105 protein-coding genes, 2 tRNA genes and 3 pseudogenes (1 of these 110 running past the window's edge) are annotated in these 115,343 nt (G+C 59.1%); 57 read left to right on the forward strand and 53 right to left on the reverse strand.

What is annotated here, in order from left to right:
* From PMI22_RS02520 to PMI22_RS02485, 8 genes are all read right to left on the reverse strand, one after another.
* A partial coding sequence (locus tag PMI22_RS02520; protein WP_007948938.1) for an AAA family ATPase occupies positions 1 to 1,266 on the reverse strand: 1,266 nt, incomplete at its 3' end.
* Positions 1,267 to 1,276: 10 nt separating this feature from the next.
* On the reverse strand, positions 1,277 to 2,377 hold the full coding sequence (gene aroB, locus PMI22_RS02515) for a 3-dehydroquinate synthase (protein WP_007948939.1): 1,101 nt from the start codon (positions 2,375 to 2,377) through the stop codon (positions 1,277 to 1,279).
* Between the two features lie 151 nt (positions 2,378 to 2,528).
* On the reverse strand, positions 2,529 to 3,047 hold the full coding sequence (gene aroK / locus PMI22_RS02510) for a shikimate kinase AroK (RefSeq protein ID WP_027922095.1): 519 nt from the start codon (positions 3,045 to 3,047) through the stop codon (positions 2,529 to 2,531).
* 4 nt (positions 3,048 to 3,051) lie between these two features.
* Entirely contained in the window at positions 3,052 to 5,130 is a 2,079-nt protein-coding gene (gene pilQ / locus PMI22_RS02505; protein ID WP_007948941.1) for a type IV pilus secretin PilQ, read from the reverse strand.
* A gap of 13 nt (positions 5,131 to 5,143) precedes the next feature.
* A complete protein-coding gene (locus PMI22_RS02500; RefSeq protein ID WP_007948942.1) occupies positions 5,144 to 5,671 on the reverse strand; it encodes a pilus assembly protein PilP in 528 nt (175 codons plus the stop codon).
* Complete coding sequence (pilO, locus tag PMI22_RS02495) at positions 5,668 to 6,291, reverse strand: type 4a pilus biogenesis protein PilO (RefSeq protein ID WP_007948943.1); 624 nt, start codon at positions 6,289 to 6,291, stop codon at positions 5,668 to 5,670. The genes PMI22_RS02500 and pilO overlap by 4 nt, the downstream gene beginning before the upstream one ends.
* Positions 6,288 to 6,854, reverse strand: a complete 567-nt coding sequence (locus PMI22_RS02490) for a PilN domain-containing protein (protein ID WP_007948944.1) — start codon at positions 6,852 to 6,854, stop codon at positions 6,288 to 6,290. The genes pilO and PMI22_RS02490 overlap by 4 nt, the downstream gene beginning before the upstream one ends.
* Positions 6,854 to 7,918 carry a pilus assembly protein PilM gene (locus tag PMI22_RS02485; RefSeq protein ID WP_007948945.1) on the reverse strand — a complete coding sequence of 355 codons (1,065 nt, stop codon included), beginning with the start codon at positions 7,916 to 7,918 and terminating at the stop codon, positions 6,854 to 6,856. The genes PMI22_RS02490 and PMI22_RS02485 overlap by 1 nt, the downstream gene beginning before the upstream one ends.
* Before the next feature lie 219 nt (positions 7,919 to 8,137).
* On the opposite strand from PMI22_RS02485, the gene PMI22_RS02480 reads away from it, so the two are divergent.
* A complete protein-coding gene (locus PMI22_RS02480) occupies positions 8,138 to 10,579 on the forward strand; it encodes a penicillin-binding protein 1A (protein ID WP_409035793.1) in 2,442 nt (813 codons plus the stop codon).
* Between the two features lie 138 nt (positions 10,580 to 10,717).
* Here the strand turns inward: PMI22_RS02480 and PMI22_RS02475 are convergent, their stop codons facing one another.
* The 3 genes from PMI22_RS02475 to rpmE form a co-directional block, all read right to left on the reverse strand.
* The gene (locus tag PMI22_RS02475) at positions 10,718 to 11,986 is read right to left on the reverse strand and encodes a malic enzyme-like NAD(P)-binding protein (protein WP_007948947.1); all 1,269 of its coding nucleotides are present in this window, start codon (positions 11,984 to 11,986) and stop codon (positions 10,718 to 10,720) included.
* Positions 11,987 to 12,169: 183 nt separating this feature from the next.
* Positions 12,170 to 12,970 (reverse strand): thermonuclease family protein, encoded by an 801-nt coding sequence (locus PMI22_RS02470; protein ID WP_007948949.1) that lies wholly within the window; start codon positions 12,968 to 12,970, stop codon positions 12,170 to 12,172.
* A gap of 14 nt (positions 12,971 to 12,984) precedes the next feature.
* On the reverse strand, positions 12,985 to 13,215 hold the full coding sequence (gene rpmE / locus PMI22_RS02465; RefSeq protein WP_007899231.1) for a 50S ribosomal protein L31: 231 nt from the start codon (positions 13,213 to 13,215) through the stop codon (positions 12,985 to 12,987).
* Positions 13,216 to 13,383: 168 nt separating this feature from the next.
* Between rpmE and PMI22_RS02460 the strand changes: the two genes are divergently transcribed.
* A complete protein-coding gene (locus tag PMI22_RS02460) occupies positions 13,384 to 15,603 on the forward strand; it encodes a primosomal protein N' (protein ID WP_007948950.1) in 2,220 nt (739 codons plus the stop codon).
* Positions 15,604 to 15,705: 102 nt separating this feature from the next.
* Here PMI22_RS02460 and PMI22_RS32295 read toward each other — a convergent pair whose 3' ends face one another.
* Positions 15,706 to 15,828: a hypothetical protein gene (locus tag PMI22_RS32295; RefSeq protein WP_274517765.1), complete on the reverse strand. Its 123-nt coding sequence runs from the start codon at positions 15,826 to 15,828 to the stop codon at positions 15,706 to 15,708.
* On the opposite strand from PMI22_RS32295, the gene argS reads away from it, so the two are divergent.
* From argS to PMI22_RS02415, 9 genes are all read left to right on the forward strand, one after another.
* Positions 15,827 to 17,563: an arginine--tRNA ligase gene (gene argS / locus PMI22_RS02455; protein WP_007948951.1), complete on the forward strand. Its 1,737-nt coding sequence runs from the start codon at positions 15,827 to 15,829 to the stop codon at positions 17,561 to 17,563. The two genes, PMI22_RS32295 and argS, sit on opposite strands and share 2 nt — an antisense overlap.
* A 1-nt stretch (position 17,564) precedes the next feature.
* Positions 17,565 to 18,275, forward strand: a complete 711-nt coding sequence (locus tag PMI22_RS02450; protein ID WP_007948953.1) for an SPOR domain-containing protein — start codon at positions 17,565 to 17,567, stop codon at positions 18,273 to 18,275.
* A gap of 228 nt (positions 18,276 to 18,503) precedes the next feature.
* Entirely contained in the window at positions 18,504 to 19,034 is a 531-nt protein-coding gene (gene hslV, locus PMI22_RS02445; protein WP_007948954.1) for an ATP-dependent protease subunit HslV, read from the forward strand.
* 55 nt (positions 19,035 to 19,089) lie between these two features.
* The gene (gene hslU / locus PMI22_RS02440; protein ID WP_007948956.1) at positions 19,090 to 20,430 is read left to right on the forward strand and encodes an ATP-dependent protease ATPase subunit HslU; all 1,341 of its coding nucleotides are present in this window, start codon (positions 19,090 to 19,092) and stop codon (positions 20,428 to 20,430) included.
* Positions 20,431 to 20,527: 97 nt separating this feature from the next.
* Positions 20,528 to 20,899 (forward strand): gamma-butyrobetaine hydroxylase-like domain-containing protein, encoded by a 372-nt coding sequence (locus PMI22_RS02435; protein WP_007948958.1) that lies wholly within the window; start codon positions 20,528 to 20,530, stop codon positions 20,897 to 20,899.
* 257 nt (positions 20,900 to 21,156) lie between these two features.
* The gene (phaC, locus tag PMI22_RS02430; RefSeq protein WP_007948959.1) at positions 21,157 to 22,836 is read left to right on the forward strand and encodes a class II poly(R)-hydroxyalkanoic acid synthase; all 1,680 of its coding nucleotides are present in this window, start codon (positions 21,157 to 21,159) and stop codon (positions 22,834 to 22,836) included.
* Between the two features lie 83 nt (positions 22,837 to 22,919).
* A complete protein-coding gene (phaZ, locus tag PMI22_RS02425) occupies positions 22,920 to 23,774 on the forward strand; it encodes a poly(3-hydroxyalkanoate) depolymerase (protein WP_007948960.1) in 855 nt (284 codons plus the stop codon).
* A 121-nt stretch (positions 23,775 to 23,895) separates the two neighbouring features.
* The gene (gene phaC / locus PMI22_RS02420) at positions 23,896 to 25,578 is read left to right on the forward strand and encodes a class II poly(R)-hydroxyalkanoic acid synthase (RefSeq protein ID WP_007948961.1); all 1,683 of its coding nucleotides are present in this window, start codon (positions 23,896 to 23,898) and stop codon (positions 25,576 to 25,578) included.
* Positions 25,579 to 25,637: 59 nt separating this feature from the next.
* Positions 25,638 to 26,258, forward strand: a complete 621-nt coding sequence (locus PMI22_RS02415) for a TetR/AcrR family transcriptional regulator (protein ID WP_007948962.1) — start codon at positions 25,638 to 25,640, stop codon at positions 26,256 to 26,258.
* A gap of 196 nt (positions 26,259 to 26,454) precedes the next feature.
* Here PMI22_RS02415 and PMI22_RS02410 read toward each other — a convergent pair whose 3' ends face one another.
* The 3 genes from PMI22_RS02410 to PMI22_RS02400 form a co-directional block, all read right to left on the reverse strand.
* Entirely contained in the window at positions 26,455 to 27,246 is a 792-nt protein-coding gene (locus PMI22_RS02410) for a phasin family protein (RefSeq protein ID WP_007948964.1), read from the reverse strand.
* A gap of 10 nt (positions 27,247 to 27,256) precedes the next feature.
* A complete protein-coding gene (locus PMI22_RS02405) occupies positions 27,257 to 27,679 on the reverse strand; it encodes a phasin family protein (RefSeq protein WP_007948966.1) in 423 nt (140 codons plus the stop codon).
* 251 nt (positions 27,680 to 27,930) lie between these two features.
* Positions 27,931 to 28,206 carry a polyhydroxyalkanoic acid system family protein gene (locus tag PMI22_RS02400; RefSeq protein ID WP_007948967.1) on the reverse strand — a complete coding sequence of 92 codons (276 nt, stop codon included), beginning with the start codon at positions 28,204 to 28,206 and terminating at the stop codon, positions 27,931 to 27,933.
* Positions 28,207 to 28,361: 155 nt separating this feature from the next.
* On the opposite strand from PMI22_RS02400, the gene ubiE reads away from it, so the two are divergent.
* From ubiE to PMI22_RS32560, 11 genes and pseudogenes are all read left to right on the forward strand, one after another.
* Entirely contained in the window at positions 28,362 to 29,132 is a 771-nt protein-coding gene (gene ubiE, locus PMI22_RS02395) for a bifunctional demethylmenaquinone methyltransferase/2-methoxy-6-polyprenyl-1,4-benzoquinol methylase UbiE (RefSeq protein WP_007948968.1), read from the forward strand.
* Positions 29,132 to 29,755 carry a ubiquinone biosynthesis accessory factor UbiJ gene (locus tag PMI22_RS02390; RefSeq protein WP_007948969.1) on the forward strand — a complete coding sequence of 208 codons (624 nt, stop codon included), beginning with the start codon at positions 29,132 to 29,134 and terminating at the stop codon, positions 29,753 to 29,755. Before ubiE ends, PMI22_RS02390 begins: the two co-directional genes overlap by 1 nt.
* Positions 29,752 to 31,356: a ubiquinone biosynthesis regulatory protein kinase UbiB gene (gene ubiB, locus PMI22_RS02385; RefSeq protein WP_007948970.1), complete on the forward strand. Its 1,605-nt coding sequence runs from the start codon at positions 29,752 to 29,754 to the stop codon at positions 31,354 to 31,356. Before PMI22_RS02390 ends, ubiB begins: the two co-directional genes overlap by 4 nt.
* A 161-nt stretch (positions 31,357 to 31,517) precedes the next feature.
* Positions 31,518 to 31,919 carry a phosphoribosyl-AMP cyclohydrolase gene (hisI, locus tag PMI22_RS02380; RefSeq protein WP_007948971.1) on the forward strand — a complete coding sequence of 134 codons (402 nt, stop codon included), beginning with the start codon at positions 31,518 to 31,520 and terminating at the stop codon, positions 31,917 to 31,919.
* Positions 31,912 to 32,244 carry a phosphoribosyl-ATP diphosphatase gene (locus PMI22_RS02375; protein WP_007899279.1) on the forward strand — a complete coding sequence of 111 codons (333 nt, stop codon included), beginning with the start codon at positions 31,912 to 31,914 and terminating at the stop codon, positions 32,242 to 32,244. Before hisI ends, PMI22_RS02375 begins: the two co-directional genes overlap by 8 nt.
* 25 nt (positions 32,245 to 32,269) lie before the next feature.
* The gene (locus PMI22_RS02370) at positions 32,270 to 32,542 is read left to right on the forward strand and encodes a twin-arginine translocase TatA/TatE family subunit (protein ID WP_007948973.1); all 273 of its coding nucleotides are present in this window, start codon (positions 32,270 to 32,272) and stop codon (positions 32,540 to 32,542) included.
* 10 nt (positions 32,543 to 32,552) lie between these two features.
* Entirely contained in the window at positions 32,553 to 33,011 is a 459-nt protein-coding gene (gene tatB, locus PMI22_RS02365) for a Sec-independent protein translocase protein TatB (protein WP_007948974.1), read from the forward strand.
* 256 nt (positions 33,012 to 33,267) lie between these two features.
* The gene (tatC, locus tag PMI22_RS02360; RefSeq protein ID WP_007948975.1) at positions 33,268 to 34,068 is read left to right on the forward strand and encodes a twin-arginine translocase subunit TatC; all 801 of its coding nucleotides are present in this window, start codon (positions 33,268 to 33,270) and stop codon (positions 34,066 to 34,068) included.
* Positions 34,065 to 34,772: a 16S rRNA (uracil(1498)-N(3))-methyltransferase gene (locus PMI22_RS02355; RefSeq protein ID WP_007948976.1), complete on the forward strand. Its 708-nt coding sequence runs from the start codon at positions 34,065 to 34,067 to the stop codon at positions 34,770 to 34,772. The genes tatC and PMI22_RS02355 overlap by 4 nt, the downstream gene beginning before the upstream one ends.
* A 94-nt stretch (positions 34,773 to 34,866) precedes the next feature.
* A pseudogene (locus PMI22_RS32555) lies at positions 34,867 to 35,925 on the forward strand (methyl-accepting chemotaxis protein); the annotation flags it as partial.
* Positions 35,926 to 36,069: 144 nt separating this feature from the next.
* Positions 36,070 to 36,783, forward strand: coding sequence for a methyl-accepting chemotaxis protein (locus PMI22_RS32560; protein WP_443200816.1), 714 nt, complete (start codon positions 36,070 to 36,072; stop codon positions 36,781 to 36,783).
* Positions 36,784 to 36,950: 167 nt separating this feature from the next.
* Here PMI22_RS32560 and mdoH read toward each other — a convergent pair whose 3' ends face one another.
* The 4 genes from mdoH to pip form a co-directional block, all read right to left on the reverse strand.
* On the reverse strand, positions 36,951 to 39,521 hold the full coding sequence (mdoH, locus tag PMI22_RS02345; RefSeq protein WP_033049757.1) for a glucans biosynthesis glucosyltransferase MdoH: 2,571 nt from the start codon (positions 39,519 to 39,521) through the stop codon (positions 36,951 to 36,953).
* Positions 39,514 to 41,328 carry a glucan biosynthesis protein G gene (locus tag PMI22_RS02340; RefSeq protein WP_033049763.1) on the reverse strand — a complete coding sequence of 605 codons (1,815 nt, stop codon included), beginning with the start codon at positions 41,326 to 41,328 and terminating at the stop codon, positions 39,514 to 39,516. Before PMI22_RS02340 ends, mdoH begins: the two co-directional genes overlap by 8 nt.
* A gap of 321 nt (positions 41,329 to 41,649) precedes the next feature.
* Positions 41,650 to 42,087: a D-aminoacyl-tRNA deacylase gene (gene dtd / locus PMI22_RS02335; RefSeq protein WP_007948982.1), complete on the reverse strand. Its 438-nt coding sequence runs from the start codon at positions 42,085 to 42,087 to the stop codon at positions 41,650 to 41,652.
* On the reverse strand, positions 42,084 to 43,055 hold the full coding sequence (gene pip / locus PMI22_RS02330; RefSeq protein ID WP_007948983.1) for a prolyl aminopeptidase: 972 nt from the start codon (positions 43,053 to 43,055) through the stop codon (positions 42,084 to 42,086). The genes dtd and pip overlap by 4 nt, the downstream gene beginning before the upstream one ends.
* Positions 43,056 to 43,438: 383 nt before the next feature.
* Between pip and PMI22_RS02325 the strand changes: the two genes are divergently transcribed.
* A complete protein-coding gene (locus PMI22_RS02325) occupies positions 43,439 to 43,957 on the forward strand; it encodes a hypothetical protein (RefSeq protein WP_007948984.1) in 519 nt (172 codons plus the stop codon).
* Positions 43,958 to 43,973: 16 nt separating this feature from the next.
* On the opposite strand, the gene hutG is transcribed toward PMI22_RS02325, so the two are convergent.
* From hutG to hutC, 11 genes are all read right to left on the reverse strand, one after another.
* Positions 43,974 to 44,777 (reverse strand): N-formylglutamate deformylase, encoded by an 804-nt coding sequence (gene hutG, locus PMI22_RS02320; RefSeq protein ID WP_007948985.1) that lies wholly within the window; start codon positions 44,775 to 44,777, stop codon positions 43,974 to 43,976.
* Between the two features lie 10 nt (positions 44,778 to 44,787).
* Positions 44,788 to 45,993: an imidazolonepropionase gene (hutI, locus tag PMI22_RS02315; protein ID WP_007948986.1), complete on the reverse strand. Its 1,206-nt coding sequence runs from the start codon at positions 45,991 to 45,993 to the stop codon at positions 44,788 to 44,790.
* Between the two features lie 132 nt (positions 45,994 to 46,125).
* On the reverse strand, positions 46,126 to 47,658 hold the full coding sequence (hutH, locus tag PMI22_RS02310) for a histidine ammonia-lyase (protein ID WP_007948987.1): 1,533 nt from the start codon (positions 47,656 to 47,658) through the stop codon (positions 46,126 to 46,128).
* Between the two features lie 134 nt (positions 47,659 to 47,792).
* A complete protein-coding gene (hutH, locus tag PMI22_RS02305; protein ID WP_007948988.1) occupies positions 47,793 to 49,316 on the reverse strand; it encodes a histidine ammonia-lyase in 1,524 nt (507 codons plus the stop codon).
* Positions 49,317 to 49,457: 141 nt separating this feature from the next.
* Positions 49,458 to 50,288, reverse strand: coding sequence for a quaternary amine ABC transporter ATP-binding protein (locus PMI22_RS02300; RefSeq protein WP_007948989.1), 831 nt, complete (start codon positions 50,286 to 50,288; stop codon positions 49,458 to 49,460).
* Complete coding sequence (locus PMI22_RS02295; RefSeq protein ID WP_007948993.1) at positions 50,285 to 51,136, reverse strand: ABC transporter permease; 852 nt, start codon at positions 51,134 to 51,136, stop codon at positions 50,285 to 50,287. The genes PMI22_RS02300 and PMI22_RS02295 overlap by 4 nt, the downstream gene beginning before the upstream one ends.
* A gap of 69 nt (positions 51,137 to 51,205) precedes the next feature.
* Positions 51,206 to 52,174 (reverse strand): ABC transporter substrate-binding protein, encoded by a 969-nt coding sequence (locus PMI22_RS02290; RefSeq protein WP_007948994.1) that lies wholly within the window; start codon positions 52,172 to 52,174, stop codon positions 51,206 to 51,208.
* Between the two features lie 69 nt (positions 52,175 to 52,243).
* Positions 52,244 to 53,716, reverse strand: a complete 1,473-nt coding sequence (locus tag PMI22_RS02285; RefSeq protein ID WP_007948995.1) for a purine-cytosine permease family protein — start codon at positions 53,714 to 53,716, stop codon at positions 52,244 to 52,246.
* Positions 53,717 to 53,871: 155 nt separating this feature from the next.
* On the reverse strand, positions 53,872 to 55,572 hold the full coding sequence (gene hutU / locus PMI22_RS02280; RefSeq protein ID WP_007948996.1) for a urocanate hydratase: 1,701 nt from the start codon (positions 55,570 to 55,572) through the stop codon (positions 53,872 to 53,874).
* A 478-nt stretch (positions 55,573 to 56,050) separates the two neighbouring features.
* Positions 56,051 to 56,620 carry a HutD/Ves family protein gene (locus tag PMI22_RS02275; RefSeq protein ID WP_007948997.1) on the reverse strand — a complete coding sequence of 190 codons (570 nt, stop codon included), beginning with the start codon at positions 56,618 to 56,620 and terminating at the stop codon, positions 56,051 to 56,053.
* Positions 56,621 to 56,630: 10 nt separating this feature from the next.
* Positions 56,631 to 57,341: a histidine utilization repressor gene (gene hutC, locus PMI22_RS02270; RefSeq protein WP_177323450.1), complete on the reverse strand. Its 711-nt coding sequence runs from the start codon at positions 57,339 to 57,341 to the stop codon at positions 56,631 to 56,633.
* Between the two features lie 146 nt (positions 57,342 to 57,487).
* Between hutC and PMI22_RS02265 the strand changes: the two genes are divergently transcribed.
* Positions 57,488 to 58,852 carry a formimidoylglutamate deiminase gene (locus tag PMI22_RS02265; protein WP_007949000.1) on the forward strand — a complete coding sequence of 455 codons (1,365 nt, stop codon included), beginning with the start codon at positions 57,488 to 57,490 and terminating at the stop codon, positions 58,850 to 58,852.
* Positions 58,853 to 58,987: 135 nt separating this feature from the next.
* Here PMI22_RS02265 and PMI22_RS02260 read toward each other — a convergent pair whose 3' ends face one another.
* The gene (locus PMI22_RS02260) at positions 58,988 to 59,557 is read right to left on the reverse strand and encodes a lipocalin family protein (RefSeq protein ID WP_007949001.1); all 570 of its coding nucleotides are present in this window, start codon (positions 59,555 to 59,557) and stop codon (positions 58,988 to 58,990) included.
* Between the two features lie 31 nt (positions 59,558 to 59,588).
* The gene (locus PMI22_RS02255; RefSeq protein WP_007949003.1) at positions 59,589 to 59,843 is read right to left on the reverse strand and encodes a hypothetical protein; all 255 of its coding nucleotides are present in this window, start codon (positions 59,841 to 59,843) and stop codon (positions 59,589 to 59,591) included.
* Between the two features lie 293 nt (positions 59,844 to 60,136).
* Here PMI22_RS02255 and PMI22_RS32565 point away from each other — a divergent pair.
* Together PMI22_RS32565 and PMI22_RS32570 are read left to right on the forward strand one after the other, a co-directional pair.
* Positions 60,137 to 61,159 (forward strand): annotated as a pseudogene (locus PMI22_RS32565) (HAMP domain-containing protein); the annotation flags it as partial.
* Between the two features lie 93 nt (positions 61,160 to 61,252).
* Positions 61,253 to 62,017, forward strand: coding sequence for a methyl-accepting chemotaxis protein (locus PMI22_RS32570; RefSeq protein WP_443200817.1), 765 nt, complete (start codon positions 61,253 to 61,255; stop codon positions 62,015 to 62,017).
* A 117-nt stretch (positions 62,018 to 62,134) separates the two neighbouring features.
* Here the strand turns inward: PMI22_RS32570 and PMI22_RS02245 are convergent, their stop codons facing one another.
* The 5 genes from PMI22_RS02245 to PMI22_RS02225 form a co-directional block, all read right to left on the reverse strand.
* On the reverse strand, positions 62,135 to 62,737 hold the full coding sequence (locus PMI22_RS02245) for a DUF924 family protein (protein ID WP_007949005.1): 603 nt from the start codon (positions 62,735 to 62,737) through the stop codon (positions 62,135 to 62,137).
* A gap of 3 nt (positions 62,738 to 62,740) precedes the next feature.
* Complete coding sequence (locus tag PMI22_RS02240; RefSeq protein ID WP_007949006.1) at positions 62,741 to 63,751, reverse strand: class 1 fructose-bisphosphatase; 1,011 nt, start codon at positions 63,749 to 63,751, stop codon at positions 62,741 to 62,743.
* Between the two features lie 247 nt (positions 63,752 to 63,998).
* Positions 63,999 to 65,360, reverse strand: coding sequence for a DUF3999 domain-containing protein (locus PMI22_RS02235; RefSeq protein ID WP_007949007.1), 1,362 nt, complete (start codon positions 65,358 to 65,360; stop codon positions 63,999 to 64,001).
* A complete protein-coding gene (locus PMI22_RS02230; RefSeq protein WP_007949008.1) occupies positions 65,357 to 68,941 on the reverse strand; it encodes a DUF2339 domain-containing protein in 3,585 nt (1,194 codons plus the stop codon). The genes PMI22_RS02235 and PMI22_RS02230 overlap by 4 nt, the downstream gene beginning before the upstream one ends.
* 269 nt (positions 68,942 to 69,210) lie before the next feature.
* Positions 69,211 to 71,661 (reverse strand): glycogen/starch/alpha-glucan phosphorylase, encoded by a 2,451-nt coding sequence (locus tag PMI22_RS02225; RefSeq protein WP_007949009.1) that lies wholly within the window; start codon positions 71,659 to 71,661, stop codon positions 69,211 to 69,213.
* Positions 71,662 to 71,920: 259 nt separating this feature from the next.
* Here PMI22_RS02225 and PMI22_RS02220 point away from each other — a divergent pair, with 259 nt between their 5' ends.
* On the forward strand, positions 71,921 to 72,361 hold the full coding sequence (locus tag PMI22_RS02220) for a YkgJ family cysteine cluster protein (protein WP_085984721.1): 441 nt from the start codon (positions 71,921 to 71,923) through the stop codon (positions 72,359 to 72,361).
* Positions 72,362 to 72,615: 254 nt separating this feature from the next.
* On the opposite strand, the gene typA is transcribed toward PMI22_RS02220, so the two are convergent.
* Together typA and thiI are read right to left on the reverse strand one after the other, a co-directional pair.
* Entirely contained in the window at positions 72,616 to 74,436 is a 1,821-nt protein-coding gene (gene typA / locus PMI22_RS02215; protein ID WP_007949013.1) for a translational GTPase TypA, read from the reverse strand.
* A 138-nt stretch (positions 74,437 to 74,574) separates the two neighbouring features.
* Positions 74,575 to 76,029, reverse strand: a complete 1,455-nt coding sequence (gene thiI / locus PMI22_RS02210) for a tRNA uracil 4-sulfurtransferase ThiI (protein ID WP_007949015.1) — start codon at positions 76,027 to 76,029, stop codon at positions 74,575 to 74,577.
* A 330-nt stretch (positions 76,030 to 76,359) separates the two neighbouring features.
* On the opposite strand from thiI, the gene glnA reads away from it, so the two are divergent.
* From glnA to ntrC, 4 genes are all read left to right on the forward strand, one after another.
* Positions 76,360 to 77,766, forward strand: a complete 1,407-nt coding sequence (gene glnA, locus PMI22_RS02205; RefSeq protein WP_007949016.1) for a type I glutamate--ammonia ligase — start codon at positions 76,360 to 76,362, stop codon at positions 77,764 to 77,766.
* A gap of 297 nt (positions 77,767 to 78,063) precedes the next feature.
* Complete coding sequence (locus PMI22_RS02200; RefSeq protein ID WP_007949017.1) at positions 78,064 to 78,579, forward strand: DUF4124 domain-containing protein; 516 nt, start codon at positions 78,064 to 78,066, stop codon at positions 78,577 to 78,579.
* A 417-nt stretch (positions 78,580 to 78,996) separates the two neighbouring features.
* Positions 78,997 to 80,082 carry a nitrogen regulation protein NR(II) gene (gene glnL / locus PMI22_RS02195; protein ID WP_007949019.1) on the forward strand — a complete coding sequence of 362 codons (1,086 nt, stop codon included), beginning with the start codon at positions 78,997 to 78,999 and terminating at the stop codon, positions 80,080 to 80,082.
* Entirely contained in the window at positions 80,079 to 81,515 is a 1,437-nt protein-coding gene (gene ntrC, locus PMI22_RS02190; protein ID WP_007949021.1) for a nitrogen regulation protein NR(I), read from the forward strand. The genes glnL and ntrC overlap by 4 nt, the downstream gene beginning before the upstream one ends.
* 582 nt (positions 81,516 to 82,097) lie before the next feature.
* Here the strand turns inward: ntrC and PMI22_RS0129825 are convergent.
* Entirely contained in the window at positions 82,098 to 82,538 is a 441-nt protein-coding gene (locus PMI22_RS0129825) for a hypothetical protein (protein ID WP_033049762.1), read from the reverse strand.
* On the opposite strand from PMI22_RS0129825, the gene PMI22_RS02185 reads away from it, so the two are divergent.
* Positions 82,537 to 82,992: a tRNA (cytidine(34)-2'-O)-methyltransferase gene (locus PMI22_RS02185; protein WP_007949025.1), complete on the forward strand. Its 456-nt coding sequence runs from the start codon at positions 82,537 to 82,539 to the stop codon at positions 82,990 to 82,992. The genes PMI22_RS0129825 and PMI22_RS02185 overlap by 2 nt on opposite strands.
* Positions 82,993 to 83,122: 130 nt before the next feature.
* Here PMI22_RS02185 and secB read toward each other — a convergent pair whose 3' ends face one another.
* The 3 genes from secB to PMI22_RS02170 are packed head-to-tail and all read right to left on the reverse strand — an operon-like array spanning position 83,123 to position 84,319.
* Complete coding sequence (gene secB, locus PMI22_RS02180; protein ID WP_007949026.1) at positions 83,123 to 83,608, reverse strand: protein-export chaperone SecB; 486 nt, start codon at positions 83,606 to 83,608, stop codon at positions 83,123 to 83,125.
* Positions 83,609 to 83,649: 41 nt separating this feature from the next.
* Positions 83,650 to 83,904: a glutaredoxin 3 gene (gene grxC / locus PMI22_RS02175; protein ID WP_007949027.1), complete on the reverse strand. Its 255-nt coding sequence runs from the start codon at positions 83,902 to 83,904 to the stop codon at positions 83,650 to 83,652.
* 1 nt (position 83,905) lies between these two features.
* Positions 83,906 to 84,319: a rhodanese-like domain-containing protein gene (locus PMI22_RS02170; RefSeq protein WP_007949029.1), complete on the reverse strand. Its 414-nt coding sequence runs from the start codon at positions 84,317 to 84,319 to the stop codon at positions 83,906 to 83,908.
* A gap of 418 nt (positions 84,320 to 84,737) precedes the next feature.
* Between PMI22_RS02170 and gpmI the strand changes: the two genes are divergently transcribed.
* The 5 genes from gpmI (at position 84,738) to PMI22_RS02145 (ending at position 91,291) form a co-directional block, all read left to right on the forward strand.
* On the forward strand, positions 84,738 to 86,267 hold the full coding sequence (gene gpmI, locus PMI22_RS02165) for a 2,3-bisphosphoglycerate-independent phosphoglycerate mutase (protein WP_007949030.1): 1,530 nt from the start codon (positions 84,738 to 84,740) through the stop codon (positions 86,265 to 86,267).
* 231 nt (positions 86,268 to 86,498) lie between these two features.
* Positions 86,499 to 87,797, forward strand: coding sequence for a murein hydrolase activator EnvC family protein (locus PMI22_RS02160; protein ID WP_007949031.1), 1,299 nt, complete (start codon positions 86,499 to 86,501; stop codon positions 87,795 to 87,797).
* Positions 87,798 to 87,828: 31 nt separating this feature from the next.
* Positions 87,829 to 89,154 (forward strand): S41 family peptidase, encoded by a 1,326-nt coding sequence (locus tag PMI22_RS02155; protein WP_007949032.1) that lies wholly within the window; start codon positions 87,829 to 87,831, stop codon positions 89,152 to 89,154.
* A 1-nt stretch (position 89,155) separates the two neighbouring features.
* Positions 89,156 to 89,947, forward strand: a complete 792-nt coding sequence (locus PMI22_RS02150; RefSeq protein WP_007949034.1) for a divergent polysaccharide deacetylase family protein — start codon at positions 89,156 to 89,158, stop codon at positions 89,945 to 89,947.
* A gap of 105 nt (positions 89,948 to 90,052) precedes the next feature.
* A complete protein-coding gene (locus PMI22_RS02145) occupies positions 90,053 to 91,291 on the forward strand; it encodes a trypsin-like serine peptidase (RefSeq protein WP_007949035.1) in 1,239 nt (412 codons plus the stop codon).
* Positions 91,292 to 91,294: 3 nt separating this feature from the next.
* Here the strand turns inward: PMI22_RS02145 and PMI22_RS02140 are convergent, their stop codons facing one another.
* The 7 genes from PMI22_RS02140 to PMI22_RS02105 form a co-directional block, all read right to left on the reverse strand.
* Entirely contained in the window at positions 91,295 to 92,050 is a 756-nt protein-coding gene (locus PMI22_RS02140; RefSeq protein ID WP_007949036.1) for a substrate-binding periplasmic protein, read from the reverse strand.
* Between the two features lie 77 nt (positions 92,051 to 92,127).
* Complete coding sequence (hisF, locus tag PMI22_RS02135) at positions 92,128 to 92,898, reverse strand: imidazole glycerol phosphate synthase subunit HisF (protein ID WP_007949037.1); 771 nt, start codon at positions 92,896 to 92,898, stop codon at positions 92,128 to 92,130.
* Positions 92,899 to 92,991: 93 nt separating this feature from the next.
* On the reverse strand, positions 92,992 to 93,741 hold the full coding sequence (gene hisA, locus PMI22_RS02130; protein ID WP_007949038.1) for a 1-(5-phosphoribosyl)-5-[(5-phosphoribosylamino)methylideneamino]imidazole-4-carboxamide isomerase: 750 nt from the start codon (positions 93,739 to 93,741) through the stop codon (positions 92,992 to 92,994).
* Between the two features lie 101 nt (positions 93,742 to 93,842).
* Positions 93,843 to 94,103, reverse strand: a complete 261-nt coding sequence (locus PMI22_RS02125) for a DUF2164 domain-containing protein (RefSeq protein ID WP_007949039.1) — start codon at positions 94,101 to 94,103, stop codon at positions 93,843 to 93,845.
* Positions 94,104 to 94,742 carry an imidazole glycerol phosphate synthase subunit HisH gene (gene hisH / locus PMI22_RS02120; protein WP_007949040.1) on the reverse strand — a complete coding sequence of 213 codons (639 nt, stop codon included), beginning with the start codon at positions 94,740 to 94,742 and terminating at the stop codon, positions 94,104 to 94,106.
* Positions 94,742 to 95,335 (reverse strand): imidazoleglycerol-phosphate dehydratase HisB, encoded by a 594-nt coding sequence (hisB, locus tag PMI22_RS02115; protein ID WP_007897437.1) that lies wholly within the window; start codon positions 95,333 to 95,335, stop codon positions 94,742 to 94,744. The genes hisH and hisB overlap by 1 nt, the downstream gene beginning before the upstream one ends.
* Positions 95,336 to 95,606: 271 nt before the next feature.
* On the reverse strand, positions 95,607 to 97,271 hold the full coding sequence (locus PMI22_RS02105; RefSeq protein ID WP_007949043.1) for an OFA family MFS transporter: 1,665 nt from the start codon (positions 97,269 to 97,271) through the stop codon (positions 95,607 to 95,609).
* Between the two features lie 221 nt (positions 97,272 to 97,492).
* Between PMI22_RS02105 and PMI22_RS02100 the strand changes: the two genes are divergently transcribed.
* From PMI22_RS02100 to PMI22_RS02070, 7 genes and pseudogenes are all read left to right on the forward strand, one after another.
* On the forward strand, positions 97,493 to 97,906 hold the full coding sequence (locus PMI22_RS02100) for an acetyl-CoA sensor PanZ family protein (RefSeq protein ID WP_007949044.1): 414 nt from the start codon (positions 97,493 to 97,495) through the stop codon (positions 97,904 to 97,906).
* A 71-nt stretch (positions 97,907 to 97,977) separates the two neighbouring features.
* Positions 97,978 to 100,209, forward strand: a complete 2,232-nt coding sequence (locus PMI22_RS02095) for an AsmA family protein (protein ID WP_007949045.1) — start codon at positions 97,978 to 97,980, stop codon at positions 100,207 to 100,209.
* Positions 100,206 to 101,273, forward strand: coding sequence for an A/G-specific adenine glycosylase (mutY, locus tag PMI22_RS02090; RefSeq protein ID WP_007949046.1), 1,068 nt, complete (start codon positions 100,206 to 100,208; stop codon positions 101,271 to 101,273). The genes PMI22_RS02095 and mutY overlap by 4 nt, the downstream gene beginning before the upstream one ends.
* Positions 101,270 to 101,542: an oxidative damage protection protein gene (locus PMI22_RS02085; protein WP_007949047.1), complete on the forward strand. Its 273-nt coding sequence runs from the start codon at positions 101,270 to 101,272 to the stop codon at positions 101,540 to 101,542. The genes mutY and PMI22_RS02085 overlap by 4 nt, the downstream gene beginning before the upstream one ends.
* Positions 101,543 to 101,645: 103 nt before the next feature.
* Positions 101,646 to 101,721: transfer RNA gene (locus tag PMI22_RS02080), tRNA-Phe, on the forward strand.
* 328 nt (positions 101,722 to 102,049) lie between these two features.
* The gene (locus PMI22_RS02075) at positions 102,050 to 102,457 is read left to right on the forward strand and encodes a hypothetical protein (RefSeq protein WP_007949048.1); all 408 of its coding nucleotides are present in this window, start codon (positions 102,050 to 102,052) and stop codon (positions 102,455 to 102,457) included.
* 73 nt (positions 102,458 to 102,530) lie between these two features.
* A pseudogene (locus PMI22_RS02070) lies at positions 102,531 to 102,722 on the forward strand (TSUP family transporter); the annotation flags it as partial.
* A 133-nt stretch (positions 102,723 to 102,855) separates the two neighbouring features.
* Here the strand turns inward: PMI22_RS02070 and PMI22_RS02065 are convergent.
* A complete protein-coding gene (locus PMI22_RS02065) occupies positions 102,856 to 103,302 on the reverse strand; it encodes a hypothetical protein (RefSeq protein WP_007949050.1) in 447 nt (148 codons plus the stop codon).
* A 264-nt stretch (positions 103,303 to 103,566) separates the two neighbouring features.
* On the opposite strand from PMI22_RS02065, the gene PMI22_RS02060 reads away from it, so the two are divergent.
* From PMI22_RS02060 to vapC, 6 genes are all read left to right on the forward strand, one after another.
* Entirely contained in the window at positions 103,567 to 104,625 is a 1,059-nt protein-coding gene (locus tag PMI22_RS02060; protein ID WP_007949051.1) for a PDDEXK nuclease domain-containing protein, read from the forward strand.
* A 69-nt stretch (positions 104,626 to 104,694) separates the two neighbouring features.
* Positions 104,695 to 105,669: an alpha/beta hydrolase family protein gene (locus tag PMI22_RS02055; protein WP_007949052.1), complete on the forward strand. Its 975-nt coding sequence runs from the start codon at positions 104,695 to 104,697 to the stop codon at positions 105,667 to 105,669.
* Between the two features lie 29 nt (positions 105,670 to 105,698).
* Complete coding sequence (locus PMI22_RS02050) at positions 105,699 to 106,115, forward strand: hypothetical protein (protein ID WP_007949053.1); 417 nt, start codon at positions 105,699 to 105,701, stop codon at positions 106,113 to 106,115.
* A gap of 6 nt (positions 106,116 to 106,121) precedes the next feature.
* Positions 106,122 to 106,574 carry a hypothetical protein gene (locus PMI22_RS02045; RefSeq protein WP_007949054.1) on the forward strand — a complete coding sequence of 151 codons (453 nt, stop codon included), beginning with the start codon at positions 106,122 to 106,124 and terminating at the stop codon, positions 106,572 to 106,574.
* A gap of 181 nt (positions 106,575 to 106,755) precedes the next feature.
* Positions 106,756 to 106,986, forward strand: a complete 231-nt coding sequence (gene vapB, locus PMI22_RS02040) for a type II toxin-antitoxin system VapB family antitoxin (protein ID WP_007949055.1) — start codon at positions 106,756 to 106,758, stop codon at positions 106,984 to 106,986.
* Positions 106,986 to 107,393 (forward strand): type II toxin-antitoxin system tRNA(fMet)-specific endonuclease VapC, encoded by a 408-nt coding sequence (vapC, locus tag PMI22_RS02035; RefSeq protein ID WP_007949057.1) that lies wholly within the window; start codon positions 106,986 to 106,988, stop codon positions 107,391 to 107,393. The genes vapB and vapC overlap by 1 nt, the downstream gene beginning before the upstream one ends.
* Positions 107,394 to 107,485: 92 nt before the next feature.
* Here vapC and gabP read toward each other — a convergent pair whose 3' ends face one another.
* Complete coding sequence (gabP, locus tag PMI22_RS02030; protein ID WP_007949058.1) at positions 107,486 to 108,877, reverse strand: GABA permease; 1,392 nt, start codon at positions 108,875 to 108,877, stop codon at positions 107,486 to 107,488.
* Between the two features lie 551 nt (positions 108,878 to 109,428).
* On the opposite strand from gabP, the gene PMI22_RS02025 reads away from it, so the two are divergent.
* The 7 genes from PMI22_RS02025 (at position 109,429) to PMI22_RS01995 (ending at position 114,956) form a co-directional block, all read left to right on the forward strand.
* A complete protein-coding gene (locus tag PMI22_RS02025) occupies positions 109,429 to 110,202 on the forward strand; it encodes an ABC transporter ATP-binding protein (RefSeq protein ID WP_007949059.1) in 774 nt (257 codons plus the stop codon).
* Between the two features lie 13 nt (positions 110,203 to 110,215).
* Positions 110,216 to 110,962, forward strand: a complete 747-nt coding sequence (locus tag PMI22_RS02020) for an ABC transporter substrate-binding protein (protein ID WP_007949060.1) — start codon at positions 110,216 to 110,218, stop codon at positions 110,960 to 110,962.
* A 78-nt stretch (positions 110,963 to 111,040) separates the two neighbouring features.
* Positions 111,041 to 111,736 (forward strand): ABC transporter permease, encoded by a 696-nt coding sequence (locus tag PMI22_RS02015; RefSeq protein WP_007949061.1) that lies wholly within the window; start codon positions 111,041 to 111,043, stop codon positions 111,734 to 111,736.
* The gene (locus PMI22_RS02010; RefSeq protein WP_007949062.1) at positions 111,733 to 112,422 is read left to right on the forward strand and encodes an ABC transporter permease; all 690 of its coding nucleotides are present in this window, start codon (positions 111,733 to 111,735) and stop codon (positions 112,420 to 112,422) included. The genes PMI22_RS02015 and PMI22_RS02010 overlap by 4 nt, the downstream gene beginning before the upstream one ends.
* Positions 112,403 to 113,635: a methyltransferase gene (locus PMI22_RS02005; RefSeq protein WP_007949063.1), complete on the forward strand. Its 1,233-nt coding sequence runs from the start codon at positions 112,403 to 112,405 to the stop codon at positions 113,633 to 113,635. The genes PMI22_RS02010 and PMI22_RS02005 overlap by 20 nt, the downstream gene beginning before the upstream one ends.
* A 343-nt stretch (positions 113,636 to 113,978) precedes the next feature.
* Entirely contained in the window at positions 113,979 to 114,803 is an 825-nt protein-coding gene (locus PMI22_RS02000; protein WP_007949065.1) for an FkbM family methyltransferase, read from the forward strand.
* A 77-nt stretch (positions 114,804 to 114,880) separates the two neighbouring features.
* Positions 114,881 to 114,956, forward strand: a tRNA-Thr gene (locus PMI22_RS01995).
* Between the two features lie 228 nt (positions 114,957 to 115,184).
* Here the strand turns inward: PMI22_RS01995 and PMI22_RS01990 are convergent.
* Positions 115,185 to 115,343 carry the 3' portion of a hypothetical protein gene (locus PMI22_RS01990; protein WP_007949066.1) on the reverse strand. Its footprint extends 66 nt past the window's final position, so 159 of the gene's 225 nt are visible here — the last part of the coding sequence; its start codon lies off the right edge, out of view; its stop codon occupies positions 115,185 to 115,187.

Below are 115,343 nucleotides of genomic sequence, written 5' to 3' on the forward strand. Positions count from 1 at the left end.
GGCAGCCGCCACGACCGCAACCTTGGCTGGCGCTGGAACCGGCTTGGCGGCAGGTGCAGCCGGGGCTGGCTTGGCGGTCGCTACCTGAGTCGGTGCAGGAACAGGCTTGGCAGCCGGTGTCGGCGCGGGACCTGGCTGAACGCCTGCTGGCGGCGCGACGGTGGTAACGGTTGGCGGTGTAGCGCTGGAACCCTCGACCGGCACACCATCATCGCCTTCAGTGATACCACCGGCGGCTTCAGCCAACGGACCGCGCATGACCGGTTGCGAGTTGCCGACCAGCGGCAATGGCATTGGCTGCGAGTTACCGGCGAATTCGACGGAAGGTGCACCGCCGTTAGGCTGTGGCGAGCCCTCACCCAGCGGCAGCTGAGCCTGTTCGTTGGCAGGTGCGCCAGTGGTCGGTGCTTTGCTGCGGCCCGGAAGCAACCAGGCGGCGGCTACCGCGACCACGACAACGGCGGAAATCGCCAATACGTGTTTCTTCGGCATGTTGAACCCCATTTTTGGACGCTTCACCGCAGAGCGGCTGGCAATCATGGCTTCGATCATTGCATCACGGGCAACCTGATTGATGTTGCCCGGCCAGCCATCGGAGCTTTCGTGAATATCAGAGATCTGATCCGCAGTGAAAAGTTCGATACCCCGGCCAGCGCCTTCGAGTCGCTGATCCAGATATTCGCGGGTTTCTTCTTCGGTGTAAGGCTGCAGTTCGATGACGTGGAAACGCTCTTCCTCAAGGCTTAGCGCCTCAAGCTGAGCGATCAGCGACGACTCGCCAAACAGGAACACATGCGGGCGACCTTCAGGTGCACCGGCAGCCAGGGCCATCAGGGCCTCCAGCGCGGACTCGTCGAGTTGCTCGGCGTCATCCACCAGCAAATAGACTTCCTGACCGGTCAACGCGAGCTGCACTACTTGCGCCAGAATGGCGCCGATCTCGGCCTGCTCGACGTTCAGCGATTGAGCGACCTGGCGCAAAATGCCAGCCGAATCGCCAGCGCCGCGGGCGGACACCACCACACTCTGCACCGACTGCTTGTTGGTGCTGGCCACCAGGGCCTGGCGCAACAGGGTCTTGCCACTGCCTTGCGGACCGGTGACCACCAGCAGCAACTGGCTATAGCGCGCCAGGTGATGCAGTTGTCCCAGCACCGGTTTGCGCTGGGCCGGGAAAAATTTGAAGCCAGGAACCCGCGGAGCAAAAGGGTCATGACTCAACTGGTAATGGCCGAGGAAAGCCTCGTCGGCATGCAAACTAGTCATTGGGATCTTATTAACCTTTAAGCTGAGCCAGGGCGCGGTAGTCCGCTCCCAGCGTGGCCTGTAAAACCTCTTTCGGATAATCGTCGGTCACCACCGCTTCGCCCATGTGGCGCAGCAGCACCAGGCGCAAACGACCGTCGATCACTTTCTTGTCAATTGCCATGTGTTCGAGGAAATCGGCTTCGGTCATCTCTTCCGGGGGGATGACCGGCAGTCCGGCGCGCTGGAACAGGCGAATACCGCGATCACGCTCTTGCTCGCTGATCCAGCCCAGGCGGGCCGACATTTCCAGCGCCATCACGGTACCGGTAGCTACTGCCTCACCATGAAGCCAGACACCATAGCCCATGTGGGTTTCTATGGCGTGGCCGAACGTATGACCGAGGTTCAATGTGGCACGAACACCAGTCTCTTTTTCGTCGGCACCGACCACCGTAGCCTTGGCGGCGCAAGAGCGCTCGATGGCGTAGGTCAGGGCGACCTGGTCCAGGGCGCGCAGGCGATCGACGTTTTCTTCGAGCCAGGTCAGGAACGGCTCGTCGCAGATCAGCCCGTACTTGATGACTTCGGCAAGCCCGGCGGACAGTTCGCGGGCCGGCAGGGTATTGAGCGTCGCGGTATCGATCAGCACCACGTTCGGCTGATAAAACGCGCCGACCATGTTTTTGCCCAGCGGATGGTTGATACCGGTCTTGCCGCCCACCGAAGAGTCAACTTGCGACAGCAACGTAGTCGGCACCTGGATGAAATCAACGCCGCGCTGGTAGCAGGCGGCAGCAAACCCGGCCATGTCACCAATCACGCCGCCACCCAGGGCGATCACAGTGGTGCGGCGGTCGTGCCGTGCAGTCAGCAGACCGTCGAAAATCAGCTGCAGGGTTTCCCAGGTCTTGAAGGCTTCGCCATCGGGCAGCACCACGGAAATAACCGAGAACTGCGCCAGGCTGCGGGTCAGACGTTCGAGATAGAGCGGTGCAACGGTCTCGTTGGAGATAATCGCTACTTGCCGTCCGCGAATATGCGGGGCCAGCAGCTCGGGCTGATCCAACAAACCTTCGCCAATATGAATCGGGTAGCTGCGCTCGCCTAGATCGACCTTGAGTGTCTGCATGTGTCCCCACAATGAAGATTGAATCAGGCTTCCTGCCTTGAGTTATCGAATGTCCACGGTGCCTGCTGGTGTAACGCCGTTCGGTAGCCATGCGCCACAACCTTGAGCGGTCATGGCAGGACGCCGAGGATAGCGCATTTCGCGCAGCGCATTAACGGGGAGGCAGTTGTTGCAAGCGTTCGAGAATGTCGAGCACGACCATTCGCGGCGGCCGCTCATCGGTTTCAACCACCAGATCGGCGATTTCCCGATAAAGCGGATCGCGGATAGCCAGCAGATCCCGCAGGGTCTTGGCCGGATCGGCGGTCCGCAACAGGGGTCGATTGCGGTCGCGGGCCGTACGTCCCACTTGCTGCTCGACGGAAGCATGCAAGTAGACCACCCGACCACCGGCATGCAGCGCCCGACGATTGGCTTCACGCATTACGGCGCCACCACCGGTCGCCAGCACCACGCCATCGCAGCCGCACAGCTCGGCAATCATCGCCTGCTCGCGGTCACGAAAGCCCGGTTCGCCTTCCTTATCGAAAATCCACGGGATATTGGCGCCCGTGCGCAATTCAATTTCCTTATCGGAATCTTTGAACGGCAGGCGCAGCTCTTTGGCCAGCAACCGGCCGATGGTGCTTTTACCAGCGCCCATCGGTCCAACAAGAATCAAATTTCGCACAGAATCAATGACTCACAGCAATCGCCTGATTGTTCATGATACGCGGTGTGAGAAATACCAGCAGCTCGGATTTTTTCTCCGAAACCACGTCACGCCGGAAAAGGCGGCCAAGATACGGCACATCGCCGAGAAATGGCACCTTATCTACAACCTTGCTTTGAGTATTTGAGAAAACTCCGCCAATGACGATGGTCTCGCCGTCATTGACCAGGACTTTGGCGTTGACCTCGTTTTTCTTGATAGGCGGCACATCCTGCACCATGTTCAGGTAATCCGGCTCGTCCTTGGTGACTTTTACCTCCATGATGATCCGGTTGTCCGGGGTGATCTGCGGCGTGACTTCCAGCGATAGCGCAGCCTCCTTGAAGGACACCGAGGTCGCGCCGCTGGAACTGGCTTCCTGATAGGGGATCTCGGTGCCCTTGAGGATTTTGGCGGTTTCCTTGTCGGACGTGACCACCTTGGGCTGCGAGACGATTTCACCGTTACCGGTTTTTTCCATCGCCGTCAGCTCCAGGTCCAGCAACACGTTATCGGTGATGAAGGCGATGCCGATGCCCGACGTGCTGCCAGCCGCCCCCAGGTCGACAAACGGAGAGTTGGTGTCGCCACTGCCCGGCGTACCAATGGTCGACGATCCATTGCTGACCCCGGACGTGTTCCAGTTGCCCTTGTTCTGCACTGAGCCACCCCAACGCACACCGAGGCTTTTGTCGTAGTCGACGTTGGCTTCGACGATTCGCGCTTCGATCATCACCTGACGCACCGGAATGTCCAGTTGCGTGACAATTCGGCGAAGTTCATCGAGGCGGTCCTGGGTCTGGTAGGCAATGATGTTGTTGGTCCGCTCATCCACCGTGATCGACCCGCGCTCGTCGCCTTTGGCCTCGGCACTGGTCACCGACTGAAACAGCTTGGCAATGTCGGCGGCCTTGGCGTAATTGACCTGCAAGAGCTCTCGACGCAACGGCGCCAATTCGGCGATCTGCTTTTGCGATTCCAGCTCCTGACGCTCCCGGGCAGCGATTTCATCTGCCGGCGCCACTAACAGAACATTGCCAATCTTGCGCTTGTCCAGCCCTTTGGTTTTCAGCACCAGGTCCAGCGCCTGATCCCACGGCACGCTCTGTAACCGCAGGGTGATGCCGCCCTGCACGGTGTCGCTGGCCACCAGATTGAGGTTGGTGAAATCGGCAATCAATTGCAGCACCGAACGGACATCGATGTCCTGAAAGTTCAGCGATAGTTTTTCGCCGGTGTAGGCAAATCGCTCTGAATTGCGCTTTTGCAGATCCTCAGGGGTCATCGGCCGAATGCTGACAGTCAGCTTGGTGTCGGTCTGGTAGGTCGAATAGTCGAAAGTGCCGCCGGGTTCGATACTGATCGTGGCCCGGTCGCCCGTGGTGCTGGCGTTGACGAATTGCACCGGGGTGGCGAAATCCTTGACGTCCAGTCGCACGCGCAACTTTTCGGGCAATTGGGTCCTGGCGAATCCGAGGATGATCTTGCCTTCGCGCTCCTGGATGTCCGGGGCAATGGACGGATCCGACAAATCGATGACCACATTGCCTTCACCTTGGGCGCCGCGCTGGAAGTCGATGCCGCGAATGGCCTTGCTCACGACAGGGTAGGTTTTGGCCGGCGCCGGGGCTGTCATCCCGGCACGAGGCGCGCTCGCCGCCGGTTGCAATGCTTTACCACTGCCCCCCTGCCCGATCACCACCAACAAATTGTTGCCTTCGACCTTTGCGCTATACGGAGTCAACTGCGTCAGGTTAATGATGAGCCGCGTGCGATCCTTGGCTTCCACCACCGTTGCGCTGCGGGCATTGCCGCCGCCCAGGTCGCGATTTTTACTCGCCAACTGACTGACCACGCCGGGCAGGTCCAGCGCAATCCGCGCGGGCTGTTCGGTCGTGTAACCGTGGGGCGCGGGGGGCGGCCCATCGAAAGACAACTTCAACTCGATGCGATCACCCGGCAGCGCGGCAACATCCAGCGCTTTGAGGTTGGTCGCCAGTACCATCGGAGACATCATCGCTATCCATAGCGAAATACCGAGGGTTGAGAAAGTCCTGTTCATTATTCGAGTTCCACTATGAGTGCTCTTTCAAAGGAAGGGTCCGTGGTCGCTCCAGCCAGGCTCCTTCGCCATCGGGAACGATTTCGACCACATCGACTTGTGAGCCGCTGATGGCGACGATCCGTCCATCGTTGCGCCCCAGGTAATCGCCGACTTTCAGCCGATGCACACCGCCCGCTCCACGCAACAGTGCATAGGCGCCAGTGGCATTGGAGATCGTGCCGACCATCTCAAACTGCTCGATGTTGAACCCTTCGAGGTATTGCTTGATTCGGTTGAGGTCGGGGAAGACATTGTGTGAACCGCGTTTCTGGCCGGCCAGGTCCACTCTGATCTGTCGGGAAAACGGGCTTCGCAGGTTGGCGGCGCTGTAGGTGAACGTTGGGTAAGACCGAAACGTCGGCGTTGGTTCAATTTTGCCCGGGGCACGCAGGCGCATTTCGTTCATGTAGGCATGCAGGTCGCCGACATCGGAGCCATTGCCACACGCAGTCAGGCTGGCGAACAACAACATCGTCGATACACAACGGACCGGGCTCATTCTTGCACCCCGGTGTCGTTGTAGCGGTAGGTCTTGGCGAGGATGCTCATACGCAGTTTCGGACCACCTTCAGGATTGGCCGGTGCAAGGTCGAAATCATGCAGCGTCACGATCCTGGGTAGCCCGGCGACGCCGCTGACGAAGGTCGCCAGGTCATGGTAGGCGCCGGTTACCGTGATCTGGATCGGCAGTTCGATGTAGAACGGCCGGGTGACTTCCGGCAGCAGTTTGATCTCCTCGAACTCCAGACCGCTGCCGAGGCCCGTGCGGGTAATATCCTCCAGCAGTCCGGGGACTTCGGTGTCGCTGGGCAACTGCCGCAGAAGCTCGCCAAAGGAGACCTCCATTTCCTTCAGTTGCTGGGTGTACAGCTCCAGATTCGCTGCCATGCGGGCTTTGGTCGCGAATTGCTCCTTGAGGGCCGACTCTTCCTCGCGCCTCAATTCGAGCTGATCGTCCAGATCATTGAGGTAAAAGGCGTACCCGAGCGCCAACACCAGCACCATCAGCAGAACACCCGCCAGCGCCTTGATCGCCGGCGGCCAGGAACCCATGTTATTGGTGTCCAGTTCGTTGATATCGACATTGCGCAGCCCTTCCAACCATCGCGACGGGCTCATTGCTCGACCCCCACGACAGCGGGCTGCGCCAGACGAACGGTCAGTTGAAAGACATTGGCCTGATCCAGCTGACCGGCCGTCGTGGCTTTGACCTCCGTAAGACTCGGGGCATCGAACCAGTCGGATGCAGCCAGGTTGCGCATCAGGTCCGACACACGATTGTTGGACTCCGCAGCACCATTGATGGACAGGGTTTTACCAACCATTTTCACTTCAGTGAAATACACCCCGTCCGGCAACGTACGCGCCAATTGATCGAAGATCCGACCACTGATCGGTCGATTGCCTTGCAAGTCCTGAATGATGCGCATGCGTTCGACCAACTGCTGGCGACGGGTCTTCAGATCATTGATCTCTGCGATGCGCTCATCGACCACTGCAATCTGTTTGGCGATGTAATCATTTCGGACAACCTGCCGATCGATGGCGCCGCCAATGAGCTGATCCACGACCAGTACCGCCCCTACGGAGCACAGCAGCACGCCGACCAACGCCACCAGAAAGCGCTTGCGGCGTTCTTCCCGCCGTTCCTCACGCCAGGGTAAAAGATTGATCTTCGCCATCAGTCGAAACTCCTGAGGGCGAGCCCGCACGCGATCATCAGCGCTGGTGCATCACTGGCCAGGGCGTCGGCGTTGACCTTGCTGCTCAAGGCCATGTTGGAGAACGGGTTGGCCACCAGAGTGGGCGTGCCCAGGCGTTGCTCGATCAACCGGTCAAGCCCCGACACCGACGCTGTGCCACCGGCCAGCAGGATGTGATCGACCGTGTTGTACTGGCCAGCGGCAAAGAAGAACTGCAACGAACGTGAAACCTGTTGCACCAGCGCCTCACAAAACGGTTGCAAGACTTCGCTGGCATAGTCCTCCGGCAAACCGCCCTGCTTCTTCGCCAGCCCCGCCTGTTCGACCGTCAGGCCATAACGGCGCTGAATATCCTCGGTCAGTTGCCGACCGCCGAACAATTGCTCGCGGGTATAGATAATCTTCCCGTTGTGCAGCACGCTGAGGGTGGTCATGGTCGCGCCGATGTCCACCACCGCGACCGTCAGTCGCTCGTTAGAGACGGCCAGTTGCGTTGATATCAACCCGAAGGAACGCTCCAGCGCATAGGCCTCGACATCAACCACGCGCGCAGTCAGGCCGGCCAAGGCCAGGGCCGCTTCACGGACCTCGACGTTTTCCTTGCGGCAGGCCGCCAGCAGCACCGTAACCCGCTCGGGGTTACGCGCGGACACACCCTGGACTTCGAAGTCGATGGCGACTTCATCCAACGGATAGGGGATGTACTGATCGGCCTCGATCTTCAGATGATTTTCCATCTCGTCGTCGGAAAGTCCGCCGTCCATCTCGATGGTCTTGGTGATCACCGCCGAGCCGGCCACCGCCACCGCCACGTGCTTGAGACGGGTTCTGGCCTTGAGCAGCGCACGAGAGAGCGCATGCCCGACACCCTCAAGCTCGGCGATGTTTTTTTCGACCACGGCATTGGCGGGTAACGGCTCTACCGCGTATCCCTCGACCCGATAGCGGCCGCCCCGAAGGCTCAATTCCAGAAGCTTTACCGACGTGGAACTGATATCGATCCCCAACAGTGTGTTGGCTTTTTTATTGAAGAGTCCTGGCACAACCAATTCCCTATGACTTTCCGTGTCTTACGGACTCTGTAATATCCGTTGCGTTCATTACCTCCCGTCTTGACAGAAGCGCCCATGACGCTCCCTGCGGAAAAATGCTTATAATGCCCAGCGTTTTTTTCCGGTTTTTACTTCAAGCGCGGGCCGTTCCCTGTTTATCTGAACCCTGATGCCTCATTCATTCTTTGCCCTGGATGTCCAAAAGCCTTGATCCGTCTGCTGAAATTTTTCGGTTGGTCCATCGTCGCCGTTTTCTGCGGACTGCTCCTGGGTCTAAGCGGCGCCTTTCTCTACCTTAGCCCCGGATTACCCTCCGTGGAGGCGCTGAGAAGCATCCAGTTGCAGATTCCTTTGCGGGTGTACAGCAGCGATGACAAGTTGATCGCAGAGTTTGGCGAAATGCGCCGCACTCCGATCCGTTTCGCCGACATTCCCCCCAATTTCATTAATGCGTTACTAAGTGCTGAAGACGACAATTTCGCCAACCACTATGGCGTTGATCCCAGCAGCCTGATGCGCGCCGCCACCCAATTGGTCAAAAGCGGACACATTCAGTCCGGTGGCAGCACCATCACCATGCAGGTGGCAAAGAACTTCTTCCTGACCAGCGAACGCAGCTTCTCGCGCAAAACCACCGAAATTCTCCTGGCCTTGCAGATCGAACGGCAACTGACCAAGGACGAGATCCTTGAGCTGTACGTCAACAAAATCTACCTGGGCAACCGCGCCTACGGCATCGAGGCGGCGGCGCAGGTCTATTACGGCAAATCGATTCGTGATGTCAGCCTGGCCCAAATGGCGATGATCGCCGGCTTGCCAAAAGCCCCTTCGCGTTTCAATCCGCTGGCCAACCCGGCCCGCAGCAAAGAGCGTCGCGACTGGATTCTGGGGCGCATGTACAAGCTGGGGAAAATCACCGAAGCCGAGTACACCACAGCGATCAACGAGCCGCTGAACGCCAGCTATCACGTGCCGACTCCAGAAGTGAATGCGCCGTACATCGCCGAAATGGCCCGGGCTGAGATGGTCGGTCGTTACGGCAGCGACGCCTACACGGAAGGCTTTCGCGTGACCACGACCGTGCCGAGCAATCTGCAGGAAATGGCCAACACCGCCGTTCACGATGGCTTGATCACGTACGACCAGCGCCATGGCTATCGCGGCCCCGAGTCGCGCCTGCCGGGCAAGACCCGTGAAGCCTGGACAACCGAGTTGACCAAGCAACGCACCATAAACGGCCTTGAACCCGCCATTGTCACTCAGGTCGACAAAAACGGGCTGCAAGTGATGACCCGCACCGGTGAAGGACACGTCAGCTGGGACAGCATGAAGTGGGCGCGCCCGTTCCTGAACACCAACAGCATGGGGCCCAATCCGAAGCAACCGTCGGATGTGGCTCAGGTCGGTGACTTGATTCGCGTGCAGCGCCAGCCGGACAACACGCTGAAATTCAGCCAGATCCCGCAGGCGCAAGGCGCGCTGGTTTCACTGGATCCGCAGAACGGCGCCATTCGTGCGCTGGTCGGCGGTTTTGCCTTCGAACAGAGCAACTACAACCGCGCGATGCAGGCCAAGCGTCAGCCAGGTTCGAGCTTCAAACCGTTCGTCTACAGCGCCGCGCTAGATAGTGGCTACACGGCCTCCAGCCTGGTGAACGACGCACCGATCGTGTTCGTCGACGAATACCTGGACAAGGTCTGGCGCCCGAAGAATGACACCAACACCTTCCTCGGCCCGATTCGCCTGCGTGAGGCGCTGTACAAGTCGCGTAACCTGGTGTCGATCCGCTTGCTGCAAGCGATGGGCGTTGGCAAGACCATCGATTACATCAGCCGCTTCGGCTTCAACAAGCAGGACCTGCCGCCCAACCTGTCGCTGGCACTGGGCACCGCAACCCTGACACCAATGGAGATCGCCACCGGCTGGAGCACCTTCGCCAACGGTGGCTACAAGATCACCCCGTACATCATCGACAAGATCGAAAGCCGCAAAGGCGACACGCTGTTCGTCGCCAACCCGCCAAGTGTTCCCCGGGGCGACGTAGCAACCAACGGTATTGCTGCACCGGTTGCACAGCCCTTTACGGTCAATGCGACCCCGACCGAGGCACCCGCGATGCCGGGCATTGCACCGCCGACACCCGCCGTCGCCGAGCGCATCGTCGATGGCCGCACGACCTACATCCTCAACAGCATGCTGGAGGATGTGATCAAGCTCGGTACCGGCCGTCGTGCACTGGCCCTGGGACGAGGTGACATCGCGGGCAAGACCGGTACGACCAACGAATCCAAGGATGCGTGGTTCTCTGGGTATAACGCCGACTACGTGACCACCGTCTGGACCGGTTTCGACCAACCGGAAAGCCTGGGCCGCAAGGAGTTCGGCGGCACCGTCGCGCTGCCGATCTGGATGAACTACATGGCTGCGGCCCTTAAAGACAAGCCACCGCATACGCAGCCAGAGCCCGAAGGCATCCTGAGCCTGCGGGTCGATCCAATCAGCGGTCGTGCCGCCAGCCCAGGCACGCCAGGCGCGTACTTCGAACTGTTCAAGGCCGAAGACACGCCACCGTCGGGGGACGAGCTGGGTAACGGCAGTGCGCCGGGCAGCCCACTACCGGCAGATGAAGCGGCGCCGATCGATTTGTTCTAGAGAGGCAGCTACAAGCTTCAAGCCACAAGCAGAAGCAACAGCCGTACGCATCGCCTTTAACTTGCAGCTTGTAGCTTGCCACTTTAAGCCCATAAAAAAACCCAGCACCAGGCTGGGTTTTTTTATGGGCGACTGCTTTTATCCGTTAAACACGTCATCCACGCTTTTCAGCGGGTAGTTCTTCGGATACGGCAGGGTTGCCACGCCGGTCTCGATAGCAGCCTTGGCCACGGCATCGGAGATCAGGGTGATCAGACGGGCATCCATTGGTTTCGGAATGATGTACTCACGGCCGAATTCCAGCTTGATGCCGCCGTAGGCGTCGCACACTTCCTGAGGCACTGGCAGTTTGGCCAGTTCACGCAGGGCGTTGGCCGCTGCCACTTTCATTTCTTCGTTGATGCGCTTGGCGCGAACGTCCAGGGCGCCGCGGAAGATGAACGGGAAGCCGAGCACGTTGTTGACCTGGTTCGGGTAGTCCGAACGGCCGGTCGCCATGATCACGTCGTCGCGGGTGGCGTGAGCCAGCTCCGGGGAAATTTCCGGATCCGGGTTGGAGCACGCGAATACGATCGGGTTGGCCGCCATGGACTTCAGGCCTTCAGCGCTCAGCAGGTTCGGACCGGACAGGCCAACGAACACGTCAGCACCCGCCAGTGCGTCAGCCAGGGTGCGCTTGTCGGTCGCGTGAGCGAAGACAGCCTTGTACTGGTTCAGGTCATCACGGCCGGAGTGGATCACACCGGTACGGTCAACCATGAAGATGTTTTCGATGTTGGCGCCCATGCTCACCAGCAATTTCATGCAGGAGATGGCGGCCGCACCGGCGCCCAGGCAGACGATCTTGGCGTCAGCCAGGGTTTTGCCGGCGATTTCCAGGGCGTTGATCATGCCGGCCGCGGTTACGATGGCGGTGCCGTGCTGATCATCGTGGAATACCGGAATGTCGCACTGCTCGATCAGAGCGCGTTCGATCTCAAAGCACTCAGGCGCCTTGATGTCTTCCAGGTTGATGCCACCGAAGGTGATGGAGATGCGCTTGACGGTGTCGATGAAGGCTTGCGGGCTTTCGGAATCGACTTCGATGTCGAAAACGTCGATGCCGGCGAAGCGCTTGAACAGCACGCCTTTACCTTCCATCACAGGCTTGGACGCCAATGGGCCGAGGTTACCCAGGCCGAGAATCGCGGTGCCATCGGAAATGACTGCCACCAGGTTGCCCTTACCGGTGTATTTGTAGGCCAGCTCAGGATCGCGGGCGATTTCGCGTACTGGTTCGGCTACGCCGGGGCTGTAGGCCAGCGACAAGTCGCGGGCGGTAGCGGTGGCCTTGGTGAGCTCGACACTCAGCTTCCCTGGACGAGGATGGGCGTGGTATTCGAGAGCGGCAGTTTTCAGATCAGACATTTTGGCATTCCGCTTTTACTGTTGGACAGACTGGTCAGCGAGGATACGCGCCTCGCAAAATCCCCACAAGACTGACCAGTCACCCCTGTCAAGCGCCCTACCCTACGACTTTGGCTCAGGAGCCACGGAACACAAGGGGCGGACTGTTCACAATCAATAGCAAAAATGTCTACAATTTTTTTCTTATTGCGTGGCTTGCAGCATCGACGGATCGGTAAGCGGCAGGAGCCAACGTGCCTGCCCGGATTTCAATCCGCCGTGACGCGAGCGGTCCAACACCCAGCCACGCGCCTCAATCTGCTTGCCCTTGAGCTTTTCCAGCGCAGAGGCATCGAATTGCCCGAGCACATTGGGTGCAACGCGCAATACAACCGAATCCTGCAACTCGATCCAAAGCCCACCGCGATTGCGCTGAACATTGCTCACACGACCGCTGAGCACGGCGAAACCGGAAGCGTTGATCTGCTCCGCTTTCAGCACAGGGGATTGGCGCCACACGCCAAGACCGGCCTCCCGGGCACTGCGTTCGGCGACTTGCTGGCAACTGACCAAATCGACATTGGGCGCGACCGCCACCTGAAACCCCAAGCCTTCGGCAAGCATCTGCGCTTCGAGGTTGGCACCGTCAGTGCCATAGACATGAGCCAGCGTACGGCCGTAGCGATCTTTGCCTTCTTTACCCGGGAGTAAACCGACGTGCCCGTCGCTGGCCGCCACCAGTGCTTCAAGACGCTGGCGCGCGACCACGGCAAACGGCTCGTCGGAACGGCCCTGTTTGGCCAATTCCGGCGTGTTCAAACCAATCATGCGCACACTGCGGCCATCGCTCAGGCGCAAGGTGTCGCCATCCACCACCCGCTGCACCGTGACCGATGTCAGACCGCTCGGCGCCGGGCAAAATGCCTGGGCGCCGGTCAGCCAAATCGCGGACACAAAAAAGGCGCCCACAAGGGACGCCTTTTTCAACAGCAAGGAAAAGCCCATCGGGCCCTTCAACCTTACTCTGCAGCAGCTGGAGCTTTCTTGCCGAAAGCGCCGAAACGGTCTGCGAAGCGCTGTACACGACCGCCAGTATCCAGAGTCTTCTGCTTACCGGTGTAGAACGGGTGGCACTCGTTGCATACGTCGATCGCCAGAGGCTTGGCCAGGTTCGAACGAGTTTCGAACTTGTTGCCACAGCTGCAGGTAACTGCGGTGATTTCGTATGTTGGATGGATATCGGCTTTCATGATGATTCCTCAGGCTAGCGTGCCGCCACTCAACACTATTGTTGAATACCGCACGTAATTAGGCCGCGGATTCTACCAGACATTGCCAATCACGCAAGCTGTCGCTGAGACCGACCGTCTGCTAGGCTCCGGCCCTTCTTCACCGCCCGCCCAAAGAGAATTCCCCGCGTGCCCGACGCCATTTTGCGCCTCGCCCTGCCTTCGCCCCTGCGCCGCCTGTTCGATTACCGTGCCCCGGCCGGGATCCTGCGCGCCCAGTTGCAACCGGGCATGCGCCTGCGGGTGCCGTTCGGCCGACGAGAGATGATCGGGATTCTGGTGGAAGTCACCGATACCAGCGAAGTGCCGGTGGAAAAGCTCAAACCCGCGCTGGCCCTGCTCGACGCCACGCCGCCGCTGCCACCGGCGCTGTTCAAGCTGTGCCTGTGGACGTCCCAGTATTACCAGCACAGCCTTGGCGATACCTTGAGTTGGGCACTTCCAGTGTTGCTGCGTCAGGGCGAACTGGCCGAAGCGCGCCAGGAACGTTTCTGGTCTGCCGCGCCGGGCGCCAGCCTGGATGATCCGCGCATTGCCCGGGCACCACGCCAGCGCGAAGCATTGGCGACACTGGCCCAGCATCCCCACGGCGTTGCTCATCAATTGCTGAGCAAACTGATGCTGAGCAAAGACAGCCTGGATTTGTTGCTGGCCAAAGACCTGGTCCAGGTAGAAATCCGCAAGCACGCCCCCGGCGCGCGCCACGAACACTGGCTGGCGCAACCGGAATTGCCACTCAACCCGGAGCAGCGCGCGGCGTATGAAGCCATCCGCGCAGGTTTCGACAGCTATCACGCGTTTTTGCTGGCCGGCGTCACCGGCAGCGGCAAGACCGAAGTCTATTTACAGCTGATCCGCGAAACCCTTGAGGCCGGCAAACAGGCATTGGTGCTGATCCCGGAGATCAACCTCGGCCCGCAAACCCTGGCGCGCTTCGAACAGCGCTTCAATGCGCGCATCGCTTTGATTCACTCGGCGGTCAATGATCGCGAACGCCTCGAAGCCTGGCTAGCGGCCCGGGACGGTGACGCCGACATTATTATCGGCACCCGCTCGGCGCTGTTCACGCCGATGAAAAACCCCGGCCTGATCATCATCGATGAAGAGCATGACGGCTCCTATAAACAGCAGGAAGGTTTGCGCTACCACGCCCGCGACCTGGCATTGGTTCGCGCCCGACAAGAAAACATCCCGATTGTCCTCGGCTCCGCCACGCCTTCACTGGAAAGCCTGCACAACGCCCACACCGGCCGGTACGGTCTCCTGCGACTGAACGAACGGGCCGGCGGGGCCAAGCAACCACGTTTCCTGCGCCTGGATGTAAAAAGCCGGCCGCTGGACAGCGGCATTTCCGGGCCGATGCAGCAAGCCATCGGTCAGACACTGGCCGCAGGCCAACAAGTACTAGTCTTCCTCAACCGTCGCGGCTTTGCGCCGACGTTGCTGTGTCACGACTGCGGCTGGATGTCCGAGTGCCAGCGCTGCGATGCGCGGATGACCGTGCACCAGCGCTCCGGCGAGCTGCGCTGCCACCATTGTGGCTACGTCGAACGCGTGCCCCGGCGTTGCCCGAAATGCAGCAAGGTCGACTTGCGGCCCGTGGGCGCTGGCACCGAGCGCGCCGAGGAGCGCCTGGCGATTTTATTCCCGGACTTTCCGGTGCTGCGGGTCGACCGTGACAGCACGTCGCGCAAGGACGCGATGAATCAGCTGTTCGCCACCATACAAAAGGGTCAACCGTGCATTTTGGTGGGCACGCAAATGCTTGCCAAAGGGCATCACTTCCCACGGGTGACGCTGGTGTCGATTCTCGACGCCGACGGCGGGCTGTTCTCCGGCGACTTCCGCGCCAGCGAGCGCATGGCGCAGTTGATTGTTCAGGTCGCCGGACGCGCCGGGCGAGCGGAAGAGCCGGGCAAAGTGATCATCCAGACGCACCTGGCGGACCATCCGCTGCTGGTGCAACTGACCGAGCAAGGGTATTTCGCCTTTGCCGAGCAGGCGTTGAGCGAACGCCGTTCCGCCGGGTTGCCGCCTTTCGCCCATTTGGCGCTGCTACGGGCCGAAGCACACAAGCCGGGACAGGCCGAAGGGTTTCTTGACGAAGCGTGCAGCGAAGCCGAGCGTTTGCTGGCCGAACAGGGCCTGGCCGGAATCGAGCTGCTGGGGCCGGTGCCCGCGCCGATGGAGCGCCGCGCCGGACGTTATCGTGCACAGTTGTTGTTGCAGGCAACGGCACGGGCGCCACTGCATCGGTTGTTGAGCAGTTGGTTGCTGGTGCTGGAGCAGATGCCGAGCGGACGAGCGGTGCGTTGGTCCCTTGATGTCGATCCTGTCGATTTATATTGAATTCAAGATCGCTATCGCTAGCAGGCTAGCTCCCACAGGGAGTCTGTGGCGTTCATCCGATCAGGGGGGGGAACGAGCCTGCTCGCGAAGGCGGCTAAATGTTCACCACATATCCATAACCTGCCCGCTATAGTTGGCAAGCCCGTCTTCGCCACGGATAATGCCCAGTTTTTCCACCAGCGCATCGAAGCGCGTACCGCGCTTGCGGTCGAAAGAGACCAACATGAAAGACACCATTCGCCAGCTGATCCAACAAGCCATCACCCAACTCGTCAACGAAGGTGTGTTGCCTGAAGGCCTGTCGCCGGCGATCCAGGTGGAAAACTCCCGTGACAAGAAGAACGGCGATTTCGCCAGCAACATCGCCATGATGCTGGCCAAACCGGCCGGCATGAAGCCGCGCGACCTGGCCGAGAAAATCATCGCCGCACTGCCGGCCGATGAAAACGTCAGCAAAACCGAAATCGCCGGCCCGGGCTTCCTGAACTTCTTCCAGAACACCGAGGCCCTGGCCACTCGCCTGGACGCCGCGCTGGCCGACGCACACATCGGCGTACGCAAGGCCGGCCCGGTGCAGCGCACCGTGGTCGACTTGTCGGCACCGAACCTCGCCAAAGAAATGCATGTCGGTCATTTGCGCTCGACCATCATTGGTGACGGTGTTGCGCGCGTTCTGGAATTCCTCGGCGACGAGGTGATTCGTCAGAACCACGTGGGGGATTGGGGCACTCAGTTCGGCATGCTGATGGCCTATCTGCAAGAAAACCCGATCACCAGCGACGAACTGTCGGACCTGGAAAACTTCTACCGTGCGGCCAAGCAGCGCTTCGACGAATCCGAAGAGTTTGCCGACCGCGCCCGTGGCCTGGTGGTCAAGCTGCAAGCCGGTGACCCGGACTGCCTGGCGCTGTGGACCAAATTCAAAGACATTTCCCTGTCTCACTGCCAGAAAATCTACGAACTGCTGAACGTCAAACTGACCATGGCCGACGTGATGGGCGAAAGTGCCTACAACGACGACCTGATCAATGTGGTCAACGACCTCAAGGCCGCCGGCATGCTGGTCGAGAGCAATGGCGCCCAGTGCGTGTTCCTCGACGAATTCAAGAACGCCGACGGCGACCCGCTGCCAGTGATCATCGTCAAGGCTGACGGCGGCTACCTCTACGCCACCACCGACCTGGCGGCCGTGCGTTATCGCAGCGGCAAGCTCAAGGCTGATCGCGCGTTGTACTTCGTCGACCAGCGTCAGGCCCTGCACTTCCAGCAAGTGTTCGCCGTGGCACGCAAGGCCGGTTTCGTGACGCACCCGATGGAAATGGAACACATGGGTTTCGGCACCATGAACGGTAAAGATGGCCGTCCGTTCAAGACCCGTGATGGTGGCACCGTGAAGCTGATCGACTTGCTGACCGAAGCCCAGGAACGTGCCTACACCTTGGTGAAGGACAAGAATCCAGAGCTGGCTGATGACGAGTTGCGCAACATCGCCAAGGTCGTGGGTATCGGAGCGGTCAAATACGCCGACCTGTCCAAGCACCGCACCAGCGACTACAGCTTCAATTTCGACCTGATGCTGAACTTCGAAGGCAACACCGCACCATACTTGCTGTACGCCTACACTCGCGTCGCCGGCGTATTCCGCAAACTGGGCAAGGATTTCACCGAAGTCGAAGGCCAGATCGTGCTGGAAGCGGCCCATGAACACGAGCTGGCCGCCAAACTGGCGCAGTTCGGCGAAATACTGAACAACGTGTCTGACAAAGGCACGCCGCACATCCTCTGCACCTACCTGTACGATGTGGCCGGCCTGTTCTCCAGTTTCTACGAGAACTGCCCGATCCTCAGCGCCGACACCCCGGCGCAAATGCAGAGCCGTCTGCGCCTCGCCGCGCTGACCGGCCGCACTCTCAAGCAAGGCCTGGAACTCTTGGGTCTGGAAACTCTGGAGCGTATGTAAGTTGGCTGCCAAGAAAAAACCTGCACCCAAGCGTGGCGCCAGCCGTTACCAAGCTCCTGCAAAACAGCCGATTCCGGGCTGGCTGTGGATGGCCATCGGCCTGACGGTTGGCGCGTTCATCGTCTTCCTGATGAAACTGGAACCTGGCAAGGGCAGTGACACGGTCAAGCGCGAGAAGGTGGAACAGCAACAGAAAGCCACCAAGATCGCCGAGGCCAATAAAACCCCGCCGAGCCCGACGCAACCGGTGAAGCCGAAATACGACTTCTACACCCTGCTGCCGGAATCGGAAGTGATTGTGCCGCCGGATGCCGTGCCGGAGAAAACCCTGCCGACGCCACAGGTGCCGGCCATTCCGACCACGCCGGTCACGCCTGCGGAAGCGGCGAAGATTGATACGGCGCGAGCTCAGGCTGCTCTGGCCGGGATTACACCGCCGCCAGCGCCACCGGTGTCGAAAGCGGCGCCAGTGACCAAGTTCTTCCTGCAGGCCGGTTCGTTCCGCAAACAGACTGACGCAGACAAGGTTCGGGCGCAGATCATTCTGCTGGGTCAGGCGGTGGCGGTTGAGTCCGGCACCGTGAAGGATGAGACCTGGTATCGCGTTTTGGTCGGGCCGTTCAGCAACCGCGAACAACTGACGACCGCACAGAAACAACTGGCCGGCGCAGGGTTTAGCAACCTGTTGTTACAACAACGCCAAAGCCGCTGATCCTCCTCTGATCGTTCCCACGCTCCGCGTGGGAATGCAGCCCGTGACGCTCCGCGCCACTGGACGCAGAGCGCCCCTAGAGGCGCTCCCACGCAGAGCGTGGGAACAATCATCCCCCACAGACTCACACCGCTCGTCTCCCGCCGCGTCCTACAGTTGAAAAACGCTCCACCACCCCCATATGAGTTGGCATAAGGCATTTTCGCCCCCCTGCGTGGAGACTCTCCCTTGACCACCATCGTTTCAGTTCGCCGCCACGGCAAAGTCGTCATGGGCGGCGACGGCCAGGTTTCTCTCGGCAATACCGTGATGAAAGGCAACGCGAAGAAAGTTCGCCGCCTGTACCACGGCCAGGTTATCGCCGGTTTTGCCGGGGCCACGGCTGACGCCTTCACCCTCTTCGAACGTTTCGAAGGCCAGCTTGAGAAACATCAAGGTCACCTGGTTCGCGCTGCCGTCGAACTCGCCAAAGAATGGCGTACCGACCGCACCCTCAGCCGCCTTGAAGCCATGCTCGCGGTTGCCAACAAGGACGCCTCCCTGATCATCACCGGCAACGGTGACGTGGTCGAACCCGAAGAAGGCCTGATCGCCATGGGTTCCGGCGGCGGTTATGCCCAGGCCGCTGCCAGCGCGCTGCTGAAGAAAACCGATCTGTCAGCCCGGGAAATCGTCGAAACCGCCCTCGGCATCGCTGGCGACATCTGCGTATTCACCAATCACACTCAGACCATTGAGGAGCAGGACTGCGCCGAGTAAGTCCGTGTTGGCCATCGCGCCACGGCTCATTCTTGCCTGAGGTCCGCTAAATACTATGTCCATGACTCCCCGTGAAATCGTCCACGAACTCAATCGCCATATCATCGGCCAGGACGATGCCAAGCGCGCCGTCGCCATCGCGCTGCGTAACCGCTGGCGCCGGATGCAGCTGCCAGAAGAGCTGCGCGTTGAAGTAACCCCCAAGAACATCCTGATGATCGGCCCGACCGGTGTCGGCAAAACCGAAATCGCCCGCCGCCTGGCCAAACTTGCCAACGCGCCGTTCATCAAAGTCGAAGCAACGAAATTCACAGAAGTCGGCTATGTGGGCCGCGACGTTGAATCGATCATTCGTGATCTGGCAGACGCGGCCATCAAGCTGCTGCGCGAACAGGAAATGACCAAGGTTCGCCACCGCGCCGAAGACGCTGCCGAAGATCGTATCCTCGACGCCCTGCTGCCACCGGCACGCATGGGTTTCAGTAACGAAGACGCCGGATCGCCAACCGACTCCAACACCCGCCAGCTGTTCCGAAAGCGCCTGCGCGAAGGTCAGCTGGACGACAAGGAGATTGAAATCGAAGTCGCCGAAATGGCCGGCGTCGATATCTCCGCGCCTCCGGGTATGGAAGAAATGACCAACCAGTTGCAGAGCCTGTTTGCCAACATGGGCAAGGGCAAGAAGAAAAGCCGCAAGCTCAAGGTCAAGGAAGCACTGAAACTGGTGCGCGACGAAGAAGCCGGTCGCCTGGTCAACGAAGAAGAGTTGAAGGCCAAGGCGCTGGAAGCGGTCGAGCAACACGGCATCGTGTTCATCGACGAAATCGACAAGGTCGCCAAGCGCGGTAATTCCGGCGGTGTCGATGTATCCCGTGAAGGCGTACAGCGTGACTTGCTGCCGCTGATCGAAGGCTGCACCGTCAACACCAAGCTGGGTATGGTCAAGACCGACCACATCCTGTTCATTGCTTCCGGCGCGTTCCACTTGAGCAAGCCGAGCGACCTGGTGCCGGAGCTGCAAGGCCGCTTGCCGATTCGCGTCGAGCTCAAGGCACTGACGCCTGAAGATTTCGAGCGCATTCTCAGCGAACCGCATGCATCGCTTACCGAGCAATACTGCGCCCTGCTGAAAACCGAAGGCCTGGGCATCGAGTTCCAGCCGAGCGGCATCAAGCGCATTGCCGAGATCGCCTGGCAGGTCAACGAGAAGACCGAGAACATCGGGGCCCGTCGCCTGCACACCTTGCTTGAGCGTTTGCTTGAAGAGGTGTCGTTCAGCGCCGGTGATCTGGCCAGCGCCCATGACGACAAGGTGATCATGATCGACGCCGACTACGTGAACAGCCACTTGGGTGAATTGGCGCAGAACGAAGACCTGTCGCGCTACATTCTGTAGAGCTGCAAGCTGCAAGCTGCAAGCTGCAAGCCGCAAGCCGCGAGCGGCAAGCTGAGTTAAGCTTGCCGCTTGTAGCTTGCAGCTGAAGGCTTTTCCTATGATTCCCACCGACATCAAACTGCACAAAGCCTCGAAAACCCTGACGCTGAAATACGCGTCCGGCGAGGAATATCACCTGCCCGCCGAGTTTCTGCGCGTGCATTCTCCCTCCGCCGAGGTCCAGGGCCACGGCAAACCCATCCTGCAATTTGGCAAGATCAACGTCGGCCTGACCAAGGTAGAACCGGCCGGTCAGTACGCACTCAAATTGACCTTCGATGACGGCCACGACAGCGGCCTGTTCACCTGGGAATACCTGTACGAACTGGCGCGACGTTATGACGCACTCTGGGAAGACTATCTTGCCGAGCTCAAAGCCGCCGGAAAAACCCGCGACCCGAACGAATCCATCGTCAAACTAATGCTCTAAATCGGCCCTCTTGCTCTTTAGAAGGCATTTTCTAATTTCATCTGTTTGAATGCTCGGCTCAAAGGTCAATGAATGGCCTGCTTGCGAAAAAAATTAAACTCGGGTAACCAATGGAACTGGCAAGTTCCCTGCAATGCTCTCTGAACTAAAAGCAGCGATGCAGAATTATTGGTCACCCAAGTTGCAGTACCTGGCATTGGATTTTTGACTACTTAGTCAGCCCCAGGTACTCGTCTCAAGGCAATGGAGCGTCGTAGATGAGTGATAAGAATAACGATGACTTGAAATCACAAGCCTCGGAAAACACCTTGGGGCTGAATCCAGTCGTTGGGCTGCGCGGTAAGGATCTTTTGGCTTCTGCTCGCATGGTGCTCAGACAGGCCATCAGACAACCGATTCACAGTGCCAAGCATGTTGCGCATTTCGGCCTTGAACTGAAGAACGTGGTGTTTGGTAAATCTGCGCTTCAACCGACACCTGAAGACCGTCGTTTCAACGATCCGGCCTGGACTCAGAACCCGCTCTATCGACGTTATTTGCAAACCTACCTGGCGTGGCGCAAGGAACTCCACGACTGGATCGGCGACAGTAATCTGTCACCCAAGGATGTCGCTCGCGGGCATTTCGTGATCAATCTCATGACCGAAGCCATGGCCCCGACCAACTCGGCGGCCAACCCGGCGGCGGTCAAACGCTTCTTCGAAACAGGCGGCAAAAGCCTGCTCGACGGCCTCTCCCATCTGGCCAAGGACATGGTGCACAACGGCGGCATGCCGAGCCAGGTCAACATGGGCGCATTCGAAGTTGGCAAGAGCCTGGGCGTAACCGAAGGCGCCGTGGTGTTCCGCAACGATGTACTGGAGCTGATCCAGTACAAGCCGACCACCGAGCAAGTGCTCGAGCGCCCGCTGCTGGTGGTACCGCCACAAATCAACAAGTTCTATGTATTCGACCTGAGCCCGGACAAGAGCCTGGCGCGCTATTGCCTGCGCAGTAATCTGCAGACCTTTATCGTCAGCTGGCGCAACCCTACCAAGGAGCAGCGCGAGTGGGGCCTGTCGACCTACATCGAAGCGCTCAAGGAAGCGGTCGATGTGGTCAGCGCCATCACGGGCAGCAAAGACATCAACATGCTCGGCGCTTGCTCCGGTGGCATCACCTGCACCGCGCTGCTGGGCCATTACGCGGCAATCGGCGAGAAAAAGGTCAACTCCCTTACGCTGCTGGTCAGCGTGCTGGATACCACCCTGGACAGCGACGTCGCCCTGTTCGTCGATGAGCAAACCCTGGAATCCGCCAAGCGCCAGTCCTATCAGGCCGGTGTGCTGGAAGGCCGCGACATGGCGAAAGTCTTTGCCTGGATGCGCCCCAACGACTTGATCTGGAACTACTGGGTCAACAACTACCTGCTGGGCAACGAACCACCGGTGTTCGACATCCTGTTCTGGAACAACGACACCACACGGTTGACGGCCGCGTTCCACGGCGACCTGATCGAAATGTTCAAAAGTAATCCACTGATCCGCCCCAATGCACTGGAAGTGTGCGGTACGCCGATTGACCTGAAACAAGTCACCTCGGACATCTATTGCCTGGCGGGCACCAGCGACCACATCACCCCGTGGAAGTCCTGCTACAAGTCCGCGCAATTGTTCGGTGGCAAGGTCGAATTCGTGCTGTCGAGCAGCGGGCATATCCAGAGCATTCTGAACCCGCCGGGCAATCCTAAATCACGCTACATGACCAGCAGCGAGATGCCCCTCAAGGCCGAAGAGTGGCAGGAGAACTCCACCAAGCATACCGATTCCTGGTGGCTGCACTGGCAGGCATGGCAAGCCGAACGTGGAGGCAAGATGAAAAAGGCGCCCACCAGCCTGGGCAACAAAACCTACACCGCCGGCGAAGCAGCACCGGGCACTTATGTACATGAGCGGTAACTGACACACCCCACCCCCTGTGGGAGCGAGCCTGCTCGCTCCCACAGGGGGTCAGGGATGAATTAACCCACAGGGCCTGAAGCATGCCGCAACCGTTTATTTTTCGTACCGTCGACCTGGATGGCCAGACCCTCCGCACGGCGGTACGCCCCGGCAAGCCTCACTTGACGCCCTTGCTGATATTCAACGGCATCGGCGCCAACCTGGAGCTGGTGTTTCCGTTCGTCGCGGCGTTGGACCCGGACCTGGAAGTGATTGCATTCGACGTACCCGGTGTCGGCGGCTCGTCGACACCGAGTCGGCCTTATCGCTTTCCGGGCCTGGCGAAACTCACGGCGCGGATGCTCGACTACCTCGACTACGGACAAGTCAACGTGATCGGCGTGTCCTGGGGCGGCGCCCTTGCGCAGCAGTTTGCGTACTCCTACCCCGAGCGTTGCAAGAAACTCGTGTTGGCGGCCACGGCGGCCGGCGCGGTGATGGTGCCGGGCAAGCCGAAAGTGCTATGGATGATGGCCAGCCCACGGCGCTACATCCAGCCGTCCCACGTGATTCGCATCGCACCGATGATCTATGGCGGCGCTTTCCGTCGCGATCCGACCCTGGCGGCCAGCCACGCGGCGAAAGTCCGTTCGGCGGGCAAGCTCGGTTATTACTGGCAACTGTTTGCCGGCTTTGGCTGGACCAGCATCCACTGGCTGCACAAGATCAATCAGCCAACCCTGGTCCTGGCAGGCGACGATGATCCACTGATCCCGCTGGTCAACATGCGCCTGCTGGCCTGGCGAATTCCCAATGCCCAGTTGCACATCATCGATGACGGGCATCTGTTCCTGATTACTCGCGCCGAAGCGGTAGCACCGATCATCATGAAATTCCTCGAAGAAGAACGTCAGCGTGCCGTGATGCATCCGCATCCATCGCCGTTGAGAAGCTAAGGACGCAGGCTCTTGCCTGGAGGCCGGCAGGACGCCGCGCCGCGCAACAACCCACAACAACGTCTATGGTGATCTGGTTCAGTGTGTTTGTTTTTGGCTTGAAACGAAGGAGTGTTGAGACATGCGCGACAAACCAGCGAGAGACCATTTGCCTACTCCCGCCACGTTCATCAACGCACAGAGTGCGATTACCGGCCTGCGTGGCCGGGATCTGATTTCGACTCTGCGCAGTGTGGCGGCCCACGGTTTGCGCAACCCGGTGCATAGCGCCCGACACGCCTTGAAACTGGGCGGTCAATTGGGCCGCGTATTGCTGGGTGAAACCTTGCACCCGACCAATCCGCAGGACAGTCGCTTCAACGACCCCGCGTGGAGTCTCAACCCTTTTTATCGGCGCAGCCTGCAGGCTTACCTGAGCTGGCAGAAACAGGTCAAAAGCTGGATTGACGACAGCGCGATGTCCCCCGACGATCGAGCCCGTGCGCACTTTGCGTTTGCCTTGCTCAATGACGCCGTGGCGCCGACCAACACCCTGCTCAATCCGCTGGCGATCAAGGAGATCTTCAATTCTGGCGGCAGCAGCCTGGTGCGGGGCATCAGCCATCTGCTCGACGACTTCTTGCACAACGACGGCCTGCCCCGGCAAGTCACCAAGCAAGCGTTCGAAGTGGGACGAACCGTTGCCACGACGAGCGGCTCCGTAGTGTTTCGCAACGAACTGCTGGAACTGATCCAGTACAAGTCGATGAGCGAAAAACAGTATTCAAAACCGCTGCTGGTGGTCCCGCCGCAAATCAACAAGTACTACATTTTCGACCTGAGTCCGCAAAACAGCTTCGTCCAGTACGCCCTGAAGAATGGCCTGCAAACCTTCATGATCAGCTGGCGCAATCCGGATGTGCGCCATCGCGAATGGGGGCTATCGACGTACGTTGAAGCCGTGGAAGAAGCGATGAATGTCTGCCGGGCGATCACCGGTGCACGCGAGGTCAACCTGATGGGCGCGTGCGCCGGCGGGCTGACCATCGCTGCGCTGCAAGGCCACTTGCAGGCCAAACGGCAACTGCGGCGAGTGTCCAGCGCAACTTATCTGGTGACCTTGCTCGACAGTCAAATGGACTCCCCGGCAACGCTTTTCGCAGACGAACAGACCCTTGAGGCCGCCAAGCGCAAGTCTTATCAGAAAGGCGTGCTGGAGGGTCGCGACATGGCGAAGGTGTTCGCCTGGATGCGTCCCAACGACTTGATCTGGAGCTATTTCGTCAACAACTACCTGCTCGGCAAAGAACCGCCAGCGTTCGACATCCTCTACTGGAACAATGACAACACGCGACTACCGGCAGCCTTTCATGGCGATCTGCTGGATTTCTTCAAACACAACCCGCTGACTCATCCGGGCGGCCTTGAAGTGTGCGGCACACCCATCGATTTGCAGAAAGTCACCGTCGACAGTTTCAGCGTCGCAGGCATCAACGACCACATCACGCCATGGGATGCCGTGTACCGCTCGACACTGCTGCTGGGGGGTGAGCGACGTTTTGTCTTGTCCAACAGCGGTCACGTGCAGAGCATTCTCAACCCACCGAGCAACCCGAAAGCCAACTATGTCGAAGGCCCGAAATTGAGCAGCGACCCACGGGCCTGGTACTACGACGCCAAGCAAGTCGACGGCAGTTGGTGGACGCAATGGCTGGAGTGGATTCAGCAACGCTCTGGCGCGCTAAAAGAAACCCACACGACCCTTGGCAATCAGAACTATCCACCGCAGGAGGCAGCACCCGGTACTTACGTGCGAGTGCGCTGACGTTCAACCCACCACGGCCGACGCTGGCCGTGGCCTGACTCGATCAATAAGAAGACTGGATGAAAACCCGCGACCGGATTCTCGAATGTGCATTGCAGTTGTTCAATGAGAAAGGCGAACCGAACGTCTCCACCATGGAAGTTGCCAATGAGATGGGCATCAGCCCTGGCAATCTCTACTACCACTTTCACGGCAAGGAGCCGCTGATTCTGGGGTTGTTCGAACGCTTTCAGTCTGAACTGGCACCGTTGCTCGACCCACCCTCCGATGTGGAACTGGCACCGGACGATTACTGGCTGTTCCTGCACTTGATCGTCGAACGTCTGGCGCATTACCGGTTTCTGTTCCAGGACCTGTCGAACCTCGCCGGGCGCCTGCCAAAACTGGCCAAGGGGATACGCAACCTGCTCAATGCATTGAAGCGCACGCTGGCGTCATTGTTGGCGCGGTTGAAGGCCCAAGGGCAGTTGGTCAGCGACACCCAGGCGTTGGGACAACTGGTAGAGCAAATCACCATGACGCTGCTGTTCTCGCTGGACTACCAGCGAATTCTGGATCGCGAGGGTGAAGTGAGGCTGGTGGTGTACCAGATCATGATGTTGGTGGCACCGCACTTGTTGCCGCCGATCAAGGTCGCTACCGAGCAGATGGCACTTGAATACCTGGAAGCGCACGAGTAGTCCTGACCACAGATGACCGTGTGGGAGCGAGACCGGCTTGCCGGCGAAAGCGGCATATCATTCAACATTGATGTCGACTGACACACTGCTTTCGCGAGCAGGCTCGCTCCCACATTGGTTTTGTAGTGACCTTAAATCCCTGCACAAACAAAAACGCCCGACCTTTGCAGGCCGGGCGTTTTTTTGAGCCCTGAAATCAGGACTGACTGGTTGGCGTCGTTGCTGGCGCTACAGTCGGGGTTACAGCAGGGGTCGGCGCGGTTGAAGAGTTCGATGCACTGACCGGTGCGGCCGGAGTTGCCGGCTTGGCAGCTGCCACTGCTGGTTTTGGTGCGGCGGCTTTCGGCGCTGCCGGTTTTTTCACCACGGGCTTCTTCGCTGCAGCAGGTTTTGCTGCTGGCTTGGCTGCCGGTTTGGCAGCAGGTTTAGCAGCAACCGGTTTGGCCGCTGGCTTGGCTGCGGCAGTTTTGGCTGCAGGCTTGGCCGCTGGTTTGGCAGCTGCTTTTGCCAGTGGCTTGGCAGCGGTTTTAGCCGCTGGTTTTGCCGCTGCGGTTTTCGCCGCTACAGGCGCAACCTTGGCACCGGTGAGTTTTTCGATTTGCTTGGTCAGCGTGTCGACCTTGCTGTGCAGTGCTTTCACTTCGTTGCGGCTCGGTACACCGAGGCGCGAAATGGCGCTGTTCAGACGCTTGTCGAAAGCCCCTTCCAGCTCGTCCCACTTGCCCAGTGCACGATCTTTAACGCCAGTGATACGTGACTTGGCCGAAGTAGCAGAATCCTTGGCGGCGTCGACTTTCTTGCCGACAGCGTTCTTGGTGAGCTTCTCGGCTTTCTCGCCGTCTTTGACCAATGTATCGAAGAGCTTGCTGCCGTCAGTGTCGATCTTCGAGTACACGCCTAAACCAGCCAGCCAGATTTTGCGGGAGTAGTCTTCGACTTTCCCGATCCACGAGCTGCCTTCTTTTTCGGTGTTCTTTTTACCAGCCATCCCGTTCTCCTTAAGATTTACGCGCGACGCGTTCGAGCAATGCCGTCAGCTCATCGAGCTTAGCAGAGAGTGTCTCAACGTCATGTTTAGACGGAATGCCGATACGATTCAAGGCACTTGCGACACGCGAGTCAAAAGCCTTCTCGACCTTGTCGAGTTGAACTTCGACCTTGCCTTTGAAAGTACTCACTTCACTCTTGGCTTCAACGATCTCGGCATTGGCGGCTTCAAGTTTTTCGGCCACTACTTTTTTGCCTTTCTTTTCAACAGTTTGACCAGCCTTGATCAACTCTTGAAAGTACTCGCCACCCTCTTGACCGACCTTGGTGTAGGCACCCAGGCCTGCTAGCCAGATCTTGCGGGCATAGGATTTAACGTCGCCCAGTGCAGTGGTCGATGCGTCGATTTTTTTCTTCAAAATTACTTTGGCCATGGTGCACCTCACGCTCAGAAGGTTTGAGGAACGGCCCGCGAAAGTGTCGGGCTTGGGCACAAAGTAGGGAGAAAAATTAGAAACGGCACCCTAACAACTGACATAAACCTTCGGGAGCACCACAACAAAAAATTGTGGGAGCGAGCCTGCTCGCGATAGCGGTCCATCATCCGACTTAGATGTCGACTGACACTCCGTCATCGCGAGCAGGCTCGCTCCCACAGGGATCTCGATTCACAAAAGGAACGGGATCAGACCAACGCTTTATCGAGGGCCTTTTCGATTTCCGATTTGATCATGCCGCTCATGGCCGACATCATCAGCCCCAATTCCACATCGACGCGAATCGAATCCTCGCTGACATGCACCGCGCCTTTGACGCCCGAGCGCTTGAGGTTCAGCGTGTCACCGGACCACTGCGGCTCCAGGCCATATTGATCGGACAGTTTCTGCGCCAGCATGTTGGCCTTCTCGCGGGCCGCTTCCTTACCCAGGCCGTGGGCACGTTCAACACTAATACGGGCCATCGAATGACTCCTGCTTTGTGGATACTTTCCTGAAGCATCTTGACCATTGCTGCGTCAAAACGTCCCGGTGGTTGCCCATCTTACCTTCAGCCTTGCCAAGACAAAGCATGCCTTGGGGATTAGAATGTCCCGCATTCTCTTCTGGTGACAGCGATATGACTGATCAGCGCAAAGGCAGCGATGCCGAACCCACCACTCACTTCGGTTTCAAAAACGTTCCGGAAAGCCAAAAAGCGGAAAAAGTCGCTGAGGTTTTCCACTCCGTAGCCGCCAAGTACGACTTGATGAACGACCTCTTGTCGGGCGGCATGCACCGTTTGTGGAAGCGTTTCGCGATCGAGCTTTCGGGCGTGCGCACCGGCAATCGCGTGCTGGACATCGCTGGCGGTACAGGCGACCTGACCAAAAAATTCTCGCACCTCGTCGGCCCGACCGGCCAGGTGGTGTTGGCCGACATCAACGAATCCATGCTCAAGGTCGGTCGTGACCGCCTGCTGGACCTCGGTGTGGCCGGCAATGTCGAATTTGTTCAGGCAGACGCTGAAAAGCTGCCGTTCCCGGACAATCACTTCGACTGCGTGACCATCGCCTTCGGCCTGCGCAACGTGACGCACAAGGAAGACGCACTGCGTTCGATGCTGCGCGTACTCAAGCCTGGCGGTCGTCTGCTGGTATTGGAGTTCTCCAAGCCGACCAACGCGCTGATGTCCAAAGCCTACGATGCCTATTCGTTCGCGTTCATGCCGCTGATGGGCAAGCTGATCACCAACGACTCGGAAAGCTATCGCTACCTGGCCGAATCGATCCGCATGCACCCGAATCAGGAAACCCTGAAGTCGATGATGGTCGAGGCCGGTTTCGACCGCGTGACCTACCACAACATGACGGCAGGCATCGTCGCCCTGCACCGTGGCATCAAACCCTGATGTTGCTGGCCGGTCTGCTCGCCAGCGTTGAACTCGGCCTTAACCGGGTGCTGCGTCTCGACAGCACAGCGCTGCCGCGGCTGGCGCATTTGAGCGGCCGGGTGATTGCCGTCGACTGTCGCAGCCCGGCGTTGCAGCTGTTCATCTTGCCCAGTGACGAAGGCCTGATGCTGGCCGCTCATTGGGAAACCGGCGCCGACTGCACCTTGCGCGCACCGGCTTCCAGCCTGTTGAAACTGGCGATGAGCACGGACAAGACCTCGGTCCTGCATGGCCCTGAAGTCGAACTCGACGGTGACAGCGGCGTGCTGCTGGAACTGGCGGCGATCCTTCAGGACCTGGAGCTGGACTGGGAGTACGAACTCTCACGCTGGCTGGGCCCGGTGGCCACGCAACTGGTCGGCGGCCACCTGCGCAGCCGCGCACGCTGGTATCAGCAAGGGTTTGCCAGCCTGGGCCAAAACCTGGGCGAATACCTTGCAGAAGAGTCGCGCACCCTCGTCGGTCAGCGCGAAGCCGAAGCCCGATTCAGTGAACTGGACCAGATCAAACTCGATCTGGAACGTCTCGAGGCGCACTTCGAGCGCCTTTCCCGATCCCTCGACCCAAGCGATAACGCATGAAGCTGCTTGCCGTCCGCCGTTTGTTGCGCATCCAGCGCGTTGTGATTCGTTACCGCCTCGATGACCTGCTGTTTGCCCTGCCGCTGCCCTGGTTCCTGCTGGCACTGCGGTACGCGCTGCCGTGGCGCTGGTTCCCGCGCAAGACGCTGGACTTGAGCCGTGGCGCGCGATTGCGCCTGGCGTTGCAGGACCTTGGACCGATTTTCATCAAGTTCGGGCAGATTCTCTCCACCCGCCGTGACCTGTTGCCGGAAGACATCGCCGATGAGCTGATGAAGCTGCAGGACCGCGTGCCGCCGTTCGACTCGCAAGTGTCGGTCAAGCTGATCGAAGAACAGCTCGGCAAAAAGATCAGTGAAGTGTTCAGTCGCTTCGACGTCGAGCCCCTGGCGTCCGCCTCGGTGGCGCAGGTGCATGCCGCGCAGCTGAAAACCGGCGAGGAAGTGGTGGTCAAGGTGATCCGCCCAGGCCTCAAACCGATTATTGCCCAGGATCTGGCGTGGCTGTTCATTCTGGCCCGCGCCGCCGAAAAGCTCTCGGCCGACGCGCGCCTGCTGCACCCGGTGGACGTGGTCAGCGACTACGAAAAAACCATCTATGACGAACTCGACCTGCTGCGCGAAGCGGCCAACGCCAGTCAGTTGAAGCGTAACTTCGAAGGCTCGCCGCTGCTGTACGTGCCGCAAGTCTATTGGGACTGGTGCCGGCCGAAAGTGTTGGTGATGGAACGTATCTACGGCATCCAGGTCACCGACCTGACGACGCTCGCCGACCAGCGCACGGACATGAAAATGCTGGCTGAGCGTGGCGTGGAGATTTTCTTCACCCAGGTGTTCCGTGACAGTTTCTTCCATGCCGACATGCACCCCGGCAACATCTTCGTCAGCACCGTCAATCCGTGGAGCCCGCAGTACATTGCGATCGACTGCGGCATCGTCGGCAGCCTGACGCCGGAAGATCAGGACTACCTGGCGCGCAACCTCTTTGCCTTCTTCAAGCGTGACTACCGTCGCGTGGCGCAATTGCACATCGATTCGGGCTGGGTGCCGGCGGAAACCAAACTCAACGAATTCGAAGCGGCGATCCGCACCGTGTGCGAGCCGATTTTCGAAAAACCGTTAAAAGATATTTCCTTCGGCCAGGTGCTGATGCGCCTGTTCCAGACCGCCCGACGCTTCAATATGGAAGTGCAGCCGCAGCTGGTATTGCTGCAAAAAACCCTGTTGAACATCGAAGGCCTGGGCCGTCAGCTCTACCCGGACCTGGACTTGTGGAACACCGCGCAACCGTTCCTTGAACGCTGGATGCGCGAGCGTGTCAGCCCTAAAGCCTTGCTCGGCAACGTGCAAAGCCAGTTCGAACAGTTGCCGCACCTGGCCAACATGGCCCGCGACCTGCTCGAACGCATGTCCCAACCCCACGCCTACGACCCGCCACCCCCGTGGCACCGACGTCGTGACGACTGGTTCCTGCGGCTGCTCGGCACGGCCCATCTGGCCGGTGGCGCGATCCTCGCCGCCGGGGGGCCGCTGAACCAAATGGCTTATTGGCCGGCCGGGATCATGATGGCCGTCGGTTTGTATCTGGTCGTTCGCCGATAGCACGAATCAGCTGCAAGTTATAAGCTTCAAGCGATGTTCGCAGCACTCACGTTTGATTCACGCCTGTAGATATGCGCGTTGCACCTTACGAAAGACAGACGCACACTGGCTTTTACTTGCCGCTTAAAGCTAAAAGCTTGGAGCTGCTTCAGGAACTGAAGATGAAAAACTGGCTGGACGAGATCAAGTGGGACGCTGATGGCCTGGTGCCCGCGATTGCCCAGGATTACAAAACCGGGCGCGTCCTGATGATGGCCTGGATGAACCGTGAAGCGCTGGAACTCACCGCTTCGGAGAATCGTGCCATTTACTGGTCACGCTCCCGTGGCAAGCTGTGGCGCAAGGGCGAAGAGTCCGGCCACGTGCAAACCCTGCATGAGATGCGCCTGGACTGCGACGCCGATGTGATCATCCTGATGGTGGAGCAAATTGGCGACATCGCTTGCCATACCGGCCGCCAAAGCTGCTTCTACCGTGTCTTCGAGAACGGCGACTGGAAAACCGTCGACCCGGTGCTCAAGGACCCGCACGCCATCTACTCCGCAGGACACACCCATGAGTGACACGTTGACCCGCCTGGCCCAAGTGCTGGAAGAGCGCAAAGGCGCTGCCGCCGACAGTTCGTATGTCGCCAGCCTGTACCACAAGGGCTTGAACAAGATTCTGGAAAAAGTCGGCGAAGAGTCGGTCGAAACCATCATCGCCGCCAAGGATGCCGCCATCAGTGGCGACTGCAGCGATGTGATCTACGAGACCGCCGATTTGTGGTTCCACAGCATGGTCATGCTCGCCCAACTGGGCCAACATCCACAGGCTGTACTCGATGAACTGGACCGTCGTTTCGGTCTGTCCGGACACGCCGAGAAAGCCTCGCGCCCGTCCGCCTGAATAACTATTAGAGAGGAGCAGCAACATGGGCATTTTTGACTGGAAACACTGGATCGTCATCCTGGTTGTTGTCGTACTGGTATTCGGCACCAAGAAACTGAAAAACCTCGGCACTGACGTGGGCGAGTCGATCAAGGGCTTCAAGAAAGCCATGAACGACGACGAAAAACCCGCCGATCCGACCGCTACGCCGTCCCAACCGGTACCGCCGGTTCAGCCGCAAGCCACGGTGAACCAGCCGCACACCATCGACGTGCAGGCACAAAAAGTCGAAGAGCCGATCCGCAAAGACGTGTGAGCACTGACTAATGTTTGGTATCAGCTTCTCTGAACTGCTGCTCGTCGGCCTCGTAGCCCTGCTGGTGCTGGGCCCCGAGCGCTTGCCGGGTGCTGCGCGCACCGCCGGCTTGTGGGTCGGACGCTTGAAGCGCAGCTTCAACGCGATCAAGCAGGAAGTTGAACGTGAAATCGGCGCCGACGAGATACGTCGGCAGCTGCACAACGAGCACATTCTGTCGCTGGAGCAGGAGGCGCGGAAAATGTTCTCGCCGACCCAGCAGGAGCCGACGCCGGTGGAACACGTGGGGGCGCAGACGATTCACGCGCCTGCCGCCGCCACTGAGCCTGCACCCGCGCCTGCACCTGTTTTTGCGATGGAACAACCTGCGCCCGCTGCTTCAGCAACCCCGGTAGAACCGGTAGCGCCTGCCGTCGCGCCGACCGCGCCGGCCCCTCATGACCCAACACTGCCGCCGCGAGCCCCATGACAAGGGCCTGTCATCGGTCATTTCCTGTGTCGCGTTGTTGCCTGAAAGCGGGCCAGGCAAGGCGTAGGCCGCAGGGAATGGTTGTTCCCTTTCCAAGGCCTACAACGCAGCCTGGCCCGCTTTCAGGCACAACCCGGAGGGCCGGCCTGTATTTGCGCAGGGCTGCGTTACTCGTCGCTTATTTGAAACGCCAAACTACACTCCTCGCGCCTTGCCCTGCGCAAATACAGGCTCGGCGCGACACAGGAAATGACCGATGACAGGCCCTACTCTCCCCGAAAACGACCAGCACATGCCGCTGGTTTCGCACCTCACCGAGTTGCGTACCCGCCTGCTGCGTTGTGTAGCGGCGGTCTTCATCATCTTTGCCGGGTTGTTTGCCTTTACCCAGCAGATCTACACCTTCGTCTCCACGCCACTGCGCGAGTACCTGCCAGCCGGCGCGACCATGATCGCCACCGACGTGTCGTCGCCGTTCCTGACGCCACTGAAGCTGACCATGATGGTGTCGCTGTTCCTGGCGATTCCGGTGATCCTGCATCAGATCTGGGGCTTCATCGCACCGGGTTTGTACAAGCATGAGAAGCGCATTGCCGTACCGTTGTTGATGTCCAGCATCGTGCTGTTTTACGCCGGCATGGCGTTCGCCTATTACCTGGTGTTTCCGCTGATCTTCAAGTTCTTCGCCGCCGCCACCCCGGCCGGCGTGGAAATGATGACCGACATCACCAGCTACCTCGATTTCGTCATGACGCTGTTCTTCGCCTTCGGCGTGGCGTTTGAAATTCCTGTGGCCGTGGTGCTGCTGGTATGGATCGGCGTGGTCGACGTCAAGTACCTGAAGAAAATCCGCCCTTACGTGATCATCGGTTGCTTCGTGGTCGGCATGATCCTGACGCCGCCGGACATCTTTTCGCAGACCTTGCTGGCTGTACCCATGTGGTTGCTGTTCGAGATCGGCATCCTGTTTGGCAGCCTGATCAGCAAACGTGGCGAGCATCCGGACGATCAACCGGTTGACGATCACAACGACCAGCCGCCAGCGACCCAACCGTGAACCTGCTACTCCTCGAAGAAGCCGACTTCATAGCGGCCGACCGGGTGATCCTGCGTGATCGCCGGTTGACGCACATGCAGGAAGTCCACCGCTGCGAAGTCGGTGACAGCATGCGCGTCGGCAGGATCGGCGGGTTGATGGGCTCGGCAGAAGTGCTACGCCTGGACGCCGCTGAAGCCGAACTGCGGGTCACCCTCGACCAACCGCCCCCGACCAAGCTGCCATTGACCCTGGTGCTGGCCCTGCCACGCCCGAAAATGCTGCGCAGGGTGTTTCAGACCGTGGCCGCCATGGGTGTGCCACGTATCGTGCTGGTGAACAGCTACCGCGTCGAGAAGAGCTTCTGGCAAACCCCGTTTCTGGAACCCGAGGCGATTCGCGAGCAGTTGATCCTCGGCCTCGAACAGGCCCGGGACAGTGTGCTGCCGGAAATCGTCATCGAGAAGCGCTTCAAGCCGTTCGTGGAGGACCGCCTGCCAGCGATTACCGAAGGCACCCTCGGACTGGTCGGCCATCCCGGCCAGTACCCTCCCTGCCCCCGTGGCCTGGCCGAACCGGTGACCCTGGCCATCGGCCCTGAAGGTGGCTGGATCCCTTACGAAATCGACCTGATGGGCAAGGCCGGCCTGCAACCGGTGCAACTCGGCGAGCGCATCCTGCGCGTCGAAACCGCCGTCACCGCGCTGCTCGCCCGCCTCTTCTGACTCGCCACAGTCATTTAACCAGCGCCTACAGATTCTCTCCCGCCTGCCGATACAGTTCCCACAAAACCAAATCAGTGGTCCAGGGAGTTGCAGCATGTACCAATGGCTAGCCGAGAGTCTGGGAAACGTCAGCGTCAATCGCAAACTGGGGATCGGTTTCGGCCTGGTGCTGCTGCTTACTTTATTGATCACCTTTACTGGCTGGACCGGCCTGAGTGATGTGACAAGCCGCGGCGATAAGCTGGGCTTCATTTCCAGTATCAATGACCTGAGCAGAGACCTGCGCATCGCCCGTCTGGACTACGAAAACCGTCGTGGCGAACAAAGCCCCGATGCCGTAAACGAGATGCTGGGCAAGCTCGAAACCGGCCTGCAAGCCGCCCGCCAGATGATCGAGCAACCTGCCGACGTGGCCATGATCGACCAGCAACTGGCCGCCGTCAGCCAGTACAAGCAAGCCTTCATCGCCCTGACCCAGGCCGGTGCCAACCGCGAAAACGCCCGCAGCAAACTCGGTGCCACCGCCGACAACGCCGTGGCCAAGGTTGCTGAAATCGAAAAAATGATGCTGCAGGGCGACAGTGTTACGCAATTCAACAGCGTGATCGACCTGAGCAAACTGATTCAGCAAGCGCGCTTCCAGGTTCGCGGCTACACCTACAGCGGCAAGCCAGAAGCCGAACAGCCCGCGCTGGACGCCATCGACAACGCCCTGAAAAACCTGGAAAGCCTGCCGCCCGAACTGTCTGAACAACACGCTGCCCAACTGCAACAGGCCACCGAATCGCTCAAAGATTACCGCGCGGCTGTCAGCCAGTACCGCGACTCTCAGGTTGCCAGCGCCGACGCGATCAAACGCATGGCCGCCCAAGGCGAAATCCTGCTTGGCACCAGCAAAAAGCTCACGATTTCGCAAACCGTAGTGCGCGATACCGATGCTGCACACGCCAAGAACATGCTGCTGCTGGCCACCGCCCTGGCCTTGGTCTTTGGCATGATCGCGGCTTGGGCGATCACTCGTCAGATCGTCATACCGCTGAGCCAGACCCTCAAAGTGGCTGAACGCGTGGCGGCCGGCGACCTGACTCACAATCTGACCTCCAAGCGTCGCGACGAACTCGGTCAGCTCCAGCGCGCCATGCAGAGCATGATCCTGGGTCTGCGTGAATTGATCGGCGGTATCAGCGACGGCGTCACGCAAATCGCCAACGCCGCTGAAGAGCTGTCGGCAGTCACCGAGCAAACCAGCGCCGGGGTCAACAGCCAGAAGGTCGAAACCGACCAGGTGGCCACGGCCATGAATGAAATGACCGCGACCGTGCAAGAAGTCGCGCGCAATGCCGAAGAAGCCTCCGAAGCCGCTGTCGCCGCCGATCAGCAAGCCCGTGAAGGTGACAAAGTGGTCGGTGAAGCCATCGCCCAGATCGAGCGCCTGGCCCTCGAAGTCGGCAATTCCACCGCCGCGATGGGTGATTTGAAACGCGAAAGCGACAAGATCGGCAGCGTGCTCGACGTGATCAAATCCGTCGCCCAACAAACCAACCTGTTAGCCCTCAACGCAGCCATCGAAGCGGCCCGTGCCGGTGAAGCGGGACGTGGTTTTGCGGTGGTTGCCGATGAAGTTCGCAGCCTGGCGCAACGCACCCAGAAGTCCACCGAAGAAATCGAAGAGTTGATCGTCGGTTTGCAAACCGGCACCCAGCAAGTCGCGACCATCATGGACAACAGCCGCGCCCTGACTGACAGCAGCGTCGAACTGACCCGCCGGGCCGGCGGTTCACTGGAAAGCATCACCCGCACAGTGTCGGCGATTCAGACGATGAACCAGCAGATTGCCGCCGCAGCCGAGCAGCAAACAGCGGTGGCCGAGGAGATCAATCGCAGCGTGCTGAACGTGCGCGATGTGTCCGAGCAGACCTCGGCAGCCAGTGAAGAGACCGCAGCGTCCAGCGTTGAGCTGGCGCGGTTGGGGACGCAACTGCAGATGCTGGTGGGCAGGTTCAAGGTTTGATCAGCCGCATGATCGTTCCCACTCTCCGCGCGGGAATGCCGTCCGGGGCGCTCCGCGTCCCTTCTCAAGCGTGACGCAGAGCGTCACAGGATGCTTTCCCACGCGGAGCGTGGGAACGATCCAGCGATCCTGGGCGCAAAAAAACCCCGCTTTCGCGGGGTTTTTCATTACGCCAACTGAGGCTGTGCACTCAGCGGCTTGAGCGGCAACAGCGGCGCGTGGGGATCGGCTTTCACCGATGTGCGCCAGGCCTTCAGCCATTCGGGGTGGCCTTCGCTCCAGATCTGCTCATGCAGACGACCCAATGCCACCGGGTCGCTCAGCAGTTGCACACGCTCATTATTGTTCAAGCCATGAGGCCCGACTTTCAAGGCGTGACGAACCCGCTCTACCCGCAACCACTCGATCGGCTCGGCCTGACCGTGACGCGACGTCGCCAGCGAGCACGCCAGGGCGTTCTGCTGCGGGTCGACCACCGACCGGATAAAGCCGTCGTTCAGTGCGTGATAACGATTTTCGTGGGTGTACTGGTCAGTCGCCAGCAACGCCTGCGGCGGATTGTATTCCTCGGGAATCAGGAACAGGCTCGAGTCACGGGATTTCAGGCCCAGACCGACCCGGCTGGAGATCACCGACACCGGGATCGACAGCATCAACGAACCGACGATCGGCACCAGCCACCACAGGAAGCTCGGGTTCAGCCAGATCACCAGCAAGGCCCAGAAGAAGCCCAGCAAGGTCTGCGGACCGTGGCGCTTGACCGCTTCGCTCCATGGCGTGGAGTCGTCGTCACGTTGTGGCGAGTTCCAGGTCGCGGCCCAACCGAGGAACGCGGCCAGTACGAAACGGGTGTGGAAAATCATCCGCACCGGCGCCAGCAGCATGGAGAACAGCATCTCCAGCAGCATCGACAGGGTCACCTTGAGCTTGCCACCGAACTCTGTCGCGCCTTTGGCCCAGATCAGGATGATGCTCAACAGCTTCGGCAGGAACAACAGCACCACCGTCGTGGAGAACAGCGCGACGGCTTTGTCCGGGTGCCATTGCGGCCACAACGGATAGAGCTGACGCGGCTCCATGAAGTATTGCGGCTCCATCAGCGTATTGACCGCCAGCAGCGCCGTCGACAGCACGAGGAAAAAGAACCACAACGGCGCCGACAGATAAGACATCACGCCGGTCAGGAACACCGCCCGGTGAACCGGGTGCATGCCTTTGACCAGGAACAGGCGGAAGTTCATCAGGTTACCGTGGCACCAGCGACGGTCACGCTTGAGTTCGTCCAGCAGGTTCGGCGGCAGTTCTTCGTAGCTGCCCGGCAAGTCATAGGCAATCCACACGCCCCAGCCGGCACGGCGCATCAGCGCGGCTTCAACGAAGTCGTGGGACAGGATCGCACCGGCGAAAGCACCTTTACCCGGCAACGGCGCCAGGGCGCAGTGCTCGATGAACGGCTTCATGCGGATGATCGCGTTGTGGCCCCAGTAGTGGGATTCGCCCAACTGCCAGAAGTGCAGACCGGCGGTAAACAGCGGACCGTACACGCGAGTCGCAAACTGCTGCATGCGCGCATAAAGAGTATCCATGCCCGACGCACGCGGCGCAGTCTGAATGATCCCGGCATCCGGCGTGGCTTCCATCAAGCGCACCAGACTGGTCAGGCATTCGCCGCTCATCACGGAGTCCGCGTCGAGCACGACCATGTACTTGTAATCGCCACCCCAACGACGGCAGAAGTCGTCGAGGTTGCCACTTTTGCGTTTCACACGACGGCGGCGACGGCGGTAAAAGATCTTGCCGAAGCCCTTGGCTTCGCGGCACACGTCCAGCCAGGCTTGCTGTTCGGCAACGCAAATATCCGCGTCGTTACTGTCGCTGAGGACGAAGAAGTCGAAGCGATCCAGGTCACCCGTGGCCGCAACCGATTCAAACGTCGCGCGCAAACCGGCAAATACCCGGGGTACGTCTTCGTTGCAGATCGGCATCACCAGTGCGGTTCGTGCGTCCTTTGGAATCGGCTCATTACCGGCGCTTTTACCGGAGATGCGGTATTTATCGTGACCCGTCAGCAACTCGAGGAAGCCCATCAGCGCGGTCCAGAAACCGGCCGATACCCAGCAGAACAGAATCCCGAACAGAATCAGGATGCTGGTTTGCAGCGCATACGGCATCACTTGCGTGGCGGTTTGCAGCAGCGGTTGATGCAGGACTTCGTTGAGGTCGACGAACGACCACCCCTGATACGGCATGATGCCTTTCATGTACCAGCCGGCCACGATGGTCTGGCCGAGCATCAACACCAGCAGGATATAGCGACGGATCGAACCCACGGTGCGCCAGCGGGCAGCCGGCAACACGCGTTCATCTTTCGGCGGAGCCGGCGGATTGGTGCGACCGGTCAGACGACGCCAGCCACGCACCAGGATGTTGGTGCGCCACGGCTCCGGCACGACTTTGGTCCGACGGATCGGCGGAGTCGCCTTGAGGCAAACCCGACCGCTGGCGTCGACCGCCAGCATTTCCGCTTCTTCCAGCTCTTGCGCCGTGCTCAGGGTCAAGCGACGGCCTACCGAAGCCTGGGCGGCCTCGGTCGGTGCATCGAACGTTGAAGACGACAGACGCTGGTGCAATTCGCTAAAGGACTGGCAGCCCGCGAGTTCCGCGCGCTGCTGGTCGGTCATCGGTAGATGCGCCAGATACTCGGCAAGTGTCTCTGGCTGTACTTGAGAATTACTCATCGGCAGGCAACTGGTAGCTCCAGGTCTCGGTCAGGACTTCTTCAGTCGGCGCCGATTCCGGTGTGGCTGGGGCCGCGTCGGCAGCAACAGGCTGCTGGGCGTCTTTGTTGGCCTTGTCCTTGGCATCTGCAACCGGCTTGGCATCGGCCTGCTTGGCCTCTGCTTGCTTGGCTTCCTTGTCGGCTTTTTCCTGTTGCTTGGCGGCAACCTTGTCGGCTTTGGCGACAGACGAATTCGACGCGGGAAGCGACGTCTTGGCCAGGTCGGCCGGCACGATGCTCTGCACCAGCGCCGCACGCATTTCGGTGGCTTTGCCCGGGTCTTTGATCTTCATGCGCAAAGTCAGGCGCCAGCCCTTGGTTTCAGGGTTGTAACGCACGCTGTTCTCGACCAGCTCGGCATTGTCACCCACGCTGACCTGGCTACGCACGTCCGACTCTGCCGGCAATGCCGCCAGGGACGGACCTTCGAAGTCCACCAGATAAGCAACGCTACCGTCCGGCTGACGAATCAGGTTGGACTGTTTGACGTCACCGGTAGAACGCAGGGTCTGTTTGACCCAGGCGCTGTCGGGGGCGTGAAGCGAGGCTTCGTCCATGGTCCAGTGCAGGCGATAGGCAAAATCGAGCGGCTGGCCAGGCTCTGGCAGTTTTTCCGGGTTCCAGAAAACAACGATATTATCGTTGGTTTCGTCGGCGGTCGGAATCTCGACCAGATCCACGGTACCCTTGCCCCAGTCACCCTTCGGCTCGATCCACGCGCTTGGACGCTTGTCATAACGATCATCAAGGTCTTCGTAGTGGCTGAAGTCACGGCCACGTTGCAGCAAGCCGAAGCCTTGCGGATTCTCGACCGAGAAGTTGCTCACCGACAGGTGTTTCGGGTTGTTCAATGGGCGCCAGATCCATTCGCCGTTGCCGGCATGGATTGCCAGGCCGCTGGAGTCGTGCAGTTCACGGCGGTAGTTCAGCACTTTCGATGGCTGGTTGGCGCCGAACAGATACATGCTGGTCAATGGAGCGATACCCAGCTTGCCGACCTTGTCACGCAGGAACACCTGCGCCTTGACGTCAACAATGGTGTCGCTGCCCGGACGCAAGGTCAGGCGATAGGCACCGGTAGCACGCGGCGAATCCAGCAACGCAAAAATCACCAGATGCTTGTCGCCCGGCTTTGGCTGTTGAATCCAGAACTCGGTAAAGCGCGGGAACTCTTCGCCGGATGGCAACGCGGTATCAATCGCCATGCCCCGAGCAGACAAACCATAGACGTGACCCTTGCCGACGACGCGGAAGTAGCTGGCGCCGAGCATGGTCATGATTTCGTCTTGCTTGTCAGCCTTGTTGATCGGGTACAACACCCGGAAACCGGCATAACCGAGTTGCTCGGTGGCTTTAGGGTCGAATTTCACGTCGCCGAAATCGAAACGAGTCGGGTCGTACTTGATCTCTGCGACGGAGTTAGCCGTGATTTCGTTGATTTTCACCGGCGTATCGAAATGCATACCCTGGTGATAGAACGACAGCTTGAACGGAGTTTTCTGGTCCGCCCATTCAGCTTTTTCGGTCAGGAAACGAATTTTCTGATAGTCCGCGAATTTCATATCGCGGAACTCGTTCGGCAGGTTACTGCGCGGAGCTTCGTATTTTTGCGCGGCCAGCTCTTTTGCCTTGACCGACACATCCTCCAGATTGAAAGCCCACAACTGGCCGGCGCTGAACAGGCAAAGCAGAGCAGAGCCCGCTACCAGAGCGTTTCGGAACCGTTTGGCAGTCAATTTTGGTGCATTACAGGGACTAACAATCACGAGCAACCCTCGCCGAAAACAGATCAAAAAACCAACGGCCAGTTGAAGGGCCTGCACGGTCAACGGCATGAAAAAACCGACCTTGCAAACCACTCTTGCCAAGTTGGCGAGCATTGTTCCGACTCCGATGGGGCTAAATGATTCCCCAAACGGTCCAGGACAAGTCTCTACCTAAGTCAAAATGGACCAACGAACGCCGATCCCCGTAGCGCGCGATTATCTAGCAGGCCGCGTTACAACGCATCATGCGCAACAAAGTATTTCACGCGAAAAACGCCTGTTTGCAGTCGAAAAGCCCTAAAAAAGTTGTTTCAAGTGCTTTCAGGTCTGTAACAGGAAGGTTACCGGGCCATCGTTGACCAGGTGCACCTGCATATCCGCGCCGAATCTACCTGATGCCACAGTGCCATGCACCTGTTTCGCTTTACCTAATAGATAGTCGAACAGTTCCTCACCCAAGGCAGGAGGGGCCGCAGTAGAAAAACTCGGACGCAACCCGTTTTTTGTGTCGGCGGCCAAGGTGAACTGTGAGACCAGCAGCAACCCGCCGCCGACATCTGTCAGGGACAGATTCATCTTGCCTTCGGCGTCACTGAATACCCGATAGTTAAGCAGTTTATTCAGGAGTTTGTCGGCGCTGGCCCTCGTATCCTCGGGCTCGACGGCGACCAGCACCAGTAATCCCTGGTCGACCGCACCCACCACCTCCCCCGCTACCTCGACTCGCGCACCACGCACGCGTTGCAGCAGGCCCTTCATGCTTCTTCAGGCGGCAGGTCGAGCAGGCGGCGCGCCATCTGGCCGGCGGCGCGCACCAATGCATCGGTGATGCCGGGTTCGGAAGCGGCATGACCAGCGTCACGGATGACTTGCAACTCGCTGTTCGGCCAGTTCTGATGCAATTCCCAAGCATTGTCCAACGGGCAAATTACATCGTAGCGACCATGGACAATCACACCCGGCAAATGGGCGATCTTGCCCATGTCACGAATCAGCTGGTTGGGCTCAAGGAAGGCGTTGTTGGTGAAGTAGTGACACTCGATGCGTGCAATCGACAGCGCACGCTGAGGCTCCGAGAAGCGATCGACCACCAGTGGATTCGGACGCAGGGTGGCGGTCCGACCTTCCCAGAGAGACCAGGCCTTGGCCGCGTGCATCTGGGCAATCTGGTCATTGCCGGTCAGGCGCTTGTGGAAAGCGCCGAGCAAATCGTCGCGCTCGTCCATCGGGATCGGCGCAACGTAGTCCTGCCAGTAATCAGGGAACAGGCGGCTGGCGCCGGCCTGGTAGAACCATTCGATTTCCTGAGGACGGCAGAGAAAAATCCCGCGCAGGATCAGACCGTGCACACGCTCCGGGTGGGTTTGCGCATAGGCCAGCGCCAGGGTCGAACCCCACGAGCCGCCGAACAACACCCATTTGTCGATGCCCAGGTGCTGGCGAATCCGCTCAAGGTCGGCGACCAGATCCCAGGTGGTGTTGTTTTCGAGGCTGGCGTGGGGAGTGGAGCGACCGCAACCGCGCTGGTCGAAGGTGACAATGCGATACAGGTTCGGATCGAAATACCGGCGGCTTTGGGCATCACACCCGGCGCCGGGGCCGCCGTGGATGAACACCACCGGTAAACCTTCAGGAGAACCGCTTTCGTCGACATACAGCGTGTGGGTTTCGTCGACGGCCAGATCGTGCCGGGCGTGGGGTTTGATCTGCGGGTACAAAGTCTGCATTGCGCGCTCCGTAAGGGGTCGAGGTCATCCCTGGGGGGACTTCTAATATTCTGCCGTTGGGCATCATAAACCCGAATTACGTCGATGAGCATGCCCTTGCTGCGTCAGCGTCTGTCAGCAAAAAATCCGAGCAGCGCTTCAAAGAGTGCGCCGAGCTCAATGTCCTCGCCGCGCGCGTACAAACAGCCGTGTACTAGTCCCACGCCTAATAACAGGTCGTATCCATACTGGCGGTTTCCTGCATACAGACAGATCAATATAACTAAACAATATAAAAAACTGTCAAAAATACCAGCAGACAAAAAATATTGAGAAATATTAAATCAACAAGCAAACAGTAACCGCCATCCGCAAAGGCAATATTTCAATCTGGAGACTATATTATGAGCACGCCATCTACATCACAAAACCTTAAAGAAGAATTCAATGCGACCATAAAATTCCCAGCGGGAGACTTCGTATTCAAGGCAAATAAAATAGGCATAGAAAAGAGCGTTGACTCATCAGGAAGTGAATGCTGGGTACTAAAAGCTTTCCAAGACACTTACAAAGATCCAGCCATTAAAAGCGGTTTAGCCGACGAAATTTTCTCCATTCAGCTAACTATTGCCGGAGAGACATCCGCCAATAACCAACCATTCCAGCCCGGGACCCGCCCGCCAATACTGACCAAAAACAGTGGAAACCTGTTCAAGATAGTCGTCATAAAACCTGACAATGGCAAACCAACAGATACGATCGAATACCACATTGGCAAATCTGGCAGTACAACCTACTTGTGGAATAAAGAAAAAACATGCATCACAGGCGCTTTCAGCCTTCTAGTTGAAAACGCCCAAGAAGAACCCTTCCAACTATTTGGAAGCTTCAATCTGTTAAACCGTGGCAATCATTCTATTTAATGCCCGCCCCCCAACCTTACCTCAAGGAATTTTTAGATCCCCACTCCAACAAACCTTGCAGCAACTCCTTGAGCACCACTTGCGTCGGCGCAGCCAGATCCTGCCGATAGCGGAACGGCTCGAACTCTTCCATATAAGTGCACTGCCCCAACTCCAGTTGCACGGCGTGGATGTTCTCGGCCGGATTGCCGTAATGCCGGGTGATGTGGCCGCCCTTGAAGCGACCGTTCAGTACATGGCTGTACTCGGTATGACGGGCGCAAATCGCTTCCAGTTGACTCGCAAGCTGTGGATCGCAACTGGCGCCGTTGAAAGTACCCAGGTTGAAGTCCGGCAGTTTGCCGTCGAACAGGTGCGGGATGATCGAGCGGATCGAATGCGCGTCGAACAGCAACGCATAGCCGAACTCGGCTTTGAGTCGCGCCAGCTCGTTCTGCAGTGTTGTGTGATACGGCGTCCAGATCTGCTCCAGCCAGGTCGCGCGTTCTTCTTTCGAAGGCTCCAGCCCTTCGCGGAACAATGGTATGCCGTCAAACAGCGTCGCCGGATACAGACCGGTGGTCGCGCCGACATATAAAGGCTTGTCGTCGGACGGCCGGTTCAAGTCAATCACGAACCGCGAATACTCGGCGGCCAGGGTGCTGGCGCCCAGTTCCGCGGCAAAATCGTAAAGCTGCGGGATGTGCCAGTCGGTATCCGGCAGGCTGCGGGCGTCGGGGATCAACCCGGCTTCGACCGCCGGGGTCAGGCGCACACCAGCGTGGGGCATGCTGATCAGTAGTGGCACGCGGCCTTGTTTGAAGTTCAGAACCTTATCCACAACTGCTCTCCTAAACGCTTGTCTCGACGCCGTGACGCACGACGCGTTTTTCCAGGTCACCGCCCAGCCAGTACGACAGGTCGGCGGGACGATCGATTTGCCAGGCGACAAAGTCCGCGACCTTGCCGGCTTCCAACGAACCATGGGTGTCGGCCATGCCCAACGCCGTGGCGGCGTGAATGGTCGCACCGGCCAGCGCTTCTTCCGGGGTCATGCGGAAACAGGTGCAGGCCATGTTCAGCATTAAACGCAGCGACAGCGCTGGCGAGGTGCCGGGGTTGAGGTCGCTGGCGATCGCGATTTTCACCCCGTGTTTGCGCAAGGCCTCCATCGGCGGCAATTGGGTTTCCCGCAGGAAGTAAAACGCGCCTGGCAGCAATACCGCGACGGTGCCGGACTCGGCCATGACGATGGCGTCGTCCTCGGTCATGAACTCCAGGTGATCGGCCGACAGTGCGTGATAACGCGCCGCCAGGCTCGAACCGTGCAGCGATGACAGTTGCTCGGCGTGCAGCTTCACCGGCAAACCGAGTTCCTGTGCGGTGATGAACACACGCTCGACCTGCGCGGGCGAGAACGCCAGGTATTCGCAGAAGGCGTCCACCGCATCCACCAGCCCTTCAGCGGCCAGGGCCGGGAGCATCTCGGCGCAGATGTGATCGATGTAGTCGTCAGCGCGATCGGCGTATTCCGGCGGCAAGGCGTGAGCGGCAAGGCAGGTGCTGCGCACACTCACTGGAAGTTCGGCGCCGAGGCGGCGAATGACCCGCAGGATCTTGCGCTCGCTGGCCAGGTCCAGGCCGTAGCCGGACTTCATTTCGACCGTGGTCACGCCGTCGCGCATCAGACTGTTCAGACGCTTGGCGGCGCTGGCGAACAACTCGTCTTCGGTCGCCGCGCGGGTGGCGCGCACGGTGCTGGCGATGCCGCCACCGGCTGCGGCGATTTGCGCGTAGCTGACACCTTGCAGACGCTGTTCGAACTCGCCGCTGCGGTTACCGCCAAACACCGTGTGGGTATGGCAGTCGATCAGGCCCGGAGTGACCCAGGCCCCTTTCAAATCGTTGACGGCCGGGTATTCACCCGCCGGCAGTTCAGCGCGCGGGCCGATCCACTCAATGTGCGCACCGGACGTCACGATGGCCGCATCCTCGATGATCGAGTAGACGCCTTGCGCCATGGTTGCGACGTGGCAGTGTTGCCAGAGAGTTTTCATCCCGAATTCCTCGTCTTGTGATCGTTCCCACGCTCTGCGTGGGAATGCCTCTAGGGACGCTCCGCGTCCAGTGACGCGGAGCGTCACGGGCTGCATTCCCACGCAGAGCGTGGGAACGATCGATGGGGGGGGTTAAAGGCTAGGCAGCAACTTCACCGACAACAGTTCACTCAGGCAGCGGGTCGCCAACAACTCGGTCGCCGCATTGATGTCCGGCGCAAAGAAGCGGTCCTTCTCATAGAACGGCACTTCTTTACGCAGAATCGCCCGGGCCTTTTCCAGTTTTTCCGAAGTCTTCAGACCATTGCGCAAGTCCAGGCCTTGAACCGCCGCCAACCATTCCACCGCCAGCACACCGCGAGTGTTTTCGGCCATTTCCCAAAGACGCTTGCCCGCCGCCGGGGCCATGGACACGTGGTCTTCCTGGTTCGCCGAGGTCGGCAGGCTATCCACCGAATGCGGATGTGCCAGTGCCTTGTTCTCGCTGGCCAGTGCCGCTGCAGTCACCTGAGCGATCATGAAGCCGGAGTTCACGCCACCGTTGGCCACCAGGAACGGCGGCAGTTGCGACATGTGCTTGTCCATCATCAGCGAGATGCGGCGTTCGCTCAGGGAGCCGATTTCCGCGATAGCCAGTGCCATGTTGTCAGCGGCCATGGCCACTGGTTCGGCGTGGAAGTTACCGCCGGAAATCACATCGCCTTCAGCAGCGAATACCAGTGGGTTATCGGAGACGGCATTGGCTTCGACGGCCAACACTTCGGCGGCCTGACGGAACTGGGTCAGGCAGGCGCCCATGACTTGTGGCTGGCAACGCAGGGAGTACGGATCCTGGACCTTTTCGCAGTTCTCGTGCGAGTCGGACACTTCACTGCGTTCGCCCAGCAAATCGCGGTAAGCGGCAGCGGCGTCAATCTGGCCTTTCTGGCCACGAGCAGCATGGATGCGTGCATCGAACGGCGAACGCGAGCCCAACACTGCTTCAACGGTCAGCGCACCCAGCGCCACCGCGCCAGCAAACAGGTCTTCGCCTTCGAACAGACCACGCAAGGCATAAGCGGTCGACACCTGAGTGCCGTTGAGCAGTGCCAGGCCTTCTTTCGCGGCCAGGGTCAGCGGAGTGAGACCAGCGACTTTCAGCGCTTCGGTCGCTTCCATCCATTCGCCCTTGTAGCGCGCCTTGCCCTCACCCAGCAGCACCAGCGACATGTGCGCCAATGGCGCCAGGTCACCGGAAGCACCGACCGAGCCTTTCAATGGAATGTGCGGGTAGACCTCGGCGTTGATCAGCGCGATCAGCGCGTCGATGACCACGCGACGAATACCGGAAAAACCACGGCTCAGGCTGTTGACCTTGAGCACCATCACCAGCCGCACCAGCGCGTCACTGATCGGCTCGCCGACACCGGCGGCGTGTGACAACACCAGCGACCGCTGGAGGTTTTCCAGGTCTTCGCTGGCGATACGGGTCGACGCCAACAGGCCGAAACCGGTGTTGATACCGTAAGCGGTGCGGTTCTCGGCGAGAATCTGTTCCACGCAAGCAACACTGGCTTCGATCTGGGCCGAGGCGCTGTTGTCGAGGGTCAGTTTCACTGGCTGCTGGTAGACATCACGCAGCTGGGCAAGGCTCAATTGGCCGGGAATCAGGTTTAGCGCAGTCATTTCATGCTCCTTTTGAGAGTTGTTAATGCTCTCTGTATAGAGAGGCAGACCAGACGCTCCGGAAATATCCGTTGTCCGTCGCTTCCCCCTTTATGAGGGGGCTGGCGCCTTGGCACGCTGGTTTTTATTGGAAATCAGTTCAGGTTTGGTAAAGCCTTGTGCAGCAAATTCTGTTCTTTCAACACAGCGGCCGCCGCAGCGATGTCCGGGGCCAGCCAGCGGTCCTGATCATAAGCCGGGACATGCTCGCGCAGCAGACGCCACGCCGCATCTGTGCCCGCGCCAAAGCGTTGCTCCTTCAAGAATTCGAACGCCTGGGCCGCCAGCAGGTACTCGATGGCGAGGATCTGGGTGCAGTTTTCCAAGGCGCGATGCAGCTTCAGCGCAGCGTTGGTGCCCAGGCTCAAGTGGTCTTCCTGCAGGCCGGACGTGACGTAGTTGTCGAGCACGGCGGGTTGCGCCAATTGACGGTTTTCCGCACACAGGGAAGCGGCGACATATTGGACGATCATCATCCCGGAGTTGACGCCCGGGTTGGCCACCAGGAAGGCTGGCAGACCGCTGACGTGCGGGTTGATCAGACGGTCCAGACGGCGCTCGGCGATGGAACCGATTTCGGCCATGGCGATGGCCAGCAGGTCCGCCGCCATCGCTACGGACTGGCCGTGCGGATTGGCCTGGGAAACAACGCGGTAGTTGTCCGGGGTGCCCAGTACCAGCGGGTTGTCGGTGGCGCCGTTGAGTTCGTTTTCGATCTGTTTGGTCGCGTGAACCAGCTGATCACGGGCAGCGCCGTGTACCTGCGGGATCGAACGGATGCTCAACGCATCCTGAGTACGAATGCCTTTGCTGCTGGCGATCACTTCACTGCCATCGAGCACAGCGCGCAAATTGATGCCGACTTGCTGCATGCCCGGATGCGGCTTGAGCGCGATGATTTCGGCGTCGAACGCATCGATCTGACCGCGTTGGGCTTCGAAACTCATGGCGCCGATCACGTCGGCCCATTGCAGCAAATGCGCGGCGTCGGCAATCGCCAGACAGCTGAGGCCGGTCATGCATGGCGTGCCGTTTACCAGACACAAACCGTCTTTGGCGCCGAGCTTGACCGGTTGCAGGCCTTCTTCGGCCAGGGCTTGCTGGGCGGAAACGATCTGCCCGCGATAGCTGACATTGCCGACACCCAGCAGCGCAATGCCGATGTGCGCCATGTGCGTCAGGTAGCCCACGGACCCCTGGGATGGCACTTGCGGGGTAATACCACGGTTGAGCAGCGCCAGCAGGGCTTCAACCACCTGACGGTGCAGGCCGGATTTGCCATGGCTGTAGTTGATGACGGCGGCACAGATGATTGCGCGAGTCTGCTCGTTGGTCAGCGGTGCGCCAACGCCGCAGGCGTGACTGAGCAAGGTGTTGCGCGACAACTGGCTGAGTTGTTCATCTTGCAGGGATACGTTGCACAACGCACCGAGCCCGGTGTTGATGCCATAGGCGCGCTCGCCGCTGGTGACGATGCGCTGGACGATGCCTTGGGCGTTTTCAATGCGTGCCCAGACCTGCGTCGACAGCTCAAGCTGCGCGCCATGACGGGCGACGGCCACCACATCCTGCCAACGCACCGGGGCATCGGCGATAACGATTTTTTCAGCCTGGGACATCTTTGACCTCAACTGTATTTCTTCAATTTTAATGCAGCTCCACCGCCGCCTTCGCGAGCAGGCTCGCTCCCACAGGGGTACGCATTCCAATGTGGGAGCGAGCCTGCTCGCGAAGGGGCCAGCACAGTCACCGCAAATCTCTTAAACCACCGCAGCCCGACGCTGCACGAACCGGTCGACATACTCATCCGCCGGCGAATGCAGGATCTCCCTTGGAGTGCCGACCTGAATCAGGCGGCCGTCCTTGAGGATCGCAATGCGATTGCCGATGCGCACGGCCTCGTCGAGGTCGTGGGTGATGAAGACGATGGTCTTGTGCAGGGTCTTTTGCAGCTCCAGCAACTGGTCCTGCATCTCGGCGCGGATCAACGGGTCGAGGGCGCTGAACGCTTCGTCCATCAGGATGATGTCGGTGTCCGCCGCCAGGGCGCGGGCCAGGCCCACACGTTGACGCATGCCACCCGAGAGCTGATGCGGGTATTTGTTTTCGTAGCCCTTGAGGCCCACGGTGTTGATCCAGTGCAATGCGCGCTCGGAGCACATTTGCTTGCTCTCGCCGCGCACTTTCAGGCCATAGGCGACGTTATCCACCACGGTCTTGTGCGGCAGCAGGCCGAAGCTCTGGAACACCATGCTGATCTTGTGCCGGCGAAATTCGCGCAAGGCTTCCATGTCGTATTGCAGGATGTCCACGCCGTCCACCAGAATCGCACCGCTGGTCGGGTCGATCAGGCGATTGAAGTGGCGCACCAGGGTCGACTTACCGGAACCCGACAGGCCCATGATCACGAAGATCTCGCCAGTGCCGATGCTCAGGGACAAATCGTTCACGCCGACCACACAGCCGGTTTCGGACAGCACCTGGTCTTTGGTTTTGCCCTGGCCAATCATCGCCAGGGCATCCTTGGAACGGTTGCCGAAAATCTTGAAGACGTTTTTGACTTCGATCTTGCTTACGGTCGCGTTGTTCATTTGCTCACCTCGTGCCGTGCCCGACCGTACGCCTGAGTAATGCGGTCGATCACCACGGCCAGAATCACGATCGCCAGACCGGCTTCCAGGCCACGTCCGACGTTGAGGGTCTGAATCCCCACCAGCACGTCTTCACCCAAGCCACGGGCACCGATCATCGAGGCAATCACCACCATCGACAGCGCCATCATGGTGGTCTGGTTGATCCCGGCCATGATGCTCGGCAGGGCCAGCGGCAGTTGCACACCAAACAGTTGCTGCCAGCGGTTGGCACCGAAGGCGTTGATTGCTTCCATCACTTCACCGTCAACCTGGCGGATGCCCAGATCGGTCAAGCGAATCAGCGGCGGTGCGGCGTAAATCACAGTGGCGAAAATCGCCGGGACCTTGCCCAGGCCGAACAGCATCAGCACCGGGATCAAGTACACGAAACTCGGCATGGTCTGCATGATGTCGAGCAACGGCATCAGCACCGAACGCAGGCGATTGCTGCGCGCCGAGAGAATGCCCAGCGGAATGCCGATCAGCACCGAAATGATCGTCGCCACCATCATCAGCGCCAGGGTCTGCATCAGCTTGTCCCAGAGGCCGACCGCACCCACCAGGAACAACAAGCCGACAATCACAGCCGTGGTCACGACTTTGCGGGTCGCGTGCCAGGCAACGCCCGCGACGATGGCCAGCATCAGCCACCAGGGCGCCGCGCGCAGCAGCCCTTCAAGATTGACGATGGCCCACAACAGCGTGTCAGAGATCTGCCGGAACACGTCGCCGTAGTTGGTGACCAGCGAATCGACCCAACTGTTGACCCAGTCGGCGATGGAAAAGGTAAAGCTTTCGGGAAACATAAGAGACTCTCAATCAAGGGTTGCGATCAAGCGTCCGACTGCCGTCGCCGACAGCCGGAGAGGCCCGACCTACAAGGCCGCGTCGATTTTCTTGGCTGCGTCTTCGCTCACCCAGGCGTGCCAGACTTCAGGATGTTCCTTCAAGAAGATCTTGGCCAGTTTTGGCGACTCGATCCGCTCTTTGGTCATGCGCCCGAGGTTCTGGTTGAGGATGTCGATCGGCACGTTGACCTTTTCCAGCACGGCCACCAGTTCCGGGGCTTCGTCGTGGAAGGTCTTGGACAGGCCGACCTTGATATCCACGGTCTTGTTCACCCCTGGTTTCTCTTCGAGCTTGACCAGGTCAACCTGGCCCATCAGCGGGGTTGGCGACCAGTAGTAGAACAGGATCGGCTCGCCACGCTTGTAGCTCGACAGCACGGCGGCATCCAGCGCCGGGCCGGTGCCTGGGCGGAAGTTGGTGTAGGTGCTTTCCAGGCCGTAGCTTTTCAGCATTTCGCTGTTATCCAGCTCGCAGGTCCAACCCGCCGGGCAGTTGTAGAAACGGCCCTTGGAAGGCTCTTCCTGGTCCTTGAACACGGAGGCGTATTTGCCCAGATCAGCAATGGCTTTCAGGTCCGGGGCTTTAGGCTCCAACTTGCGCTTGGCGTCGCCTTCGACCACATAACGTGGCACATACCAGCCCTCTACCGCGCCCACGACAGGAGCGCCGACACCCACCACTTTGCCGGCCTTCTCAGCCTTGTTCCAGACTTCACTGCGGCCGACCCACTCTTCGGCAAACACTTGAATGTCGTTGCTACTCAGGGCGTTTTCCATGGTGATGGAGTTGCCCGGCAGGCTGTCGGTCTTGCAGTCGTAGCCTTTCTCCAACACGACTTGCATCACGTCAGTCAGGAGCATGGCGCTTTCCCAGTTCAGACCGGCAAATTTCACTGGTTTACCCGACTCGCACCAACCGGCAGCCTGAGTGGCGCCAGCACTGGCCAGCAGGCCCATGGAAAGCAATGTGGTCAGCAGGGTCTTGTTCGATTTCATTGTAGTGACGCTCCTAATCATGAATTGGCTTACGGCAGTCAAGAGGCATCCAGCCCTGTCCACGTCCAATCAGGCCTGCGTCGCAACGCGACCGGCCCCGCTTGTTTTAGGTTGTACATCGCTGTTCTGCTCGACCGGCAGAATCAGTTGATCGGGCACTGTGCCGTGCCATTTTTTCGCGCACACGTAATACAGGGATGCTGGAAGCACCAGACCGATGATCCAGGAAATATCCACACCACCCAGGGCTTCCACCAGCGGACCGGTATAGAACTTGGAAGAGATGAACGGCAGTTGCACCAGCACACCGAAGACATAGACGCTGATACCGAGGACGTTCCAACGGCCGTAGCGACCGTTCGGATCGGCCAGCGCCGGCACGTCATAGCGCTCACGGGTGATGCAGTAGTAGTCCACCAGATTGATCGCGCTCCATGGCGTAAAGAACGCCAGCAGGAACAGGATGAAGGACTTGAACGCACCGAGGAACGAGTGCTGACCGAGCAACGCCATCAGGGTCGCAGCACCGACGATGACCAGCACGAAGACCAGACGCTGCAAGCGCGTTACCTTCAGATCACCACGGAAGCCGCTGATGATGGTCGCAATGCACATGAAGCTGCCATAGGAGTTCAGCGTGGAAATGGTGACCTTGCCAAACGCGATGCTGAAATACAGCAACGCGGCGGTGGCACCGGTACCGCCCAAACCAACGATGTAGGCCACTTCATGGCCGGCGAATTGCCCGTTGGCCGATGCGGCAGCGAACACGCCGAGGACCATCGCTACCTGCGCACCAATGACCGAACCTGCGCCTGCGGCAAAAAAAGTTTTCACCGAGGAAATCTTGCTCGGCAGGTAGCGAGAGTAGTCAGCCACATAAGGGCCGAAGGCGATCTGCCAGGACGCCGCGAGCGACACCGCAAGCAAGAAACTGCTCCAGCTGAAGTGGCGGATTTGCAACAGTGCGCCAACATCAACCTGGCTCATCAGACGGCTGAACAGATAAACAAAGGCAATCACGCCAATGACGCTGGCGACACGGCCGATCCAATGGATCACCCGATAACCGAGCACCGTGACCAGCACGATGACACTGGCGAAAATCAGAATGCCGACGCTGTCGCTGACACCAAACAACTGGCCCAACGCCTGTCCGGACAGCACGGTGCCCGTTGCGGTGAAGCCGAGGTACATCAAGCAGACCAGCACGATCGGGATGGCCGCGCCATACACGCCGAACTGTACCCGGCTGGAAATCATCTGCGGCAGGCCAAGCTTGGGCCCTTGCGCGGCATGCAACGCCATGACACCACCGCCGAGCAGTTGACCGATCAACAGGCCGATCAGCGACCAGAACACGTCACCACCCAGCACCACGGCCAAAGCCCCGGTGACAATCGCTGTGATTTGCAGGTTGGCACCCATCCACAGGGTGAACTGGCTAAATAGACGACCGTGTCTCTCCGCTTCCGGGATGTAGTCGATCGAGCGTTTCTCGATCAACGGTTTGTTGCCTGCACGATCGTTGTTAACAGCCATGGTTCAACCTCTGTGGGTTCTTATTCTGGTTTCACTAAACCCCTGTAGCAGCTGCCGAAGGCTGCGTCGGGTTGCGAAGCGACCCTGGCATTCCAACGCGGAACGAAGGTCCTTCGGCCCTTAACGCAGCCTGCGGCAGCTGCTACATGGCTTGTTTATTTGCCGGTGATCATCGGCAGGTTCAGCCCTTGTTCCTTGGCGCAGTCGATTGCGATCTGGTAGCCCGCATCGGCGTGACGCATAACGCCGGTCGCCGGGTCGTTGTGCAGCACGCGAGCAATACGCTCGGCCGCTTCGTCCGTACCGTCGCAGACAATCACCATGCCCGAGTGCTGGGAGAAGCCCATGCCGACGCCGCCGCCGTGGTGCAGAGACACCCAAGTCGCGCCGCTCGCGGTGTTGAGCAGGGCGTTCAGCAGAGGCCAGTCGGACACGGCATCGGAACCGTCCTGCATGGATTCGGTTTCGCGGTTCGGGCTGGCTACCGAGCCGGAGTCCAGGTGGTCACGACCGATCACGATTGGCGCGGACAGTTCGCCGCTGCGCACCATTTCATTGAACGCCAAACCCAGCTTGGCGCGCAGACCCAGGCCAACCCAGCAGATACGCGCCGGCAGACCCTGGAAGCTGATGCGCTCACGGGCCATGTCCAGCCAGTTGTGCAGGTGGGCGTCGTCCGGGATCAGCTCTTTGACCTTGGCGTCGGTCTTGTAGATGTCTTCGGCATTGCCCGACAGCGCGGCCCAACGGAAAGGACCGATGCCACGGCAGAACAGCGGACGGATGTAAGCCGGTACGAAACCTGGGAAGTCGAAAGCGTTTTCCACGCCTTCTTCCTGGGCCATCTGACGGATGTTGTTGCCGTAGTCGAAGGTCGGGATGCCCATTTTCTGGAAATCCAGCATCGCTTTAACGTGTACGGCCATGGACTGCTTGGCGGCTTTGACCACGGCAGCCGGCTCGGTCTTGGCGCGAGCGCGGTACTCGTCCCAGGTCCAGCCAGCCGGCAGGTAGCCGTTGAGCGGATCGTGGGCGCTGGTCTGGTCGGTGACCATGTCCGGGCGCACGCCACGACGAACCAGTTCCGGCAGGATTTCTGCCGCGTTGCCCAGCAGAGCGATGGAAATCGCCTTGCCTTCCTTGGTGTATTTTTCGATGCGGGCCAGTGCGTCGTCGAGGTCGGTGGCTTGCTCATCGACATAACGGCTGTTCAGGCGGAAATCGATGCTGACCTGCTGGCATTCGATGTTCAGCGAGCAAGCACCGGCCAGGGTAGCGGCCAGAGGCTGGGCGCCGCCCATGCCACCCAGACCGGCGGTCAGGACCCAACGACCTTTCAGGTCATCGTTGTAGTGTTGGCGACCGGCTTCAACGAAGGTTTCGTAGGTGCCCTGGACAATGCCTTGGCTACCGATGTAGATCCAGCTGCCGGCGGTCATCTGGCCGTACATGGCCAGGCCTTTGGCGTCGAGTTCGTTGAAGTGCTCCCAGCTCGCCCAGTGTGGCACCAGGTTGGAGTTGGCGATCAGCACGCGCGGGGCGTTGCTGTGGGTCTTGAACACGCCGACCGGCTTGCCGGATTGCACCAGCAGGGTCTCGTCGTCATTCAGGTTAGTCAGGCTTTCGACGATCTTGTCGTAGCATTCCCAGTTACGTGCCGCACGACCGATGCCACCGTAAACCACCAGTTCTTTAGGGTTCTCGGCGACTTCCGGATCGAGGTTGTTCATCAGCATGCGCAGCGGCGCTTCGGTCAGCCAGCTCTTGGCGGTCAGCGTGTTACCGCGGGCGGCGCGGATTTCAACGTTGCGGCGCTTTGTAAACGTAGGCGTAGGTTTCTGGGTATTGTCAGTCACGAAAAAGACTCCTCAGCGATCAATTCAAACCAACCCGGGCAGTGGGCAAGCCAGCTTGTGCGCATCGTCGCGCCACAAGCGAATCAGTGGACGCTGCGGAGAGCCTCGGTCGACTCATACGCATACGTCTTTACTTGTACATACAAGCATATGCAATCAAGCGGCCAACTTATTGGATGGGCGTTCAAGAAAAGTTTTGAATGGGCTGGAAAGCTTGTAGATCAAGGGTTTTTACGAAGATTAAATTTTTCGGGGAGATTTTTGCGAAAGGGTGATAGCTGTTACTTGAGCTACGTTTTGCGCCACCCTGGGGCGTTCGGTAACAAGATGGTGCGCAGATTCGAATCAGATGATCGTTCCCACGCTCCGCGTGGTAACGCTGCCGGGGACGCTCCGCGTCCGCTATTGACTGTGACGCGGAGCGTCACGGGATGCATTCCCACGCAGGAGCGTGGGAACGATCAGTGGAGGGGTTGAATCAGTGTGCGGTCAGTTCAATCACGCAGCACGGGCCGTTGACGGAGACTTCCAACAACCCGGTGTTACCGTCCAGTCGCAAGCAATCATGGCGACCCAGTTGCGAAGCGCTATTACCGGCATTCACTTCCAATGCGTCGGTAATACTGAACACCAGCACCGTGCCCGCCGAACTGAAAAACCGCTGCTCACCCGCCAGCCACTGCAACCGCGCGCTGTAACGCTGCGGTGCATAAATCAGGTTGAAATCGCGGATCGGCCCGCCGAGCAATGTGCAGGAGACTTCACTCTCACCGCTGAAGGCAAACGGGGTCAGCGGTAACAGTGGCAACGTGTCCTGACCTTCCACCCGCAAGGTCATGCCATCACCTTGCAGCACGGTGATGACCCGCTCGTAACCCGTGAACATCGAGAAACCACCCGACTCGCCGATGTCGGCAATCGACAGGCGCCAGCCGAAACCATCGAGGCCAGTGCCCGCATCGCGGGTGATTTCTTCAGTGCTGCCGCTGCCGTTTTTCCACGGCATGCGTGGGTAATCGATGGCGCGTAAAACCTTCATTTCAATCATTTATGGCTCTCTATTTATGGAACCGACCTTCCAGACGATGACGGGAACCGGGGTGGATCAAGCGGGCGGCGGTCACTGGCTGACGGCCGGACCAGGTGCGGCGGCGAATCAGCAGGCATGGCTCGCCTTTTTCAATCTGCAACAGCTTGCACTCGGATACCTCGGCAAGAATCGCCTCGACCACGTGCTCGCCTTCGGTCAGCGGCGCCACCTGGTTGAGGTAGGCATAAGGCGTTTGCAGCGTGAAGTCTTGTTTGAGGTAGTCCGGAGCCACTAGCGCATTGACGAAACGGTCTTCGATTTGCACCGGGATATCGTTTTCGAAATGCACGATCAGCGAGTGGAAAACCCTCTGCCCTTCGCGCATATCCAGTGCCAGGGCGCGCTCGGAGCCGGCGGCCTCTTCTTCAAGGGTGATCACCTTGCAAGTGTGGCGATGGCCGCGAGAGGCGATCTCGTCGGCGATGTTGTGCACTTCAAACAGCGCGGACTGGCTTTTCGGCTCGGCGACGAACGTACCAACGCCTTGCATGCGTACCAACAGACCGTCGGCGGTCATTTCGCGCAGGGCGCGGTTGATGGTCATGCGGCTGAAACCGAGCTGGCTGACCAGTTCGCTTTCCGACGGCACACGGTAGTGCGGCGGCCAGTTCCCACTGTCGATTTGCTGGGTGATCATCTGCTTGACGCGGGCGTACAAGGGCGCCGGACTGTCGCCCATGTTCGCGGCCAACGGTGACACTGGGGGCGGAGTCGGCACGGTTAATCCTTGTTCATTTAGGAAAGGTTGCTAGCTTGCCGGAGTTTACCGAGCAGGCAAACGTCTGTATATGTATATACAAATAACACACGATGGGGTGCTGAACCATGTCCGCCTTCTTTGCCGAACGCGCGCTGCTGCCTAGTGGATGGGCCAACAATGTACGTCTTGAGGTCAGCGCCGACGGCGTATTGACCCATCTCCAGGCCGATTCCCACGCAGATGGCGCCGAACGGCTGAGCGGCCCGCTGCTGCCAGGCATGCCGAATTTGCACTCCCACGCATTCCAGCGTGCGATGGCCGGGTTGGCGGAAGTGGCGGGTAATCCGAACGACAGTTTCTGGACCTGGCGCGATTTGATGTATCGCCTCGTCGGAAAAATCAGCCCGGACCAACTCGGTGTGATCGCCCGTCAGCTGTACATCGAAATGCTCAAGGCCGGTTATACCTCGGTCGCGGAATTTCATTACGTGCACCACGACACCAATGGCCAGCCTTACGCAGACCCCGCCGAACTGGCGCTGCGCATCAGCCAGGCAGCGAGCTCCGCCGGTATCGGTCTGACCCTGCTGCCGGTGCTCTACAGCCATTCCGGTTTCGGTGGCCAGACGCCGAACGACGGCCAGCGCCGCTTTATCAACAGCACCGAAAGCTACCTGAAACTCCAGTCGCGTTTGCAGCCGCTTCTGGCCCGGCAACCGGCGCAATCCCTGGGCTTGTGCTTCCACTCCCTACGCGCAGTCACGCCACCGCAAATCAGCGAAGTGCTGGCCGCCAGCGACAAGCAATGCCCGGTGCATATCCACATTGCCGAACAGCAGAAGGAAGTCGAGGACTGCCTGACCTGGAGCGGTCGTCGTCCGTTGCAATGGCTGTTCGAAAACACTCAGGTCGATCAGCGCTGGTGTCTGGTACACGCCACTCACGCCAATGCGGAAGAAGTCACCCTGATGGCCAAGAGTCGTGCCATTGCCGGGCTGTGCCTGACCACCGAAGCCAACCTGGGCGACGGGATTTTCCCGGCAGTGGATTTCCTCGCTCAGGGCGGGCGCATGGGCATCGGTTCCGACAGCCATGTGTCGTTGAGCGTGGTGGAAGAATTGCGTTGGCTGGAATACGGCCAGCGCCTGCGCGATCAGCGACGTAATCGCCTGTATGGCGCGGATCAGCCGATGGTTGGCCGCACGCTGTACGACGCAGCACTCGATGGCGGCGCTCAGGCGCTGGGGCAGCCGATTGGCGCGCTGGAAGTGGGCAAGCGTGCGGACTGGCTGGTGCTGGACGGCAACGATCCCTACCTGGCGACCGCCAGTGGCGACGCAATTCTCAATCGTTGGTTGTTTGCCGGCGGCGATCGCCAGGTTCGCGATGTGCTGGTCAATGGCCAGTGGGTTGTGCGTGACGGGCGTCATGCCGGGGAAGAAGAAAGCAATCGCGCGTTCACCCAGGTCCTGCGCGATCTCCTGGGCTGATACAAATCTGCGACTGATCGTTCCCACGCTCTGCGTGGGAATGCAGCCCGGGACGCTCCGCGTCCAAAAAGCGTGACGCAGAGCGTCACATGAGGCGTTCCCACGCAGAGCGTGGGAAGGATCATAGGGTGAGGATCAGTTCGAGGTCTTGGCCATCTGCGACTCCGACGCCCGCCAGATCAGCCGCGAGGTGTCGTAACCCTGCTGCCGCGCCTTGCTCAGCAGCTCCTCACGCACCACCCCATTGACGGTTGGGGTTCGCGCCAACAGCCACAGGTACTTGCGACTCGGGTCGCCAACAATGGCCGTCTTGTAGTCATCGCTGACGTACAACACCCAGTATTGCCCCTTCGCCGTACCCGGAATCAGACGAGAAAACCAGGTATCGAACTCGACCCACAATTTGTCGGTTTTGCCCGGCTCCTGTGGATAAGCCGTGCCCTTGATCTCTTCCCACTGCCACTGCGCCGTCAGGCAGCGGTTCAGTATCGCCATCTTACCGTCAGGCTTGAGCATGTAATGGGCTTCGGATTGGGCGCAGTCACGCTGGAAATACATGGGCATGCGAGCCAACTCGTACCAGGTTCCCTGGTAACGCTTGAGGTTGACGCTGTTGACGGTTTTCGGTGCCAACTGATCATTGCCAGAAGTGGCGCAGCCAGCCAATATCAGGCCGGCAAAAAGTACAAGTAATAACCGCATCATTGTTTTTCTCCCGTGGGCGTATCGCCCCGGTTTACTTCAGGCCTTGGCCGGAAAACATCAATACTTTGTCACCGGCATACTGCACGCTGATAAAGCTGTTTTTGTCGCCCCAGGTGCAACTGGACATACCCAGTGCGCCCGAGCAATCAGCAGGCTTACCCAGCAACGTTTCGACCTCGGCCTTAGGCATGCCGGTCGATAGCTTTGAGTAGTTTTCCTGATTGACCTTGCTGCATGCGGCCAACAACACGCAGAACGAGAGCAAGGCGAGAGATCGCAGCGACATGGTGAAACTCCTGGGGCGAAGGGGAATGGCATGGCTGCCAAGCAGAAGCTTAGAAGAGCAAACCCCCATCTGGTTCCCCGACCGCCGCGCTATTTATCAGGCCGCTCGTCTGCCATTTTCGAAAAACAAGCAACTTTCCTGAGCCATTGATGTTTTCGTCAATTTTTACGTAAGACGCCTCATCTTTGGCGCTGGGCTGTCGACATAGAAGCAGCGTAAAGCCCTCGACTGTGGCAATTGACGCCCCCTCGCTGACAAGCCCCTCCGCGGTAGTGCATTTAATGACCAGAAACATGAAATTCAGCCACAAGATCCTGCTGGCAGCTGCCCTCGTGGTAGCCGTTGCATTCGCCTGCTTTATCCTGTTCAACGACTATCGCCAGCGCCAGACCCTGCGCAGCAGTACCGAATCCTCGATGCAGGAACTCGGCAGCCTGACTACCAGCAACATTCAGACCTGGCTGGAAAGCCGCATCCAGTTGCTGCAGTCGTTGTCCCAGCAGATCGCCGTGGACGGCAGCGCACAGGCCAGCCTGAAACGCGCCATCGACCTGCCGGCCTACACCAGCAACTTCCAACTGAGCTATTTCGGCGGCACTGACGGTGTGATGTTTTCGGTCCCGGCGGGCAATCGTGCCGCCGACTACGACCCTCGCGCCCGTGGCTGGTACAAGGCAGCGAACAGCGCGCAACAGACCATCGTCACCGAACCGTACATCGCCGCGTCTTCCGGCAAACTGGTGATCACCGTTGCCACACCCGTTAAGTATCAGGGCCAGATGATCGGCGTCGCCGGTGCGGATATCGACCTGTCCAGTGTCAGCGCCATCATCAACTCGCTGAACTTCGGCGGCCACGGCCATGCGTTCATCGTCAGCACCGATGGCAAGATCCTGATTCACCCGGACAGCAAACTGGTGCTCAAAGGCCTGGCAGACGCCTACCCGAATGGCGCACCGAAAGTCAGCCCGGGAATGAAAGAAGTCGAGATCGACGGCAAGAAGCAGTTCATCTCCTTCACCCGCGTCAACGGCGTGCCGTCGGCAGACTGGTACGTGGCGCTGGTGCTGGATCAGGACACCGCGTTCTCGATGCTCAGCGAATTCCGCACCTCGGCAATCATCGCCATGGTCATCGCGGTGGTGATCATCATTGCGTTGCTGGGCATGTTGATCAGCGTCCTGATGCAGCCGCTGCTGACCATGGGCCGCGCGATGCAGGACATCGCCGAAGGTGAGGGTGACCTGACCAAACGCCTGACCATCCACGGCCAGGACGAATTCGGCGCGCTGGGCACCTCGTTCAACCGTTTTGTTGAGCGTATTCATACCTCGATTCGCGAAGTGTCCTCCGCCACCGGCCAGGTCAACGAAGTAGCGCTGCGCGTCGTGGCCGCGTCGAACTCGTCGATGTTCAACTCCGACCAGCAAGCCTCGCGTACCAGCAGCGTGGCCGCAGCGATCAACGAACTGGGTGCCGCTGCCCAGGAAATCGCCCAGAACGCCGCGATCGCCTCCCAACACTCCAGCGACGCTCGCTCCATGGCCGAAGACGGTCAGCAAGTGGTGGATAAAACCATCGCCGCGATGCAGCAGCTGTCGGCGAAGATCAGCGATTCGTGCGGCAACATCGAAACGCTCAACAGCAACACCGTCAACATTGGGCAGATTCTGGAAGTGATTACCAGCATCTCCCAACAGACCAACCTGCTGGCACTCAACGCAGCGATCGAAGCCGCTCGTGCCGGCGAAGCCGGTCGCGGTTTTGCCGTGGTGGCGGATGAGGTACGCAACCTGGCGCACCGCACTCAGGATTCGGCGCAGCAAGTGCAGAAGATGATCGAGGAACTGCAAGTCGGCGCCCGCGAAGCGGTGAGCATCATGACTGACAGCCAGCGTCAAAGCGAAAGCAGCGTCGGCATCGCCAACCAGGCGGGTGAACGACTGGGCAGTGTGACGCAGCGCATTGGCGAAATCGACGGAATGAACCAGTCCGTGGCCACCGCGACTGAAGAGCAGACTGCCGTGGTGGAGTCGATCAACGTCGACATTACCGAGATCAATACGCTGAACCAGGAAGGCGTGGAGAACTTGCAATCGACCTTGCGTGCGTGTGCGGATCTTGAGCAGCAGGCGGCGCGGTTGAAGCAGTTGGTCGGCAGCTTCCGGATTTAAGTTGCTTTCACTGGCCCCATCGCCAGCAGGCTGGCTCCCACAGGGGATTTGTGAACGACACAAACCCAACGTGGGAGCCAGCCTGCTGGCGATGACGGCATCAGCCGCAAGGAAAACCTAAAACCGAGACCCAGGTCCTGCGAGAAACGCCAACTCCTCAGCCGTCGACTCCCTTCCCAACACCGCATTGCGATGCGGAAACCGCCCAAATTCAGCAATCACCCGCTGATGCTTCTCGGCATAGTCCAGATAGTCGGTAAACAGTGTTCGATCCGCCTCCGGCTGCTGCGACAGCAGATCGATGTAACGCGAGATGCACTCGTTCTGCACCGCCAGATTCTCGCAATGCTCCATCACCAGGTAGATAAACACTCGCTGAAGAGGCCGCAACTGCCGATCAAAATCCGCAGCAATGCCTTGCGCCACCAGTGCCTGAGCCCTGAGATCGCCGGAATAGGATTGGGGAGTGTTGCGATAGATCATTCGCGGGAGTTGATCGAGCAGCAGCACCAGCGCCAGCCAACCTTCGGGACGATGCGCCCAGTCAGTCAATCCGCCGGCCAGTGCCTGCTCAACCCAGTCCCCGAAACGCGTCTGCGCTTCGAGGTCCTGGCTGTCGCGCTTGCCGAACCATAACTTGCCCTTGGCGGCCGCTGTTTCGTTCGCTGATTCGGAAGATCCGAACCACCAATCGAGCAACGGCTGCCAGGGCGCGGTCATGGTTTATGCCTTGTGGTAAGCCGTGACGCGTTCGACTTCTTCTTTCGAACCGAGGAACACGGCAACACGCTGGTGCAGGCCGTCTGGCTTGATGTCGAGGATGCGCTGATGGCCATCGGTGGAGGCGCCGCCAGCCTGTTCAACCAGGAACGACATCGGGTTGGCTTCGTACATCAGACGCAGCTTGCCCGGCTTGGACGGCTCGCGGCTGTCGCGTGGGTACATGAACAGACCGCCACGGGTCAGGATGCGGTGCACGTCCGCGACCATCGCGGCGACCCAGCGCATGTTGTAGTTCTTTTTCAGCGGGCCTTCTTCGCCAGACAGCAATTCACTGACGTAGCGTTGTACCGGCGCTTCCCAGTGGCGCTGGTTGGAGGCGTTGATCGCGAATTCCTGAGTGGAGGTCGGGATCTTGATATCTTCGTGGGTCAGCACGAAGCTGCCCATTTCACGGTCCAGGGTGAAGCCTTTTACGCCGTCGCCCAGGGTCAGGATCAACATGGTCTGTGGACCGTAGATCGCGTAACCGGCAGCCACTTGCTCGGTGCCTGGCTGCAGGAAAGCCTTTTCGTTCAAGGGCTCATTCTGGCTCAGGTATTCGTTCGGGCAACGCAGCACCGAGAAAATCGTACCGACCGGCGCGTTGATATCGATGTTCGACGAACCGTCCAGCGGGTCGAATACCAGCAGGTACGCACCTTTCGGGTATTTGCCCGGGATCTGGTAGGCATTGTCCATTTCTTCGGACGCCATGCCGGCCAGGTGACCACCCCATTCGTTGGCTTCGAGCAGGATCTCGTTGGAGATCACGTCGAGTTTTTTCTGCACTTCACCTTGGACGTTTTCAGTGCCCATGCTGCCCAGAACACCACCCAAGGCGCCTTTGGACACGGCGTGGTTGATCTCTTTGCAAGCACGCGCCACCACTTCGATCAGGAAACGCAGATCGGCAGGCGTGTTGTTGCTACGGGTCTGCTCAATCAAATAGCGACTCAAGGTAACGCGGGACATGGAAGGCTCCGGTGGAATGGGGGGCTAAAAACCCGCGCAGTTTAACGCGAGTCGAGGCGCATTTCCTCCTATCAGACGTGATACACCCAAGAGAGTTCATGCGCGGGGTTGAGCGTAGTTCGAAACGGGCATTTTTACCGACCGATAAACCGCTTTCGCCGGCAAGCCGGTCTCGCTCCCACATGGGTGCGCATTCAACTGTGGGAGCGAGACCGGCTTGCCGGCGATGGGTGCGCAGCACCCGCTTTCAGGGTTTGACGGGGGGCTTGCGCAGCAAGCTGAACGCCATCGCCGCCAGAACCAGCACCCCAAGCAACAACACCGCCCACAACCCGAATTTCTTCCAGTTCGTGCCAGTGGTCACCCTCGATGCAGGCGTCACCTGCACTCCGCCCTCCACCACAGCCTTACCCAATGTCGCCAACTTCTGCGCACTGTAATCCGGAATCAGCGTCGACAATGGCAAGCTCGCTGCCCTCACTGTCGCATTCCCCAACGCCAGCGTATAAGGCTCTGGCCCGCGCGCGAGGAACACCAGTTGCGTCGGACGCACGGCAAACTTCACCGTCGGCGCCTCGGCGCCCAGGCCTCCACCGCGCTCGTCTACAACCAGTTTCAACTGCTGTACGGTCTGCCCCGGCAACTGCAATTCATTCTGCACCACGTCCTGGCCATTCTGGGTCAGGCGATACAGCAAGCCACTGCCCAGCGGCCGCCACGGCAAGCTGCTCTCGCGGCGACCGGACAAGGTGACTGGCGCCAGACTGTTGGGCTGACTCAGTTCAACCTGCACCCGCTCGACATTCAGCCCCATCGGCAATTGCCAGGTGTATTCACCGGTCTTCACGCTGCTGCCGGCCAACGGTTGCGACCAGACCAACGGCAGCGGCAGGCTGCGGCTGCTTGCGCTTTCCAGCTGCGCCGACGTCAGCGTTGCAGCCGACTGTGGCGAACTCCACAACAGGCGCAGATAGCGTGCCGATTGCCCCGGCAGAGCGACTTCATGCTGCTCGACCCGTTCGTCGGCAAACGTCAACCGTGCGACCTGCCCCCTGCCCCACGACTGCCAATGCTGCAAGTCGTCGCTGGCTTCGATGCTGAATTGCTGGAAGCCTTCGCGTTCGCTGGTCCAGTCGAGGACCAATTGCTGCAACGGTGCCTTGATGGCGCTGGCATCGAGCAACCAGCCGCGCAGCACTTCTTCGCCCGCTTCCAGCTGAATGGACGGCTGCACTTCGACCAGCGCACCGCTGGCAGTTGACTGCACCCGCACGCTGGGCGCGTGCTCGGTAGAATCTGCCGAACTGTACAGCGGGAACCACTTCACATCAGTCAAAGCGCGATTTTCGCGGGTTTGGGCCGGCTCTCTTGCCACGGCATACGCCTGAACCTGACCGGCGGCGTTGAAGACACGCACATCACTGAGGTCGGTTTGCCGCGCTTTCAATTGCACGCTTAACGGTAAATCAAGGCGATACCATGGGCCTTCGCCGCTCACAGACAACAGCACTTGAGTGGTGAAGTCCGCCGGTTGCTCCTGCGCGCTGACCGACAGCGTCACACCCAGCGCAACCGCGCCCCACCAGCCCAGGTTCAGCTTCTGACTCAAGACGACACTCCTTCGGTTTCCGGTGCCGGTTTTTCCACATCCGGCGCAGCCTCGACACGCTTGGGCGGCAGCGGCGCGAAATAGCCCACCACCAGCAGCAACACGCCAACGCCGATAAACGACACGATCCGCGCGAGCCCGCCGCGGTTACTCAATTCCACAAAGACCAGCTTGGCCACCACTGCGCCAATCAACGCCGCGCCGATCAGCCAGACCTCGCGACGACGGCTCAAATGACCGCCGATCATCAGGCTCAGCGCCATCAGGGTCCAGACGATAGACAGGCCGGCCTGAACCAACATGGATTCAAGCAACGCATCGAACTCGAACGGCACACCGCCCCAATGGTGCGCCGTGCGCATCACCAATGCGGTAAAGAAAGCAAACAGTGAAACCCCTGCGATCAATTGCGTGGCGTTTTCGGTGTAGTCCTTGCGGATCGCCAGTTGCGTCACGGCGCCAAGCGACCAGATATAGATGCCGAACAGCGCAAACAGCAGGCCCAACTCCAGCGGGTTGATCAACGGCACGTACGGCAGTGGTTCGGCGGTGCCGTCGCTGGCGACGTTCGCCAGCCAGAACCAGCCGAGCATCAACAGCGCCAACGGTGCCGCCGCATACAGTCGGTATTCGCGGGGATACGCCGATACCGGCCACGGCCAACTGCGTGGCGCAGCCATCAGCACCAGATACAGGCCTGGCAGAATCGCCCAGCCCAACCAGCGCCAGGCGTTGTATTGTTCGGACAACAGTAGCAAGCCATAGCGCAGTTCGAGCGCCAGCACACCAATCAACAACCAGCAGCCAAGCACATGCGCCGTGCTCGCAGCCCGCGCCGGCAGCATCGGCGCCAGTCGCTTCAGCGAGACGAAATGCACGACGAACACCGCCGCCCAGGCCAGCCAGCCAAAACTGGCCGCCGGGTGATAACGCGAGTGCCACGCCGCGCACAACACCACGCCGGCCACTGGCATCAGCAAGGTGCAGAGCAAACCCAGCGAGGACCATTTCAAGCGCAGCGCCAACGCAGTCCATAGCGCCACGCTGACTGCGGCGACCACCAGCAACAGCGTCGCTTGCAGATTGACCGGCGCAAAACGCAGCACTTCACTGATCCACGCCAACGCCCACCAACCCCCGCCCCACAACAGCAGCACTTCGGACAGCCGCCTTAAACTCAGCACATCAAACGCCGAAGCATGATTGCCGACCTGCAAGCGCCAGGCACCGACCAGCGCCGCCGAACCCAATGCCAACGGCGTCCAGAAACCGCTGTGCGCCATTGGATTCAAACCTTCACTGGCCAACGGTCCGAGCAGGGCCGGCCCTGCCAGCACAAACGCCGCGCCGCCAATCACCTGCAACAGCAAACCGAAGACAAAACTGACGCGCAGCTTCAGGAACAGGCTCAACCAGATGATGAACAAACCACTGGCCGCCCACACCGCACTCGCGGTTTGCCACGGCAGGACGAACAGAACGGCCAGATTGATCAGTACCAGACCGGCCAGCAACACCACCGACACACCGAGTAGCAGCCGCACGTCGCTGCGCACCATCTCATCCCGCGCCGCCAGCAGCATGCCGGCGACCAACGCCAGACCGATCAGCGAGGCGCTGAGCAAACCGCTCCAGCCAGCGCTGAACACCGCCGCAGACTCACCCCCGCTACTTTCCAGCCGCAGCAGGAACAACGCACCGCCGAGCAACTGCACGACAAACGCGGTGAACAGGAACGTGCGCGATTGCAGGCGCAGGCCGACAAACAACGTCGCCAAACCGGCCAGCGCCCAACTGATCGCGGTGCCCTGAGTGAAGAAAAACAAGGGCGCCAGCAGGTAGAGAAACATCAAACCGAGGCACGCCAGAACCGCATTCCCTTTGCGCTCCCATTCCACCGTCTGCCCAGGTGCCGCGTTGCGCAATTGATAGAAGCTGAACAGCAACGCCATGCCGAGCATCAACGCGCCCAACGGTGCGCCGTCGAGCAGGCTGCTTTCGCCGAGTCGCAGCTCGCGGATAAACGCCACCGCCGCGCCCAGTTGCAGCAGCAAGGCAAAAGCTCGTGCCGTGGGTCGTTGCTGACGCAGGCAGAGCCAGAAGATCCCGGCGCCTTCAACGGCCCAGGCAGCAGACGTCCAGCGCGCATCAAGCCCCAACGGAATGGCCAGACTGGCGAAGATCACGCCCAGTGCCAAACAAGTTTCTGCCAACAACAATGCGCGGCCTCCCACCAGCAATCGGGTCAGGCCCAGGTAAATCATGCCCAACGTCAATGCGCTAAAGGCTGCAGCAAACTCAATGTGCTGGACCAGCGTGAACTGCAAACCGAATCCCACCACGGGTGGGCCAAACAGCAGCGTGCCGTCGACGTAATCGCCCTTGCGCGCCGACCAGTGCAGCAACGCCTCGCGGCTGTCGTCTTCCGGTGCATCGCTGATTGCCAGCAATTTGCGCCGGGCGAACAACAGACCGATGGCCAGGTACATCAGGAAAAACACAATCAGGAACGGCTCGATGCTCCACAGCAAATCCGGCGTATAGGAACGCAGCCCCCATGCGAAACCGATGCTGAACGTGCCGGCAAAGCCGATCAGGTTGAGCAATCTCCAGGCCTTGAACCACGCAATGGTGAGGATGCCGGCGTTGAGCAAGGTGAAGTAGCTGAACAGCGCGACGTGGCTGCCGGCACCGGTAGACGTCAGAATCGGCGCGGCAAACCCGCCCAGCGCTGCTGCGCAGGCCAGCGCCAATGAATCCTGGGTGATCGCCAGAATCGCTGAGAACGCCGTCACCGCCACCAGCAGGCCAAGCGCTGCCGTCGGATCCAGCAGCGGATGCAAACGCATGGCGGCGAACACAGTCAGGTACAAAACGGCAATGCCGGTGCCTTGCAGCATCAACGCGTAATTGGCATTGCGATGACGCAGCCACCAACCCAAACCGAGCAGCCCCAACGCAAACGCCGCGACGCCGGCGTAACGCAGCTCGATCGGCACCACCATGCCTTCGGTCGCATACCGCAATAAAAAGGCCAGACCGAGGAACAACAGGACTACGCCGACCCGCAGCACGGTGTTACCGCCGAACAGCCAGGCGCGGGCGCCGCTGATGGCGCGATCAAAGAGGTTAGGGACCCGTGGGGTGGCGGGGGCTTGCGGCTCGGGTTTCCAGGCGTCGACAGGCAGTGGCTGACTGGTGTCAGTTGCCATAGCGGTGATCGGTTCGAGTTCGGGGGGGAGGTCCCAGATCAGTTCCGGGGTTTCGACAGGGGTTTCGTCGTGGGCAAAATCAGAAGGCCCAATGGGTTCGCTTGCAGCCGGCTCGCTGGTTTCAGGCGCTTTGACGCCAGACACCTCCAGCAAGGCCAGGCGTTGCTGCACTGCACTCAGCGCAACCTGCGTCTGCTCCAGCAAAAGGTGTTGCCTGGCAGCTTGTGATCCTAAGCGGGCGATGCGGATAGCCTGGCCAATACCCAAGCCGAGCAACGCGCCCAACAGCGCATCGTCGAACGATTCGTCGAATATCCAGCCAAGAATCCAACCGAACGCCAGCCCGATCAGCACGAAAATCCATTGCATGGTCGATATCCCTAAGCAACCCCGCGATAGGGCGATTCCGGAAAGACAGCATTGGCAAAGTTTAGTGTGAAACCACACAAACCTGTGGGAGCGAGCCTGCTCGCGATAGCGGACTGACATTCAGAATCAATATTGAATGTCAGTCCGCTATCGCGAGCAGGCTCGCTCCCACAATGGATCGCCAAGGCATGCTATCCGGTGTAACCGCTGCTTAGTATATCGGCCAGTCCCGACACCCGCCGGGCCGTGCATGCAATTATTGCGAAAAGTTACTCCAGTGCTTTCCAGATATCCGTGGCGTACTCGCGAATGGTCCGGTCTGAAGAGAACCAACCCATCCGCGACGTGTTCAACACAGCCGAACGCCACCACTCCTTGGAATCGTGCCAATGGGCTTCGACGCGCATCTGCGCATTCCAGTAAGCGTCAAAATCGGCGCAGACCAGGAAGCGATCGTAGTCCACCAGCGAATCAATCAGCCCGGTGTAACGGGACGGATCATCCGGGGAGAACACCCCGCCGCGAATCGCTTGCAGCACGTCATTGAGTCGATGGGACGCCGCGATGTCCGGTGTCGCATTGAACTCGTGGTTCTGTTTGCGCGCCTCGACCTGCTGCGCACTGAGACCGAAGATGAACATGTGTTCGACGCCAATGCGCTCGGACATTTCTACGTTGGCCCCGTCCAGGGTGCCGATGGTCAGTGCGCCGTTGAGGCCGAACTTCATGTTACTGGTGCCGGAAGCCTCGAAGCCTGCGGTGGAAATCTGTTCCGACAAATCCGCCGCCGGAATAATGCTCTCCGCCAGACTGACGTTGTAGTTGGGCAGGAACACCACTTTGAGCAAGCCGCGCACGGTCGGGTCGTTGTTCACCACCCGGGCAATGTCGTTGGTCAATTTGATGATCAGCTTGGCCTGGTGATAACTGGCGGCGGCCTTGCCGGCAAAGATCTTCACCCGCGGCACCCAGTCGATTTCCGGTTCGGCTCGAATTGCCTGATACAACGCGACGGTGTGCATCAGATTGAGCAACTGGCGTTTGTATTCGTGGATCCGTTTGACCTGCACGTCGAACATCGCCGCCGGATTGACCGCCACCCCCAGCCGCTCGTGAATCAGGTAGGCCAGGGCTTTCTTGCTGTGCAGCCGCTGTTCGGCGAATGCCTTGCGGAACGCAGCTTTTTCGGCGAACGGTTCCAGGTCGAGCAAGCGCTCTTCGGGGTTATCCAGCAAATCAGGCCCGAGGGCATCGACCATCATCGACGTCAGTTCGGGGTTGGCCTGGTAGAGCCAGCGGCGGAAGGTGATGCCGTTGGTCTTGTTGTTGATCCTGTCCGGGTAGAGCTTGTGCAGTTCGGAGAACACGGTTTTGCGCATCAGCTGCGTGTGCAGCCCGGACACGCCGTTGACGCTGTGGGAGCCGAGGAACGCGAGGTTGCCCATGCGCACACGGCGACCGTTGTCTTCTTCGATCAGCGATACAGCGCGCAATACGTCAAAGTCATGAATGCCTTTGGCGCGCAGGGAGTCTATGTGTTGGGCGTTGATGAGGTAAATGATCTGCATGTGCCGCGGCAACATCCGCTCCATCAAACCGACCGGCCAGGTTTCCAGCGCTTCGGGCAATAGCGTGTGGTTGGTGTACGACAGCGTGTCGACGGTGACTTGCCACGCCGCATCCCACGCCACGTCGTAGACATCGACCAGCTGGCGCATCAATTCAGCCACGGCAATCGAGGGGTGAGTGTCGTTGAGCTGGATCGCCGCGTGGTCGCCCAGGGTCAGCACCGAGGTGTGCATGTTTCGATGGCGGCGCAGCAAATCCTGCAAGGACGCGGCGACGAAGAAGTATTCCTGGCGCAGGCGCAGTTCCTGGCCGGCTTCGGTGCTGTCCGCTGGATAAAGCACGCGGGAAATACTTTCGGCGCGAGCCACTTCCGCTACCGCACCCAAGTGGTCACCGGCGTTGAAGCGCTCCAGGTGCAAATCTTCCATCGCCCGGGCACGCCAAAGACGCAGTGTGTTGACGCTCGCCCCGCGCCAGCCGACCACCGGGGTGTCGTAAGCAATCGCACGCACCGTTTCCACCGGGGTCCAGACTTGCTTGGATTTACCGTTTTCATCGATGACGGTTTCAACGCCGCCGCCGAAGCCGATCGGGTAAACGACCTCCGCCCGTTCAAATTCCCACGGGTTGCCGAAGTCCAGCCAGTGTTCGGTCTGCTCCTGCTGCCAGCCATCGACAATGGCCTGGCGGAACAAACCGTGCTCATAGCGAATGCCGTAGCCATGACCGGCAATGCCGAGGGTCGACATGCTTTCCATGAAGCACGCCGCCAGACGACCGAGGCCGCCGTTGCCCAAGGCCGCGTCGGGCTCCAGCAGGCGAATGCGTTCGAGGTCGACGCCAAGCTCGGTCAGCGCTGCACGGGCGACGTCGAGCAAGCCAAGGTTGCTCAGGCTGTCGTAGAGCAGCCGGCCGATGAGGAATTCCAGGGAAAGGTAATAAACCCGCTTCTGCCCTTTGCGGTAGATCTGCCGGGTGTGATCCATCCAGTGCTCGACCATGTGATCACGTGCCGCCAGGGCGATGGCTTCGAACCAGTCGTGGTCGAAGGCGTGATCCGGGTCTTTACCCACCGCGTAGGTGAGTTTGGTCAAGACGGCGTCGCGGAATGCGGCCACCTCTGCTTCGCGAACAAGTGGTTCTTGAGTCATCGATAAGACCTCGAGCGAGCGTGGAGTTGTTGAGCCTAGACGGTCTGACAGACGGTGGGAGCTCGGGTTCGGCAGTTTTTCCTGATAGTGCGAGATAGGTCGGCATTACATTGTCGTGTGCCTGAATCAATGCAGGGGGCGTGCCGGATTAACGGTGCTATTGAGGTACTACAGAAAAAATCTGGCGAAAGGTTGTTCAAAAATCCACCAGTCCCGGTATGATCGCGCGCCCTGATGCACGTGCTGGTAACAACCGATGATGAAACCCAACCTGATCGCCGCCGCTGAGATCGATCGCCTCGATACCTGGGCCAAGTACTCTGCGCCGATGTGCGGTTCCTGCGTGTCCAGCTGCTGCACGCTGCCGGTCGAGGTCAAGATCAAGGACCTGATCCGTATCGGCATCGTCGACGAATTCGAGCGCGGCGAGCCGGCGAAGAACATCGCCAAGCGCCTGCAGAAGGAAGGGATCGTCGAGCGTTACAGTCAGAAGACCGAAATCTTCACCCTCCAGCGCATGAGCAACAACGATTGCCTCTATCTGGATCGTAAGAGCCGCCTGTGCACTATTTATGAAAAGCGCCCGGACACTTGCCGCAACCACCCGAAAATCGGACCGCGTCCGGGGTATTGCGCGTACAAGCCGAAGGAAGTGGCGCGTGAGACCAGCGCCAGCCGCCGGCCGCTCGAAAAATTCTAACCCCCCATCAATCCCCCGTAGCAGCTGTCGAGCCCCAGCGAGGCTGCGTTCGGCTGCGAAGCAGTCGTTAAACCATGCGCCACGGTGATTCCTGGGGACTACATTCACAGAATTTACGACTGCTGCGCAGTCGAACGCAGCCTCGCTGGGGCTCGACAGCTGCTACAGAGGCGAAAGAGTTGCTACAGCCAGACAAACAAAAACGCCCCCGACCTTGCGGTCGGGGGCGTTTTTTTATCAGCTAACTAAATGACTTAGTTACCGGACTTCTTCGCAGCGCGGGTACGCTCGCTTTCGCCCAGGATCTTCTTGCGAAGACGGATGGACTTAGGAGTGACTTCACACAGTTCGTCTTCCTGTACGAACTCCAGAGCTTGCTCCAGAGTGAACTTGACAGGCGGAACCAGTGCGATGGTTTCGTCTTTACCCGAAGCACGCATGTTGTCGAGCTTCTTGCCTTTAGTCGGGTTGACACCCAGGTCGTTGTCGCGGCTGTTCAAGCCAACGATTTGACCTTCGTAGATGTCCTGGCCGTGTTCTACGAACAGCTTGCCACGCGCCTGCAGGGTTTCCAGCGAGTAAGTCAGAGCCTTACCGGTAGCAACCGATACCAGCACGCCGTTCTGACGGCCGGACATGTCGCCGGACTTCATCACGTCGTAACGATCGAAGATCGAAGTCAGGATGCCGCCACCGGAGGTCAGGGTCAGGAACTCGTTACGGAAACCGATCAAGCCACGAGCCGGGATGTTGTACTCAAGGCGCACACGGCCCTTGCCATCCGGAACCATGTTGGTCAGGTCGCCTTTACGCAGGCCCATTTGCTCCATGATCGCGCCCTGGGATTCTTCCGGCAGGTCGATGGTCACGTTTTCGTACGGTTCGTGCTTGACGCCGTCAACCATACGGATGATCACTTCCGGACGACCAACACCCATTTCGAAGCCTTCGCGACGCATGGTTTCGATCAGTACCGAGAGGTGCAGCTCACCACGGCCGGAAACTTTGAACTTGTCAGCCGAGTCGCCTTCTTCAACGCGCAGAGCAACGTTGTACAGCAGCTCTTTGTCCAGACGTTCCTTGATGTTACGGCTGGTCACGAACTTGCCTTCACGGCCGCAGAACGGCGAGTCGTTAACCTGGAAGGTCATCGAAACGGTTGGTTCGTCAACGGTCAGCGGCTTCATCGCTTCGACGTTCAGTGGGTCGCACAGAGTGTCGGAGATGAACAGCTGGTCGAAGCCGCTGACGCAGACGATGTCGCCGGCCGCTGCTTCTTCAACGTCGATGCGGTGCAGACCGTGGTGACCCATCAGCTTCAGGATACGACCGTTACGGCGCTTGCCGTCGGCGTCGATCGCTACTACCGGGGTGTTCGGCTTGACGCGACCACGAGCGATACGGCCAACGCCGATAACACCCAGGAAGCTGTTGTAGTCCAGAGCGGAGATTTGCATCTGGAACGGACCGTCACGGTCGACTTTCGGCGCAGGTACGTCGTCGACGATCGACTGGTACAGCGGGGTCATGTCTTCAGCCATGGCAGTGTGGTCCAGACCGGCAATACCGTTCAGGGCCGAGGCGTAGACGACTTTGAAGTCCAGCTGTTCTTCGGTAGCACCGAGGTTGTCGAACAGGTCGAAGATCTGGTCCAGAACCCAGTCCGGACGCGCGCCTGGACGGTCAACCTTGTTGATGACCACGATTGGACGCAGGCCGGCTTCGAAAGCCTTCTTGGTTACGAAACGGGTTTGCGGCATAGGGCCGTCTTGAGCGTCAACCAGCAGCAGAACGGAGTCAACCATCGACATTACGCGTTCAACTTCGCCGCCGAAGTCGGCGTGGCCCGGGGTGTCCACGATGTTGATGTGGTAGCCGTTCCAGTTGATGGCGGTGTTTTTCGCCAGAATGGTAATACCGCGCTCTTTCTCCTGGTCGTTGGAGTCCATCACGCGCTCGTCGTTGAGCTCGTTGCGCTCCAGGGTGCCGGATTGACGCAAGAGTTTGTCTACCAGGGTGGTTTTACCATGGTCAACGTGAGCAATGATGGCGATGTTGCGTAGATTTTCGATCACTTGTGTATCTCGATCAGAGGATTCGGTGTGCTGACAAGTCTTGGCAGCGATTACAGTAGAGTCAGGCCTTGCCGTTACAGCTTGACGGCAGAGTCGGGGGGCCGGTGACGCAGGCCACAGGCATACAGCCCCGGGCTCTTAGCTCGGTCGATAAACGCGCACATTGGCATGCCCCTCACTGAGCAAATGGTGGGCATGCAGGCGACTCATCACGCCTTTGTCGCAATACAGCAGGTACTGGCGAGTAGGGTCCAGTTCCTTGAAACGAGCGTTCAATGCATAGAAAGGCATCGCTTGTACCTCGATACCAGCCAGGGCCAGCGGATCATCTTCAGCGGCATCCGGGTGACGGATGTCGATGATGATTTGCCCCGCCAGCGCTTCGCTGACTTCTTCAATCTGCAAGTCCTGGCCCAATTCGTCGATGACGCGATCGATCGGTACCAGTTTGGCGTTCTCGAGCGCACGCTCAAGGACCGCCATGTCGAATTCTTTCTCTTCGTGCTCCACCCGGTGGCGCTTGGCAGCCGTCTTCGGATTGACCGAGATGACCCCGCAGTATTCCGGCATGTGCTTGGCGAAGTCGGCCGTCCCGATTTCGTTGGCCAGATCGATGATGTCCTGCTTGTGACTGGCAATCAGCGGACGCAAGACCAGCTTGTCGGTCACGCAGTCGATCACGGACAGGTTCGGCAACGTCTGGCTCGACACCTGGGAAATCGCTTCACCGGTGACCAGCGCTTCGATTTGCAACCGATCAGCAATACGGGAAGCAGCGCGCAACATCATACGCTTCAAAACTACGCCCATATGACTGTTATCGACTTTCCCGAGAATTTCTCCCAGAACTTCCTCGAACGGCACACTGACAAATAACACGCGCTGAGAGCTTCCGTACTTCTTCCAGATGAAGTGCGCGACTTCCATGACGCCCAGTTCGTGGGCCCTTCCGCCCAGATTGAAGAAGCAGAAATGGCTCATCAGGCCACGGCGCATGATCTGGTACGCCGCCACGGTGGAATCGAAGCCGCCGGACATCAGTACAAGCGTCTGTTCCAGTGCACCCAGCGGATAACCGCCAATGCCGTTGTGCTGACTATGGATCACGAACAACCGTTGGTCGCGAACTTCGATTCGGACTTCGATTTCAGGTTTTTTCAGGTCAATCCCGGCGGCACCGCACTGACGGCGCAACTGGCTGCCGACGTATTTCTCAATATCTATCGAGCTAAATGGGTGCTTGCCGGCGCGTTTGCACCGCACCGAGAAAATCTTGCCGGCCAGTGCATCACCGTAGTGCTGCTTGCACTTTTCAACGATGTCATCGAAATCACCCAGCGGGTATTCGTCGATCTGCAGGAAGTGCGCGACGCCCGGCATGCAGCTCAGGCGCTCGCCCATCTCCTTCAGGGCTTTGGGCTCGCTGACGCGGGTTTCCAGTTCGAGGTTGTCCCACACACCGTTCACCACCACGGCCGGGTCCAGATCGCGGAGCACGGTGCGGATGTTTTTGGCCAATTGGCGGATGAAACGCATCCGTACCGGGCGGCTCTTGATGGTGATCTCGGGAAAGACTTTTACGATTAGTTTCATGAAAACAGCGCGCGCTGGGCCAGCCGAAAAAGGGGGGCGCGGATTATAGCGGAAATTGCTCAAGGTTTAACCAGTTAATATGCAGAAGGTTTTTCGCGCACCAAAACAGGTCGTTTGCAGATTTTTGCGCCACATTGTAGGGCGCGATTTTCCGTCTAATGACCGTCTGTACCTTTATAAGCGTGAAAATGGGGCAAAAAACCCATGGTGGGGCACTGGCATGCAATTTGCTCCCTTGTGAGGCAGGTTGCCTTGGCAGAGTATTCGCGCCGGCATCACCCACATTCCAAGGGCATCCACTACTAAGCCCGAAGCCACCCGGAGGACACTATGTCGAAGTCGGTTCAACTCATCAAAGATCATGACGTCAAATGGATTGATCTGCGCTTCACGGACACCAAAGGCACTCAGCACCACGTGACCATGCCGGCTCGCGACGCGCTGGATGAAGCTTTCTTCGAAGAAGGCAAAATGTTCGACGGTTCCTCCATCGCCGGCTGGAAAGGCATCGAAGCCTCCGACATGATCCTGCTGCCGGACGACAGCACTGCCGTCCTCGACCCGTTCACCGAAGACCCAACGCTGATTCTGGTCTGCAACGTGATCGACCCTTCGACCATGCAAGGCTATGACCGTGACCCACGCGCCATCGCCCACCGCGCCGAGGAATACCTGAAGTCGACCGGTATCGGCGACACCGTATTCGTAGGTCCGGAGCCTGAGTTCTTCATCTTCGATCAAGTGAAGTTCAAGTCCGACATCTCTGGCTCGATGTTCAAAATCTTCTCCGAACAAGGTTCGTGGATGTCCGACCAGGACATCGAAGGCGGCAACCATGGTCACCGTCCAGGTATCAAAGGCGGTTACTTCCCGGTTCCACCGTTCGACCACGACCACGAAATCCGTACCTCCATGTGCAACGCCATGGAAGAAATGGGCCTGACCATCGAAGTTCACCACCACGAAGTGGCGACTGCCGGCCAGAACGAAATCGGTGTGAAGTTCAACACCCTGGTTGCCAAGGCTGACGAAGTTCAGACCCTGAAGTACTGCGTACACAACGTTGCAGTTGCTTACGGCCGCACCGCGACTTTCATGCCTAAGCCTCTGTATGGCGACAACGGTTCGGGTATGCACGTTCACCTGTCCATCGCCAAAGATGGCAAGAACACCTTCGCTGGCGAAGGCTATGCCGGCCTGTCCGACACCGCTCTGTACTTCATCGGCGGCATCATCAAGCACGGTAAGGCACTGAACGGCTTCACCAACCCGTCGACCAACTCCTACAAGCGTCTGGTCCCAGGTTTCGAAGCTCCAGTAATGCTGGCCTACTCGGCTCGCAACCGTTCCGCTTCGATCCGCATTCCTTACGTGTCCAGCCCTCGCGCTCGCCGTATCGAAGCTCGCTTCCCGGATCCAGCAGCTAACCCGTACCTGGGCTTCGCTGCACTGTTGATGGCTGGCCTGGACGGCATCCAGAACAAGATCCACCCTGGCGACGCAGCTGACAAAAACCTGTATGACCTGCCGCCTGAAGAGGCGAAAGAGATCCCACAAGTTTGCGGCAGCCTGAAAGAAGCCCTGGAAGAACTCGACAAAGGTCGTGCGTTCCTGACCAAAGGCGGCGTTTTCAGCGACGACTTCATCGACGCTTACATCGCCCTGAAAAGCGAAGAAGAAATCAAGGTTCGTACCTTCGTACACCCACTGGAATATGAGCTGTACTACAGCTGCTGATCCGGTAGCGCTGCGGCACGCGGCGTGACAAAAAAGAGGCCTTCTTCGGAAGGCCTTTTTTGTGCCCGCGATTTAACGACCAATGAAGAACCCTGTGGGAGCGAGCCTGCTCGCGAAAGCGGTTTCTCATTCAAAATGAATGTTACTGACACACCGCCTTCGCGAGCAGGCTCGCTCCCACAGGGGTTTTGTGGTGTTTGGGGGAATTTGTAAATCATGCCGAAATGTTAACGGCTTGGGTCAATCACCTCCCCTGACCTATGCTGCACCCCAACGCTTTTGTTTCCGGTCGATGTTATGGGTCGTGGTTTTCTTTTGATGTGGTTGCTGATCGCCCTGCCCGCCGCAGCGCAGATCTATAAATACACTGACGCCGATGGCAATACCGCCTACAGCAATCAACCCCCCGATGGTGTGCCGGCACAGCCGGTTGAGTTGCCGCCGCTGAATAGCGTGCAACCCCGGCCTACTCCCGCCCCCTCCTTCGAAAGCCCCCGTCATGAGCCGCCGCACAGCGACTACGAGCTGCTGCAGCTGACTGGCCTGCCCACCGGGGAAGCCCTGCGCGCCAATAACGGCAGCTTCACCGTCAGCGTCCTGATCAAGCCTCGCTTACAAGCGCCGCACCTCTTGCGGTTGCTGCTGGATGACCAACCGTACGGGCAGTCGAGCAATGTGCCCATCCTGCAACTGGTAAACATCGACCGTGGCGAGCACAGCCTGGCGGTGCAGGTGATCGAAGGCGAGAACGTTCTTCAGCAAAGTCCGAGCGTAACGTTCACCTTACAAAGGGTGCATAAGCCAGTCCGTTGAAATCCTCGACGAACAGGACCGCACCGTCGAACGCACGGCCAATCAGCCATTCCACATGTTGAGCACATCCCTCGCGCAAAAGCGCCAGGTCAAACCCTGCGCCCTCGCCGACTACGGACAACGACCGGGATGCCCGCTCACCGACAAGCCGGAAGAGGAAAAAAATCCTTTCTTGCGATTGTTCTAACGCCGCTCAGCTTTGCGCCCTATATTGGTGCGATAGGTTGCACCGTACCCATATCACAACCCATTTTGGTTCGAAAGTACCCGCGAAAGCTGGCAGAACGTCACGCAAACGAGCGTAAAACGCCCGTTTAAGGCCTTTAACGCTTCTTTTCGGAGCCTTGGTTTGGTTTTTGCATTTTCCCAGCATCAGCGCTTGGTTCTTGCGCGCGCCCTGCTCCAAAAGAGGTCCTGATGACCATCAATGACGCACTGCATCGACTACTACTGGACAACCTGACCACTGCCACCATCCTGCTCGATGCCGAACTGCGCCTTGAGTACATGAACCCGGCGGCAGAGATGTTGCTGGCCATCAGCGGACAGCGCAGCCATGGGCAGTTCATCAGCGAGCTGTTCACCGAGTCCACCGAAGCATTGAATTCCCTGCGTCAGGCGGTCGAGCAGGCACATCCGTTCACCAAGCGCGAAGCGATGCTCACCGCCCTCACCGGCCAGACCCTGACCGTCGACTACGCGGTAACGCCGATCCTGGTCAACGGCGGCACGATGCTGTTGCTGGAAGTCCACCCCCGTGACCGCTTGCTGCGGATCACCAAGGAAGAGGCACAATTGTCGAAGCAGGAGACCAGCAAGATGCTGGTGCGCGGTCTCGCCCACGAAATCAAGAATCCGCTGGGCGGGATTCGCGGCGCCGCACAATTGCTCGCCCGCGAACTGCCGGAAGAAAGCCTGCGCGATTACACCAACGTGATCATTGAAGAAGCCGATCGCTTGCGAAACCTCGTCGACCGCATGCTCGGCTCGAACAAGTTGCCGTCGCTGGCCATGTGTAACATCCACGAGGTACTGGAGCGTGTCTGCCAACTGGTGTCAGCGGAAAGCCAGGGCTGCATCACCTTGGTGCGCGACTACGACCCCAGCATTCCTGACGTGTTGATCGACCGCGAACAAATGATTCAGGCGGTGCTCAACATCGTGCGCAACGCGATGCAGGCCATCAGCAGCCAGAACGAACTGCGCCTGGGTCGCATCAGCCTGCGTACCCGCGCCATGCGCCAATTCACCATCGGCCACGTGCGCCATCGCCTGGTGACCAAGATCGAAATCATCGACAACGGTCCGGGCATTCCTGCAGAACTCCAGGAAACCATTTTCTTTCCAATGGTCAGCGGTCGTCCGGACGGTACCGGGCTGGGCCTGGCCATTACCCAGAACATCATCAGCCAGCACCAGGGCTTGATCGAATGTGACAGCCACCCAGGCCACACCACTTTCTCGATCTTTCTGCCCCTGGAACAAGGAGCCACATCGACATGAGCCGTAGTGAAACCGTGTGGATCGTCGATGACGACCGTTCTATCCGTTGGGTCCTGGAAAAAGCCTTGCAACAGGAAGGCATGACCACGCAAAGCTTCGACAGCGCCGATGGCGTGATGAGCCGCCTGGCGCGCCAGCAACCAGACGTGATCATCTCTGACATCCGCATGCCGGGCGCCAGCGGCCTGGAGCTTCTGGCACGGATTCGCGAACAGCACCCGAGGCTGCCGGTCATCATCATGACGGCTCACTCCGACCTGGACAGCGCTGTCGCGTCCTATCAGGGTGGCGCGTTTGAATACCTGCCCAAGCCATTCGATGTCGATGAAGCGGTCTCCCTGGTCAAACGCGCCAACCAGCACGCCCAGGAACAGCAGGGCCTGGAAGTCCCGGTCGCCCTGACCCGCACCCCGGAAATCATCGGTGAAGCACCGGCGATGCAGGAAGTGTTTCGCGCCATCGGGCGCTTGAGCCACTCCAACATTACCGTGCTGATCAATGGCGAATCCGGGACCGGCAAAGAGCTGGTGGCCCACGCCCTGCACCGTCACAGCCCACGAGCAGCCTCGCCGTTCATCGCACTGAATATGGCGGCGATTCCAAAAGATCTAATGGAGTCCGAACTGTTCGGCCATGAGAAAGGCGCGTTCACCGGCGCGGCCAACCTGCGTCGCGGGCGTTTCGAACAGGCTGACGGCGGCACGCTGTTCCTCGACGAAATCGGCGACATGCCGGCCGATACACAAACCCGCTTGCTGCGGGTATTGGCTGACGGCGAGTTCTATCGCGTTGGCGGTCATGTGCCGGTGAAGGTCGATGTGCGAATCATCGCTGCAACGCACCAGAACCTGGAAACCCTGGTACACGCCGGAAAATTCCGCGAAGACTTGTTCCACCGCCTCAACGTGATCCGCATCCACATCCCACGGCTGTCGGACCGTCGCGAAGACATTCCGACCCTGGCCAAGCACTTCCTTGCCCGTGCCGCGCAGGAACTGGCGGTCGAGCCGAAGTTGCTGAAAAGCGAAACCGAGGAATACCTGAAGAACCTGCCGTGGGGCGGCAACGTGCGCCAGCTGGAGAACACGTGCCGCTGGATCACGGTGATGGCTTCGGGTCGCGAAGTGCACATCAGCGACCTGCCGCCAGAGCTGCTGAGCCTGCCGCAGGATTCGGCCCCGGTAACCAACTGGGAGCAAGCGCTGCGCCAGTGGGCCGATCAAGCATTGGCACGTGGCCAGTCGAGCCTGCTGGACAGCGCGGTGCCGGCTTTCGAGCGGATCATGATCGAGACTGCGCTCAAACACACCGCCGGCCGCCGCCGCGATGCTGCGGTCTTGCTGGGTTGGGGGCGTAATACCTTGACGCGCAAGATCAAGGAATTGGGGATGAAGGTGGATGGCGGGGATGATGAGGAGGGGGATGAGAGCTAAGCAGACTTGATCGTTCCCACGCTCCCGCGTGGGAATGCCTCAATGGACGCTCTGCGTCCGCTTCAACTGGGGACGCGGAGCGTCCCGGGCTGCGTTCCCACGCAGAGCGTGGGAACGATCAAACTGAACCACCGCTTTCGCGAGCAGGCTCGCTCCTACATTTCGAGCTCTGTGCACCGCAGCAATGCACCGTGAACCGCAATCGCGCACAAAAGCACATTCAAAACCCCGCCTGTATTCGCAATCGAAACCCTAATGAAAAAACACGAAAGCCCCGAAATACGGGGCTTCTGGCGTTTGAAAGCAACTTTCTGTACCAATTTGTTAAAACCTGGCACGCCCCCTGCAATAGTCCATTCAGTGATTCAGTTCACTACCCGGTTTCGGGGACCTTGGTACAGGCAGGCCGGGGATTCCCCTCTTTACATCGGGCTCACACCGCTGACGCGACGAGCCCACCCTGTTTTGGGGCCCTTGATACAGGCAGGTCAGGGGTTCCTTCTTTACACCGGGCTCACGACGCAATGCGTGAGCCCCGACGTTTTGGGAGCCTTGGTACAGGCAGGCCGGGGATTCCCTCTTTTATTGCTCTCGGAGATGGATCTCCAGCCGCCAGCGGTCATCGACCTCACTACCGGCCCATTCGCCCTGCAGCGGCCGGGCCGCTACCACCGACAGCAACAACCCCCCATCACTCAAACGCACCCGCCAGTTGACTGTTTTGTCGCTGAGCTTGAGCTGGCCGTTCTGCGCCTTACCTTCCGCCTCGAACAGCAACGCAAGGCTACCGTCCACAAACTCGCCATGGTGCTTGGGTTCATTGTTGAACCACACCACCAGCCCGTCGCTGGTGACCTCGACCTGCTGCAAGACAGTCGGGTCAGGCGCGGTCAGGCGACCAATCATCAGCCCCACCATCATCCCGACAATTGCCAATGAACCGAGCACGCGCGGGAATAGTTTCGAACGCGAGTCCTTTGGCGGCGTAGAATGCCCGTCATCTTTACCTTCGGAGCCGTGCATGTTTCACGTCATCCTTTTTCAACCAGAAATTCCGCCGAATACCGGCAACGTTATCAGGCTGTGCGCCAACAGTGGCTGCCACCTGCATTTGATCGAGCCGCTGGGCTTCGAGATGGACGACAAGCGCCTGCGCCGGGCCGGCCTCGACTACCACGAGTATGCCACCCTGCAACGCCACGCCGATCTCGCCAGTTGCCTGGAGAGCCTTGGTCATCCTCGCTTGTTCGCTTTCACCACCAAGGGCTCGCGACCGTTCCACGATGCCAGTTTCGCCGAGGGTGACGCCTTCCTGTTCGGCCCGGAAAGCCGAGGCCTGCCGGCAGAAGTGCTCGACGCCCTGCCCGGCGAACAACGCCTGCGCTTGCCGATGCGTGAAGGCTGCCGCAGCCTGAACCTGTCGAACACCGTCGCGGTTGCCGTGTACGAAGGCTGGCGCCAGCTCGGTTTTAAATAACACCGCATAACAAATGTGGGAGCGAGCCTGCTCGCGAAAGCGGTGTATCAGACGACATTGATGTCATCTGACACTCCCAATCGCGAGCAGGCTCGCTCCCACATTGAAATTGCTTTGGTGCTTCTAACGCTTACTGAACGGTCGGAGTCTCGCCAGCCGCCTGCATGCGTTGCAGCTCTTGTGCGTACAGCGCGTCGAAGTTCACCGGGGCCAGCATCAGGGCCGGGAACGAGCCGCGGGTGACCAGGCTGTCCAGGGTTTCGCGAGCGTACGGGAACAGGATGTTCGGGCAGAACGCGCCGAGGGTGTGGCTCATCGAGGCGTCGTCCAGATTCTTGATCAGGAAGATCCCGGCCTGTTGCACTTCAGCGATGAATGCCACTTCGTCACCGTTTTTCACGGTCACGGACAAGGTCAGCACGACTTCATGGAAGTCGCCTTCCAGGGCCTTTTGACGGGTGTTCAGATCCAGGCCCACGCTCGGTTCCCACTGCTGGCGGAAAATCGCCGGGCTTTTCGGGGCTTCGAAGGACAAGTCACGTACGTAGATGCGCTGCAAGGAGAATTGCGGTGCGGTTTCTTCTTCGCTAGCTGCAGTGTTCTGTTGGTCAGTCATCTCAGATCCTTTCTGATCTTGGGGTCTTATAGGGAAGGTATTCAGGCCTTGAGCATCGCGTCGAGCTTACCGGCGCGCTCAAGGGCAAACAAATCATCACAACCACCCACGTGGGTGCTGCCGATCCAGATCTGCGGCACGGACGTACGTCCGGCTTTCTGAGCCATGGCGGCGCGCACCTGCGGCTTGCCATCGACCTTGATCTCTTCGAAGGCCACGCCTTTGTTTTCGAGCAAGTACATGGCTCGCGAACAGTAAGGGCAGTAATCGCTGGAATAGACGACGACGTTGCTCATATCACTTCACCAGCGGCAGGTTGTCGCCTTTCCAGCTGGAAATACCACCGGCGAGCTTGGCGGCGGTGAAGCCGGATTTCATCAGTTCGCGCGCATGCGTACCGGCGGTCTGGCCCATGGCGTCGACCAGGATAATGGTCTTGGCCTTGTGCTTTTCCAGTTCACCGACGCGAGCGGTCAGTTTGTCGTGAGGAATGTTCAACGCGCCAACAATGTGACCGGCGGCGAAGTCCTTGGTCGAACGAATGTCGATCACGACGCCTGCGTCCTTGTTGACCAGCCCGGTCAGTTCACCGGTACTCAGGCTACGGCCGCCGCCTTGCATTTGATAGGCAATCAGCGCCGCCAGCAGTACGACGAAGATACCGACAAGAATGTAGTGGTTAGTGGCAAATTCAATCAGGTGAGCAACCATCGAAGGAGGTTCCAGGGCGTTAAAATGTCGGCCAGTATACACAGCCCCTATGGTGGGCCAAACCCCGTCCGGCGGTGACGTGGCCGGAACTTAGCTGTAGGACGTGTTGACCCTCAATTGCGAGTCGCGCCGCGCCCCGTAAATCGCAAGACTAGGCATGAGGAGTGAGGTTTGGCGTTTCAAATGAACGACGAATAACGACGGATTGCGCTTTACGGGGCGTGGCCCTCCGGGTTTGCCCTGTGAGCGCGCCATGCTGCGTTGCGGGACTCGGCAAGGAAACAACCCTTACCCACGTCCCGCGCCTTGCCTGGCACGCTCACAGGGCAAACGCGACTCGCAATTGAGGGTCAACACGTCCTAAACTTGCCACTCCCTTTTTAATCGCCCTCTTTTAACTCAGCCACGAGTGGAATCCATGACTACCACGCCTAAACCTTTGGTCCTGATTATTCTCGATGGCTTCGGTCACAGTGAAAGCCCTGAATCCAACGCCATTTATGCGGCCAAGAAGCCCGTGCTGGACCGCCTGTGGGCCACCGTGCCGAACGGCCTGATCTCGGGCAGCGGCATGGACGTCGGCCTGCCCGATGGGCAGATGGGCAACTCCGAAGTCGGCCACATGAACCTCGGCGCCGGTCGCGTGGTGTATCAGGACTTCACCCGCGTGACCAAGTCGATCCGCGACGGCGAGTTCTTCGAGAACCCGACCATCTGCGCCGCCGTGGATAAAGCCGTTGCAGCCGGCAAAGCCGTGCATTTCATGGGCCTGCTGTCCGATGGCGGCGTTCACAGCCATCAGGACCACCTGATCGCCATGGCTGAACTTGCATTCAAACGCGGCGCTGAGAAAATCTACCTGCACGCGTTCCTCGACGGCCGCGACACCCCACCGAAAAGCGCACAGTCGTCCATCGAATTGCTCGACGCCAGCTTCCAGGCGCTGGGCAAAGGTCGTATCGCCAGCATCATCGGCCGTTACTTCGCCATGGACCGCGACAACCGCTGGGACCGCGTGTCCCAAGCCTACAATCTGATTGTCGATGGCCAAGGCGAATTCAATGCCGCCACCGCCCAGGAAGGTCTGCAAGCCGCTTACGAACGCGGCGAGAGCGATGAATTCGTCAAAGCCACCTCCATCGGCGAGCCGGTCAAGGTCGAAGACGGCGACGCCGTGGTGTTCATGAACTTCCGCGCCGACCGCGCCCGCGAACTGACTCGCGTGTTCGTCGAAGACGGTTTCAATGAGTTTGAACGCGCTCGCCAGCCGAAGCTGGCCGGTTTCGTCATGCTGACTCAATACGCCGCCAGCATTCCCGCACCTTCGGCGTTCGCCGCCGGCAGCCTGGAAAACGTGTTGGGCGATTACCTGGCGAAAAACGGCAAGACGCAATTGCGCATCGCCGAAACCGAGAAATATGCCCACGTGACCTTCTTCTTCTCCGGCGGTCGTGAAGAACCGTTCCCGGGCGAAGAGCGCATCCTGATCCCGTCGCCGAAAGTCGCTACCTATGACTTGCAGCCGGAAATGAGCGCACCGGAAGTCACCGACCGCATCGTCGACGCCATCGATAACCAGCGCTACGACGTGATCGTGGTCAACTACGCCAACGGTGACATGGTCGGCCACAGCGGCGTGTTCGAAGCGGCGGTGAAAGCCGTTGAATGCCTGGACCAGTGTGTCGGCCGCATCGTCGAAGCCCTGGAAAAAGTCGGCGGCGAAGCGCTGATCACGGCCGACCACGGCAACGTCGAGCAAATGTCCGATGAAACCACCGGCCAGGCGCATACCGCTCACACGACCGAGCCAGTACCGTTCATCTATGTCGGCAAACGTGACCTCAAGGTCCGTGAAGGCGGCGTGCTGGCGGATGTGGCACCAACCATGCTGATGTTGATGGGCCTGGAACAACCGACGGAAATGACCGGGACTTCGATTCTGGTGTAACCCGCCCCGTCAAACACCACCGAAACCCTGTGGGAGCGGGATTGCCCGCGAATGCGGTAAGTCAGTCGACATCAACGGTGCCAGACACACCGCATTCGCGAGCAAGCCCGCTCCCACATTGGTTTTGCGGTGTTTTTGGGGCCAGTTATCACACAGCCCCAATTGGGCATTTTTTTTGCCACGCTTGGCGGGCATACTAGGCCGTCCCTTTCCCTGGTGCCGCCCGCCTCTATGCTCCGCGTCCTGATAGCCCTAGCACTGACTTGCCTGCTCCAACCGGCCTTCGCTGACGAGCGCGAGCAAACCCAACAACAGTTGGACGCCACGCGTCAGGATATTGCCGAGCTGAAAAAACTGCTGGGCAAGCTGCAGGAAGAAAAATCCGGTGTGCAAAAAGAGCTCAAGGGCACCGAGACTGAAATGGGCAAGCTCGAGAAACAGGTCGACGCCCTGCAAAAAGAGCTGAAAAAAAGCGAATCCGAGTTGCAGCGACTCGATACCGAGAAAAAAAAACTCCAGAGCGCGCGCATTGAACAGCAACGACTGATCGCCATTCAGGCCCGCGCGGCCTATCAAAACGGCCGTCAGGAGTACCTGAAGCTGCTGCTGAACCAGCAGAACCCGGAACAGTTCGCCCGCACCCTCACCTACTACGATTACCTGAGCCAGGCACGACTGGAGCAGCTGAAGAATTTCAATGAAACACTGCGCCAACTGGCCAATGTCGAAAAAGACATCGACTCGCAGCAGGCACAATTGCTGGTACAGAAAAGCAGCCTCGACAGCCAGCGCGACGAACTCGAAAAAGTCCGCAAGGAGCGCCAGCAAGTCCTGGCCAAGCTTAACGACGACGTAAAGGCTCGCGACCAGAAACTGGCCTCCCGCGAGCAGGATCAGGCAGACCTGTCTAAAGTCCTTAAAACCATTGAAGAAACCTTGGCTCGCCAGGCCCGTGAGGCAGAAGAAGCGCGGCAAAAAGCGCTGATCGCCCAGCAGGAAGCCGAAAAAAAGCGTTTACGTGAGGCCCAGGCGGCAGCAGATGCTGATACCACCGACGCCCCACGCAAACCCGTCAGATCGACGCCTGGCGCACTGGTTTCAAGTTCAGGCGAAACCTTTGGCGGCCCTTTTGCGTCAACCCGGGGAAAACTTCCCTGGCCGGTTGATGGTCGACTGTTGGCACGCTTTGGCGAGTCCCGTGGCGACGATGCCCGCACCAAGTGGGATGGCGTGATGATCAGCGCCTCCGCCGGCAGCCAGGTGCATGCCGTGCATGGCGGTCGCGTGGTGTTTGCCGACTGGTTGCGTGGTGCCGGGCTGCTGGTGATTCTTGACCACGGCAACGGTTTTCTGAGTCTTTATGGTCACAACCAGACATTGCTCAAGTCTGCGGGTGACGTAGTAAAAGCCGGCGAGTCCATCTCCACTGTCGGCAACAGTGGCGGGCAGGACACACCAGCACTGTATTTCGCTATTCGTCAGCAGGGTCACCCGAGTGATCCGGCGCAATGGTGTCGTGTGCAAGGATAAGCACGCCATCTAATTCAGGAGTTCGTTCGACATGCTGTATTTGTCCCGCCTTACCTCGCTGGCCCTGACGATCGCCCTGGTGATCGGCGCGCCTCTGGCGTTCGCCGCTCAACCAGCGACGACTGTCGCGCCTGCGGGCACTGCCGCGACGACCAAGGCACCGCTGCCTCTGGATGAGTTGCGCACCTTTGCCGAGGTCATGGACCGGATCAAGGCTGCCTATGTCGAGCCCGTAGATGACAAGACCCTGCTGGAAAACGCCATCAAAGGCATGCTCAGCAACCTGGACCCGCACTCCGCCTACCTGGGCCCGGAAGATTTCGCCGAGTTGCAGGAAAGCACCAGCGGTGAATTCGGCGGCCTGGGCATTGAAGTCGGTGCCGAAGACGGCTTCATCAAGGTGGTTTCGCCCATCGATGACACCCCGGCCTCCAAGGCTGGCATCCAGGCTGGCGACTTCATCGTCAAAATCAACGGCGCGCCGACTCGCGGCCAGACCATGACCGAAGCCGTGGACAAGATGCGCGGCAAGATCGGCCAGAAAATCACCCTGACCCTGGTGCGCGACGGCGGTACCCCCTTCGACGTAACCCTGACCCGCGCCACCATTCAGGTGAAGAGCGTGAAAGCGCAGTTGCTGGAGAATGGCTACGGCTACATCCGCATCACTCAGTTCCAGGTCAAGACCGGCGAAGAGGTCTCCCAGGCCCTGGCCAAGCTGCGCAAGGAAAACGGCAAGAAGCTCAAAGGCATCATCCTCGACCTGCGTAACAACCCGGGCGGTGTGTTGCAGGCTGCGGTGGAAGTGGTCGATCACTTCATCAAAAAGGGCCTGATCGTCTACACCAAAGGCCGTATCGCCAATTCCGAGCTGCGCTTCAACGCGACCGGCAAGGATGAAAGTGAAGCCGTGCCAATGGTTGTGCTGATCAACGGCGGCAGTGCCTCGGCATCGGAAATTGTCGCCGGTGCCTTGCAGGATCAAAAACGCGCCGTGGTGATGGGCACTACCAGTTTCGGCAAAGGCTCGGTACAAACCGTGCTGCCACTGAACAACGACCGCGCCCTGAAGATCACTACCGCGTTGTACTTCACCCCGAACGGCCGCTCGATTCAGGCCCAGGGCATCGTCCCGGACATCGAAGTACGCAAGGCCAAGATCACCACCGAGCAGGACAGCGAGTACTTCAAGGAAGCCGATTTGCAGGGGCACCTGGGCAACGGCAACGGCGGCGCCGACAAGCCGACCAGCTCCAGCGGCAAAGCCAAGGCTAAGGCCATGCCGCAAGATGATGATTACCAGTTGGCCCAGGCCTTGAGTCTGCTCAAAGGGTTGAACATCACGTCCGGCCGCTGAGATGCTCCAGCGGTTCATCCTGGGTTTGTTACTCAGCCTGACGGGTACTGCTCACGCAGCGCCCGTCGAGGCGGCCCCGCAAAAAGCCTATCTCAGCCTGATCATCGATGACCTGGGGCAGAACTTGCCCCGGGATCGCCGCGTGCTGACCCTGCCCGGCCCGGTGACCGCGGCGATCATGCCCGACACGCCCCACGCCACTGAATTCGCCCGCGAAGCCCATCGCGCCGGCAAGATCGTTATCCTGCACATGCCCATGGACCCGGCCACGGGGCCGTTCGCCTGGCACCCGGACTTGCCGATCTTAGAGCTGGAAAAACGCCTGAATGCGGCCTTCAAGGTCGTGCCCTATACCGCGGGCATCAACAACCATATGGGCAGCCGAATGACCGCCCAGCCGGCCGCCATGGCCTGGTTGATGGCGGACTTGCAGCAGCGGCACAAAGTTTTCGTCGACAGCCGCACCAGCGCGCAAACCGTTGCCGCCGCGCAGGCGCAGAAGATTGGCTTGGCCAGCGTTTCGCGGGATGTGTTTCTGGATGATGAGCGCACCGAAGCGGCCATCTTCACCCAGCTACAAACAGCGATCAGCCTGGCGCGCAAGCAGGGTTCGGCGGTGATGATCGGGCATCCGTATCCACAGACATTAGCGGTGCTTGAACGTGAATTGCCCAAGCTCAAAGCCCAGGGCATCGACTGGATCGACATCAAACAGATGATCAGCTTGCGCGGCAATCGTGCAACGGCAGCGCACGGCAAGGATGGCCAGTACCGCCTCCCGACTGCCCGATAATTCCTCGCAGCCCACTCCATTTTCGCGATAACTATTTATACCTGCCGGTACACCACCGCGTGCCACGATAGCGCTCACCCTGAATTTCATCACCAAGGAATGGACATGAAATCCCTCAGCTTCTTTTACTTCGCGGGCCTGATTGGCCTGCTGGTTATATCCGCCGTGCAGGCCCGCGACCTGGGCGAAGGCGCAGTCAACGACTCACCCTCAAGGGCACTGCAAAACAGCGAACATTTTTATGAACTCTGGAGCGGCGTGGGACGACTCATTCTTCAATCGGGCGAGACCTGCAGCGCCGTTCTACTGGATACGCGAAACAGGCAAGGCCGAGCCACCGGCCCTGCTTACCTGCTCACCAGCGGTCATTGCGTGTTGTTTCAGTACGGCTCGGCGCGGACCAATCTGCCTTTGAAAGCCAGCGTCACTTTCCACTACTTTCATGACATGCCTCAGCGTAGGCGCCGATACTCCATCCGGACTGCCCTTTGGAGCAGTCTGGTCGGGACCGATCTTGCAGTACTGGAAGTCGACGCAACATTGGCGTCGCTGATACAGGCCGGGGTCAACCCGCTCAAGCTGGCGACCCATCAAACCAACGAGAGTCATGATGCGCTTAACATTGGCGCGCCGGGCGGCTTTACCGAACAAGGGCTTCGATTGAGTGCCTGCGCTGAGCAAACCGCCGCAACCTTCATCGACCATCCCGGGGTGTTCCCTTTGGCCATGAAAAACAGCTGCGACCTTTATGCTGGCAGCTCCGGTAGCCCGATGTTGAACCGTCACACCAACGAAATCACCGGCATCGTCAGTAAGGTCGCAGCTCTGCGCAATGTGCCGGTTACCCCAGAATGTGAAAGTTCGTCATCCTGCAAGGCAGCACGTTTCAACTACAGCTACACCGCCGACTTTCTGCACTACTGCTTTATCGAGGGTGTATTCACTAATGACGGACCGAACTGTTCTCTGGAACCGGTTGAACTGACCGTCATGGAACCCTGGAATCTCAAGTCAAACGTTCATAGAACGCAAAGTGCGGCGGGACAGATCCTGTTACCCACCTGGGACTTCAGGTTCACCCTTGAGGCGCCCTTCTTTCGCTACAAAACTGTCCGTAACGCCAGAGACTGCAAGTCTACCGACAACTACAGCACCGCCATCAGCACTGAAGACGCTTACATCAATGCTGAAATCGGGCCACCCAACGGCGCGCATGCACTCTGCATTATCGGCGTCGGCTCCCGGCAACAGCACCTGACCCGCGCGAAATTAAACAACGTGTTCACGCGGGCCGTGTACTTGAGCGCGACGCCAGATGTTCCGTCTCAGGCAATGTCGAGATAATTGCTACAGGTACCGCGCCATGATCTCGTCCACCTTGCCTTCCATGCGCAGTTGATCCAGCGCAGCCTGAAGCTTGGCCACCATCTCGTCCGGCACGTCTTTGTTCAACGCCAGGTACAGTTCGGCGCTATTGAAGCGCAGAACCGTTTTCAGACCATTCACGCCTTCCTGCCGCGCCAGATAGCGCCCGGCCGGATCACCGGTGGCCCATAAATCAATTTGGCCGTTGACCAGTTTCTTCGCATTGTCCTGATCGCGCAGCACAACGATCGGATTCAATCCCTGCTTGGCGAGTGTCTCGGCAATCGCATCGCCCTTATAGGCGCCGATCTTGTATTTACGCGCGTCATCCAGCGTTTCGAGGGTGATCGTGGTGTCGGCCTTGGCGAGCATGATCCAGTCATCCGGGCCAATCGGACCGACCCACTTGAAGAGCTTCTCGCGATCAGGCAAGCGCGCCATCACGAACACGCCGTAACCGGGTTTTTCCAGGGTGAGTTTGTAGATTCGCTCCCAAGGAAAACGCAGCGTCAGGCTATAAGTGATGTCGGCACGCTTGAACATTTCGCGGACAATGTCCACGGCGATGCCATTGATGTTCTCGCCTTGAGCGAAATTTTTGCCGTTCTTCGCCATGTTGTATGGCGGGAAATTTTCCGTCAGCAACACCAGGTCGGTATCGGGGCTTTCTGCGGCATGCGCTCCGCTGATAAACAACAGGGAGGCACTGGCGAGGACTAGAAGAAGGCGTTTGAGCATGTCTGGCTACCGAAATCCATGGCGTACCCAAGAGTGCCTTGAGCCCGCCATGATGTCCACTGGCCTGTATTGATTGTTTAGCGCATGACGATGCCGCGATGCGCCATGTAGGCCTTGGCTTCCTGCACCGTGTACTCACCGAAGTGGAAAATACTCGCCGCCAATACCGCACTGGCGTGGCCTTCGAGGATGCCATCGGCCAAATGCTGCAGGTTGCCGACACCACCGGAAGCGATCACCGGAATCCCCAGGGCATCGCTGATGGCACGGGTCACGCCGAGGTCGAAGCCGTTTTTCATGCCGTCCTGGTCCATGCTGGTCAGCAGGATTTCACCGGCACCGAGGCCTTCCATTTTCTTCGCCCATTCAACGGCGTCCAGACCGGTAGGCTTGCGACCACCGTGGGTGAAGATTTCCCAGCGCGGGGTTTCGCCCGGCAGTGAAACCTTCTTGGCATCGATGGCGACGACAATGCATTGCGAACCGAAATGCTGCGCCGCTTCGCCGACAAACTCGGGATTGAACACGGCTGCGGTGTTGATCGAAACCTTGTCCGCGCCAGCATTCAGCAGATTGCGAATGTCCTGCACGGTACGCACACCGCCGCCCACGGTCAGCGGGATGAACACCTGGCTGGCCATGCGCTCGACGGTATGCAGCGTGGTGTCGCGGCCATCGACGCTGGCAGTGATGTCGAGGAAGGTAATCTCGTCCGCACCCTGTTCGTCGTAGCGACGGGCGATTTCCACCGGGTCGCCGGCATCACGGATGTTCTCGAACTTGACGCCCTTGACCACCCGGCCGTTATCCACGTCCAGGCAAGGGATGATGCGCTTGGCTAACGCCATGGGCTTAATCTCCGATTAAGAGTTGCAAGCTTTAAGCTTCAAGCTGCAAGTAGGAGCGGATCGCGGCCGCGCTGTTAACTTGCAGCTTGCAGCTTATGACTTGGAGCTGGCCGCGTAGCCATCACAAAAAGCTTGGGCTTCTGCCACATCCAGCGTGCCCTCATAAATCGCCCGACCGGTGATCGCACCGATGATGCCTGGCGCTTTCGCGTCGAGCAGCGACTTGATGTCACCGAGATTGTGGATGCCACCGGAAGCGATGACCGGGATCTTCGTTGCGGCGGCCAGCGCAGCGGTGAACGGTACGTTGCAGCCCTGCATCATGCCGTCTTTGGCGATGTCGGTATAAACGATCGCGGATACGCCGTCGGCTTCGAACTGCTTGGCCAGGTCAATCACCTGAACGGTGCTGATTTCTGCCCAGCCGTCAGTGGCGACAAAACCGTCTTTGGCATCCAGACCCACGATTACTTTGCCCGGGAACGCGCGGCAGGCTTCAGCAACGAAGGCCGGATCTTTCACGGCTTTGGTGCCGATGATCACGTAACTCACGCCGGCTTTGACGTAGTGCTCGATGGTTTCCAGCGAGCGGATACCGCCGCCGATCTGGATCGGCAGGTGTGGGTAGCGCTTGGCGATCGCGGTGACCACTTCGCCATTGACCGGCTGGCCTTCGAAAGCGCCGTTCAGGTCGACCAGATGCAGACGACGGCAACCGCCTTCCACCCACTTGGCAGCCATGCTCACCGGGTCATCGGAGAACACCGTGGAATCTTCCATGCGGCCCTGGCGCAGACGAACACAGGCACCGTCTTTGAGATCGATAGCGGGAATAATTAGCATGCTTTTCCTTCGTCAAAGAGCTGCAAGCTGCAAGCTATAAGCTGCAAGCACGCACGCGTTTCTACTTCTTGCAGCTTGCAGCTTAAAGCTTGCCGCTGCTCCTATTCTTTCTCGAGCGCCCACAAGTCGCTTTCGATGCTTTCGAACCTCTCTTTGAGGTGCGTCTGCACATCGAAAATCGCCCTGTTGTAATAATGCGGAGCAATTTCACGGGTAAACAGCTCAAGGATTTCGGCCGCTTCGAAAGAACCCAAGTCCAGTTCGAAGCGATCCTCCATGAAGCGTTTGATCTTGTGATTGGCCTCGTTCTCCTGTTCGGGAGTGAGGGTCAGGATCGGCGGCTTCGTTTTCTTGACAGCCATTTACCAGCGACCATCCCACGCAGCGAAGTTCTGCAGCAATTGCAGGCCATGGGTATGGCTCTTCTCCGGGTGGAACTGCACGGCAAAACGCGAGCCTTCGGCCAGCGCCGCAGCGAAATCGACACCGTAGTGACCGCCACCCACCACCTGCCGCGCGTTGCCGGCGGCGATGTAGTAGCTGTGCACGAAGTAGAAACGCGCCAGGTCCGGAATGTCGTGCCACAGCGGGTGACTCGCCTTCTGCTTCACTTCGTTCCAGCCCATGTGCGGGACTTTCAGGTGTTCGCCGTCTTCATGCAGGTCTTTGCCGAAGAACTTCACCGCGCCCGGAAACAGGCCGATGCAGTCGACGCCATCGTTCTCTTCACTGCTGTCGAGCAAGGCTTGCATGCCGACACAGATGCCGAGGAACGGACGGTCCTGGCTGACCTCACGCACCAGCGAATCGAAGCCCAGGCGACGGATCTCCGCCATGCAATCGCGAATCGCACCGACACCGGGGAAAACCACCCGGTCGGCTTCGCGAATCACATCGGCATCGCTGGTGATCAAGACCTTGCCGGCACCGACGTGCTCGAGGGCCTTGGCCACCGAGTGCAGGTTGCCCATGCCGTAATCGATAACCGCGACCGTCTGCATTACAGAACGCCTTTGGTCGATGGCATCTGACCGGCCATGCGGTCATCGAGCTCTACGGCCATGCGCAGTGCGCGGCCGAAGGCCTTGAACACGGTTTCGATCTGGTGGTGGGTGTTGGTGCCACGCAGATTGTCGATGTGCAGGCTAACGAGCGCATGGTTGACGAAGCCCTGGAAGAATTCCTGGAACAGGTCAACGTCGAAGCCGCCGACAGTGGCGCGGGTGTAGGGAACATGCATCTGCAAGCCTGGGCGGCCGGAGAAGTCGATCACCACGCGCGAAAGCGCTTCATCGAGCGGCACATAGGCGTGACCGTAGCGACGGATGCCTTTCTTGTCGCCGATGGCTTTGGCGAAAGCCTGACCCAAAGTGATACCGACGTCTTCCACAGTGTGGTGATCGTCGATATGCAGGTCGCCCTTGCTGACAATATCCAGGTCGATCAGCCCGTGACGGGCGATCTGGTCCAGCATGTGCTCAAGAAAAGGAACACCGATATCAAATCGGGCCTTTCCGGTGCCATCCAGGTTGATCGAGGCTTTGATCTGGGTTTCCAGAGTGTCGCGCTCGACTGACGCCATACGTTCGGCCATCACCAGCTCCGCAAAATCATTGGGCGAAAAAGGCAACCATTATAGGGGCGCGGGGCGGAAACAGAAACACGATACGTAATATCCCTGACGGGCTGAACCCGGCGCTGTCGGGGATAGACATGTCCATACAAGCATCGAGAGTGCGCTGATCGCTCCCACGCTCTGCGTGGGAGTGCAGCCCCGGATGCTCCGCGTCCTCTTCGAATGTGACGCAGAGCGTCACGGGAGGCATTCCCACGCAGAGCGTGGGAACGATCAGGTATCAGTAAACTTAGTGGAAAAGGATCGCCGTTTTCTGCAGGGTCACCCAAACACCCCACGCCAACGGAATACCCACCACCAGCCACGCAGCCACCGCCAACGGCTTGGTGCCCGCGCCCGCTTTCCACTCCAGCACAGTGCTGCTGTCAGCACCTTTGTCGTGGCCCAGCGCCTGTTCGGCAGCCAGTTCAGCGTCGGTCATGAAGTACTTGTCAGCCACCGGGCGCACCAGCAGATTGCACAGAAAACCCAGCACCAGCAGGCCTGCAAGAATGTACAAGGTGATGTCGTAAGCGGCAGCGCGCTCAACGCCGATGCTCAGCTGATATTCACGCAGGTAGTTCACCAACACCGGACCCAACACGCCCGCTGCCGCCCACGCAGTCAACAGACGACCGTGGATCGCACCTACCATCTGCGTACCGAAAAGATCCGCCAGATAAGCGGGAACGGTCGCGAAACCACCGCCGTACATCGACAGGATGATGCAGAACGCGGCCACGAACAGCGCGACGCTGCCCAGATGACCAAGGTTCGGGATTAGTCCATACAGGGCAAAGCCCAAGGCGAAGAACACGAAGTAGGTGTTTTTACGGCCCAGGTAATCGGAGAACGAGGCCCAAAAGAACCGGCCACCGATGTTAAACAGGCTCAGCAAACCGGTGAAACCGGCCGCAATCGCCGCAATCGAAGCCAGTTGCCCGGCGTCCAGCTGACCGAATGGCAGGTCCACGCCAATCAATTTACCGCCGAACACCTCCTGCAACAGCGGCGACGCCATGCCGAGGATGCCGATACCAGCCGAAACGTTCAGGCACAACACCAGCCACACCAGACGGAATTGTGGAGTTTTCCAGGCGACGTTCACATGAACGTGGCGGTGGGTAATCATCGCGTTCGCGGCTTTTTTCGCCGGAGCGGTCCAGCCCTCAGGCTTCCAGCCGGTTGGCGGAACGCGGTAGGACAATGCGCCACCGATCATGAACACGAAGTAGATCGCGGCCATCACCAGGAAGCTCTGCCATACGCCCACGCTATCTGCCGAAGCGAAATGGCTCATCAGGGCTGCGGCCAGCGGAGCACCGACCATCGCACCACCGCCAAAACCCATGATCGCCATGCCGGTCGCCATGCCGCGCTTGTCCGGAAACCACTTGATCAACGTCGATACCGGCGAGATATAACCCAACCCCAGGCCAATACCCCCAATAACCCCGGAGCCGACCCACATCAGCCAGATCTGGTGGGTATAGATCCCCAGTGCTGAAATCAGCAGACCACCGCACCAGCACAGCGCCGATACAACGCCAGCCTTACGTGGTCCGGCATGTTCCAGCCAGCCACCCCAGATCGCTGCCGAGCAGCCGAGGAAGATGAAGAACAAGGTGTAGATCCAGCCGAGCATCGAGATCGGCCAGTCGCATTGCGAGGAGAAAATTTGCGAAACGAAGCTCATGTCCGGCGCGCAGGCAACCGGCTTGGTCACACCCAGCGCCTTGGACAGTGGCAACCAAAACACCGAGAATCCGTAGGCCATGCCGATGCAAAGGTGGATGGCCAGCGCGGCCGGCGGTACCAGCCAACGGTTGAAACCGGGCTTGGCGATGATGCGCTCCTTGGACAGGAACGCAGGCTGGCCGGCTACGAGGCCGTCCGCCGTGATGCTCGTGGTCATTGTGTATCCCCCAATTATTAGTAGGGTTCGCCAGCCACTTTTCACCCCCAGCTTCTATGCGCACGCATGACTGTTTTATTGAGCGAAGCTGCTTTTTGTGCGGCATCTCGTCGCAGCAGGACGGACGAACGGGCAAAGGTTACCATTTCAGCGAGACAGAAAAGCCAAAGTGATATCACCTTTTGTAAGTCTTCCGCTCTCGTATCTCTAAAGGAGACTCCATGCCGATCTTTGTCGAAACGCTGACCGAGGCCACTTATCAGGATCAGCAAGACCTGCAGAAAATTTACCGCGACGCCCCGGACTGGCTGTACGCCCCGTTTTCAGGGGGCATACAGCTGATCGAAGGCTGCTTGCGGGACGGTTCACTGATCGCCGGACGCTTCAACGATCGACTGCTCGGCGCGGCCCGTTTGCAACAGCATCAGGACGTCTGGCACTTGTCCCAACTTTGCGTACGAAAAATTACCCGTCGGCGTGGTGTCGCCGAACGCTTGGTGAACGAAGCGCAAAAAATGGCCTCTGAGTCGGGCGCCACGCTTCGCTTGCTGGCCCCCGCCGGGCACCTTGAAGCCCAGGCGCTTGCAGCCAAGCTGAAACTGCCACTGGATGTAATGCCGGCAGATATCGCCTGACCGGTCGTCCCCTTCAGAGCGCTATACTCCCGGGCTAAATTTCGAATTCGACTATCTACAAGGACTCGCCCATGAAAGCGTTCGGCAAAATCCTGGGTCTGGTACTTCTCGGGCTGTTGCTGATCATTGTGGCGCTGGGCTTTGCCCTGACCCACCTGTTTGATCCCAACGACTATAAAGACGAGATTCGCCAGATTGCCCGCGACAAGGCCCACATCGAGCTGACGCTCAATGGCGATATCGGCTGGAGCCTGTTCCCGTGGCTGGGCCTGGAGTTGCACGAGGCCAGTGTCGCGACCCTGGCCAAGCCGACGGAACCGTTCGCCGACTTGCAAATGCTTGGCCTGTCAGTGCGCGTGCTGCCGCTGCTGCGCCGTGAAGTACAGATGAGCGATGTCCGTGTAGAAGGCCTGAACCTGCGCCTCAACCGCGACAAGGACGGCCATGGTAATTGGGAAGATGTCGGGAAGGTCCCGACGCCAGCCACCCCGACCACGCCACCGGCCACTCCTGGCGAACCTGCACCCGCACCGGAAACCACCGTCCAGGTAGAAAAACCGGCCCAGCCCATTCGGCTGGACATCGACAGCCTGACCGTGAACAACGCCCGCGTTGAATACAGCGACGAGAAAACTGGTCGGCAGTTCAGCGCCGAAAGCATCCAGCTGAGCACAGGCCCGGTGCATGACTCGACCAACATCCCGGTCAAACTCACCGCGTTCCTCGGCACCAACCAGCCGGTTTTGCGGGTGCGCACCGAGCTCACCGGTGAGTTGCGTTTCGAGCGCGCACTCCAACGCTACAAATTCGAAGACATGAAAATGTCCGGCGAAGTCGCGGGTGATCCGCTGCAAGGTAAAACCATGACCTTCGCTGCCCATGGTCAATTGTTACTGGATAAAGCCGCGAACGTCGCCGAATGGACCGGTATCAAGATCTCCGCCAACCAATTGCGCGCACTGGGTGAACTCAAGGTCAACGACCTGGACAAGACGCCGCAGATCAGCGGCGGCATTTCGATTGCCCAATTCGACCTTGCGACATTCGTCGACAGTATTGGCCAGAAGCTTCCGGCCATGGCCGAAGGCAGTTTGAGCAAAGTCGAACTGGTCAGCCGCGTTGCCGGCACGCCGACCAGCGTTTCGTTCGATAACATCAACCTGAAAGTCGATGACAGCACCTTCAGTGGTCGCATCGCCGTCGAGGATTTCGCCAAACAGTCGCTGCGCGCAGCCCTGAAGGCCGACACGTTCAATGTCGACCGCTATCTGCCACCCAAATCCGCCGAAGCCAGCAGCGCGACACAGGTGCGCCAGGCTGAAGTCGCCAGCACCGAGGCCAATGCAATGGCCGGCGCGGGCAGCACACCACTGCCGGAGTCGCCAACCAAGGAGGCGTGGAGCACCGCACGCCTGCTGCCGGTTGAACGCTTGAGCAAACTCGACGTGGACGCCGACCTGACCTTTGGCCAGTTGACCCTCGACAAGCTGCCGATTCACAACGCTGCGTTCAAGGCCACGGGCCTGGGCGGCCTGCTGACCCTGGAGAACCTGCGCGGCGATCTGTACGACGGCAACTTCGAAACCAAGGGCACCCTCGACGTGCGCCAGCCAGAACCCGCGCTGAGCTTGCAGACAACCCTCAACAAAGTACCGGTAGAAAAAGTCCTCGAAAGCCAAGGCAAAAACCCGCCGGTCAAAGGCCTGGTGACGCTCAACAGCGCGCTGACCGCCAGCGGCAACAGCCAGAAAGCGCTGATCGACAGTCTCAACGGCAATGCCAGTTTCGTCATCAACAATGGCGTGCTGCTCAATGCCAACCTTGAACAACAGCTGTGCAAAGGCATCGCCACCCTGAACCGCAAAACCCTCAGCGGCGAGCCACGGGGCAAGGACACGCCATTCCAGGAACTCAAGGGCAACCTGACCTTCCGTAACGGCGTGGCCAGCAACCCGGACCTGAAAGTGCGCATCCCGGGCATGACCGTGAATGGCGACGGCGACGTCGATCTGCGCGTGCTGGGCATGGACTACCGCGTTGGCATCCTCATCGAAGGCGATACAAGTGCCATGCCGGACCCGGCCTGCCAGGTCGGCGACAAATATGTCGGTATCGTTTGGCCGCTGCGTTGCCGGGGACCGCTGGAGCTCGGCGCCAAGGCCTGCCGTCTGGATAACGAACGCATGGGCCAGGTGGCGAGCAAACTGGCAGGCGACAAGATCAGCGAAAAAATCGACGAGAAGCTGGGCGACAAAGTCAGTCCTGAACTGAAAGACGCATTGAAGGGGCTGTTCAAGCGATGAGAGCCGAGCAGTTTTCATCGGCGGTGTTGGACTGGTATGACCGCCATGGCCGCCACGACTTGCCCTGGCAACAGGGGATCACCCCGTATCGGGTGTGGGTCTCGGAGATCATGTTGCAGCAAACCCAGGTCAGCACCGTGCTCAATTACTTCGACCGCTTCATGGCCTCGCTGCCAACGGTCGAAGCCCTGGCCGCCGCGCCGGAAGACGAAGTGCTGCACCTGTGGACCGGACTGGGGTATTACACCCGGGCGCGCAATCTGCAGAAGACCGCGAAAATTGTCGCCTGCGAATACGGCGGTGAATTTCCCCGGGATGTGGATAAGTTGGTTGAGCTGCCAGGCATCGGGCTATCCACCGCCGGTGCAATCGCCAGCCTGAGCATGGGCCTGCGGGCGCCGATCCTCGACGGCAACGTCAAACGCGTCCTGGCGCGCTTTACCGCGCAAGAGGGTTATCCCGGGGAGCCGAAGGTCGCCAAACAGCTCTGGGCCAACGCTGAGCGCTTTACGCCGCATGATCGGGTCAACGCCTACACCCAGGCGATGATGGACCTGGGCGCCACGCTCTGCACCCGCAGCAAGCCGAGTTGCCTGCTCTGCCCCCTGCAACAGGGCTGCGAAGCGCACATGCTCGGCCTGGAAACCCGCTACCCCGTCCCCAAACCGCGTAAAACCGTGCCACAGAAGCGCACGCTGATGCCCATGCTCGCCAACGGCAAAGGCGCGATTCTGCTTTACCGGCGCCCTTCCACGGGCCTGTGGGGCGGTCTCTGGAGTTTGCCGGAGCTCGATGACCTCGACGATCTGCAACATCTGGCCTCGCAGCACTCACTGGAACTGGACAGCCAACAAGCGCTGCCGAGCCTGGTGCACACCTTCAGCCACTTTCAGTTGTCCATCGAACCCTGGCTGGTCCGGGTTCAGGAGTCCGGCCACCACGTGGCCGAGGCCGACTGGCTCTGGTATAACCTCGCCACCCCGCCGCGCCTGGGCCTTGCCGCCCCGGTCAAAACCTTGCTCGAACGCGCGGCCGCCGTATTGAACGCAGGAGAGTCGTCATGACCCGCACCATCATGTGCCGCAAGTACAAAGAAGAATTGCCCGCCCTCGAACGCGCCCCCTTCCCCGGCGCAAAAGGTCAGGACATTTTTGACCACGTTTCGGCCAAGGCTTGGGCCGACTGGCAAAAACACCAAACCCTGCTGATCAACGAAAAACGCCTGAACATGATGAACGCCGAAGATCGCAAATATCTGCAGGGCGAGATGGACAAGTACTTCTCCGGCGAGGATTACGCCAAGGCTGACGGCTACGTTCCGCCAGCTGAATAATCCCGATTTCTCGGGGGTCGGATCGTAAGCGACGGTAATAATTAAAATTTTTTTGAAAACTTTCTTGACGACCCCCTGAAAAACCAGTTTAATGCGCCCCGTTGCCCAGATAGCTCAGTCGGTAGAGCAGGGGATTGAAAATCCCCGTGTCGGCGGTTCGATTCCGTCTCTGGGCACCAAATACCGAAAACCCTGAATCGCAAGATTCAGGGTTTTTTTATGCCCGGGATTTGATGAAGCACTGTTCCAGTCACCCTCAAAGCGCCAAACGAAGCATCCCCCCCACCTCCTCGCGCCACGCCAGCTAGCACCTGCCCCCCTTCCGAAGCCGAGTCCGGAGAGGCATCAAGCATTGGTGAACAGCCCTTCTCGCAATCTCTCGGGTTTGTCGGAACGCTCCGAAGGCTTTAACGGAAGTGGATGACATACCCTGATCATCGGCTTGGGCAGAATCGTGGGAGGAGCTGCCGCATAACCGGGAGCAGATTCGCAACAGGGATGTAGACAATGACTGACGCCATCAAACGGAATGTCGAAAACGTTGAGCTTCTTACTGGCCAGGACATCAGAATTTTCAGCTTTGATATTCGGCAGTCAACATGGCTTCACAGGTTCGCCGAAGATCTGGCCGCCATCGGCGGGCCGCAGGCACCAGGCGCCAACTCCAAAGCATCGCTGGCAGCCACCGAATTAAAGTTCTCGTTTTCGAAAGACCAATGCGAACTGCTAAGCGAAGCAACTCCACTCGACTACCCACTGACGCAAGAGTCGGCCATGGTCATCAATAACGTCCGATCCCTGCACTGTCGCGATGTCATCAAAGACAACAGACGGGTCCTGGTACGTATTTTCGGGCTTTCAAAATTTTCTTCCCCTGTCGTTATTTCAGAGGATCCGTTGCTGCTGCAGGGTTGATTTTTTAAGTGTTCAAACTGCTGAACGACCAGTCATGTGATTACTGGCCAATAACTATAAAAGAGGGAATGAAATGTCTTGGGATTTGATTGGCATGTTGGCGCTTGTCGCTTTTTACGCCGGTTTTTTTGATGCGATTGCCGGCGGCGGAGGCTTGATCACCTTACCTGCATTGTTTCTGGCCGGTGTAGATCCGATCAGTGCAATTGCAACGAACAAGTTCCAGGCCGCTTCGGCAGCCGCCCCGACCCTGCGCAGGGTCGGCGGTCGATTCCGTCTCTGGCACCCGATAACGAAACCCTGAATCACAAGATTCAGGGTCTTTTTATGCTTTGGTTTTGTTAACGATCAAGAATCGCGACCACGGGGCCACCCTTCCGACCTGAAACCCACCCCCTTCACTCTCTAGTGTTCCAGTTAAACACCAGATTCTTCGCACCAGCACTGGCGACATCTGCCGTGTCACGTTTCGTCTCACCATTGCGCGTTGCCACGACCGTGTACTTGCCAGGAGGTAACTGGACGTAAACCAACGGACCTGCCTGACTCAGCGTCAGCACTGGCCCTTGAGCGTTCTGAATAATCAAATCAACGTCCGGAATGTATTTGCCTTCCACCCCGACAGAAAAAGTCATGCGCAGGTTATAACCAGTTGTTTGCTGGATGGCCTTCGCTTCATCCTCGCCAATACCACCGGACAAGTAAGCAATTCCGTTTTGTTCCTGCCGCTGAATCTGCACACCTGAACTGTCGACGGGCTCAAGGCTGGCCGCATTCAGCATCGCCGGGAACGCCAGGACGCCGACAGCAACAAGGGACAACATGAATGCACGCACGTATTTCATGATGACGACTCCCGGGCTCCGCAGAACCCTATCGTTTCCTAATTTTTTGATTTTCCGGACGCCGGTCAAGTTTTAGATTGATTCGATCTTGGGTTCACTGCGAAACGGACTACACCCTGTATTCCACAAATACGCCCCGCCGTCGGCTTGGTCCTGCCAAACGAATCCGGCAATTCCTTCCGACTTTCCAGCGTCGTACTGCATCGCCGCCCCATGCTCTCTTGCCATCCTCTTCCGCCTGCTCCTCCAGCCACGGAAGACTTCATGACCATCGTCAAAACCGATAACACTCAAAATCCACAACTTGCCTCTCTGGTGGGTAGCCTTGGCGAACTGATCCGCCAGGCACGCCTGAAAGCGCTTCGAGCGGTTGATACCGCTCAAGTACAAACCAGCTGGCAGATCGGGCGGCATATTGTTGAGTTCGAGCTGGAGGGGGCTCGTAGAGCGGGGTATGGGAAGCAGTTGTTGGCGACACTGGCGAAAATTCTGACAGCCGAGTTCGGGAAAGGCTTTGACGCTTCCAACCTTCGATACATGCGCCAGTTCTATCAAGCCTTCCCAATTTGTGACGCACTGCGTCACGAATTGAGCTGGACCCACTACCGCAGATTACTGCGCGTCGACAACGACCATGCACGTCAGTGGTACATGAACGAGTCAGCCCTCCAGAACTGGTCGAGTCGCGCTCTGGAGCGTCAGATCAATACGCTCTATTACGAACGCTTGCTGGCAAGTCGCGACCGGCCTGCGGTCAAGGAGGAAGCCGCCACCAATATTCAGAAAATGGTCACCAGCCCAAGAGACTTTATTCGGGACCCGGTGGTGTTGGAATTTTTGGGCTTGCCCAATGCGGGCCTGATCCTGGAAACCGAACTTGAACAAGCGTTGATCAACCACCTTCAGAGCTTCTTGCTCGAACTGGGTAAAGGCTTCGCCTTCATCGCCCGCCAGCAACGCATCAGCACCGAAAGCAAAGACTTCTACTTCGATCTGGTGTTTTACAACTACCTGCTCAAATGCTTTGTCATCTTCGATCTCAAACGCGGGGAACTGACCCATCAGGATGTCGGCCAGATGAACATGTATGTGCGCATGTACGACGACCTCAAACGCGGACCGGAGGATGGCCCCACTGTCGGCATCATTCTTTGCGCACAGAAAGATGAATCGGTGGTTCGTTATTCCGTGCTGGAGGGCAATGAACAACTGTTCGCCAGCAAATACAAACTGGTGTTACCGAGTGAGGAGGAACTTCGAGCGGAGCTGGATCGAGAACGAGCGCTACTCGAAGATCGGCTGCTCAATCAGAATCGCCGATAAAAATGGGCGGATTGTCCGAATCCGTCATGAAGACTATCGTTGGCAGCTACGCGCAAAGGTCCGTCACCGATGAATTTCAATGACACGCCTGCACTGGCGCCTGCTCAGATCGAGCTGCCATTGCCTGCAACCGCACCCGGCGACCCCTTCAAGGAGCCCGCCGCAGACGGCTTCATCCTCGGCGGTTTCACCTGGCGGCACACTCCGCAGGCCCCTGCACGCCCCGTCGTGATCATCAACGCCGCCACCTCCGTGCGCTGCCGGCATTACTCACGTTTCGCCGATTACCTGTTCGCCAACGGGTTCGATGTCATCACGTACGATTACCGTGGCATCGGTGAATCACGTCCCGCCTCGCTCAAAGACCTCGACGCCTCATGGACCGACTGGGGCGCGCTGGACTTTGAGGCGATGCTCAAGCGCGCTGAGCGTGAATTCCCCGGCCAGCCCATCGACGTCGTGGGTCACAGCTTTGGCGGCTGTGCAGCGGGTCTGGGAGCGTCCGGGCATATCATTCGACGAATGGTGACAGTCGGCGCGCAATTCGCTTACTGGCGCGATTATGCGCCCGCCCATCGCTGGCGGATGTTTGGCAAGTGGCATGTGGTGATGCCGTTGATGACGATGTTCCACGGCTACTTCCCCGGCAAGCGCCTCGGCTGGCTGGAGGACACACCAGCCGGCGTAGTTCGCGACTGGACTACACCGACCGCCCGTTATGAAACGCGCCCCAGCGGTCGACGCCTCCATCGTGGAACCGGCCGACTGCCCTTTGAGCGCGTCAGCGCAAAAATCCTCGCGATCAGCATCAGTGACGATCCTTACGGTACGATTTCAGCCATCGAACGCCTGCTCGGCTACTTCACCGACAGCACCAGCACCCACCTGCGAATCGCCCCCGAAGACATCGGCGAAGCAGAAGTCGGACATTTCGCCTTTTTTCGCAGCGCATACCAAGCCACACTATGGCCCATTGCATTGTCCTGGCTGCAAAACGCCGAGCTGGCCCCCGACACACCCGGGCGGCAAGTCCCGCGCAGCTGAGCCCTCTCAACGAATACGGAACGACACCCATGGCCTCCGCCAACAAACAGCAAAAACGCGCCACCCGCGCCAAAGCCAAGGCCAAGCAGAACCGCACCCAACGGGCCGCTGCGCCGGTCGAGCTGGACCCGAACGATGATCGCATCGACTTCGAATCGGTGGACCTGACCGAACTGTTCAAGAAAATGATCGACGCCGAAAAGACCAGCCAGCAAGCGATGTGCGTGGCGTTCCTGGAAGACCCGCTGCTGGAGCTGGTCTATGAGCAGGAAGGCGAAGAAGGCGCGATGGACTTCATCCTCGCCGCACTGATCGAGTACCGCCAATGGTCGACCGAAGTGGACGAAGCCGGCGCCCTGGCGTGGATCGAATCACCGGCCTTCCAGGCTGACTATGTGGCAGCGTCCGATATCATCGCCGCCCAAACCCAACAGAAAGCAAACTGAGTTCCCATGGCATCCCTGAACAAGCAACAGAAACGCGCCAAGCGCGCAAAGGCCAAAGCCAAGCAAATCAACATCCACGGCAGAAAACCCGCCGCGCTGGACGATGACCTGGAAGACATCGGCGAGCCGATCCCGGAATACACCCTGGCGATGTTCAGCAAGATGCGTGACGCAGAAGCCAACAGCCGCAGCGACATGCTACAGATCCTGCTGTCAGACCTCGCCGGAATCATCAGCGACCATCCAGAATTGCTGGACATGGAAAACGCCGACAACGAAGCCATGGCAGCCACCCACCTGGCCGCCGACATGCTGATCGACTACCGCATGTGGGCCGATGGCATGGACCGTGAAACGGCTCAGGCCTGGCTGACCGATCCACAGTTCATCACCGACTTCGGTAATGCGCTGGATAGCTATCGTCAGGCGCTGGATGCGCAGGAAGCAAAGAGCGAATAAACGCTACTGCCAGTAACAAAAACGGCCGCTTGTCATCACTGACAGCGGCCGTTTTTGCAAGCCACCCAAAAAGATCAACGTGCTACCTCTCGTCAGTGAAGGATGTATATCCCATTGACATATCCCTCTACGAATCTATTCTTTGGACTCACTAAACGCGCAGAAACGCCGGAGGCCAGAAATGGAACAGACCACCCTTTTCATGAGTAATCGAAGCCAGGCTGTCCGACTTCCGAAAGCCGTGGCAATGCCAAGCGATGTGAAACGAGTCAACGTAGTTGCCATTGGCAGGGCTCGCATCATTACCCCGGCAGACGAAACCTGGGACAGCTGGTTCGACGGCGATGGTGTGAGCACAGACTTTATGACCAATCGCGACCAGCCCGCAGATCAGGAGCGAGAGTCGTTCTGATGATCAAATTCATGCTCGATACCAACATCTGCATCTTCACCGTCAAAAACAAACCGCAAATCGTAAGAGAAGCCTTCAACCTTCATGACGGTCAGCTGTGCATCAGCGCAGTAACGCTCATGGAGTTGATCTACGGCGCCGAAAAATCTGCGACTCCAGAAAAAAATCTCGCTGTGATCGAGGGCTTCGCCGCACGTCTTGAGGTCTTGCCTTTCGACAACGAAGCCGCTGCACACACCGGAATGATTCGGTCAGAGCTGGCAAAGGCTGGAACTCCCATTGGCCCCTATGACCACATGATTGCCGGACATGCGCGCTCACGCGGGCTCATTGTTGTAACGAACAACGTGCGCGAGTTCGTACGAGTTCCAGGACTACGGGTAGAAGACTGGGTTCATCCCATTTAAACCGGACACCACTAACGAAACAAAAACGGCCGCTTGTCATCACTGACAGCGGCCGTTTTCGTATCAACAACAATTGGCTTGAGTCTGAACCCTCAGCTCGCCAACACTGCGCTCATCTTTTCATTACGACGACGGCGAGCTACCAGCAAGCCTGCCGCTACCACCAGCAGGGCCAGCAGGCCCGTCGCTAGAATCTCCACGCGATGCGCTTCCTGGAACAGCATGATGGTCAGGGCCGCGACGATGAATACGATCACCGCGTAAGTCAGGCCCGGGAACAGCCACATGCTGAAGACGATTTTCTCGCCGCGCGCCATGCGCTTTTTGCGCATGCGCAGTTGCGAGATCGCAATGACCAGGTATACCAGCAGAGCGATGGCGCCGGAGCTGGCCAGCAGGAATTCGAACACCGCTGCCGGAGCCACGTAGTTGGCGAATGTCGCCAGAAACGCTGCGCCAGTGGACAACATAACTGCCCAGTAAGGCGTGCCACTTTTGTTGGTGCGAGTGGAAACGGCTGGCGCATCACCGCGCTTGCCCAGGGAGAACAACATGCGTGACGACGTGTAGAGCGCCGAGTTCAGGCAGCTGGTTACGGCGACCAGTACCACGATGTCGACAATCATCTTGGCGTTCGGGATGCCCATGCGATCAAGCACGGTCTGGTACGAACCGACGCTGGCCAGAATCGGGTCGTTCCATGGCACCAGGGCCACGACGATGAAGATCGAAACCAGGTAGAACAAGCCGATCCGCCAGATCACCGAGTTGGTGGCCTTGGAGATTTGCTGGCCAGGGTTCTTCGATTCAGCGGCCGCAATGGTCACGATCTCGGTGCCCATGAAGGAAAACATGGTGGTCAGGATCGCGCCCAATACCGCGCCCATGCCGTTTGGCAGGAAGCCTTGGGTGTCGAACAGGTGCGAAACGCCGCTGACCTGACTGTTCGGCAGGAAGCCGAAGATCGCCAGAACGCCGAGAATAATGAAACCAATGATCGCCACAACCTTGAGCAGGGCGAACCAGAACTCGAATTCACCGTAGTTCTTCACGCTGAACAGGTTGGTCACGGTCAGCAGCATCGTGATGACAAGGGCGAAAGCCCAGATGTCCACACCAGGGAACCAGGCATGCAGGATAGTCGCGGCGGCATTGGCCTCCAGCGGGATAACCAAAACCCAGAACCACCAGTACAACCAGCCGATGGTGAAACCGGCCCAGTGACCGATCGCGCGATCGGCGTACGTCGAGAAGGAGCCGGTGTCCGGCGAAGCAACGGCCATTTCGCCGAGCATGCGCATCACCAGCACGACCAGCATACCGGCGGCTGCGTATGCCAAGAGCACGGCCGGACCTGCCGCTGCGATGGCGTGACCGGAGCCAACGAACAAGCCGGCGCCGATAACACCGGCAATCGACAGCATGGTCACATGACGCGGTTTGAGCCCCTGTTCGAGGCCATTGGAGCTTGGGGTGCTGCTCATTGAAACTACCTTTGTAAGGAAAAGCGAATGCGTGCAACCCGTCTTGATTTCTTTCTCGTAAAAAGAAACCAACAGGGCGTTCTGGATTCTGTACGCAATAATTACGCCAAAATATTTCAAACCCTTCTATTACGGCGATCTGGACCTGACCGGACAGTCATCGCAAGCCATTGAAATCAATGGCACTTTGCCAGAGCGTTACCCTGCGACTCACTTTGGGAACGAATGCGCGCACCGGAAACACACCCGGAAAATGCTCGACGCACAATAAATGTGCAGATCAGGAACGTTTGGCCGGTTAGCGCTTCCAACACCCCGCCAAAGCTGGCAACATCGCGCCTTTTTTTACGCGACACCCGCCGGGCAACTGGTTCAAACGGCTGTTCGGTTGATAGCAGCGCGACAGTCTGCTGTAGCGATGCGACAACCTGCCACGTCACTTCCGTTTACCGCCCGTAGCGCTGTTGGCTGCCATTCAAACGCTATGCTAGCTTGGCCGCCTCGCCAGGAAGGCCGCCAACAGCAGGAGTGAAACACTATGAGGAACGCACATGGCTGAGGCCGCGCCCGCGCTTGAAATCCGCAATTTGCACAAACGCTACGGACAGCTTGAAGTGCTCAAAGGCATTTCGCTGACCGCCCGCGACGGCGACGTGATCTCGATCCTGGGCTCTTCCGGTTCCGGCAAATCCACGTTCCTGCGTTGCATCAACCTGCTGGAAAACCCGCATCAGGGCCAGATCCTGGTGGCCGGCGAAGAACTCAAACTCAAAGCCGCGAAGAACGGCGAACTGGTCGCTGCCGACGGCAAGCAGATCAATCGGCTGCGCAGCGAGATTGGTTTTGTATTTCAAAACTTTAATCTCTGGCCGCACATGAGCGTGCTCGACAACATCATCGAAGCGCCGCGCCGCGTGCTCGGTCAAAGCAAAGCCGAAGCCATCGAAGTCGCCGAAGCCTTGCTGGCCAAGGTCGGTATCGCCGACAAGCGTCACGCGTACCCGGCGCAACTGTCCGGCGGCCAGCAACAACGCGCAGCAATCGCCCGTACCCTGGCGATGCAGCCCAAGGTGATCCTGTTCGACGAGCCCACCTCCGCCCTTGACCCGGAAATGGTTCAGGAAGTACTTAATGTCATCCGCGCACTGGCCGAAGAAGGCCGCACCATGCTGCTGGTCACCCATGAAATGGGCTTTGCCCGTCAGGTGTCCAGCGAGGTGGTGTTCCTCCACCAGGGCCTGGTAGAAGAGCAAGGATCGCCACAGCAGGTGTTCGAAAACCCGCTTTCGGCGCGCTGCAAACAATTCATGTCCAGCAACCGCTAACGGAGCTTCCCGCATGCAGAACTACAAAAAGGTCTTCCTGGCTGCCGCCGTCACCCTGGCGTTCAGCGCCGGTGCCATGGCCGAAACCCTGAAGATGGGCATCGAAGCGGCCTACCCGCCGTTCAACAATAAAGATGCCAGTGGCAATGTCGTCGGCTTCGACAAAGAAATCGGCGATGCCCTGTGCGCGAAGATGAAAGTCGAGTGCACCGTGGTCACTTCCGATTGGGACGGCATCATCCCGGCCCTGAACGCCAAGAAGTTCGACTTCCTGATCTCCTCGATGTCGATCACCGATGAGCGCAAGGGCGCGGTGGACTTCACCGACCCGTACTACTCGAACAAGCTGCAATTCATAGCACCGAAAAACGTCGACTTCAAAACCGACAAGGCTTCCCTGCAAGGCAAAGTGATCGGCGCACAACGTGCGACCCTCGCCGGCACCTGGATGGAAGACAACATGGACGGCGTCGAAGTCAAACTCTACGACACCCAGGAAAACGCTTATCTGGACCTGACTTCCGGTCGCCTGGACGGCATCCTCGCCGACAAGTACGTCAACTACGAGTGGCTGAAAAGCGACGCCGGCAAGTCGTACGAATTCAAGGGCGACCCAGTGGAAGAAAGCGACAAGATCGGTATTGCCGTGCGTAAAAACGATCCAATCCGCGAGAAGCTGAACATCGCATTGAAAGAAATCGTCGCTGACGGCACCTACAAAAAAATCAACGACAAGTACTTCCCGTTCAGCATCTATTGATTCTGACCTGCCGGACCGGCGCCGTACGCTAACGGCGCCAGTCCATGGCATTGCCTGCCGCGATTTGAAAAGAAACCCATGACTATCGATCTCTACGGATTCGGCCCCGCGCTCGCCGCTGGCGCGCTGATGACTGTAAAACTGGCACTCTCGGCCTTGTGTCTCGGGCTGGTGCTCGGTTTGCTCGGCGCCTTGGCCAAGACGTCCCCGTACAAGCCGTTGCAATGGCTTGGCGCTACTTATTCGACACTGGTTCGCGGCATTCCGGAATTGCTCTGGGTGCTGTTGATCTATTTCGGCACGGTCAACCTGATGCGTGCCCTGGGCGAGTTTTTCGGCAATCCCGACCTCGAACTCAATGCTTTTGCTGCTGGGGTGATCGCGCTGGGGCTGTGCTTTGGCGCTTACGCCACCGAAGTGTTTCGGGGTGCGATCCTGGCAATCCCCAAAGGTCACCGTGAAGCCGGCGTGGCGTTGGGCCTGTCGAAATTTCGCATCTTCACCAAACTGATCATGCCGCAGATGTGGCGCATCGCCCTGCCGGGCCTTGGCAATCTGTTCATGATCCTGATGAAAGACACCGCGCTGGTATCGGTCATCGGCCTGGAAGAAATCATGCGCCACGCGCAAATCGGCGTGACCGTCTCCAAGCAACCGTTCACCTTCTATATGGTGGCCGCGTTCATGTACCTGGGCCTGACCGTGCTCGCCATGAGCGGCATGCACTTAATGGAACGACGTGCCGCTCGCGGCTTCGCGAGGAGCACCCAATGAACTGGGAAGTCATCATCAAGTGGCTACCGAAGCTGGCCCAAGGCGCAACACTGACCCTGGAGCTGGTGGCCATCGCAGTAATCGCCGGGTTGTTGTTGGCGATCCCTTTGGGCATCGCGCGTTCGTCGCGACTCTGGTACGTGCGGGCCTTCCCCTACGGCTACATCTTCTTTTTCCGTGGCACGCCGTTGCTGGTTCAGCTGTTCCTGGTCTACTACGGCCTGGCGCAGTTTGATGCAGTGCGTACCAGCTCGATGTGGCCATACCTGCGCGATCCGTTCTGGTGCGCCACCGCCACCATGACCCTGCACACGGCGGCCTATATCGCCGAAATCCTGCGCGGCGCGATCCAGGCAATTCCGCCGGGTGAAATTGAAGCGGCGCGTGCCTTGGGCATGTCTCGCGCCAAAGCACTTTTCTACATCATGCTGCCGCGTGCCGCGCGCATCGGCTTGCCGGCGTACAGCAACGAAGTGATCCTGATGCTCAAGGCCAGCGCCCTGGCCAGTACCGTGACCTTGCTGGAACTCACCGGCATGGCCCGCACCATCATTGCCCGGACTTACCTGCCGGTGGAGATCTTCTTCGCCGCGGGGATGTTCTATCTGCTGATGGCTTACGTGCTGGTGCGCGGCTTCAAGCTGCTGGAGCGCTGGCTGCGCGTCGATGCCTGCCAAGGACGTTGATGCCTCCAGCGTGCTGACGGGCGAGGACCTGCTCGCCCGCTTCATCGCGCTGGATGCTTTTCTGATTGAGCATCAGGCGCTGTGGAAGCCACGACCGTTCACTCATCTGCAACTTCCCTGGGAAGCGTCCTACCCGCAATTGGCGCTTTGGCTACGCGGGCGCTCGCTGGAAGATGCAGAAAACAGTCATAACCAACCTTGTTTACTGAATGCGCCGGAGCCGTTTGCTTCATTGGCGGCGTTATCGCTTGAGCTAAGCGCGGTAGGTGAGCTGCCGGCACATACGCTGGTAGCCGCCGGGCATCGGCTGATTGTCGATGTGCCGGGGCGCAAGTGGCAACAGATCGAGGCGTTTGCCAGTTGCCTTTCGTTTGCTGCACCGGCGAAGCATTGGCTGGACTGGTGCTCGGGCAAGGGCCATTTGGGGCGGCGTTTGCTGCAAACCGGGCAACAACTGACCTGCCTGGAGTACGACCCGGCGCTGGTGGCCAGCGGACAGGCACTCAGTCAGCGTCATCAACTGCAGGCGCTGCATGTTGAGCAAGATGTGCTCGCTCCTGGCGCGGCTTGTTTATTGAATGCTGATCACACCCCTGTAGCCCTGCACGCCTGCGGTGATCTGCATGTGCGATTGATCCAGCTCGCCAGCGCGGCAGGCTGCAAACAACTAGCTATCGCGCCGTGCTGCTACAACCGCATCGGTCTGACCGAGTATTCACCGATATCCCTGGCCGCCAAAGGCTCTACCCTACAACTTTCCCTCGACGACCTCGCGCTTCCCATGAGCGAAACCGTCACCGCAGGTGCCCGTGTGCGACGTCAGCGTGATACCTCGATGGCCCGGCGCCTGGGTTTCGACCTGCTGCAACGGCAACTGCGCGGTGTTGATGAATACCTGCCTAGCCCTTCCCTGCCGAGTTCCTGGCTGGAAAGATCCTATGCCGATTACTGCCATCATCTGGCCGCACTGAAAGAGTTATCCACAGTCGGCCTGCAAGACTGGCTCGCACTCGAAGCAGCCGGTTGGCAACGATTGGCGCAAGTACGAAATCTGGAGCTACTACGCGGACTTTTCCGACGCCCGTTGGAGCTATGGCTGGTACTCGACCGGGCACTTTTCCTTGCAGATCAGGGTTACACCGTTCGCCTCGGCACCTTCTGCGAAACCCCGCTCACGCCCCGTAATTTCCTGCTTTTAGCGGAACGTCCATAAAAGCCACAGCCTGTGGATAACTCTGTTGATGGAATTTTCGTGGATCCAATGCCCGCGCCTGTTTCATGGGTGAAACGACACTGTTCAATTTTTGTACACCTGCAAAAAAAACTGGAAAAACAGCGATTTGCGAACAAATGAGAACGGGCCCACAAAAACAGTAATGAACGAGGCATTGCACCAGCTCCGTTGTGCATAAGCATTTAACACAAAGGACATAAGCGCCTAAATCCGGACGTCTCAGAGGGAAAATTGCACCGTTTCCCGACTCTTGTTATACAAACACGCAAGGGCGCCGACAGCGCGGCCACGAACAAGAAAATTCGACCGACAGGATGCGACAGTGACGTTCATTTCTTACGCACAGAATTTCGAAGACATACGCCTTTGGCGCGCCCTCAAAACCGTCGAAAACGGCTTCTATATTGACGTCGGGGCCAACGATCCCACCCATGACTCCGTCACCAAAGCGTTCTACGACCACGGCTGGAGCGGCATCAACGTCGAGCCGATGCCCAATTATTATGAAGCCCTGTGCCAGCAACGCCCCAAAGACACCAATCTGCAATGCGTGGCCGGTGAAAGCGCCGATAGCCTGACCTTCTACGGCATTGCCGGCACCGGCCTCTCGACCGCCGACCCGGCCATGGCGCAATTGCACAAAGCCGCCGGCATGGACGTGCGCAGCCAAACCGTGCAATCGCGCACCCTGACGTCCGTCTGCGAAGAACACGTCCAGGGCCGCCCTATACACTTCCTGAAAATCGACGTCGAAGGCCACGAAGAAACCGTCCTGCGCGGTATGGACTTCAGCCAATGGCGACCATGGATCATCCTCATAGAGACTCCTTGGGCGCGCGACCAGACCTGGGAAACCCTCGTCACCGGCGCCGGCTACCATTCCATCCTGTTCGACGGCATCAATACCTACTACCTCGCCGAAGAACACCTGAACCTCAAACCCGCCTTCGACATCCCGCCGTGCAACCTGGACGAATTTCAGTTCTGCAAAGGCCACAACTTCAGCCACCCCGTCGGCGATGCCGAGCCACAGCTGGCCGCCGCCCTGCAACGCGCTGAACAGGCCGAAGCACAGCTGCGCGCAATGCAAAACAGCCGGACCTGGCAAGCCATTCAGAAACTCAAGAAAACCCTGCTTCGCGCCTGACCAGAAGCCTGCGCAAAAATAGTCTGAATTCAGGGGTTTACAGAACCAATCCAATCGCTATAATCGTCGCCCAACACGCCGGTATAGCTCAGTTGGTAGAGCAACTGACTTGTAATCAGTAGGTCCCGGGTTCGACTCCTGGTGCCGGCACCATATAGAACAACGACTTAGGCTCACCTTGCGGTGGGCCTTTTTCGTTTATGGGTATTTGAGGGCCACTTCAGGGGCCACTTCTCTCCTGGTGCCCCTCGTGGGCGGGTTTCCAACCCCCAAAAAAATCCCCCGGAGGAGTTAGACCGGGGGATTGAAAAGCCTACGGCTGAATCGCGGAAGAGGACACAACCCAGCCGCGGGCTTTTGCAACCTCACGCACGCGTGACGTTAGCGTGAGGGTAACCGAGAGTTGATCCCTTCGATTCGTTTGTGGTCAGCGTCGATCCGGGCAAGGGCCGCGGCCCGGCCGGTCAATGCCGCCTTATCCTTCGGCTTCCACTGGCCGGGCGCGTCCATCGGATCGAACTTGTCTTCAGCCTTCGGCAA

The organism is Pseudomonas sp. GM21 (assembly GCF_000282215.1).
In the GTDB taxonomy this organism is placed as follows: Bacteria; Pseudomonadota; Gammaproteobacteria; order Pseudomonadales; family Pseudomonadaceae; genus Aquipseudomonas.

Bases quoted from the DNA above. Each gene is read 5' to 3' on its own strand.
- aroB (WP_007948939.1), bottom strand. From the start codon at position 2,377: ATGCAGACACTCAAGGTCGATCTAGGCGAGCGCAGCTACCCGATTCAT.
- pilQ (WP_007948941.1), bottom strand. From the start codon at position 5,130: ATGAACAGGACTTTCTCAACCCTCGGTATTTCGCTATGGATAGCGATG.
- PMI22_RS02500 (WP_007948942.1), bottom strand. From the start codon at position 5,671: ATGAGCCCGGTCCGTTGTGTATCGACGATGTTGTTGTTCGCCAGCCTG.
- pilO (WP_007948943.1), bottom strand. From the start codon at position 6,291: ATGAGCCCGTCGCGATGGTTGGAAGGGCTGCGCAATGTCGATATCAAC.
- PMI22_RS02490 (WP_007948944.1), bottom strand. From the start codon at position 6,854: ATGGCGAAGATCAATCTTTTACCCTGGCGTGAGGAACGGCGGGAAGAA.
- PMI22_RS02475 (WP_007948947.1), bottom strand. From the start codon at position 11,986: ATGTCTGATCTGAAAACTGCCGCTCTCGAATACCACGCCCATCCTCGT.
- PMI22_RS02470 (WP_007948949.1), bottom strand. From the start codon at position 12,970: ATGGGCTTTTCCTTGCTGTTGAAAAAGGCGTCCCTTGTGGGCGCCTTT.
- rpmE (WP_007899231.1), bottom strand. From the start codon at position 13,215: ATGAAAGCCGATATCCATCCAACATACGAAATCACCGCAGTTACCTGC.
- argS (WP_007948951.1), top strand. From the start codon at position 15,827: ATGAAAGACACCATTCGCCAGCTGATCCAACAAGCCATCACCCAACTC.
- PMI22_RS32295 (WP_274517765.1), bottom strand. From the start codon at position 15,828: ATGTTGGTCTCTTTCGACCGCAAGCGCGGTACGCGCTTCGATGCGCTG.
- hslU (WP_007948956.1), top strand. From the start codon at position 19,090: ATGTCCATGACTCCCCGTGAAATCGTCCACGAACTCAATCGCCATATC.
- PMI22_RS02435 (WP_007948958.1), top strand. From the start codon at position 20,528: ATGATTCCCACCGACATCAAACTGCACAAAGCCTCGAAAACCCTGACG.
- phaC (WP_007948959.1), top strand. From the start codon at position 21,157: ATGAGTGATAAGAATAACGATGACTTGAAATCACAAGCCTCGGAAAAC.
- phaZ (WP_007948960.1), top strand. From the start codon at position 22,920: ATGCCGCAACCGTTTATTTTTCGTACCGTCGACCTGGATGGCCAGACC.
- phaC (WP_007948961.1), top strand. From the start codon at position 23,896: ATGCGCGACAAACCAGCGAGAGACCATTTGCCTACTCCCGCCACGTTC.
- PMI22_RS02415 (WP_007948962.1), top strand. From the start codon at position 25,638: ATGAAAACCCGCGACCGGATTCTCGAATGTGCATTGCAGTTGTTCAAT.
- PMI22_RS02410 (WP_007948964.1), bottom strand. From the start codon at position 27,246: ATGGCTGGTAAAAAGAACACCGAAAAAGAAGGCAGCTCGTGGATCGGG.
- PMI22_RS02405 (WP_007948966.1), bottom strand. From the start codon at position 27,679: ATGGCCAAAGTAATTTTGAAGAAAAAAATCGACGCATCGACCACTGCA.
- PMI22_RS02400 (WP_007948967.1), bottom strand. From the start codon at position 28,206: ATGGCCCGTATTAGTGTTGAACGTGCCCACGGCCTGGGTAAGGAAGCG.
- ubiE (WP_007948968.1), top strand. From the start codon at position 28,362: ATGACTGATCAGCGCAAAGGCAGCGATGCCGAACCCACCACTCACTTC.
- PMI22_RS02390 (WP_007948969.1), top strand. From the start codon at position 29,132: ATGTTGCTGGCCGGTCTGCTCGCCAGCGTTGAACTCGGCCTTAACCGG.
- ubiB (WP_007948970.1), top strand. From the start codon at position 29,752: ATGAAGCTGCTTGCCGTCCGCCGTTTGTTGCGCATCCAGCGCGTTGTG.
- hisI (WP_007948971.1), top strand. From the start codon at position 31,518: ATGAAAAACTGGCTGGACGAGATCAAGTGGGACGCTGATGGCCTGGTG.
- PMI22_RS02375 (WP_007899279.1), top strand. From the start codon at position 31,912: ATGAGTGACACGTTGACCCGCCTGGCCCAAGTGCTGGAAGAGCGCAAA.
- PMI22_RS02370 (WP_007948973.1), top strand. From the start codon at position 32,270: ATGGGCATTTTTGACTGGAAACACTGGATCGTCATCCTGGTTGTTGTC.
- tatB (WP_007948974.1), top strand. From the start codon at position 32,553: ATGTTTGGTATCAGCTTCTCTGAACTGCTGCTCGTCGGCCTCGTAGCC.
- tatC (WP_007948975.1), top strand. From the start codon at position 33,268: ATGACAGGCCCTACTCTCCCCGAAAACGACCAGCACATGCCGCTGGTT.
- PMI22_RS32560 (WP_443200816.1), top strand. From the start codon at position 36,070: ATGAATGAAATGACCGCGACCGTGCAAGAAGTCGCGCGCAATGCCGAA.
- mdoH (WP_033049757.1), bottom strand. From the start codon at position 39,521: ATGAGTAATTCTCAAGTACAGCCAGAGACACTTGCCGAGTATCTGGCG.
- dtd (WP_007948982.1), bottom strand. From the start codon at position 42,087: ATGAAGGGCCTGCTGCAACGCGTGCGTGGTGCGCGAGTCGAGGTAGCG.
- pip (WP_007948983.1), bottom strand. From the start codon at position 43,055: ATGCAGACTTTGTACCCGCAGATCAAACCCCACGCCCGGCACGATCTG.
- PMI22_RS02325 (WP_007948984.1), top strand. From the start codon at position 43,439: ATGAGCACGCCATCTACATCACAAAACCTTAAAGAAGAATTCAATGCG.
- hutI (WP_007948986.1), bottom strand. From the start codon at position 45,993: ATGAAAACTCTCTGGCAACACTGCCACGTCGCAACCATGGCGCAAGGC.
- hutH (WP_007948987.1), bottom strand. From the start codon at position 47,658: ATGACTGCGCTAAACCTGATTCCCGGCCAATTGAGCCTTGCCCAGCTG.
- hutH (WP_007948988.1), bottom strand. From the start codon at position 49,316: ATGTCCCAGGCTGAAAAAATCGTTATCGCCGATGCCCCGGTGCGTTGG.
- PMI22_RS02300 (WP_007948989.1), bottom strand. From the start codon at position 50,288: ATGAACAACGCGACCGTAAGCAAGATCGAAGTCAAAAACGTCTTCAAG.
- PMI22_RS02295 (WP_007948993.1), bottom strand. From the start codon at position 51,136: ATGTTTCCCGAAAGCTTTACCTTTTCCATCGCCGACTGGGTCAACAGT.
- PMI22_RS02290 (WP_007948994.1), bottom strand. From the start codon at position 52,174: ATGAAATCGAACAAGACCCTGCTGACCACATTGCTTTCCATGGGCCTG.
- PMI22_RS02285 (WP_007948995.1), bottom strand. From the start codon at position 53,716: ATGGCTGTTAACAACGATCGTGCAGGCAACAAACCGTTGATCGAGAAA.
- PMI22_RS02275 (WP_007948997.1), bottom strand. From the start codon at position 56,620: ATGATTGAAATGAAGGTTTTACGCGCCATCGATTACCCACGCATGCCG.
- hutC (WP_177323450.1), bottom strand. From the start codon at position 57,341: ATGGGCGACAGTCCGGCGCCCTTGTACGCCCGCGTCAAGCAGATGATC.
- PMI22_RS02265 (WP_007949000.1), top strand. From the start codon at position 57,488: ATGTCCGCCTTCTTTGCCGAACGCGCGCTGCTGCCTAGTGGATGGGCC.
- PMI22_RS02260 (WP_007949001.1), bottom strand. From the start codon at position 59,557: ATGATGCGGTTATTACTTGTACTTTTTGCCGGCCTGATATTGGCTGGC.
- PMI22_RS02255 (WP_007949003.1), bottom strand. From the start codon at position 59,843: ATGTCGCTGCGATCTCTCGCCTTGCTCTCGTTCTGCGTGTTGTTGGCC.
- PMI22_RS32570 (WP_443200817.1), top strand. From the start codon at position 61,253: ATGTTCAACTCCGACCAGCAAGCCTCGCGTACCAGCAGCGTGGCCGCA.
- PMI22_RS02245 (WP_007949005.1), bottom strand. From the start codon at position 62,737: ATGACCGCGCCCTGGCAGCCGTTGCTCGATTGGTGGTTCGGATCTTCC.
- PMI22_RS02240 (WP_007949006.1), bottom strand. From the start codon at position 63,751: ATGTCCCGCGTTACCTTGAGTCGCTATTTGATTGAGCAGACCCGTAGC.
- PMI22_RS02230 (WP_007949008.1), bottom strand. From the start codon at position 68,941: ATGCAATGGATTTTCGTGCTGATCGGGCTGGCGTTCGGTTGGATTCTT.
- PMI22_RS02225 (WP_007949009.1), bottom strand. From the start codon at position 71,661: ATGACTCAAGAACCACTTGTTCGCGAAGCAGAGGTGGCCGCATTCCGC.
- PMI22_RS02220 (WP_085984721.1), top strand. From the start codon at position 71,921: ATGAAACCCAACCTGATCGCCGCCGCTGAGATCGATCGCCTCGATACC.
- thiI (WP_007949015.1), bottom strand. From the start codon at position 76,029: ATGAAACTAATCGTAAAAGTCTTTCCCGAGATCACCATCAAGAGCCGC.
- glnA (WP_007949016.1), top strand. From the start codon at position 76,360: ATGTCGAAGTCGGTTCAACTCATCAAAGATCATGACGTCAAATGGATT.
- PMI22_RS02200 (WP_007949017.1), top strand. From the start codon at position 78,064: ATGGGTCGTGGTTTTCTTTTGATGTGGTTGCTGATCGCCCTGCCCGCC.
- glnL (WP_007949019.1), top strand. From the start codon at position 78,997: ATGACCATCAATGACGCACTGCATCGACTACTACTGGACAACCTGACC.
- ntrC (WP_007949021.1), top strand. From the start codon at position 80,079: ATGAGCCGTAGTGAAACCGTGTGGATCGTCGATGACGACCGTTCTATC.
- PMI22_RS02185 (WP_007949025.1), top strand. From the start codon at position 82,537: ATGTTTCACGTCATCCTTTTTCAACCAGAAATTCCGCCGAATACCGGC.
- PMI22_RS0129825 (WP_033049762.1), bottom strand. From the start codon at position 82,538: ATGCACGGCTCCGAAGGTAAAGATGACGGGCATTCTACGCCGCCAAAG.
- secB (WP_007949026.1), bottom strand. From the start codon at position 83,608: ATGACTGACCAACAGAACACTGCAGCTAGCGAAGAAGAAACCGCACCG.
- grxC (WP_007949027.1), bottom strand. From the start codon at position 83,904: ATGAGCAACGTCGTCGTCTATTCCAGCGATTACTGCCCTTACTGTTCG.
- PMI22_RS02170 (WP_007949029.1), bottom strand. From the start codon at position 84,319: ATGGTTGCTCACCTGATTGAATTTGCCACTAACCACTACATTCTTGTC.
- gpmI (WP_007949030.1), top strand. From the start codon at position 84,738: ATGACTACCACGCCTAAACCTTTGGTCCTGATTATTCTCGATGGCTTC.
- PMI22_RS02160 (WP_007949031.1), top strand. From the start codon at position 86,499: ATGCTCCGCGTCCTGATAGCCCTAGCACTGACTTGCCTGCTCCAACCG.
- PMI22_RS02155 (WP_007949032.1), top strand. From the start codon at position 87,829: ATGCTGTATTTGTCCCGCCTTACCTCGCTGGCCCTGACGATCGCCCTG.
- PMI22_RS02150 (WP_007949034.1), top strand. From the start codon at position 89,156: ATGCTCCAGCGGTTCATCCTGGGTTTGTTACTCAGCCTGACGGGTACT.
- PMI22_RS02145 (WP_007949035.1), top strand. From the start codon at position 90,053: ATGAAATCCCTCAGCTTCTTTTACTTCGCGGGCCTGATTGGCCTGCTG.
- PMI22_RS02140 (WP_007949036.1), bottom strand. From the start codon at position 92,050: ATGCTCAAACGCCTTCTTCTAGTCCTCGCCAGTGCCTCCCTGTTGTTT.
- hisF (WP_007949037.1), bottom strand. From the start codon at position 92,898: ATGGCGTTAGCCAAGCGCATCATCCCTTGCCTGGACGTGGATAACGGC.
- hisA (WP_007949038.1), bottom strand. From the start codon at position 93,741: ATGCTAATTATTCCCGCTATCGATCTCAAAGACGGTGCCTGTGTTCGT.
- PMI22_RS02125 (WP_007949039.1), bottom strand. From the start codon at position 94,103: ATGGCTGTCAAGAAAACGAAGCCGCCGATCCTGACCCTCACTCCCGAA.
- hisH (WP_007949040.1), bottom strand. From the start codon at position 94,742: ATGCAGACGGTCGCGGTTATCGATTACGGCATGGGCAACCTGCACTCG.
- hisB (WP_007897437.1), bottom strand. From the start codon at position 95,335: ATGGCCGAACGTATGGCGTCAGTCGAGCGCGACACTCTGGAAACCCAG.
- PMI22_RS02105 (WP_007949043.1), bottom strand. From the start codon at position 97,271: ATGACCACGAGCATCACGGCGGACGGCCTCGTAGCCGGCCAGCCTGCG.
- PMI22_RS02100 (WP_007949044.1), top strand. From the start codon at position 97,493: ATGCCGATCTTTGTCGAAACGCTGACCGAGGCCACTTATCAGGATCAG.
- PMI22_RS02095 (WP_007949045.1), top strand. From the start codon at position 97,978: ATGAAAGCGTTCGGCAAAATCCTGGGTCTGGTACTTCTCGGGCTGTTG.
- mutY (WP_007949046.1), top strand. From the start codon at position 100,206: ATGAGAGCCGAGCAGTTTTCATCGGCGGTGTTGGACTGGTATGACCGC.
- PMI22_RS02085 (WP_007949047.1), top strand. From the start codon at position 101,270: ATGACCCGCACCATCATGTGCCGCAAGTACAAAGAAGAATTGCCCGCC.
- PMI22_RS02075 (WP_007949048.1), top strand. From the start codon at position 102,050: ATGACTGACGCCATCAAACGGAATGTCGAAAACGTTGAGCTTCTTACT.
- PMI22_RS02065 (WP_007949050.1), bottom strand. From the start codon at position 103,302: ATGAAATACGTGCGTGCATTCATGTTGTCCCTTGTTGCTGTCGGCGTC.
- PMI22_RS02060 (WP_007949051.1), top strand. From the start codon at position 103,567: ATGACCATCGTCAAAACCGATAACACTCAAAATCCACAACTTGCCTCT.
- PMI22_RS02055 (WP_007949052.1), top strand. From the start codon at position 104,695: ATGAATTTCAATGACACGCCTGCACTGGCGCCTGCTCAGATCGAGCTG.
- PMI22_RS02050 (WP_007949053.1), top strand. From the start codon at position 105,699: ATGGCCTCCGCCAACAAACAGCAAAAACGCGCCACCCGCGCCAAAGCC.
- PMI22_RS02045 (WP_007949054.1), top strand. From the start codon at position 106,122: ATGGCATCCCTGAACAAGCAACAGAAACGCGCCAAGCGCGCAAAGGCC.
- vapB (WP_007949055.1), top strand. From the start codon at position 106,756: ATGGAACAGACCACCCTTTTCATGAGTAATCGAAGCCAGGCTGTCCGA.
- vapC (WP_007949057.1), top strand. From the start codon at position 106,986: ATGATCAAATTCATGCTCGATACCAACATCTGCATCTTCACCGTCAAA.
- gabP (WP_007949058.1), bottom strand. From the start codon at position 108,877: ATGAGCAGCACCCCAAGCTCCAATGGCCTCGAACAGGGGCTCAAACCG.
- PMI22_RS02025 (WP_007949059.1), top strand. From the start codon at position 109,429: ATGGCTGAGGCCGCGCCCGCGCTTGAAATCCGCAATTTGCACAAACGC.
- PMI22_RS02020 (WP_007949060.1), top strand. From the start codon at position 110,216: ATGCAGAACTACAAAAAGGTCTTCCTGGCTGCCGCCGTCACCCTGGCG.
- PMI22_RS02015 (WP_007949061.1), top strand. From the start codon at position 111,041: ATGACTATCGATCTCTACGGATTCGGCCCCGCGCTCGCCGCTGGCGCG.
- PMI22_RS02010 (WP_007949062.1), top strand. From the start codon at position 111,733: ATGAACTGGGAAGTCATCATCAAGTGGCTACCGAAGCTGGCCCAAGGC.
- PMI22_RS02005 (WP_007949063.1), top strand. From the start codon at position 112,403: ATGCCTGCCAAGGACGTTGATGCCTCCAGCGTGCTGACGGGCGAGGAC.